Genomic DNA, 115,343 nt, shown 5'->3' on the forward strand with positions numbered 1-115,343 from the left:
TACCCATGTCTATTTTGATGGCGCGTTTTATACCGATGCGGCGGTGATTATTCTGGTGAATACCTGTTGCGAATTTCAGGTGTTTAGTGGTCATCACATGGAAAGCCGCGATAGCAAACTGGTGGTCACTGAGGCGGATAGTGAACAGCGCCGAGTATTAGAGTTGAATGCTGAACCGGCGGCGATTGAATACGCCCGGGTGGCGGGGGTGCCGCTTGAGCAGCTCAATCACGAAGTATTCGCGCTAAACCCTATCGCCGTGCGTATTGGTAACGAGTATTTTGTGCGCTCGATACAGAGTGTCAATGAGGATCTGAGTTTGACATTCTACTGTGCAGTAGAGAACGGTATTGTACTGACGTTGATGCAGCCGGGAGAGTTGATGTCGACCCTCGATCAGCAGTTAAGTCAGCAAGAGCAATGTCTTAAGGAGCATCTTGTTACCCTCGGGTGTGACTGCTTTTTACGCCGATTAGAAGCCAAGATTCGAGGCAAGTTAAAGCCGTTATCGGAACTGCTGCGTCAACATCGGGTGGTGGGGTTTAATACCTATGGTGAACAGATCGATGGTATGCACGTCAATCAGACCTTTACCGGTGTCGCGATCGGGAGGAAAGCATGACTGAGGCCGCACAGTCGTCCGATCTCGCTCAACGGGTGGAAGCGCTAGAACGGGAAAATCGCAAACTACAAAAAATTAACCGTGTACTGATCGAACGGGTTGAGGTGAGTGCCACGACCCGTACCGACCCCTATGCAGCGTTTGAACACTCGGTGGTGTTGGCCGAGCAGGTGAGAGAGCGAACCGCAGCGCTGAATGTAGCCTTGGGGGATATTAAAACCAGTAATATCGCATTGAGCCAGGCTAAGTTAGAGGCGGAGGTTGCCCATCAACGTTTGATCGATGGTATTGAAAGTATCTCCGATGCCTTCGTCTTGTTTGATAGTGAACGCCGTATCGTGCTGTATAACAGCAAGTTCGCATCGGTCTGGGTAGGCACGGGGGTGTCTATTCACGAAGGGTTAGGGATTCAGGATATCCGGCGGCTGGCGGATCAGCATGGTTTGATTGAGGAGGAGTTCCGCGGCGATGAAGCGGATAACTCGGTGTATTATCGACTGAAGAATGACCGCTGGTTTCAGGTGAGCGAACGGCCCACATTAGATGGCGGGCTGGTGATTCTGTATACCGACATTACTGAGCTTAAACAGAATGAGACGGCACGGCGCGAACGGGCCTTAGCGGATAAGTCCCGGGTTTTGCAAAACACCGTGGACAACCTCTCCCAAGGGGTAGTGCTGATCAATAGCGAGGGTTGCCTAGAAGTTTGGAACCAACGCTTTCTAGAACTATCGGGGTTGAACGAAGCGGCGTTGAATGAACAGCCTCTGTTTGAGGATTTAAGCGCCGGTTGTGAGTTGATTCTGCTGACGCCTTTTAGTCGCCATCAACATCAGTCCGGTACCATCGAGTTAGAACAGAGCCTGCCTAATGGCCAGGTGATTGAGATTCGCTCTCACCCGATTCAGGAGGGTGGTTTTGTCAACACCTACACCGATATTACCGAGCGACATCAATATGCCGAGACTTTGCGCGAGAGTGAACAGTGGATTCGTCTGATTACCGACCATGTCCCGGCACTGATTGCCTATGTTGGCGAGGATCTATGTTTTCAGTTTACCAATAAGGTCTATGAGGATTGGTATGGTTGGTCGCGGGAAGCGCTGACCGGTAAAAGTATCGCCATGATTCATGGCAAAGAGCAGTTTGTTAAGCTGAAGCCCTATACCGAGAGAGCCCTGTCCGGTGAAAGCGTGACTTTTGAAATAGAGGAGCAAGACCCACAGGGCGGGCCGAGGTATATGCTCAAAGCCTATGTGCCTAACCTTGATGCTGAGGGGCGTGCGGTAGGGTTTTTCGTCTTGATTCGTGATATTACGGAGCGCCGTAAAACCGCGTATGCACTGCAAGAAGCGTATCAGACGATGGAGCAGCGGGTGGTTGAGCGAACCTCGGAACTCACCCAGTTGAATGATCAGTTGCGACAAGAGATTACCGAGCGAAAGCAGGTGGAAGCTCAGCTGCTCGAAGCGAGTAAACATGCGGAACAGGCGAATCTATCGAAGACTAAGTTTTTAGCCGCCGTTAGCCATGATCTATTACAGCCACTGAATGCCGCACGTCTATTTACCAGTGCGTTGCAGGAGAAGCCTGCGGTGCAGGGCGAGCGACACCTTATCGATTCGGTGGGTAGTTCATTGGATGATGTTGAATCGCTGCTGAGTACCCTAGTCGATATTTCTAAGCTGGATGCGGGGGTGATTGAGCCTGATGTCACAGTTTTTCCGGTGAGCAGTCTACTGAATAATATCGCGAATGAGTTTCAACAGGTGGCGGGTAGTGAGCAATTAACACTGCGGTATGTGCCTAGTCGAGCGGTGATCTGTTCCGATTCACAGTTGCTGGCGCGTATCTTACGAAACTTTCTTACCAATGCCATCCGTTATACCGATGCCGGTACGGTGTTGCTAGGGTGCCGACGTAAGGGCGACCGCTTGATGATTGAGGTATGGGACACGGGTTTGGGGATTCCTGAAGACAAGTTGGGAGACATCTTTCTTGAGTTCAAACGGTTACAGGGGAGTCCTGCGGTCAATGATAAAGGGCTTGGCTTGGGGTTGGCGATCGTTGACAAGATCTCTCGGATATTAGGGCATCAGATCAGTGTCAGTTCAATGCCGGGTAAAGGCTCTATGTTTTCTGTTGCAGTGCCGCTGGCGCGCGCAGATCAGTTGCCGGAAAAAACCAAAGAGGCGCACCCTTTGACGGCGGACAACCAACTAGAGGGCATGTCGGTTTGGTTGATCGATAATGATCCCGCTATCTGTCGAGGTATGCGGATGTTACTCGAAGGTTGGGGTTGTCGGGTGGAAGCGGTACAGGGCACATCTCAATTGATGGCTTTATTGGCTAAGTCGCCGGCGCCGAGCCTATTGATTGCCGACTATCATCTGGATAATGATGAAAATGGTTTAGAGGCGGCGATTGATTTCAACCGTCGGCTCGAACGGGCTGTTCCGGTGATTATGATTACGGCAAATTATACCAACGAGCTGAAACAGGTTGTTCGGGAACAGGGTTATCTCTTAATGAATAAGCCGGTCAAACCGATGAAATTAAAGATGACGTTGAATCATCTGCTTGATCGGTAGAATTCTTATCGATTGCTAACGCTCAGAGTTAAGGCTGCTGTGTGTTGAAAGAGCGATGATATTGGCAGGGAGTGTTCGGTGAAATACGCCCTCAGTTTTTAGTTTAACGAACAGTCTTTAGAGATCCGTTAACTGGACTGAATGCTAGCGTTTTAGGTATTGGTTGAAATTAATATTGCCGGCAGATAAAACCGCTTGAATACGGTTATGTACGCCTAATTTTCTGAGAATGGCGCTCACATGGGCTTTCACTGTGGTTTCGGCGATATTTAAGTGATAAGCGATCTGTTTATTCGATTCACCTTCAGACATCCGTTCAAGCACTAATAGCTGGCGACGGGTCAGTGAAGAGAGCATCTCCGCGGGGATTTGGTTGTCGTCATGGCGACGCTGAATGCTGCTGCGGGGCTTCTCTGAACGGATAATGTCGGAGGGCAGGTAAACATTGCCGTTGAGAATCTGCTGTAGTGCATCCGTCATCTGTTCACGGGGAGAGGATTTCGTTATAAAGCCTACGGCACCATAGGTAATGGCTTGCAGCACGATCTGTTTATCCTGCTCGGCGGAGACGATAACGACTGGAATCGTGGGTGATTCGTTTCGTAGACTGATCAGGCCATTCAAACCGTTCATGCCGGGCATATTGAGGTCTAGCAAAATTAGGTCGAGGTCATCCTCTTCGGCGGCGATTTTAAGTGCGCTATCGAGATCTTCCGTTTCGAGGGTTTCGCAGCCCGGAAAGCCATTGGCTATCACACCACATATCGCTTCACGAAACAGGGGATGATCGTCGGCAACTAGAATTTTATACACGTTGTTCTCCCGGTGGGTTGCCATATTAACAGTCGCTAAGTATCCGTTATCATTATTCTGCTACGAGGCTGTGATTGAGCTAACTATTTCTGTATCTTCATTAGCTGTTTGTCGAATGATCGTCGGCATTGGACCTGTTGTAAAACACAGCTAATGAGGTTGTACATCATCCATTTGACTATGCGAGCTGAAACGCTGAGTTAAAGTACTATTTTTGCCATGGCCGCGCAAATCCTTGTGACAACTTTCTATGCTATGATTCAGTTGGAACTTATTGTTATAAGACTGTTTTTGCAGCGTCGATACGTGTTTCCTTCTGATTAATTAAGCTATTTTATTCGCTGCTATTGGTTAGTGATGGGCTAGTGATGGTTTAGTGATGGTTTAGTGATGGGTTAGTGGATAGTCTAAATACAATGTAACAGGGTGCTGGTGAAGCCAATACGATGGATTTGAAGCGGGAAGAAAAGGCGGGTTCAACGGGATTGCCTACGCAGCTGTTATGGGGAGGGAGTTTTATCGTCCTCTTGTTGCTGTGCTCGCAAACCGTCTATTTTTATTTCAATGCCCAAACGCGCTATCAACAACAGCTTGGCGAATTACAAGATAAGTTGATAAAGGAGCAACATAGTCGTTTATCGTCTGAGTTGGCTGATGCCGAGCAGATGATTGATCAGATGTTTGCTGAAGCGACGGATCTCATCCGGCAACAAACACGTAGCCAAACCCATCAAGCCTTAGCATTAATGAATTCACTCTATCAACGCTATCATGAACAGCTGAGTGAAGCTGAGATGAAAAAGATGTTGATTGAGTCATTGAGGGATATCCGTTTTTTTGATGATCGGGGTTATTATTTCATCGATGATATGGACGGTACCTTGTTGCTCTCACCTATATTACCGGGTAATGAAGGGACATCATTGCTTGGGCTTCGAGACGATACCCGACATAATATTTTTCAGGGGTTGGTTGCCGCGGTTTCTAATGCTCAGAAAGAGGGTTTTTCCCACTATCGCTGGTACGCGCCCGATAATAATAAAGTCATGCGAAATAAAGTGGCCCATGTCGGTACTTTTGAACCTTACAACTGGATAGTGGGTAACGGTGATTACTTTTATCGCTTTGAAGATGACCTGAAACCACGAATCTATAATGCCCTGCGTAATATTCATTTTGGCCGTACCGGTTATATTGCTTTGCTGGACCGTGATGGTCGTTTACTGGCGAGTGGCGCAACCCCAGAGCGGGAAGGTTTTAATTATTTGAACGACCCTGATCCCATTATTCGGCAAGGGGCTCAGCAGGCGCTTGCAACCGCTCAGGCCGGCGGTGGTTATCTTTCCTATGATTGGTATCAAACAGAAGATGCCAGCCCTAGCCATCGGCTCTCGTTGGTGAAGCCGATTGAAGACCGTGGTTGGGTTCTGATTGCGGGTATCTATCAGGATGAAGTCAATGAGCTGTTTTCGTCACAAGAACAGCGTTTGGGTGAAGCGATAAAACAAGGTTGGTCGCATCAGCTGATCGCCATCATAACCATAGGTATACTCGCGCTGCTGATCGCACTCAGCTATAGCCGGTGGTTAAAAAGCCGTTTTAAACGTTATGACGACAATATTACTCAGCAGCAGGATAAACTCCGTGAATTCGCGGAGTCCCTGAAACTGAGTGCGTTGATAGTGGAGTCGGCTCACGAAGGGGTTATCGTATGTGATGCGGATAACCGTATCGTAAAAGTTAACAGTGCCTTCACGCGGATCACCGGTTATCAGTTGAGTGAGGTGCTAGGCAAAACCCCCGCGATATTGACATCGGGTTTGCAGGATAACGATTTTTATAAGGAGATGTGGCATACCCTAAATACCGAGGGCGCCTGGCGCGGTGAGGTGTGGAGTAAACGCAAGGACGGCGAGGTCTATCCCGAGTGGTTATCGATCAGTGTAAATCGCTATAGTAATGGTGAAGTACAAAACTATATTGCGACATTTTCGGATATTACCCACCTTAAAAACTTAGAGAATAAATTACGCTATTTAGCCGAAACGGACCCTCTCACGGGCTTGGCAAACCGACGGACATTGATGGATTGTCTTAATCGCGATCTGGCGGCGCAGCAGCGTTATCACTCCGCGGGTGTGGCGCTCTTTTTTATCGATCTGGATCGTTTTAAAGCGATCAATGATTGTTATGGGCATGATATTGGTGATTCTTTGTTGATTGAAATGTCAAATCGTTTGAAAGCGAGTTTACGTGAATCAGATCTTCCCTGCCGGGTGGGTGGCGATGAGTTTATTCTGATTATTAAGTTTAAAGAGGGTAAAGAGGGAGTCAAAGAGCTGCCCCTTCTTTGCCAGCGGCTGTTAAATGAGATGACTAAACCACTCAGGTTAACCGGTATTGATATCGATATTAGCTGCAGCATGGGCGTAGCGGTGAGTAGTAAAGATGATGATGCGTATAGTCTGATGAAGAATGCCGATCAAGCGCTCTATAAGGCTAAAGGGGAAGGGCGAGGCTGCGCTTGTTTCTTTGATGAAACCATCAGTACTACTGTTTACCCATCGGCTATTGAGGTTGAAAGCACTGATCAGAAGGACTAACAGGCGAATGCTATAAGCCAACGGCGCTCGTTAGTCTGACTTCATTGTAAGGGGTTATCCGTGTAACAAAAGGCCGGCGTCATGGCGCCGGCCTTTATGTGTGCGGTTGTTTAAATACTGTTATCCGCGTGCGCGCACCCAAAAAGGTTATTCTGGGACGAGAATATCGCAACGGAAGAAAGCTTCACCATCCTCATCGATCGCCTTAACGAGTTGTGGCAGTAGGGTATTCATGTTGTTGAATAGGGTCCAGGGTGGGTTGATCACAATCATGCCCGATGAGGTCATACCGTGTTCCGCTGAATCAGGTTCTAGCCCTAATTCAAACCGCTGAATATTGCGGATACCACTCATGATAAACAGTTTTTCAAGTTTGCGAATGCGGTGACGTTCGACGACGGGATACCATAGCGCATAGGTACCGGTGGAAAATTTCTTGTGCGCATGTTTTAGGGTTTTAAAGACCTGATCGTAATCACTTTTTATCTCGTAGGAAGGGTCCATTAATACCAGCGCGCGGCGAGATGTTGGCGGTAACAGCGATAGTAAGCCCTCTAGGCTATCCTGATTGAGCACCTTAATGCGTCGATTCGTGCGGGTGTTTTTACTCAGTAGCTTAAAATCGGTGGGGTGGAGTTCATATAGGGTGGCTTTATCTTGCGGGCGCATGAAGTGGTTGGCAATGAGCGGAGAGCCGGGGTAGAAGCGTAAACCCCCATTAGGGTTGCAGGCCTGAATCGCTGAAAAATAACGCGCCAAACTCGGCCAGTCTTGGCTCTTTAGTTTGCCAATGCCGTTGCTGTACTCGCCCAGCTTTTCCGCTTGATCAGATTGTAGGTCATATAACCCTGCGCCCGCATGGGTATCAATATAGTCAAAGGGTTTATCTTTTTTGGTCAGGTGTTCGAGTATCTCCGTTAGCACAATATGCTTGAGAAGGTCGGCAAAGTTGCCCGCATGAAAAGAGTGTCGATAGCTTAGCAAAACAGTGTCCTGATCAGATGGTAGCAATGGGGCAGACTATCGGTTGATTCAGCGATGGGGTCAAGGGATCGGGCAAAGAAAGTCATAAAGATGGAACAAGTTTATGTCACCGCCGGTCAGATGATCAGGCGAACAGATGTTGTTATAGCGAAACGATCGCCTAAATGAGCGCGCTCAATCATGGCCAATAAACTTATTGGCTTTCAATTCGTTAATCGCAGGGTTTAACTTGTGAAAATCGGCCCTCGGTGTCAGGATTATAGATGAGGATTGGGCGGTAAGCACAATCCAACAATACCTGACGTTAAGTTGCTGTCTAACGTCGATGATGTGGGTCACTATTATGCTAACGGCGGCAGACGAAATTTTTATCAACAGACGTAAATTGCTGGCGTTGGTGGTTGGTATTATCTGCGTGCTTGTGAGCATTATTGCTTATCAGTTTAGCCTCTCCGTCGAGAATGAAAAATTACACGCTAAGGTGGAAAGTGCAGGGATTCAGCAACGGGTTAAGTTTCAAACCAGTGTTAGCCGCACCATAGAGTTGTTGAACACCGTTGGTAGTTTTATTGCTCAAAGTGAGCAGCTTGATCGAACTGCATATGCATCCTTTACCCGCCCCATTATCCGTTCTCATCCTGAGCTTTGGGCGATTCATTGGGTGCCTCTGGTGAGTGACGACGAGCGTCAAGCTTTTGAACAGCAGTTAGTCAGCGATGGGTTCGACGGAATGACGACCCTCGATGTCGCCACTAATACGGTGTCGAGTGCACCCGCAAAGAAGCTTTATTATCCCATTTTATATTCTGAGCCGTTAGAACGAAGTCATATATCCGTTGGTTTTGATACTTACTCGAGACAAGTGAATGCTGATGTGATTGATGCCCTGCTCGCTGGTGATCAGGAGTATCTAGGAACCGCACCCTTTCAGCTGTTTGAGGGCGCTTCGGATATATTGTCCTTAAGTTATTATCGTCCCGTCTATGATGAATCTTCTGTTGGTCGAGGCCGGCTCAAAGGGTTTGTGTTGGCGGTCATACAGCCGCAGATGATCCTGAATACCTTATCTTCAACCGATTCGGATTTGGTGATGAAACTCTATGATGTGACACCCACGGGATTAGTCGAAGTGGCTGCGACCGCTTCATCGCAAACGGAAGCCGCCACGGTGTCCTACCGGTCTGAATTTAATATTTTGGGGCGTAACTGGTTATTAGAAGTGTGGGATGATCGTCTGCAGACAGAGAACAGTCTGAATATCTCGCAATGGATTCTGATCGTTGGGTTCTTGTTCTCGTTGTGCCTAGTATTGATGTTGCTTTGGCTGGCTAAAACACACCGTCAAATTTTGCTGGAGCGGGATCGCGCTCAAAGTTATCTGGATACCGTAGAGACTATCATGCTGATGTTAGATCGCGAGGGTCATATTCAGATGATTAACCGTAAAGGTAGTGAGGTACTCGGAGCGAGTGCAGACGATCTACTGGGTGAAAGTTGGTTTAATCAACGGACTCTGGTGAATAGTCAGCAAGAACGACAAATTTTTGAAACACTGTTCGATAGAGAGCATCCGGTTAACGACCTGTATCGCGGGGAAAGTCGAGTGCGTACCTCGGATGGTCAGATAAGGTTGATTGCTTGGCGTAACCGCCTCAGCTTTGATGCCAGTGGTCGTCCCGTTGGCGTGCTATGTTCGGGCGTCGATATTACTGAACAGCGACAAGCTGAGTTGTTAGATAATCTACGTAGCCGTGCAATGGAAGCAACTTTGCAGGGTGAGTCGTTGGAATATGTTCTCAGCCTTGTGGTGGAGGGTATTGAACAGAAAAATCCCGGAGCGTTATGCTCTATTTTATTGTTGGATGAGCAGGGTCAGCATTTGATCAATTGCGCAGCGTCCTCGTTACCAAAGGGTTATCAGGCAGCGATTGATGGTATAGAGATTGGCGAGGGGGTAGGTTCTTGTGGCACCGCGGTCTACAGGCGAGAACGGGTGATTGTCACGGATATTGCCTCCGATCCTTTATGGGCTGACTACAAAGCGCTGGCGCTGGAACACGGTTTACATAGTTGTTGGTCTGAGCCTATTTTCGGCCGGAAAAAACGTTTGATCGGCACCTTTGCGATCTATCACGGCTTTATTTCTAAACCGTCCCATGCGGATCTCGAGCTGATTGAAAGCGTGGCCGCTTTTGTGAGCCTTATTATCGAGCAGTTTCAAGCGGAAGCGGCGTTGCTGTCCATGGCTAATTCTGACGAACTGACGGGGCTGAATAACCGCCGTAAGCTGTTTAGTGTGCTGGAAACGGAGTTCGAACGGGCGAAGCGTTATGGGCATCCCTTTAGTCTGTGCATGCTGGATCTCGATTTCTTTAAAAAGATTAACGATCAATATGGGCATGATATCGGCGATAAGGTACTGCAGGCGGTGGCCGACACCATCAATCATGTGCTGCGCGAGAACGATGTTTGCGGCCGTATTGGCGGGGAAGAGTTTGCTATCCTGTTGCCCGATACCGCGTTAACCAGCGCCGCCGCTTTTGCCGAACGTGTCCGACAGGCGGTAGGCGAGCTAGCGCTCAAATTGGATGATGGTCGGTTAGTCACGCTGACCTGTTCGATAGGGGTTGCTGAATATAGTGAGATCTTTCATAAAGCGTCAGAACTACTCTCCTGTGCGGATCAACGACTGTACTACGCTAAAGCCCACGGACGTAACTGCATCAGTACGCAGACTGACTACGAGGGCTGTTCAAGATGAAGCTGGCAGTAGCGGATTAGCTGCTGGCTGAGTCGGCGTCCGGTGTCGGTTGCTAGATTCCAACTGTGCCAATATAGCGGTACCTCGATACTCTTTCCGGGGGCGATTTCAACTACTTCACCACGTTCAAGCAATGATTGCATCTGTAAGTCGGGTGCCATACCCCAGGCGAAACCTCGTTTGATCAGTTCGGTAAATGCCTCAGACGAGGGGACACGGTGACGTTGATAGTCCTGTACCTCGGGGTAAAAGCGTTGGATAAAGCTATTTTGTAGATCATCTTTTTCATTGTATTCCACCGCCGGTGCTTGAGCTAAGGCGGCACTGGATAGGCCGTCGGCAAAGTACTGCTGCATAAAGCGGGGGCTAGCCAGTGCGAGATACCGGCTAATCCCTAGCAGGACGGCACTGCTCCCTTGTAAGGGTTTAGCGCTGGCGCTGATACAGCCTTGAACATCACCTTGGCGGAGTAGTAGGTGGGTTTGGTCCTGATCATCGATTCTTAAATCGAGTAGGATCGGGCTTTGCTCCATCAAGGGCTGCATGGCATCCATAAACCAGGTGGCGAGACTGTCCGCATTCAGGCCGATGGTGAGTCGGCTGAAGCCCTCCTGCTGAGCGCTATCTAGATGGCTTAATAGCTCAGTCTGTAATAGTGTGACTTGATGGTAATAGCGTTGTAACTGTTGCCCCGCATCGGTGAGTCGCAACGGTTGAGCGCGAACGAGGAGTAACTGTCCGGTGGACTCTTCTAGCTGTTTGATCCGTTGCGAAATGGCCGACTGGGTCAGAAATAATCGGTTGGCTGCCCGCTCAAAACTTTGCTCTTCAATAACAGTGGCTAGTGCCTGAAGCTGACGATAATCAAACATAAAGCCTCTCAGAGTGATCATTGATCTAGGGTTATTAGATATTCTAATGGAATATAAATATTATTAGTTTTACTAACCTGTGTCGATTACATACTCTCCTTCGCTTACCTATGTTGTTTCATCTGTTATCGGAAATATATTGTGATGCTGTTATCGATACCCGCTCCTTTTTTGACTGGTTTGGCTACCAGTGCCGGATTAATTATGGCTATCGGGGCGCAGAATGCGTTTGTGTTGAGTCAGGGGGTACGCCGTGAATATCACTGGCCTATCGCGGGGCTGTGCAGCCTTATCGATACTGTATTGATCGCCGCTGGAATATCCGGCATGGGGGTTTTGATCAGCCAGTCAACCCTGATGCTGCCGCTGATTAACTGGGCGGGAGGGGCGTTTCTTTTATGGTATGGGGCGCTGGCGCTGCGTTCAGCGTTACGTAGCGAAACACTGAAGGTTTCTACCCGTCAGTTTTCCAGTCTCGGGGCGGCTTTATTAACCACGCTGGCGCTGAGTCTGCTCAATCCCCATGTGTATTTAGATACGGTGGTGTTGTTGGGGAGTATCGGCGGTCGTTACGCCGAGCAGGACCGCGTTTGGTTTGGTGCTGGTGCGGCGCTATTTTCCTTTATTTGGTTTTTCTCCCTGAGTCTGGGGGCCCGTTGGTTAGCACCACTGTTTCGCCGGCCTATTAGCTGGCGAATTCTCGATGGGTTGGTGTGTATTATGATGTGGACGCTGGCTGCCTTATTACTGAGTGGCAATCTCAGCGCCCAATAGGTTAGGACTTTTATTTGAATTTATTATTCACAATCTGAGATAGGTCGGTGACCAAACACGCCAGGTTATCGATCGCCTGGTTCGTTGTCGTAATTGAGTCTTTGTTATTTTCAGAAACATCTCGGATAGAAATAATATTACGGCTGAGGCTTTCGGCGGTATGGTTTTGCTCGTCGGCGGCTAAGGCGATCTGTTGACTCTGATCTGAAATTAGATCCAGAGATTGGCTCAGCTGATCGAAGGCCTGCCCCGCGGTTTCTGCTTTATTGATACTTGCTTTCACCTGCTGATGGGTTTTACTCATCGTATCGGTGGTACTAATCACCTGTTTCTGTACCGCATCGATACTGGCTTTGATCTGCTCGGTGGCTTTCTGGGTACGAATCGCTAGCTCTCTGACTTCATTGGCAACGACCGCAAAGCCACGACCATGATCACCGGCTCTAGCGGCTTCAATGGCAGCATTGAGTGCCAATAGATTGGTTTGGCCAGTGATGTCGTTAATCAGGGTGGTGATATGTCCGATCTCTTCGGTTTGGGCATGTAGTTGCTCGGATTGATGTGATGCTTGGCTGATCTCTTCAGCGAGCACCTCTATCGTTTGCAACATATCGTTGATGACGGTTCTACCATTTTGGGCGTCTTGAGCCGCTTGATGGGTCACCTCAGACGTACGAGATGTGTTTTCAGCTACATGCTGTGATGATGATGCCATTTGATTGCTAGCAGAGGCCAACATATCGCTTTCTAGGTTTTGTTTCTCAATACCGTCAGTGGTCTGGTTCAGGCTTTGGTGGGTGAGATTCATCACTTCTCTCAGTGTAGAAATGGCGTCTTCGACCCGTCCGGTTACGGTACCTATTTTGGCTTCCTGCAACAGTATCGCAAGATGAAAGGCGCCGATCTCATCCATTCGCCCATTCAGGATCTTCTGTGATAATGGATTATCATAGATGCCTAGTGACTGCGTCAGTGCGGCCTGTAAGGGTTTCAGTTGGTAATAGCAGAGGGCAGTAAATGACGCGGTTAAGGCACCGGATAATAGCAACTTCAGTAGGCCATCGATGGGCGCTACATTAATAAGTGTCACGGCTAACAAACCCGAAAAAACACTGCCTAATAATCGGCGACTCAACTGCTGTCGTGAGAGCGATAACCGCTTAGGGTTGGCGTTGATCTGGTCGTATTGACGCTGTGCGTGTTGTTTGATCTCGTTAGGCAGTTTGGTGCGAACGGATTGATAGCCAATTTTAACCCCGTTCTGGTCATATTGTGGTGTGATATAAGCCAACACCCAGTAGAAATCACCGTTTTTGCAGCGGTTTTTGACAGCGCCTAACCAGGGTTTATCTGCTTTAAGGTTACTCCATAAATCGGCAAACGCGGCGGATGGCATATCGGGATGACGCACCAGATTATGGGGTTGTCCGATAAGCTCTTCACGACTAAATCCGGAGATATCGATGAAGTTCTGGTTGGCATAGATAATGCTCCCAGACAGTGAAGTGGTGGAAATTAAACGTCTGGTTTCTGGAACCTCGCGCTCCCTTGTGAGGCGATTATCATCCATACAAAAAAACCTCTATCTATTGACTCTATCTATTGAGTTGTTGTGCCAGTTATATACGACTGGATCAGGCCTTATATCCCTATAATCTAGGGCTTAAATCCATGAGGGTAGTACGTCTATTTTGCAGAGTCGCTAAGTATACACGCTCAAAGTACTAAATAAACCCGAACTAAAACTTTGTGCTAGAAGCTTTTTTTAGTACTAAAGAACTAATTTATTAGTGCCAAGGGGGCATAGGTGATAAACCGCTTCGATAGCTACTATGTAGGGGTAGTCAAATAGCCCGCAAAGAAAAACGCGGCAGATAACAAAAAGAGAGGCATGGATAATGATTTACGCACAGCCAGGGACCGAGGGTTCTGTTGTTTCCTTTAAAGAACGTTACGAAAACTATATCGGTGGTGAGTGGGTCGCACCGGTAAACGGGCAGTACTTCGACAATGTTTCACCCGTGAATGGTCAGGTTTTTTGTCAGATTCCACGCTCCGACGCTGATGATATTAACCTTGCACTGGATGCTGCCCATGCAGCTAAGGATGCTTGGGGGAAGACATCGGTTGCTGAACGCTCAAATATTCTGTTAAGAATCGCTGATCGTATTGAGCAAAACCTTGAGTTGCTCGCCGTGGCTGAAACTTGGGATAACGGTAAAGCTGTGCGTGAAACCATGGCTGCCGATGTGCCGCTATGTGTCGATCATTTCCGTTACTATGCCGGTTGTATTCGGGCGCAGGAAGGTTCTATCGGTGAGATCGATCAGAATACTGTTTCCTATCAATTCCACGAGCCACTAGGCGTCGTCGGCCAGATTATCCCTTGGAACTTCCCGCTGCTGATGGCGGCATGGAAATTAGCGCCGGCGCTGGTTACTGGTAACTGTGTGGTCATGAAACCGGCAGAGCAAACGCCTGCCTCTATCCTTAAATTGATGGAGGTAATCGGTGATCTGTTGCCACCGGGTGTGCTGAATATCGTCAATGGTTACGGTAAAGAAGCGGGCGAAGCGCTGGCGACGAGTACGCGTATCGCTAAGATCGCTTTCACCGGTTCTACCCCGGTTGGTTCTCATATCCTTAAATGTGCCGCTGAAAACATTATCCCATCGACCGTAGAGCTTGGTGGTAAGTCACCTAACGTCTTCTTTGCGGATATCATGGACCAAGAAGATGAGTTTGTTAATAAAGCGGTTGAGGGTGCGGTATTGGCATTCTTTAACCAAGGCGAAGTCTGTACTTGCCCATCACGTTTGCTGATACAAGAAAGCATTTATGATGCCTTTATTGCTAAGGTTATTGAGCGTTCTAAACAGATCAAACGGGGCAACCCGCTAGATACTGAAACCATGGTGGGGGCTCAGGCATCGCAGCAGCAGTTTGAGAAGATCCTGTCCTACATGGAGATCGGTAAAGCAGAGGGCGCTGAGTTCTTGATCGGTGGTGATGTGCATGAACATGATGATGAGTTTAACTCAGGATTCTATGTGCAGCCTACGCTGATGAAAGGCCATAACAAGATGCGTGTCTTCCAAGAAGAGATCTTTGGGCCAGTAGTTGCAGTAACGACCTTTAAAGATGAAGCGGAAGCCTTAGAAATTGCCAATGATACCGAGTTTGGTCTAGGTGCGGGTGTTTGGACCCGTGATATGAACCTCTCGTACCGTATGGGCCGAGGTATTCAGTCCGGTCGAGTTTGGACTAACTGTTATCACCTCTATCCCGCCCATGCCGCGTTCGGTGGTTATAAGAAATCCGGTGTCGGTCGTGAAACTCACAAGATGATGTTGGATCATTATCAGCAGACCAAAAACCTGTTGGTTAGCTACGATATCAATCCACTGGGCTTCTTCTAAGTCAATCAACGAAAGGCCATCGTGTTCCTCCTTGGGGCGGCGTGCCGTCCTACTTTTTGATCTCCTTCCGTTGTTTGGAGATTAGCACAGCATTCAACACTGCTTCAGCGTTGGATCAGTTCCGCAACCGGCATCATCTCTAGCGTCGGTGTTCTTTTTGGCGACCTTGGGTCGCCTTTTTTATACCTGTCATCTTGAGTAATTCGTTTATCGCTCAGCCCATCGGTCTCTGATATGCTAAGCGAAGCTAAAAGGCTAGGAGTCGCCGTTTTTTATGTTTAGCAAAATGGGGTAGTAATGGATTTTACCAAAATGCCGAGTCGATCAGGTCTTAACCTTTTTTGGTTAATATCCGTATTATTGGTGTTTCTATTAGCTGGCTTTTTCACGTATTTTTTTATCGCTAACCAACAATATAATCATACCCATCTAGATAAGCTTCAAGCGTCTATTCAAAAGCATATCAATCGTCGCCTGCAATATGAGGTGAACGATGCCACTCACTTTGCCAATGCCCGCTATAACAGTGCCGAACAGGTTATTATGACCTCGTCGCAGAATGAGGTTTCCCAGGCCTTAGATGTGATGAACCGTTTCTATCAACAAAACCGACGACGTATGTCCGATGATGAGCTAAAAACTCAATTACTTGAGCTCCTGCGGGGTATTCGCTTCTTCAATGGCCGTGGCTATTTTTTTGTTGGCGATCAGGCGGGTAAAGGTTTACTCATGCCGACACGCCCCGAGCTTGAAGGTAAGTCGATGATCGATGTGAAGGATGATCAAGGCATCTACTTTGTTCGCCGTTTTCGTCAGGTAAGCCAGTCGGCAGCGGGGCGGGGATATGTTCGGTATCGCTGGTATTCTTCGGATGAACGGCAGCGGATGGAGAATAAAATAGCCTTTGTCGCACGCTTTGAACCCTATAACTGGGTGATCGGTGCCGGTGATTATGTCTCTCAAATTCAGCAGGACTTACAGCAGGAAGTTATTGAGTATCTGGATGGTATCCAATTTGGACAAAATGGTTATCTGTCAATCATCGACCTTAATGGTAAGGTGATTGCTGGCAAAGGGGTTGAGCAATTTATTGGTAAAACCTATACGCAGTTAGATAACCCTGATGACCGCGAACGTATCGCTACGCTGTTGGCTAAAGTAAAACATGACGGTTTTATCCATACCGGCTGGTATCGGCATGATGGCCAGCCAGATGACGAACAATTGCTGTATGCGAGCCTCTTTCCTGCCTGGGGTTGGATTGTGCTGGCCGGCGGCTATGCCGATCCATCGCTCGAGCTATTGTTGCAACAGCGAGAACAGATGATCCAAAATGATAGAGAGAGCAATATCACCTTGTTGTTATTGATGGTGGTGTTGCTATCGATCGCTTTAGTGATGATGCGCTATTATGCCCGCGGATTTCGGCAGCTATTCAACTATTTTCAGCGCAACCTTGATCAGCAGAGTATTACCCTCGATGAAAATGCTCGGGCGCTGGAGATCAGTGAAAGAATTGTCGATGCCGCCCATGAAGGTATTTTGATTACCGATGCGGATAACCGCATTATCCGTATCAACCAATCCTTTACACGGATTACCGGCTATATCTTAGAAGAGGTTAAAGGCAAAGACCCGCGTATTCTCGGCTCTACCTCCAATAGCCCTGAATTTTATAAAACAATGTGGCAAACACTGATTAGCAAAGGTCAGTGGCATGGTGAGATCTGGAATCGCCGTAAAAATGGTTCGCTTTACCCCCAAGCTTTGTCGATCACCAGTTATCGAAATGCTGAAGGTAAGATTGAAAATTATATCGGTACCTTTACCGATATCAGCCAACGTAAAGCCTTTGAAGAACAGCTTGAACATATGGCGCAGAGTGATTCATTGACCGATCTGCCTAACCGTCGTTCACTCAGTCAACGATTACAACATGAGCTTGACGTACTCCAGCGACATCCTGATCATCAGTTAGGGTTGATGTTTATGGATCTCGATCTCTTTAAAACGATTAACGATACCTATGGCCACGGTGTTGGTGATCAGGTGTTGATTACCATTGCTCGACGGTTGAACGAAACCGTGCGGATAACCGATATGGTGAGTCGAGTGGGTGGCGATGAGTTTGTTATTTTACTGGGCAATGAGCCTGGGGAGATGCAGCCCGTGGCGATGCTGTTAGCTCAACGGATTATACTGGCGGTATCAGAGCCTATGATGGTGGCGGGTATCGAGATGCAACTCACCACGAGCATCGGTGTTGCCTTGGCGCCAAACGATAGCAACGATGCTGCCGGCTTGATGGAGTGTGCCGATCGTGCTCTGTATCAGGCGAAGAAAGAGGGTAGTAACAACGTCAAACTATTTGACCCGTCGATGGTCAAAGATAAGATCGAATTATAGCCGTGAGCATCGCGGTGATTAATGGGGTTTTCTTTGAGCATAAGGCTATAGACGGTATTACCATGACGGCCTCTGGTACAATAGAGGCTCATGTTTAAAATGGACTAAAAAGTGCTCGTTATTTCCAATGCTGTATCCATCCCCGATGACGAAATTGTGCTCACCGCGATCCGCGCTCAAGGCAGTGGCGGTCAGAATGTTAATAAGGTCTCCTCGGCGATTCATCTGCGGTTTGATATTGCTGCATCCTCATTACCTGAGTTTTATAAAGAACGCTTACTGCAGTTGAAAGACTCGCGGATTACCAAAGAGGGGGTGTTGGTGATTAAGGCGCAACAGTATCGCACACAGGAAAAAAATCGTGACGACGCACTGCAGCGGCTACAGACGCTGATTAAAGCCGTCACGGTGGTGCAGAAAACACGGCAAGCCACGAAACCGAGCCGTTCGGCGAAACGGAAGCGGGTCGATAGCAAAACCAAACGGGGTCAAGTTAAGTCTTTAAGGGGGCGGGTGTCGGATTAGGCACCACATCGGTTTGAGCCGCAAAAATATAACCTACCCCATATACCGTGTTAATCAATGCGGTTTCTTTCTGATAGTCATTGAGTTTTTTACGTAACTTACCAATTAGCATATCGATGGTACGATCCGAAGGGTGCCATTCTCGGTGATAGAGTGAGTTGAGTAGCGCTTCCCGCGTCATCAGTTTATTCCGATTATTGAGCAAGATGGTCAGTAGGGTAAACTCATTTTTGGGCAATTTTGTTAGCTGCCCAGTGGGTGATTTGAGCACCTGACGCACTAGATCCAATTGCCAGCCGTCAAAGTGACTGACTTGTGTGTCTGTTTTGGCGTTTGTGTTGTCTGGGTGTTCGAGGCTCATTCTTGACCAGCGACCGAGATTACGAATTCTCGCGGAAAGCTCGCGGTAATTGACTGGTTGCGCAAGATATTCATCCGCACCCATCTCCAGTGCCACAATTAGATCATCCGGATTATTTTTTTTGCCGATGAGGATAATACCGCTGCGGCTGTGACTGCGCAGTTCGCGGGTCAGAGAGAAGTCTGGATGTCGCGCGGTCGAACAGTCGATAATAAAAACATCGGTTTGTTCGGTATTAACCGGCGAGGGGATATCGAATAAGGTATTAATATGAAAGCCGAAGCCATTCTCTTTATGAAAATTAGATAGATAGTTGCTCGAGTGTTTATCGATAACAGTAATATTCATGCACATATTATTATTCTTTTATTATTAAACAGAGTGAGGGCCTATTTATATCAATTTAATGATAGTGTTTGAGAGGCAACGGAGTCTGGTAAAAAATTGCGCAATCTTAGTAAAAAAAGAAGCAGTGCGTGGTAATAAAAACCCTAGCATTATGGCATGAGTGACACTTGGCAGAGCATCAGTTGAAGCAGCGATATGGGCGGGTTTAAGCGCGGATCTGTGTCGCGGTCATGTTGAACTCCCGCCGTAACTGCTTATTCATATGGCTCTGATCACTAAAGCCTGTCTGTTGGGCGATTTGTGCTGGCGTTAGCTGACTGCTGATAAGTAACTGTCGGGCGGTATAGGTGCGTCGCAGTATGACAAACTGATGCGGTGTATAGCCGCTGCTGAGTTTAAACGCTCGACAGAAATGGTAGCTGCTCATATGCAGTTGGCTAGCCAACTGGTCGAGGGTGATTTTTTGGCTGAGATGCTCGTCTATAAAGCGAATCAGTCGCTGTAAGCCTTGGGGGCTAATCTTGCCGCTGTGTGCTTGACGTTGAATGGCTTTATTGGAATAACTATTCAAAAGGTGCACGATAGCAGCGTTAGCAAGGCTTTCCATATACAGATTGCCACTAGCAAACTTATCCTGCATTTCACGGAACATCAGTTCTGAAAGGCTTTGTAGGACGGGACTTTGGGCATCAAAGAGTGATTGTAGTTCTAGAGTGTCTGGGTCGAGGTCAAAGCTCTCCTGTATCACCTTATTGACCGCGGTGTAGGGGAACAGTATGTGCAAGGTGCCCGAATCAGATTCCGGGATAAGCCACTGATTATCTTGAAACGCGGGAAGGAGTGCCACCGCTTGGGGCTGCCAGATGCCGTTATAGTGTTGTCCACCACAGTGATAGTGCACCGTTGAACTTGGTGGATTGTAGTTATAAATCATCACATGGTGATCCATGCTGGGAAGATTCAGGTCGACATAGGGTAAGCGAGCATAGTTTTCCAGACGGATATTGGTGAAGCTGTGATCGCCACTGGTTTCACTAACTTCAAATGGAATGGTGCTGAGTCGTTGCTCAGGAGTGATCAGACGAGATTTTGTATCAGGCATAGAAATATTTTCTCTTTTTTTTATTAGATAGTAATGCTTGATAGATGCATCATAAAAACTATTGCGACATAAAACAAGATTAGAGTTTTGTTAGGATATTAATTAAATTGCGTTTGGCTTGTTACTTTCTGTTACATATTGTCATCAATGTTATCAAGTTTTTACCTGCCTCCATTGGTATCTTCTGCCCGTAGTCATACTGTAGTAGAGGAATAAATGTGAAAAAAAATAACTATAAAGCTTTGTCAGTGTCCGCTTTGCTGTGCGGAAGTTTGTTGTCGGGCCAGGCTTTTGCCATCGCTGAAACGGTCCAGCCTCGGGATTATATTCCCGCGCCGAAAGGCGTTAACTTGTCGGTCACTTATCTGCAAAGTGTCTCTGGTGATGATTTCAATGTCGACGGCGACACGGTGTCTAATGATGCTGATCTGCAGGTCAATGCTGTCATCCAGCGTTTTATTCATTACACCGAACTGTTTGGCATGCCTGCCGATCCGCAAATTATCATTCCGGTGGTTGATCAGGATGTGGGTATTCAGGGCGAACAAAGTTCGGGTATCGGGGATATTTTTATCGGTTCAACCTTCTGGCCCGTTGCCAATAATGATAATAAAGAATGGTTTGGCATCACTCCTTTTGTTTATCTGCCTACAGGTGAATATGAGAGTAATAAAGCTGTCAATGTGGGCGCCAATCGTTGGTCTTTTGTATTACAAGCGGGCTATACCAAAGGGTTGACCGATAATGGCTTGTATATGGATCTTGTCGGTGAGGTTGAAATCTACGGCGACAATGATGATTTGGCGGCGGGGGATACGCTTAGCCGTGACAATATGTATCGGATGAGTGCGATGCTATCTCAAGATGTGACTCAAGGTGGTTATGTCTGGGGGCGGTACAGCAAGCAAGTGGGGGGCGAGGTCGAGGTCGATGGCGTAGATCAAGTGGCATCCGATGTTGACACTGATAACTTAACGCTGGGTTATACCCAATGGATTGGTAAGCGTTTTCAGTTGCAGGGTGAATACAGTAAAGACCTGAGTGTTGACAATGGAATTGAGACCGATGGCGTGACTATTCGGGTTGCGATTCCGTTTTAAGCTAAGAGGTGTAAATGATGCAATTTAATAAACAACTGATGCCGTTGCTGCTGGGCATAGCTCTGGTATTGCCTGGACTGACTCAGTTACAGGCTGCGGCGGCAGTGGATGCGAATCGATTAATCAATGCTGATCAAGAGCCGGGCAACTGGCTCGCCCATGGTCGTGACTATACCGAGCAACGGTTTAGCCCGTTGACACAGATTAATAAACAAACCGTGGCGGATCTAGGGCTAAGTTGGTCCTATGGTTTTGATTCAACCCGTGGACTTGAAGCGACCCCATTAGTGATCGATGGCATGTTATATGTTACCGGTAGTTGGAATGTTGTGTATGCCTTTGATGCGGTGACCGGTGAACTTAAATGGCAGTTTGATCCCCAGGTGGATCGGGGTGTGGTTGGTCCGAAGCTCTGTTGTGATGCGGTTAACCGAGGAGTTGCTGCTTGGCAGGGTAAACTCTATACCGGCACTTTGGATGGTCGTTTGATTGCGCTGGATGCTGAAACGGGTAAACAACTTTGGTCATCTCAGACTACGGATAACGATCAGGCTTACTCTATTACCGGCGCACCGCGTATTGTTAAAGGTAAAGTGATGATCGGTAACGGCGGCGCTGAATTTGGCGTGCGCGGGTATTTTTCCGCCTATGATGCCGACAGCGGCAAGATGTTATGGCGTTTTTATACCGTACCCGATGACCCAGCAAAAGAGACCAACCCAACGCTGATCGAAGCGAGTAAAACCTGGTCCGGCGAATGGTGGACGCTCGGCGGTGGCGGTACTGCATGGGATTCGATGGCCTATGATCCTGATCTGGACTTGCTCTATGTCGGTATCGGTAACGGCTCCCCTTGGAACCGCGAGATTCGTAGCAATGGCGAGGGGGATAATCTGTTTCTGTCATCCATTGTAGCGGTGCGGCCGGATACCGGCGAGTATGTTTGGCATTACCAAACGACCCCTGGTGAGGAGTGGGATTACACCGCGACTCAGCATATGATTTTGGCCGATCTTGAGGTCAAGGGTAAGCTACGGAAAGTGTTGATGCAGGCACCTAAAAACGGTTTATTCTATGTGCTGGATAGGGCGACAGGCGAGTTTATTTCGGCTGAAAACTATGTTGCCGTGAACTGGACCGATGGTGTTGATCCCACTACAGGTCGACCGAATATCAAGCCCGAAGCCCGTTATAGCACCGCTGGTAAACCGTTTTTGGCCCAGCCATCACCCTTCGGTGGACATAACTGGCAGCCCATGAGTTTTAACCCAGATACTGGACTTGTGTACTTGCCGACTCGGGAGATGGCGTTCCCTTATATTCCCGATGATAACTATGAGGTTAAATCACTGACTGTCAATTTAGGAGTGAGCCTATTGGCGGCCACTATGCCGGAAGACCCAGCGGTGCGTAAAGCGATCAAGGCGGCGACTAAAGGTCGTTTGGTGGCTTGGGACCCTGTAGCTCAGAAAGAAGCTTGGGGTATCGATATGCCTGTGCCGTGGAATGGCGGCACCTTGAGTACTGCCGGTGGTTTGGTGTTCCAAGGCAATGGTCAGGGTAATCTGGTGGCCTATGATGCCGCGAATGGTAAACCATTGTGGTCTTATCATGGTCAGACCGGCATGGTGGCTCCGCCGATTAGTTACCGTGTAAATGGTGAGCAGTATGTCGCCATTATGGCGGGCTGGGGTGGGGCTGTACCACTGGTGGTCGGGCCATTGGTGAGTGAGGCGCTAACCACCAATACTAACCGTTTACTGGTGTTCAAGCTTGGGGGTAAGGCAACGTTGCCTGAACTCAAGGTTACCGCTAAAGCGTTGAATCCACCGTCAGCTAACGCCTCGGCAGAAACGGTTGCTGAGGGTAAAGCGATCTATCACACCTACTGTAGTTCCTGTCATGGTGACGGCGCGGTGAGTGGCGGCGTGTTACCGGATCTACGCTACGCCAGTCAACATACCTTTGATTACTGGGAAGCGATCGTGGTTAATGGTTTGAAACAAGGCAACGGTATGGCGGCATTTGGCAGTGTCATCAGTGTGGATCAGGCTGACGCGGTGAAAGCCTATGTTATCAAGCGAGCCCACGATGAGCTGACAGCTCAACAAGCAACACAGTAACGGTGTTGATCGAGTCCTCCGTGAGGGGTTGCCGCTATGGGCGTCATCTCTCTGGTTTTGAGGTGGCTCTAGTGGCCATCTCTTTTTTAACCCTAAGATTCAGTTTTATCGAGGCTAAATAGTACTTTTGCTCCGTTTTGCAAGACTGGAACAACTAATAACAAAAGAGGTAATACCTATGTGGACTAAACCAGCTTATATAGATCTGCGTATCGGATTCGAAGTCACCATGTACTTCGCAAACCGCTAAGCACTATACCAAGCTCCACCTACGGGTGGAGTTTTTTGGTTATTCTCCGAATACACTGACAATACGACAAGATAATAATAATGAAAATACAAATTCTTGGCTCAGCCGCCGGCGGTGGTTTTCCGCAGTGGAACTGTAATTGCCGCAACTGTGCAGGTTATCGTGCCGGCACATTGAATGCTAAATCCCGTACCCAGTCTTCCATTGCGATCAGCGCTAATGGAGAAGACTGGATACTGTTTAATACCTCACCGGATATTCGTCAGCAACTGGCTGATTTTGCGCCGATGCAACCCAATCGCCAGATTCGTGATACCGGTATCGCTGCGATTGTCTATATGGATAGTCAGATCGACCATACCACCGGTTTGTTGATGTTACGCGAAGGCTGTCCCCATGAAGTTTGGTGTACCGATATGGTCTATCAAGACCTCACTACCGGTTTCCCTGTGTTTAAGATGTTAGAGCACTGGAATGGTGGGATTACCCGTAACCTGATTTCGGTTGAAGCTGGCGAGAATAGTTTTGTTATTCCTCAGGTGCCCGAATTTAAACTGACCGCCGTGCCCCTGCTCAGCAGTGCGCCACCTTATTCGCCACACCGCAATGATCCGCATCCGGGGGACAATATCGGCATTCTGATTGAAGATACCCGCAGCGGTAAAACGCTATTTTATGCGCCGGGTCTCGGTCAGATCGAACCGCACCTGAGGCCAATTATGCAAGCTGCTGATTGTTTGCTGGTGGATGGTACCATCTGGCGCGATGATGAGATGATCACATCGGGAGTTGGCGATAAACTAGGCGTGACTATGGGGCACCTAGCGCAGATGCCCAATGAAACTACTGGTGAGGCTGGCATGTTGGCGTTTCTAGATACCCTAGAGAAACCGCGCAAAGTATTAATTCACATTAATAATACTAATCCGATTTTAGATGAAGACTCTCCTGAACGGGCCGAAGTGGTGGCCCGTGGGATCGAAGTCTCCTATGACGGCATGAGTATTGAGCTTTAAGGGGGCGTTATGAATGCACCACTGAAACAGACCTTACCGGCGCTGAGCCGGGATGAATTTGAACAGGCGCTGCGAGCTAAAGGGGCGTTTTACCATACCGAACACCCTTACCATGTGGCGATGTATAACGGCGACTGTAGTAAAGAGCAGATACAGGGCTGGGTGGCCAACCGTTTCTATTATCAAATTTCAATACCGTTGAAAGATGCCGCCATTATGGCCAACTGCCCGGACCGTGATGTACGCCGTCATTGGGTGCAGCGGGTGTTGGATCACGATGGTTATGATGGCGCCGTGGGTGGCATCGAAGCCTGGTTACGGTTGGGCGAAGCCGTGGGTTTGCGCCGTGAAGAGATTCTGTCGCAAGAACATGTATTACCCGGTGTACGTTTTGCCGTCGATGCCTATGTTAATTTTGCTCGCCGTGCGACTTGGCAAGAAGCCGCTAGTTCGTCACTGACCGAACTATTTGCCCCGACTATTCACCAGAATCGCTTGGATACTTGGCCGACTCACTATCCTTGGGTTAAAGAAGAGGGCTATCAGTACTTCCGTGGCCGTTTGACGGAAGCCCGCCGCGATGTGGCTCATGGGTTGGATATTACCCTGGATCACTACACCACCCGTGAACAGCAGGAACGGATGTTGAATATTTTGCAGTTTAAATTGGATGTGCTCTGGAGCATGTTAGATGCTATGACCATGGCCTATGAACTCAAGCGTCCACCGTATCACACAGTGACCGAAGAGAAGATCTATCACAAAGGTCTATTCGCATGAGCGGCGCAGAGATCACCCCGGATCAGACTCCGGTATTGAATCGGATGTTTCGTTTTCAATGGGAGAAAGCACAGGATAGTTATGTGCTGCTCTATCCTGAAGGAATGGTTAAACTCAATGGTCCCGCTGGTGAAGTCTTAGCCTTAGTGAATGGTCAGCGTACTGCAGCGGATATAATCCAGACACTGCAGGCAAAGTTCCCCGATGCCGATGGGATCGAGCGGGATATTCTGGATTTCTTAGGAGATGCCCGTGAGCAACGCTGGATCAGCCTGTAACGGACAGCCATCACTGAATGCGGTGCCGACCCATGGTCAGCCGCTGTGGTTGCTCGCCGAACTCACTTATAAGTGCCCACTGCAGTGCCCTTACTGCGCTAACCCAACCAATTTCGCCAGTAAAACCGATGAGCTAACCACCGCTGAGTGGGTCGATGTGTTTACCCAAGCCCGCGAACTGGGCGCGGCACAGTTGGGCTTTTCCGGTGGCGAACCGCTGGTACGGCAAGACTTAGTTGAGCTGATCAGCGAAGCGCGACAATTGGGTTATTACACCAACCTGATTACCTCTGGAGTGGGCTTAAATGAGCATAAAATAGCGGATTTTCGCACTGCTGGCTTGGATCATATTCAGGTCAGTTTTCAGGCCGCCGACCCCGAAGTAAACAATCTGCTCGCGGGATCAAAAAAAGCCTTTGCGCAAAAACTAAAGATGGCCCGAGAAGTGAAAGCCCAGGGTTATCCGATGGTGCTCAACTTTGTTACCCATCGGCATAATATCGATCAGATCGACCGTATTATCGAGCTTTGTGTCGAACTCGAAGCCGACTATGTCGAGTTGGCTACCTGTCAGTATTATGGCTGGGCCTATGAAAACCGTAATAACCTGTTGCCTACGCGGGCGCAGTTAGAGCGGGCCGAGCGCATCACTAACGAATACCGCGATCGCCTTGCGGCAGCAGGTAATCCGATCAAGATTATCTTTGTGACGCCGGATTATTACGAAGAGCGCCCCAAAGGCTGTATGAATGGCTGGGGGCAGGTATTTCTAACGGTCACGCCGGATGGTACGGCTCTACCTTGCCATAGTGCGCGAATGTTGCCAGTCGAGTTTCCTAATGTGAAGGAACAAAGCATCGAGCAGATCTGGAACCGCTCAAATGGCTTTAACCACTTCCGTGGTTATGAGTGGATGAAAGAGCCTTGTGTCTCCTGTGATGAGAAAGAGAAGGACTTTGGCGGCTGCCGCTGTCAGGCTTTTATGCTCACCGGCGATGCCAATAATGCCGATCCCGTTTGCAGTAAATCCCCCCATCATGGTCTGATTTTGCAGGCACGCGAAGCCGCGGAGCTGCCCGTGCATGACGAGCCCATCTACCGTAATGAGCGCAACTCCAGAGTGTTCTGCAAGGGCTGATATGTTAGCCTGAGCGACTGCACAGACTAAACGGTAGCTAACGATGACCCAATATGGTTTTTTTGCATCCTCCCTGTCCGCTGCTGAGGCGGTGGCCGGGGGGCTCGAATATGGTCAACTCTATGTCGGTGATCAGGGCGTTTTCTGGGTTGAATACCAACCGGAAAAAGGCCGTAACTTGCTTTACCGGCGTGATTGGAACGGGGCTGTTAGCTGCTTAACCCAAGCCGATTTTAGCGTCCGCAGCGGTGTCTATGAATATGGTGGTAAAAGCTGGTGCCCGGTGGACCACCGCTTGGCGTTTGTGAATGCCACCGACCAACAGATCTGGCTACAGCAGGGTGGTCAAACGCCTTTGCAGCTTACCCAAACCTCGGGTTGTCGTTATGGCGATCTAATCTATGATCAACCCCGTCAACGACTGCTAGCGGTGCAGGAACAACCCAGTGATGATCATACTCAACCGCTACATCGCTTAGTGGCGGTGGATATTGATAGTGGTGCGGTCACCGTGATGGTCAGCGGCGATGATTTCTATGCTGCACCGGTGCTGAGCCCCGACGGTCAACAGCTGGCTTGGATTAGTTGGAACCACCCACACATGCCTTGGGTCAGTACTCAACTTAATTTTGCCCAACTTAGGCCACCAAACACGCCGTGGGCTGATGTCGACAAGCGAGAACAAGGGACAGGCACTGTTGGCGCAAGCGAGCTGGGTCATAGCGGTCATAGTGGTCATCATAAGATTAACCCCGCCAGTGGTTTAACCGGGCATCGCATCGTCGCTGGCCAGACGACTCAAGAATCCCTGCAGCAACCACGCTTCTTAAGTGATAACAGCTTAGTCGCGATCAGTGATGTTTCTGGCTGGTGGAATTTATACCGTTATCTATTTGAAGATGTAAATGATAAACCACAAAACCACTCCGTAGAGACTTCAGCACCCACACTCACTCCACCTAAAATATCAGCCTCGAACAACCGGTTAACAGGATGGGCAGATGGCGTTCGAGTCGAGCCGCTGTGGTCTCGAACAAATGACTTTGGCTTGCCGCAGTGGCAGTTGGGTGTCTCGACCTGGGATCAATTGGATGACGATCATTGGATCGCCTGTTATATGGAGCAAGGGGAGGGGTGTTTGGCGATGGTATCAGCGCTCGGCGAAGAACGTCGGCTCACTGATCAGTTCAGTCTGTTTCGCCACCTATGTTGTTATCAAGGGCGGGTCTACTGCATAGCCGCCGCGCAAGATCGAGCGATGGCGATTATCGAATTAGCCCCGAGTGAAGGCAGGCACCCATCTGATGGCCCGCTTAATGATAGCGTTTCGCCGGCTGATATCGTTAATTATCACGGCACCCAGATGCGAATTTTGGCGGGGGGCGAGAAACCGGCGGGTAATATTACTTTGCCACAATCGGTGAGTTATCCGGTGGCAGATGAAACCGCTTATGGTTTTGCTTATTTGCCTCGCTTTGCCCCTGATCTGAGTCACAGGCCCCCTTTGATTGTGTTTACCCATGGTGGGCCCACTGCAGCTACCTATCCATTATATAACCCCAAAATTCAGTTCTGGACGAGCCGGGGCTTTGCAGTCATAGACCTTAATTACCGAGGCAGTACCGGTTATGGCCGGGACTATCGTTTACGCTTGGCTGGAGACTGGGGGCAGACCGATTGGCAAGATGCCGCAGCAGCGGTTGATTATCTTGCCAATGAGGGACTTATCGACCCAGTGAATGTGTTTATTCGTGGTGGCAGCGCTGGGGGGTATACCACCCTCTGCGCCTTAGCTTTTAGTGACCGTTTTAAAGGTGGTGCGAGTTATTACGGTGTCAGTGATCCGGCGTCACTCACCCGAGATACCCATAAATTTGAAAGTCATTATTTAGATTGGTTGATAGGTGATCCTCAACAGGATGCGGCGCTTTATCTGGAGCGTAGTCCGCTGGCTCATGCCGATCAAATTAACTGCCCCATGATTTTCTTTCAGGGAGGGCAGGACAAAGTTGTGGTACCTCAGCAAACGGATGTGATGGTGAATGCATTAAAGCAGCGTAACATTCCCGTTGATTATCATCTTTATCCAAATGAGCAACACGGTTTTCGACAAGCCGAGAATCAAATTCACAGCCTTGAGGCCGAACTTCAGTTCTATCGTCAACTTCTGTCTTGATTGTCCTGAATCTGAAGCAATCTTCTGGTACAATCCGCGACTTTAAAATTCCGCCTTGAATCCTGCGGCTCTGGGATGAAGGTATGTGACTAACTTTACAGGAGTGAACATGAGTACTGAACAAGCCCTTCGGGATCGTAGCGAATCAAAATGTGAATTGTGCGGCGCGACCGATAATCTGAGTGTTTATGAAGTACCGCCGAACTCGCTAGGCGGCGTTGATGACTCTGTTCTGCTATGTAGTACTTGTAAAGGTCAGATCGAAAATCCGGAAACCACCGATGCTAACCACTGGCGTTGTCTGAATGACAGCATGTGGAGCCAGGTGCCCGCCGTACAAGTACTGGCTTGGCGCATGCTGAACCGCCTACGTAGTGAAGGCTGGCCGCAGGACTTACTGGATATGCTCTATCTGGATGATGAAACTGCACTTTGGGCAAAAGCCACCGGCGATCATCTTGATGACTCTGAAAAAGTCATTCACCGCGACAGCAACGGTACCGTCTTGGCCGCCGGCGACAACGTGGTCTTGATCAAAGATCTAGACGTAAAAGGCGCTGGTTTCACCGCAAAACGCGGTACAGCGGTACGCGGTATCTCATTGGTGCAAGAAAACGAAGAGCATATCGAAGGCCGCGTGAACGGCACTCGTATCGTTATTCTGACGAAATTCGTTAAGAAATCATAATGTAGATCTGAATGCTAAAAACGCGCCTGCTTGGCGCGTTTTTTTATTGTCAGTTTAAGGGGCTGGATGTGCTTGCGATGTGTTCTTCAAGCAGATGAGTATAGCTCTGAACTTTAACATCATGGTGGTCTAAGCATTCCTGCACAGATCGGATATCCCTGCTAACCTCAACCTTCCGTCTAGTTCAGAATGAACAAATTTGCGCCGATGTTAACCCGATTCTAGAAGCGTATTAAAGAGAACAAGTTGACCCGTTAATCGACGTTTTTAACGTCGCGGTAAATGTTTTCGAGAGATGCACAGGCCAACAGTTCTAAGGTTACAGATCCATTGTCATAACGGTCACTCAGTAACGTTCGCTGTTTGGCCCTGATGGGCTTATCCATGATGGTCAGGTTGCACCGGTTTATCATTCCGCTATCCTGTTATGATCATCGTATTGGCTGAGTTACCTAGCTACCGATACATATCATTATCCGCGCCACTGCTATCGAGAAAGGAGTCAATGTCTATGAAGGTTTATTTTTCACATGGAAAAGAGAGTGGGCCTTGGGGGAGTAAAATCAAACGGTTGGCGGATATCGCTCAGCAGAAAGGTTGCACCGTCGATAGCATCGATTATTCCGATATCTTAGACCCTGATCTGAGAGTAGAACGCTTACTGGCTGTACTGAGTGATGCGGACGAAGCCTTTGTGTTGGTCGGTTCCAGTATGGGTGGCTATGTGTCATTAGTTGCCGCCGAACAGGTGAATGCTAAAGGTATTTTCTTATTGGCCCCCGCACTCTATATCGAGGGTTATGAGCAGCAAAGTTATCATCCCCGTGGGCTTGTAGAGGTTGTGCATGGTTGGTCGGATGATGTTATTCCCGTCGATCACTCGATTCGCTTTGCCAAAGCAGCCGATTGCGCTTTGCATCTTATTTCTGGCGATCATCGGCTTAATAGCTCGATTGAAGTGGTTGAACAGCTGTTTTCGCAGTTTCTGGTTTCGATTGACCAGCCTTAGACTTGTACGATCATCTGCTCCTGTTCTCAGGTTAAGGCATGGTGTGCGCTGCAACCCTGCAGGCGCTTATCTATGGCGCTAGTGGTGATAGGATTTATCTGAAAGATTAATGGATCATGATGGCGCTTAATGGGTTAAACTCATTGTTTAACGCGACTATTTCTTTGGGGCTGTTTACTTTGTATCAAGAAGATCTGTGTCCACCTGATAAATGCCCGCTGTGTGGCAAAGATAATCATTGTGGGCATCTGAACTCAAGTGATGAGACGCTCTCTTGCTGGTGCTTCGATAGCCAAATACGATTTTCCGATGGTTTATTAAGCCGGGTGTCTGCGTCGCACCTCAATGCCGCCTGTATATGTAAGGCATGCGTCCTGTCAACGAGATTAAGCAAACCCTAATTCAGGCGATGGGCTGCCCAAATGGCTATTGTTTAGGTCTGTCGAGCCTTATATGATTCTATAGGTTGGCAACAACGTTCTCTTGTGTAAGTTTTAACTTTCATTCTAGGGGCATTATGAAACGTTATAAGATCATTCATCGTACCTATTACAACTATACGGACACCGTGACCTTGGGCGCGCATCATCTACTGTTGCGACCTCGAGAAGATCATGAGCTACGTATCGAGTCTTTTTCGCTGCAGATTACGCCCGATGCACAGATCTATTGGCACCGTGATGTGGAAGGCAACTCGGTGGCGATTGCCAACTTTAGTCATCCGACACAACAGTTGACGATCGAAAGCGAAGTAGTGATTCAGCAATACAATGAATCGCCGTTAGATTTTATCGTGGCCGATTATGCGCTTAATTATCCTTTTTCATATCATGAAGGCGATCAGTTTCTGCTGTCACCTTACCGAGTGCTGCCCGATGAAAACACCCGAACCCTGCTAAATAACTGGTTGTTTAGTGTTTGGCGCGGAGGTGAGGCGGTGCAAACCTATACCTTATTGCAGCGGTTGACGGCGACGATTCATAACACCTTGGTGTATAAGGTGAGAGAGGAGCCAGGGGTGCAATCCGCCGAGGAGACCTTATCCCTTGGATCAGGCTCTTGTCGTGATTTCGCCTTACTCTTTATGGAAGCCGTTAAGTGCCTCGGTCTTGCGGCGAGATTTGTCAGTGGCTATCTGCATGCACCGTTGATGTCTAATCAGGTGGGTTCGACCCATGCCTGGGCCGAAGTCTATTTGCCGGGGGGCGGCTGGAAAGGTTTTGATCCAACCATCGGTGATATTGTGGGCACGGATCATATTCCCGTGGCCGTATCGCGTTTGGCTGAAGCGGTGCCGCCCATATCGGGGTCATACGCGGGCACGGCTGAGTCAAAAATGGATGTGGGTGTCTGGGTGAGCGAATGTTAAACCGTTAACCTGACTATCAATAGCGCTGCTCAGTGCTACCTATTCGAACGAGTTGATGGGGCATAATGAATGGCCATTCATATGGCTGCACGCAGATGGACGTGGCAGGGAGAAATCTATCCGCCGAACCACGTTTCACCCATAGCGATTTACATCAGTTGGTGAGTGTCACCCGTTTCAATCGTGGGTATCACGGACATGCCAACGCGCAGCTTACTGGCGTTTTTCTGTGTCATATCGATGCTGATTTTTACCGGTAGGCGCTGCACGATCTTAGTGAAGTTTCCGGTTGCATTGTGCGGGGCAATCGCGGCATAGCTGACACCACTGGCAGGGCCTAGGCTCTCTACCTTGCCGCTTAACTCGACACCGGGGAGCGCATCAACTTCAATTGACACCGGTTGGCCCATCTGTACATTGGCCAGTTGCGTCTCTCGGTAATTAGCGGTGATATACAGGGATTTAGTCGGCACAATCACGATTAATGGCTTGCCTGCATTCACGAAGTCTCCCAATTGCACTATCTTTTTACCAACCACGCCGTCAATAGGCGCATAGACCTTGGTGTAGGATAGTTTTAATTCACGGGCATGTAGATCGGCTTTTGCCAGTAATAGGGCGGCTTTAGCGGTATTCAGCTGGGCCTGTAATACGTGGGTTTGTTGTTGGGCGTAGGCGAGTTCTGCCTGCGTTTTTGATAGGTTAGTTCGCTCCACGGTGAGCTGGGTATTCGCTTGCTGTAGTGCTTGTATGCTCCCCGATCCGTCTTCAGCAAGATTGCTAAAGCGTTTTTGATCCGCTTTAGCCAGTTGTAATCGGGCTTGATTGGCTTTAACCGTTGCTTGGGCTTTTAAAATGGTGCTTTCCTGTTGGGTTAACTGTGCTGCTAAGCTGCCAATATTAGCCTGAGCGCTTTCTACCTGTGCCTTAGCGGCTTCAACGGCGAGGACAAAGTCACGGTTATCGATGGATAAGAGTAAATCGCCCGCCTTAACCGGTTGATTTTCTGTCACTAATATTTGATCGGTTGTCCCCGATATTTGGGCTGCTACCGTACTCATATCGGCCTGAATATAGGCATTATTGGTGGATTGCGATGAGGCGCTGGCCTCGGGTTGGTTAACGTAGTGCATACAACCGGCGAGGATAGCGATAAAGATTATCGCTGAGGTTAGTTTTAGGGGGTTTGTAAAGGTCATAAAGCTTATCCTTTTGAAGATGTTGAGACATCGGGTTGTAAGTTAGGGGCAGGCACATGGGTCATGATTAACACGAGGGGGATCAAAACACAGGCTGCGGCCCCAAAGATGAGATAGAGATCGGCAATCGATAGCACGGTTGATTGTTGGGCTATGATGCCCGCTAACGCCGATGGTGCTAAGCTATCTAATGCACTGTTGTTCAGCGAGGCTTGATTGAGCAGCATCTCGCTATGAAAATGTCCACGCTCAACGAATAACTGGCCAACAATGGCTCCGCCGGCGAGAGTGCCGAACACACGTAGTGTATTGATGATGCCTGAGAAGTAGGGCCCTTCATGGGGTGCAACAATACTCGTCATCAAAAACAACATAGGGACCACAGCCATCGGTTGGCCGATCGCTTGAAATATCTGCGCAGTGATAAATTGATCGCGATGCCAATCTCCATTTAGCTGCGCTGCTAAAAAGCAAGCAATGGCAATGCACGCGAGGCCGACGGCCAAAACATAGCGCGCATCGACCCACTTTTTATAGAGTAATAGCGCGACTAAAGAGCCTAATATCAGTTGTGGCAGGGCGATGATTAAACCGAGTGGGGCTGATTGGGCAATACGATAATCTTGTATGGCACCTAAAAAAAGAATGGGCAGCGTCGTGCCCGACATCAAAACAATTAATAACCCGGTGAAGATGATGGAACCGACCCCAAGGTTGCGGCGGCCTAGTAGACGCAAATTGATAAAGGGTGTCGGATGGAACCACTCAGTGGCCAAATAAAGGCCAAACAATACGCAACCGAGCAGTAAGCTTGAGCTGATCAGTGATGAATTAAGCCATTCTAGCCGGACACCCTGAGTGAGCCCGATGGTTATTAAGCACATGCCGATGATACCGAAGAACATACCCGGCCAATTTCCCTCTTTAAAACGCGCTGTTTTGATACCTTCTTTTGGTAGTCCCCAGTTAACGAGTCCAATCGCGAGAAGGCATAGGGGGATTACCTGCCAATAGAGTAATCGCCAATCATTAAATCCATCACTCCACTGTCCTGTTAGCCATAACGCGATATTGGGTGAAAAGGTGGCGGTCATGGCATAGAGGGCTAAACCGTGCAAACGGATATGCAGAGGCAGTGTTTTTAGCGCCATCATCATCAATAGTGGTATCAAAGCACCACTGAAAATCCCCTGTATAAACCGCAGCGCGATGAGCAGGGGAAGGTTGTTGGCTAGCGGTAACGCTATGGCAATGAGCGTACAGCAGATCACCATCAATAGATGGAAGCGTCGCATAGAAAAGGTAATGGCAAACCAGGTGGCGAAAGGCGTAATCAATAACTCGCCGGACACATAGACGGTGTTGAGCCAAGAGCCATCATCGGCACTCAAACTCAATGCGCCTTGGACATCAACAAGTCCTAGCGAGCCAACGCGGTTATTAAGGCCCGCCATCATTGAGCTGATAAAAATGCCGAGTAAGGCGGCTAAAATGCGCGTAGAAGGCATCGCATGATGGGCTGGTTGCGTAGGTGAAGCACTCGGCGCTTGTGGCTCTAGTTGACCACTGAGGTTACCCGCAGGGCTTAGTTCAGTAGTAGCCTGACTCATGGATGTTCCTCGTCGAGATGCTGGGCAATGGCGAGTGCTGTATTACTAGCTTTGATCTGAGTTGGGCTTAGCGTGGCTTGCTCGCTGAGGCTTGTATCTACAAGGTTGTTATCCCATCCGCCGCCGAGGGCTTTATATAGGGTGACCAAACGCAAGGTGGCATTGGTTTCGCTATCATTCAGTGCCATCTGACTATTAAGTAGATTCCGTTGGGCGGTTAACACTTCCAAGTAATTGCCGACCCCCTGTTCATATTTTCGCTGGGCAAAATGCAGTGCTTGTTGATTGTTTTTAAAGGCGACATTTAAGTATTCAACTTGACTGCGCTGCGAGGCTAGCCCATCTAAGGCGTTGTCAACTTCATGCCATGCCGTAAGCACTGTTTTACGGTAGCTCAACGCGGCTTCTTTCTGCTTAGCTTGGGTAAGCTTTAAGCGTTGTTTCAGTCTGCCGCCCTGAAAAATGGGTAGATAAACGGAGGGGCCAACGGAAAAGAAACGTGCATCCCAACTGCTTAAATCATGACTGTCGAATCCTTGAAGCCCCGCGTTACCGGTTAGGGTGATACGAGGGTAGAAATCCGCTTTAGCCACGCCTATATCGGCGGTGGCTTGATGTAATTTGGCTTCGGCTTGCAATATATCGGGCCGCCGTTGCACCAGGGTTGCTGGAATACCGATTGGGATCTCATCAGGCAGTGAGGGCAAAGCGATAGCGTCTGTTAATAGTTCATCGAGAACTCTAGGAGGTTCTCCAAGTAGCAGCGCTAAACTGTTCAATTGGGCGTTTCTGCGCTGTTTCAACTTAGGTCGTTGAGCATTAATCGTGGCTAGTTGGGCTTCTGCCATCGATATCTCAAACCCTGCCGCTAAACCGTTACGCGCTTGGCTAGCAACCAGTTTTACCTTTTGTTGGGCGATCTCTTGGTTCTGCTGGGTGATATTTAATTGAGCCTGAAGGCTTCTGAATTGTAAGTAGTGTCGAGCCACTTCAGCGGCTAACGAGATGTTAAACATCTCTTTATCGTACAGGGTCGCCTTAAAGGCCGCGGTTGCACTCTCTTCTGCGCGCTGTATATGACCCCACAGATCAAGCTCCCAAGTTGCATCGAAACCCAGTTGCCAAAAATTGTCGCTATCGGTGGGTGCGCCTAACGCCGCAAATCTGCCTTTCTCGCTGATACGCTCCCGGCTATAGCTAGTGGTAGATGACAAACTGGGTAAACCCTCAGCACTGGTGATACCTAGATTAGCTCGGCTTTGCTCAATACGGCTGGTCATGATTTGCAGGTCGAGATTGGCTGCTTGTGAGCGAACGATTAAGTTGGATAAAGCTGGATCGTTGAATAGGGCCCACCAGTGTGACGACAGTTGATGGTTTGATACGGGGTATGGATCATTGTAATCCTGTCGGTTGGTTAGATTGACGACATTGACCGCCGCATCGGTGTTGGCGCTGGGTGATTGAAAATTAGGACCTACAGCGCATCCGGTCAACAGCAAGATACTGACAGTCATACCCACCGTATTGAATAAGGCTTTATTCGCTAAGGGGAGAGGCTGGAGCTTTTTAGTCATATTGTGTAGATCCATATTGATTAATACTAACAAACTGTACCGTACTGATCGGTACAGTTTATGGTCGTTATTGAAGCAATACAGACTGTCGTTTGTTAAACGCACTGTTATCAATATTGCATTTCTAGGAAGTTGAAAAAGATTGTACTGTACCGCTCAGTACGGTACAGTATCTTCCATAAAAGCACTTGTCAACGTCTTCCTATATGTGGAATCTATTTTATGAAGCAAACAATAGTTACGCCGACTCCTGCTGTAAATCCAGAAAGAGAGCTTGGGCCTAAGGCTTACACCGTTTTACAGGCAGCGAGATCGGTCTTCTTGAAACATGGCTTTGCCGGGGCGACCACCGACATGATTCAGCGTGAGGCGGGAGTCTCTAAGTCGACGGTCTATGCTCACTTTACCAATAAAGAAACTCTTTTTATTGAGGTGGTTAAAGCGGAGTGCCAATCATCGGCGAACACCATGCGCAGTATTAAGTTTGTGCCAGGTCAGTTGAAAGAAACCCTGAGTCTGGTGGCCTCGGCGTATTTGAAAATTGTGCTTTCTACCTCCGGACGGGCGCTTGCCAGAATGGTGATCGGTGAAGCCGAACGTTTTCCGAGTCTAGGTTCAACCTTCTATGAAGCGGGGCCGAGAACATGTATCTCAATGGTGGAAAAGCTGTTTTCGTTAGCCCAGGCACAGGGGGATATTCACTTAGGTGATACGAGTTGTGAGGAAGCAGCACGGGTCTTTGTCGGGTTAGTCCGTAGCGAACCGCAGCTGTATTATTTAACTCATCCCGCGACGAAGCCCACCCAAGAGCAGGTCGACCATTGGAGCGCATTGGTCACCGATACCTTTATGCGTGCCTACGGTGTCTCTGCCTAACAGCTTAATCAGTTATTCGAGAAAACACTTAAATTAAGCACTTAAGCTAAGCACTTGAACTAAGCGTCTGGAATAGACGTCAGAAATTAATGGAAGATGAACGATGAAAATAGCTATTACCGCCGCGAGTGGTCATTTAGGTGGCGCTTTTGTTAAAGCGACAGTTGGGTTGTTATCAGCAGAGCAGGTGATAGGTCTAGCTCGGACACCGGCAAAAGCCAGTCATCTCGGCGTGGAGATTCGTCCCGGTGATTATAATGATCAGAACGCCTTAGAAGCTTCTCTGCAGTCTGTTGACACCTTACTGCTGGTGTCCGGCATGGATGATCCTGACAAACGGATAGTGCAGCATCGCAATGTTATTCAAGCGGCTAAGAACAGTGGTGTTAAGAAGATAGTGTATACCAGTGTTCAAGGGGCCGAAGAAAACACGGCGTTTTCGCCGGTGATACAAAGTAACCGCCAGACCGAGCGGGATATTATCAATAGCGGTTTAGACTGGGTTATCGGTCGAAATGGCATCTACATCGAACCAGATATTGACTATATCGAATCATATAAACAAGCGGGCGGCATTGATAACTGTGCCGGTGATGGACGATGTGGCTATACCACACGGCCTGAATTAGCCTATGCCTATGCGAAAATGTTGACTGAAGATAAACACAATACGCAGACCTATAACCTGCACGGCGAAGCGATTACCCAGTATCAGTTGGCAGACTATCTGAACCAGGCTTTTGGAACCCATCTGGTTTATCGACCCATGACCGTTGAAGCGTTCAGACAAGATCGTGTGGCTGAATTAGGCGAGTTTATCGGTACGGTTATCGCCGGTATTTATCAGGGTATTCGAGAGGGAAAAGCCGATAACCCAAGCCATTTTGCTGCAGCGGCAGGCCGAGAGCATGAAGGCTGGTTAGACTATTTTACCAATCTGACCAATCAGCGATGATCGTTTCTACACATGATTAAGTACCCCTAATGTCAGAGGCTTCCTGACGGTTAATCAGGCATATTGATAGCAGAATAGCTTCTTTTTCGATCTGTTCTGTTGTGTTTTGATGGCTGTGGGATGAACGGGCTGCCTCTGATATCACATCAGATTATCTCAAGGCCATGATTGAAGCTGGCTGTCACTGGGTAAGAGAGTGCGCAAACTATGGATGATATCTCTTCAATGTCCGCAACCGCGGAGACCGTCACTAAAAGCTGGGGGCATCGGCTTTGGCACTACCGCTGGGCTCTCGCCGCGTTACTGCTATGTCAGCTGGGGCAAGTGACGGCATCCCTCTTACTACCGCGGTTCAGTGCTGATCTTATCGACGAAGGTATCCTTGCGCAGCAAACGGGCAGTATTGTCTATTACGGCTCGGCAATGGGTGCCGCCGCTGTCGTGCAGCTTATGCTTAGCGCGGTGGCGGTTTTTTTAGGGGCGAGTGTCGCCTTTCGTATCGCCCGAGATCTACGTGCCAATGTGTTCGCCAAGGTGCACAATTTATCCCTGGCGCAGGTGCAAAACTTTAGCGTGGGTTCACTGATTACCCGCTGTACCAATGATGTACTGCAAGTACAGACGATGTTAACCATGACGCTAACGATGATTATTATTGCCCCCATTATGGCGGTGGGTGGAGCGGTAATGGCGGTGCGTCAAGATCTACAGTTATCGCTCATTTTACTGGTTATCGTGCCGCTGCTGGCATTGATCCTCGGTGTGCTGACGTACTTGGTAACCCCACTGTTTCAACAGATGCAGCGTCAATTAGATGGGGTGAATGGGATCTTACGTGAGCAGATTACCGGTATTCGAGTCATTCGTGCCTTTCTGCAAGAACGGCGGGAGGTTAAGCGGTTTGGGGTGGCGAATAGGGATCTGACCGATACCGCGACCCGTGCTGGACGGCTAGGGGCTATGACGATGCCATCTCTCACCGCCATGATGCAGTTAGGCTCGGTTGCGTTAATCTGGTTTGGCGCAGATCGGGTGTTGTCGAGTGATCTGTTGGTGGGCGGGCTGATCGCTTTTATGTCTTATATGGCGTTGATTTTAATCTCGGTCATGATGATGGGGATGCTGATGGTGATGTTGCCGCGAGCTTTGGTCAGCTGGCGTCGAATCGATACATTGTTGCGCACGCCGGTGACGGTGGCTCCTCCTGTAGAACCGATTGCACTGCCAGCCGCTTCGCAAGGGTTAACACTGTGTTTTGACAACGTGGGTTTTGGCTATCCCGGTGCCGAATCGATGGTGCTTGAAAATATTAGCTTTGAAGTGGCCCAGGGGGAGGCATTAGGGATTATAGGCGCCACGGGTTCGGGTAAAACTACCATCGTTAATTTAATGGCACGGCTTGATGATCCCAGTACGGGACGGATTACACTGGGTGGTGTCGATCTGCGTGATCTTAGTTCGCAAGCGTTAGCACAGCAGATTGGCTATGTGCCGCAAAAGGCTTATCTTTTCTCCGGTAGCGTGGCTCAGACGCTGCGCCTCGGAGCTCCTGATGCTAGTGACGAGGCGCTGTGGCAGGCGCTAGAAACGGCTCAGGCGGCTGATTTTATTCGGGCGTTACCGGATGGGTTGCAAGCACCCGTGGCGCAGGGTGGTTTGAATTTCTCAGGCGGTCAGCGCCAGCGTTTGGCGATTGCCCGCGCCTTGGTTTGTCAGCCGAGCATCTTTCTGTTTGATGATAGCTTTTCTGCATTGGATCAGACGACGGATGCACGGTTACGACGGGCATTGCGTACGAATACCGAAAATACCACAAGGGTGATTGTGAGTCAGCGGGTGGCTTCCATTCGTGATGCGGACCGTATCCTTGTGTTGGCTTGTGGTCGTATTGTGGGGTTTGGATCGCATGATGAACTGATTCGCCGTTGTGCTGTTTATGCCGATATAGTGGCATCCCAAGAGAGTCTGTCGGGAGCCGTCGCATGAGACCGATTATTCGAGGAACTGCAGCCGCAAAACCCCGTAACAGTCGTTATGCTGTACGTCGTATATGGCAAGTATTTCAAGGTAAACGCTGGGCACTATTGGCGGCGAGTAGTTTCGCTTTAGGCAGTGTGTTTGCCAGTACGATAGGGCCATGGCAACTGGGCAAAGCGACAGATCTGTTGGTGCAGGCGGTCGCGTCGGGTCAGTTTGATCCATCTCTATTTCTAGGGCAGCTTGCGTGGGTGGCCTGTATCTATCTTATCGCCTCAGGGCTTAATTTGGCACAGGCTTGGTTGATCACTGATTTGGTGCAGGGGGTTGGCCGCCAGTTACGCGAAGCGGCGCAGCATAAGCTATCGCGGGTGCTGCTCAGTTGGTATGACACTCAGCCGCGGGGCGAGGTTCTGTCACGCTTTACCAACGATATCGATAATATGGTGCAAAGTCTGCAACAGGTCGCTAGCCAAGCGATGTTATCGTTGCTGACGATCGTCGGAGTACTGACCATGATGTTGATCTTGTCGCCACTCTTGGCGGCGGTGTCGGTCCTAGCTATTTTGATCTCGGCGGGGCTGGCGAAGCTGATTGCCGGTAAAGCACGCCCCCACTTTGCCAATCAATGGCGTGAAACCGGTCACCTAAACGCCACCGTTGAAGAGAGTTTTTCCGGTCAGACCCTGATTCGTGTGTTTGGTGCACGGGAGCGGGTTGAAGCGCGCTTTGATACCCAAAACAGGGCACTAGTGAAAGCCAGCCTGACGGCGCAGATCTTTAGCGCAATGATCCAACCCGTAACGATGTTTGTCAGCAATTTGGCCTATATATCGGTAGTCAGTTTTGGGGCCTTTCGCGTGCTGTCGGGGCCATTGTCGTTGGGCGAGTTACAAGCCTTTATGCAGTATATTCGTCAAGTAGGACAGCCGGTTTCTCAGTTGGGCAATATGGCGGCGCAAGTGCAATCCGCGCTAGCCTCGGCGGAACGGGTGTTTGAGCTGCTGGATGCGCCGGAGATGTCGTTAGATAGCGATGTTAGCGGGCAGTTACCGACGCCGCTGCAGGGGCATGTGGTATTTGATCATGTGTCGTTTCGTTACCAACCTGATCAACCACTGTTTGAGGATGTTAGCCTTGAGGCTAAGCCCGGTCAAACACTGGCGATTGTCGGCCCAACGGGAGCGGGTAAGACAACGTTGGTTAATCTGTTGATGCGCTTTTACGAGATCGACAAGGGCGTTATTCGTCTAGACGGGGTTGATGTGCAAGATTTATCCCGTACTGAATTACGCAACGCGATGGGTATGGTATTGCAAGATACCTGGTTGTTCACGGGGACGGTGCACGACAATATCGCTTATGGCTGCGCGCATGCCCGTCGCGATGAAGTCGTTATGGCGGCGAAGCGCTGTCAGTTTGATGATTTTGTACGTACGTTACCGAAGGGTTATGACACCGTGTTGGATAATGCCGGGGAGTCTCTTTCACAGGGTCAGCGACAACTACTGACCATCGCCCGGGCCTTTATGCTCGATGCACCGGTGTTAATTCTGGATGAGGCCACTAGTTCGGTCGATACCCGCACCGAAGTGTTAATCCAGAAAGCGCTGAATGAATTACGGGTAGGTCGTACCAGTTTTGTGATTGCCCACCGGCTATCGACGATCCACGATGCCGACCTGATCATCTACATGGAAGCGGGCAGTGTGCGTGAGGTGGGCACCCATGCTCAATTGATGGCGCAAAAAGGCGGCTACTGGCAGCTTAATGGTCATAAAGCCAAGGAATATGAGGTCGAAGAGGCGGAAACGGTGTGAGATTTGCTGCGCGGATACTGAGTCAGCCGCATAAAAAGGGCAATCTGATGATTGCCCTAGGTTTGAATGTCGTTGCATTAAGCCGATAGGCTCAAGCGAAAAGGTTACCAGTACCCCAGCACCTTCCACCAGAGTCCACCAACCACACCCCAGATGGTTAAGTTCACAATACTCATAATAAAGCCCATGACCCACCAGTTTTCCATGGAGACATAACCCGAACCGAACACGATCGGTGAGGTGCCGGTGGCATAATGGGTTAATGACATCATCAAGGAAGAAGCGCCCGCCAGCAATAAACCGAGATACAACGGTGGTGCACCCAAAGCTAAACCTGCGGTATAAAAGGCGGCAAACATCGCGGTGATATGCGCCGTGGTGCTGGCAAAAAAGTAATGAGCATAAAAGTAAACCGCCACTAAGATAATGGCCGAGGTAATCCAATCAAAACCGAGTTGATGGATATTGCCTTCGACCACGGTGGAAAACCATGCCACCAAGCCTAGTTTATTGAGGAAGGTTGCCATCATCACGAGGGCGGAAAACCAGACCACGGTATCCCAAGCCGACTTCTCTTGTAGTACATCTTGCCAGTTGAGTACGCCGCTAACCAATAGCACGGACAAGCCTAAAAATGCCACGGCCGTAGTATTAACCGCATAGTCAGCCCCGAAGATCATGGCTGGTATGCCCGCCCATAAGGTCAACAGCAGCAGAAACACGCTAACCATGATTTTTTCGCCGTAAGACATAGGGCCCATCTCTGCTAATCTTGATTTTGCATAGGTTTTAGCGTCAGGGGTACTTTTGATCTCAGGCGGAAACACCGCATAGACAATGAGTGGCACGAGGGCGATACAGACTAGGCCGGGTAATAAAGCAGCCAGCGCCCAGGTGCTCCAAGTAATACTAATATTCGCCCCTGTAGCATCCGCAATTAATTTAACAATTAAAGGGTTGGGTGCTGTCGCAGTGATAAACATCGCCGAGGTGATGGGGTTGATATGGTAGCTAACTAAGGCGAGATAATGGCCGATCTTGCGGGATGTACCGTCATCAGGGGAGGAGCCAAAGCTGGTGGCGATCGATTTCATTATCGGGTGAATAATACCGCCGCCGCGCGCGGTATTGCTGGGGGTTACCGGTGCAATGACGAGTTCAGAGAGTGCTAACGCATAACCGATACCAATCGTTTTACGACCGAATAACGAGATAAAGTAATAGCCGATTCGATTTCCCAAGCCGGTTTTAGCCAGCCCTCGGGAGATGATGATGGCAATACCGATTAACCAGATTAATGAGTTAGAAAAACCACTTAAAGCATCCTTGATCGCCCCAGAAGGGGAGTCATTAGTCACACCTGTCAGTGCCACAGAGGTGATCGCTAAGATAGCGATGGCGCCAATGGGCATGGCCTTGCCGATAATGGCGACCACCGTACCGACAAATAAGGCTAACAAATGCCATGCATTCGCGGTTACTCCTTCTGGTGGCGCCACTGCAAACCAAAGAAAGAAGATTATCGCTATAGAGATTAAGCCTGGAACAACTCGAATATCCGTGCCTTTCATGAAAGCGTCCTTAAGATTGAGCAAAACAATGATTGGACATACTAAGTGGTTATTAACTCATAATTTATCCTTAGATAACTAGCGGTGTTTCGATGAGCTGGGTCGAAAACAACGAAAGGTTGATCTTAAGCATGATCCGCTACCCATCTCGATGGCGAGGAGCTATCGTTGGTGTATAAAGTCCTTGTTTTATATAAGGATTTAGCCTGTTTTTTTGAGGTTTAAAATTATTCACGCTCGTTTGCGATGTTTTAATTGATGGGTGAATCGTTATGGCTGTTGGTTGGCTGTGCCGATGTTTTTATGGGTACCCAGGTATGCATGGGAAGGGGAGAGTGGCTAGTCCATCATGGTTTTTCCGCCTAAAATAGCCCATTTTATGCCTGAGACAGAGCACACTATGAATGAGATTAAATTCACTAAAGATGAGACCGATCGTATCGTTAGCAAGATAAAAAGCTACTTCAATGATGAATTGGATCAGGAAATTGGTGGTTTCGAGGCCGAGTTTCTTCTCGATTTCTTAGCTAAAGAGGTTGGGCCCTATTTTTATAACCGGGGTTTAGTGGATGCGCAGAAAATTTATACTGAGAAAAATATTGAGGCGGCTTATCTGTTGGATGAACTAGAAAAACCAATAGGTTAACCTGTTTCTTAGTCGATGGATCATGGGTTCAGAGGGCATGAATTTGCAGCATAGGGTAAATAAATGACACTTCTGTTTTATAAAACTCTTATAATGTGCCGAAATCAGAAAGCCTGATCGATTTGGGGCGGGATATAGGTGCTGTTTTAGGCTGTAAATATCCGCCTGTTGAGGCCTTTCTTCGGTATTTAGGAGAGTATAGTGACCTACTGTGTGGGTATAAGAACCAATCAAGCAACCATCATGATATCGGACTCTCGCACGAGTGCGGGCGTCGATAATATTAGCAGCTATAGTAAAATGTGGCGGTATGGCGTGCCTGGTAAGCGGCAATTTGTACTGTGTAGTGCGGGTAACTTGGCGACGACTCAAGCGGTCATTGCCGGCATCGAACGGGATATTAGTAATAGGGCCGAGTCTAGCTTATTGACCGTGGTCGATATGCATCAGGCGGCGGAGTATATTGGTCGCGTGAGTGTTGAGGTTCAGGAAAAAGCCGGCGGTGGCGCGGTGTTTGAATCCACTTTCCTGTTAGCGGGGGAGATCTTAGGTTCTCAAAGCGCCCTGTATATGATCTATGCCCAGGGTAATTTTATTGTTAGTTCATCCCAGGTACCGTTTTTACAGATCGGCGAAACCAAATACGGCAAGCCTATGCTAGATCGGGTGATTCAGGAAAGTACCTCTACCGATAGAGCGGTCGTGTGCGGTCTCATCTCGATGGATGCGACATTGAAGAGTAACCTAACCGTTGGGCCGCCGATTGAGCTTTATATTCTTCAGCATGGCAGCTTGACCCTGGGTCGCTATCGTTCGTTTGGCGAAGATGATGACTATATGCGTGAGCTGCGTAAAGAGTGGAATATGGCGATGGAAAAGGCGGTCGATGCGATGCCGTTTTTATCATTAACTTAATGTTTAATCGAATCAGGTAGTCGCACTGCCTGATTCAAAATCTTCTAATAATAATTCAGCTATAACGGTGATTTCTGCCTCAATCGATAAAAATCTGTTTGAGGTCAGGGTATTCAGTCATTAGTTAGGTAAACTGATGCAGTTTATTAATGAGTGATCGTCGCCATTTTTCAGAAAAATTCAGTAAGTGGATTGAGGTATTCAGATGAAGATAGCAGTGGCCAGTAGAGATGGTGTTACAGTCGCCGAACATGTCGGTAAATGTAAGAACTGGATCGTGTTTCAGGTCGACACGACGGGGGCCTCGCCATTGGCAGAGCCGCACTTGAAGATGCTTGAACTGATCACGTTGCCAAAAGCGTTGGTATTTCATCACTATAAAAATGATGCGCCTCATCCATTAGCCAGCTGCGTGGCATTGATTGGTGCCAGTGCTGGTGAGGGTTTTGTCAGTAAGACGGCTCTGTTAGGTATTGAAGCGGTGATGACGGATGAATCCGATCCAGCGCAGGCGGTTAGAGATTATCTTAATCACCAAGCCCTGCCTATTGAATCCCACCTGTTGGGTGATTTGAACACCAATGACGGCGGTTTTTTCTCATCTGAGCATTAATCTCTATTGTTGGACGGGGTAGCGAGTTTTCTCAACTGCCCCTTCATCTCTTTTCTCTCTCCCTCCTTAAGCGTTATTAACTTTTCTGTTTATCCTTTCGTTATCAGCCTATGCGGGTTTGATCCCTTCGTTTCTATCTTTTACGGTTAAAGAACATTCCTGAGGCTCGTCGGCAAGTGAAAACTGTTGGTCGTATTTAAGCGCCATATACTCCTCCCATTAGGCTAGAATGATGGTTGATTGTCGTGTTTTACGACTGTATCACTGTGTTCTTATGAGGGAATTAAGCATGAGTAGCGAGTTCTGCTTGGGTATTATCGGGGCGGGTCAATTGGGCCGTTCGATCGCACATGGTTTGCTGAGTAGTCAGTTAATTGCGCCGGAGAATCTCTGGATTTCGAGCCGTTCACTGCGCCCGGATAATGCACTATCCGTGGGTGACAGCCAGAAAGTACATCGCACGATTCGTAACCAAGACCTGATTGAACACTGTGATATGGTGATTATTGCGGTGCCACCACATCTGTCGGCGGCGTTAGCAATTAACACGCAAGACACCGATTGTTTGGTTGTCTCGGTAATGGCCGGTGTCACCGTGGCGCAGCTATTATCATTGAGTGGCAGCCGTCGGGTTATCCGTGCGATGTCTAATCCCGCCGCAGAAAAAGGGTTGGCGTACACGCCTTGGTTTGCAAGTCCTGAAGTCACTGTAGACGACCGGGCGTTAGCTCGTCGGGTTTTTGAGGCGATTGGTCAGACCGATGAGGTGTTTGATGAGCAGCAGATCGACCAATTTACGGGGCTGATCGGGCCGGTGCCGGGGTTCGTCGCTTACTATGCGGATTGTATGGTGCAGTATGCGGTGAATAACGGTATTGAGCCACCGATCGCCGAGCGTGCCATACGTCAACTGTTTCATGCCAGTGGTGTGCTGTTGGCCGATTCTGAGGCATCCCCTAAGGCGCATGTGGAGGAGATGATCAACTATGATGGCACGACGGCTGCGGGGTTGAGAAGCATGCAGGCGTCACCACTGTCGGCATCAATCGACGAAGGTCTGCAAGCGGCGTTTGATAAATCGTTGGAAATTGGCTGAGGCTTATAGGTTAAGACCGAAAGCTAGAGTTGGCCGTGATGTCTAACGGTTGAGCAACAGAGACAAAATAAGGAAGGAAGATCATGGCGGGTGGCTGGGCACGTGATGGGGCGGTACAGGATCAGATTGATGCAAGCGTTGATGACGCTGTGCAACTGGCGCGAAGTCGTTTAAACGAAGGTGAGAGTCTCGCTGAGTGTGAGGAGTGCGATGCGGTGATTCCTGAGAAACGCCGCCAAGCGATTCCGGGTATCCGTTTATGTATTCAGTGTCAGACGAAACTGGAGCAGCAAGAGGTTAAGGCTGGAGGTATTAACCGTCGTGGCAGTAAAGATAGTCAGTTGAGATAGCCAGTTGAGATAGTGAATTAAGGCAGCTTGGCGGGCTGATAAAATAGCCTGCTATAACCGCCTAATCGTCAGTATCTTTAGCCATCTTTCCTATATCAGCTCAATTAACTCAGACTCAGACTCAGGTAAGCGGCTAGGTTAATCCGATGGGAAAAACCTAACCGCCCGGCCTATCTTAGAGATCCTTTACGAGTCGCAGCGCATCATAGATGGCGGCGTGAGTATTACGAGCGGAAATGGCATCGCCGATACGGAACAGCTGGAACTGGCCTTCACTGTTGTTGGTCAGTGTCTGCGGTTTGCCATTGATCAGTTCGTTATAGTTAACTTCGCCTTCATTCGATGAGAGTGCGCGGAGCTCAAAATAGAGATCATCAAATGGCAGTGTACCGTGATTGATAACCACCTGATCAACCCGACGGGTTTGGCTAAAGTCACGGCTACCATCATCATAGTCACTGCCGATCGTGGCGAGTAACTGATCGCCATCACGGCGCACATCCTGTAGGCGGTAGGTGACGGTAAAGGTCACATCCTGTTTTTGCAACGTGCGCATATAGGGCACCAGATTCATCGCCATCACTTCAGGTGCGAAGCTTCTATCCGGCGTAATGATCTCGAGCTTAGCGCCACTGTTAGCAATGACTTCCGCGGCTTGTAAGGCGGCATGATCACCGGCATCGTCAAACAGTAAAACATTGCTGCCGGGCTTTATGCTGCGGGAGAGAATATCCCAGCTAGAGACGACTAACTCATTGCCACTGCCGAGTACGTCGGTGTCGGGTAAACCGCCGGTGGCGATGATCACTACATCGGGATTTTCCGCCTGAATCTGCTCCGCTTCAGCGTAGGTGTTAAAGTGAAAAGAGACACCTAAACGTTCACACTGGGACATACGCCAGTCGATAATACCCATCATCTCATGACGCCGAGGGCTCTGAGCGGTCAGTCTAATCTGCCCGCCAGCATCGTTTAACGCCTCAAATACTGTGACTTCATGGCCCCGCTCGGCGGCTACTCGGGCGGCTTCGAGTCCGCCTGGACCCGCACCGACAATGACGATCTTTTTGCGCACCTCAGCTTTAGTGATGTCATGGGGCATAGTCTGTTCACGCCCGGTGGCGGGATTGTGAATACAGAAAGCGGCACCGCCTTGGTAGATCCGATCGAGACAGTAATTGGCACCGACACAGGGGCGGATATTGTCTTCATCACCGGCAATAATCTTGCGGATAATATGGGGGTCGGTCATATGCGCACGGGTCATGCCGACCATATCAACCTTACCGCTGGCGATGGCGTAACGGGCGGTGGCCACATCGGGAATCTTCGCCGCATGGAAAGTGGGGAACTCGGTGGCTGCGCGGATCTCACCGGCGAAATCGAGGTGGGGTGAGTTACGCATCCCCTGAATCGGAATAAGGTCGGTCAGGCCTGCATCGGTATCGATATGGCCACGGACGATATTGAGAAAGTCGACCATGCCGCTATCTTTAAGCCGTTGCGAGATGGATAAACCATCTTCTTGCGTCAAGCCGCCCGAGAGCATCTCATCGCCGGTGTAACGTAAGCCAACGATAAACTCATTGCCCACCCGTTGGCGGATCGATTTGAGTAGATCAAAGGTGAAACGCAGGCGGTTATCGAGGTTACCACCGTAGGGGCCATCAAGGGTGTTGGTCAGTGGAGACCAGAACTGATCCATCAGGTGGCCGTAAGCCTGTAGTTCGATACCATCAAGGCCTGCCGCGACCATGCGTTCAGCCGCATCGGTATAGTCTTTGATAATCCGCTGGATATCCCAGTCTTCCATTTTCTTTGGAAAGGAGCGGTGGGAGGCTTCCCGTTTATGGGAGGGGGACACGGCGGGTAGCCATTCGCCTTTATCCCAACGGGTGCGTCGACCGAGGTGTGTCAGTTGGATCATCACCGCCGCGCCATGCTCGTGGCACTCGTCGGTAAGCTGTTTCATCCAAGGCACAATTTCGTCTTTGTAGACCAAGAGGTTATCGAATACCGGCGGGCTGTCTAACGAAACGGCGGCGGAACCGGCCGTCATGGTTAAGGCGACGCCCGCTTTAGCCCGTTCGACATGATAGGTCCGATAGCGTTCGGTCGGCATGCCATTTTCAGAATACGCAGGCTCATGGGAGGTGATCATAATGCGGTTGCGCAGACGCAGATGCTTCAGTTGATAGGGTTGCAGCAATGGATCATTGGACATCTTGAGTCCTCCGTTTCTGTTATCAAGGTAATGGAATAGGTTTCAATTTAAATAAAATGTACACTAACGTCAATTTAATGTTCATAAATGTTTTAAGCGGTTCTAAGTTACCTAAGTGCGGATCATTCGGATGAGTTTGTTCGCTACGTTCTCATGGTTGAATAGGGTATATTGACGGTCTTGCCTGATGGTTGGCCGATAATCCGTGGATTAAACGGTCGGCGACAGCACAGGCCTAAGCGAATAGGGGAGCAAACGAGACTATATGAAGAGTGATCACCGCACTGATAGCACAGAACCTTTAGCCGATAGCGGATGGCGTGGATCGGCGGATGTTTGGCTGCAAGCGGCTTACGAAACACTGATTGAATCCGGTGTCGAGGCGGTTCGGATTCAGACGCTGGCGAAAACCTTGAAGCTCTCTCGTACCAGCTTCTACTGGTTTTTTAAAGATCGCAAACAGTTGCTCGATGCGTTGTTGACTGAATGGCGTAATAAAAATAGTGGCAATTTAGTGGCGCAGACCGAGGCATATTCCGAGAGCATCGCCGAGGCGATACTGAATGTGTTTGATTGCTGGTTAGACCCGCAGTTGTTTGATTCACAGTTTGAATTTGCGGTGCGGAGTTGGGCGTTGCAGTCCGCCGATGTGACCGTTCAGGTTGCCGAGGCAGATGAGGCGCGACTGGTTGCGCTACGACAGATGTTTGTCCGCTTTGGCTATGCTGAGGATAAAGCGGATGTGCGGGCGCGGACTATCTATCTGACACAGATCGGCTATATCTCCATGAAGTCAGAGGAGGATCTACCTACCCGTTTGCAGCGTATTTCGGGGTATGTTGAGATCTTTACTGGGCAGGCACCTAAGCCCCGTGAGCTAAAACGCTTTTATGCCCGCCACTGTGTTGAGTCTTTGTTGTAGGTCTGGTTGACCTCTAGTTGCAGATTTTAATAGTCGATCTAGCTGTAAGTTTTATAGGTCGACCCGCTTAGCAAAGCGCTGGCGCCGTTTCCAGAGTTGCTGTGCCATTAGCGCAATGCTGATAATGAGTCCTAAGAGTAGCGCATAGAGCATGGCTGCGCCGAGGCAGTAGATAAACAGGCCACAGGCGATCAGCCCCGCAATAATGGCGGGCTTGTGACCATTGGGTAGTAACTTCCATGCGGCTAGCATAGCGGCACTATAGATCAGTATGAACGAGCCATTGACCCAATGGGCGATCATTGCGAAATCCAACGCCTCTAGGTAGCTGATCAGTAAGATGGCCGCAGAGATGACCAGAAAGGTTATCAGCGAGGTGGCGGGGATCTGATGTCGATTGAGGGCTCGCAGCGGCTTTGGCAGAATACCTTCCTGACTATAACTCCAAGCCAGTCGCGAGAGACTGGCGAAATAAACGTTGATGGTGGCAATACCACTGATAAACCCAAGCGTACCGATCACCCAACGGCCACTGTTGCCGAAGAGCATTTCAAATACACCTACCATCGCTAAAGGATGATCCGGTGCAAGCAGTGATAGCCAGGTACAACCGATAAAGATAAGCCCTACTAAGGTAATACCAAACAAGGTTGCTGGTATAAAGTCCCGCTGCACATCTTTGAATTCACCGGCCAGATGAGTGATCGCCTCAATCCCCAAAAAGCTCCAGATAGCGAGGCTAATCGCCGGCATCAGGCCGCTGTAATCGGCAGGCTGGGAAGGTGTTGTGGTTGAATGTAGTTCAGGGTGGAAAAAGGCCATGGCCATCATCGCCACCACGACACATAGAATCAGCAGGGTAAGGCCCATCTGAATACGACCGGATAGTTGCAGCCCGCGACGGTTGATAAAGAATAACAGTAGGAAAACCAGTAGCTCAGCCCCTAGGGTTTGGGCATCGCTGAGGATGACGATCGGTTGTAAAAACTTGAAGGTCATCATCAGCGCAGCCGCCACCCCAGGGGGCACGGTAAAGAGAAAGAGTAGACCGATGACGCGGCCGGAAAATTGGCCGAAGGCGCGTTCAACGAAATAAGCAGGCCCCGCCGAGTGGGTGAAACGACGGCCTAATTCGGCAAAAATATAGGCCAGTGGCAAAATACCCAATAGTAAAATAACCCAGGCCCAGATGGCTTTATCGCCCGCGGCCAGGATGGTGAGTTGCGGCAGAATGAAGACTCCCGTACCTAAAAGAGTGGTCGCAATGAGGCCGACCCCTTGCCAGCGAGTGATTGTTTGATTTAGCCTAGGCATCTTTTTTCCAGATCGATATATCTTGTCGGTAGAGTGTACGCTGAGGACGGGCATAATGACGTCGTGGTTTACCGTCGATCTGCAGCTTTTTCAACGCTCTACCGACGTTTTGAATACTTAGGTTAACGCATGGACAGTTTTGATCAGAAAATAATCACCGCCCTTCGAGAGAATGCTCGGCAAAGTGTTTCGGCCATTGCTGGGCAGGTCAATCTGTCACGTCCCGCGGTGTCTGAGCGGATCAAACGGATGGAGGAGCAGGGCGATATTCTCGGTTATAAAGTCTTAACCTCTACTCAGGTGGATCAACAGGGCCCGCTGAAAGCACATTTTGAGATTAAACATGGTGGTTTTAAATGCCGCCCGTTGGTCCATTTACTGCTTCAGTACCCCGAGGTGAAATATTGTCACGGGATCAGTGGCGAGGTGGATCTATTGGTTTACTTAGAGTTTGCATCGATGCAGCGGTTGCATGATATTCTCGAAGAGGTCGATGAGGCGTTACCGAGCGGTGTGAAGGTTGTGACCCATGTGGTGATGCAGGAATGGGGCTAATCCATTGTGATAGCCCATAACAAACCGGTAGCGGCTTGTTATGGGCTGTTTATCGAGGGCGTACTGCTTAAAAGCTGATCGCCAAAATATAGAAGGTGATCGCCGACATAACACCGGCCGCTGGCAGAGTGATCACCCATGCCAAACCAATCGGCTTCATCAGTGCCCAGTTAGCGTTACTGTTAACCATACCTACCCCGAGTACCGCACCGATCAGGATATGGGTGCTCGACACCGGCAAGCCCATGACCGAGGCAAGCATTACCACACCGGCGGCTGACAGTTCTGCGGCAAAGCCAGAAGCGGGATGCATCTTAGTGAGGTTATGGCCGACGGTTTGGATAACCTCTTTGCCGATAAACCAGAGCCCTACAATCAGGGCGATACCGAAGGTTAGCATTGCCACGGTGGGGACGGCCGCTTGAGAGCCCATCTCACCGGTACGCAGTACATCCAAAATAGCCGCGAAAGGGCCAATCGCATTGGCGATATCGTTGGCGCCGTGACTGAAGGCAAATCCCGAGGCGGTGAACACCTGCATCCAACTGAACATGAGGAAGGTGGATTTATCGAGATCTTTACCTTTCAAGGTTTTGGCAAATATCGCCATCACCAACCATACGGCCGCGCCAATCATCCCGATAATCAGATAGTTATCTAGGCTGCTCAGGCCCAGATGCATATGCTTTAAACCTTTGAAGAGCAACATGCCGGCGATTAACATGCTGCCGAGCGCTGCAAAGATCGGCACATAGGTCTCTAGTGCATGGGTAGCGTTAAGCTCACTTTTCTTTTGTTCGATCTTATAGCGTTCGCGATAGTAATCCGATTCCAGTTCTTCTGGGTCGAAATCACCATCACGCACCGCATGGGCGTCGCGGGCCATCGCTGAGGTATAGGCTATTTTTTGCAGTTCAGCCAGATGCTCAAAGGCTTTCTTATGCTGTATTTTATGCTGTTTCTTTTCTTGTTTAATGGTCACTAATTCTTCGGCGGTCGCTTCGTTGTAGCGCAGGACATACTTTTTGATTTGAAAGAACAGTGCGTAGGAGACGAGACCACCGAGTAGTGGTGAGAGTATCCAAGAGATAGCAATCGTGCCGATCTGATCCCACTTGACCAGTGCGAACGCGCTATCAGGCCCATCAACAAAGAATCCGAGTGCGATTGAACTACCGACAATACCGCCGATAATCGAATGGGTGGTGGATACCGGCCAGCCCCGTTTGGTGGCGATTAATAACCACAAGGCGGCGGCTAACAGGGCGGCCATCATAATATAGACAAACTGCATCGGGTCGACGTTGATCACCGATAGATCGACGATCCCTTTGCGTATCGTTTTCGTTACTTCGCCACCGGCAATGACGGCGCCGCTTACCTCGAAAATTGCTGCTACGATCAGTGCCTGTTTAATGGTGAGGGTGCCCGCACCGACACTGGTACCAAACGAGTTGGCAACATCATTCCCCCCGATATTAAAGGCCATGAAGACCCCAAAGGCGGTGGCCAGAATGAAGATCATCACATGGTTGTGCTGCGTGTAATCTAGCCCCCAAGCCATAAAGTAACCAATCATGGCGATAAAGCCGATGGCGAAAAAGATACTCAGCTTGGTATCGCCGGATAGCGATGATGGGGCTGGCGTTAAGGTCGTGGATGTTGCCATTTGAGTCCTCCTAAGGTGTCTTAAAAAACCATTCAAGGTGATGAGCGGATTTTCGCGGATGAATGAAAGACCTTTAGGATGTAAGGCTTATTCCCAAAGGGCTTATCCAAGTGCTTATCTAAGAACTTATCCAAACGCTTATTTAAGTGCTTATCAAAGAACTCAATAAACTAGGCTGAATCAGTTGCAGTTTAGTGACAGAGGGGAGGTTTTTTTATCATTGACGTTAATCGGTATAACGAAAACCCTGGCTAACGGGTAGAGGAGTCCTGTTTAAAGCTTTTATAAGACCAAGCGCCGACTTGGAGTTTTCGGTATTGGGTTGGCGAGATACCCATCACTTTCTTGAAAATTCTGGAAAAATAATAGGCGTCGTCATAACCCACCATAAATGCGACTTCGGCGATCGTGCGGGTACTGATATCCAGTAAATGGCAAGCCCGTTCTATTTTTAGTTGGATAAAGTGGTTGATAGGGGTGGTACCGGTGGCGTCTTTATAGCGTTTGATAAAGTGAAATTTGGATAGGTTTACGCTACTGGCCAGGGTATCAATATTAAGTTGTTCATGAATATGCGCCTGCATCAGGCTGTGAACCTTTTCCAGATCGAAGCTGTCCGCATCTTGGCTGCGCACCAAGGGTTGTAGTAGGGCGACATGGGTCAGAATTTGGCGTAACTGGTTGGCTGCATTGATAAAAGCGTTGAGGTGATAGCTGCTATGACGGGCTTCAAGTAGCGCCTCGAATTCACCCACTAGGTTGCTGTGCAGCCCCAGATGAATCACCGGTTTATGGAGAGGGATTTGCAGATGATTGACGAAATCGTCGGCGAGTTCACCGTCAAAGTGGCACCAGTAGATGGTCCAGGGAAAGTTTTGGCTGGAGGCATATTGATGTGCGGCGCCTCTGGGTAGCGCAACTAGATCGCCGCTATTTACCGCAATATTCTTCTGGTTAACGCGGATTTTTCCTTTTCCTTCGAGACAATATATCAGTAAGTGATCATCGTGTTGAAGACGTTCCATACGGTGCCCAACTGCGTGCTTATAATAGCCTGCGCCGAGAGGGTATAAATCCCTTGAAAGGCTGTTATCAGTGAGTTTTCTAATGATTTTATGGGGGATAACGAAGCGGATGCTTTGCGGCGGAAGAGGCCAGTTTGAAGGTGTGCTCACAGAGGCTACTCGACTAAGGTATAAAGGGTTTATTAGGGTATTCATGTATTAAATAGCAATATAGTCCATTAATATAGCAACATTATCAATCATGCGCAGCGGGAAGCTATGTTTTAATGTGAACCCATATGAGCAGCTTGATCCGGTTTTAGACGGGCTCTGCCAATAACAATAATCAGATGGTCAAAAATAAATACAAAGGTGCAAAAAATGACGCAAAAAGTCCCTCTACTGATCAATGGTGAACTGGTTCAAAGTCGTAGCGAAAACTGGATCCCCGTCACTAACCCAGCCACTCAGGAAGTCATTGCACAGGTTCCCTGCGCCACTGCTGAGGAAGTTGAGCTGGCGGTTGAAAGCGCTAAGACGGCGTTTGAGACCTGGAAAGAGATGCCCGTTGGTGAACGTGCTCGTTTGATGCTGCGCTATCAGGCATTGCTGAAAGAACACCATGATGAGATTGCCGAACTGCTATCTCAAGAAACCGGTAAAACCTTTGACGATGCTAAAGGTGATCTGTGGCGTGGTATCGAAGTGGTTGAACACGCGGCCAATATTGCTTCGCTAAGCATGGGCGAAACGGTTGAAAACGTTGCCCGTAAGATTGACTGCTACAGCATCACCCAGCCATTGGGTGTCTGTGTCGGTATTACCCCATTTAACTTCCCCGCGATGATCCCATTGTGGATGTTCCCAATGGCTATCGCTTGCGGTAACACCTTTGTCTTGAAACCTTCTGAGCAAGATCCACTGACGCCGATGCGTTTGGCGGCTCTGTTCCAAGAAGCCGGTGCGCCCGCAGGTCTGCTGCAGGTGGTACACGGTGCTAAAGACGTGGTTGATCAGCTGTTGACTCACAAAGATACCCCAGCGATCTCCTTTGTTGGTTCAGTAGCGGTAGGTGAGCATATCTATCGTACCGGTACCGACCATATGAAACGGGTACAGGCGTTTGCCGGTGCTAAAAACCATATGGTGATTATGCCGGATGCGGCTAAAAATCAGGTTGTTAACAGTATTGCCGGTGCCTCTGTGGGTGCAGCGGGCCAACGCTGTATGGCGATCTCGGTTGCTGTGTTTGTCGGTAAATCCCGTGAGTGGATTCCTGAAGTCCGTGATGCGCTGGCTAAAGTACGTCCCGGTGCGTGGAATGATCCTGAAGCGGGTTACGGCCCACAGATCAACCCACATGCAAAAGCTAAGGTGCTGAACTTTATTCAAGAAGGTAAAGATGCCGGTGCCAACTGTATTCTTGACGGCTCTGAATGTGTGGTTGAAGGTTATCCTGATGGTAACTGGATTGGACCAACCATGTTTACGGATGTCACCCGTGATATGTCGATCTATCAAGAAGAGATCTTCGGTCCTGTGCTGATTACCCTTGAAGTGGATACCATTGAAGAAGCGATTCAGCTGATCAATGAAAACCCATACGGTAACGGTACATCGATCTTCACCTCTTCTGGTGCCGCGGCGCGTAAGTATCAGCATGAGATTAAAGTCGGTCAGGTCGGTATTAATGTACCAGTACCTGTGCCTCTGCCAATGTTCTCGTTCACCGGTTGGAGAAAATCGTTCTACGGTGATCAGCATGCATACGGTAAGCAGGCGGTTAAGTTCTACACCGAGACTAAGACGGTCACTGCCCGTTGGTTTGAGGATGATATCGATAACGGTGTTAACACCACGATCACCCTTAAATAACATTAACCCGTTGCGCCTGATTATCGGGCGCTCATGGTTGATTTTAGCCTGCCAAGCTTGACGCGAGTCTGCTTGGCGGGTTTAGTAGGTAAGCGCACTAACGAATGTGTACAAACCTGTTATAACAATAAGAATCTACCAGTTTGCTAAGTACGGAGTATCTATGGATTTTGAACTCAACGAAGAACAGATAGCGTTTGCCGATATGGCCCGCGCGTTCGCTCAGAATGAACTGGCACCGAATGCTGGTGAGTGGGATCTACATCAAACGTTTCCTGTCGATGTGCTGAAGGCCGCCGGTGAATTAGGCTTTTGTGGTCTGTACTCCCATGAAGACGTGGGTGGTTTAGGGTTGAGTCGGCTTGATGCCAGCATCATCTTTGAACAGTTAGCGATGGGCTGCACCTCAACTACCGCCTTTATCACCATCCATAATATGGCGACTTGGATGATCTCTGAATTTGGTGCAGAGTCAGTACGTCAACAGTGGTGTCCTGAGTTGACCGCTGGTGAGAAGCTGGCCTCTTACTGTTTGACCGAACCGAATGCCGGTTCCGATGCGGCGGCACTGAAGACCACCGCCCGTCGAGACGGTGATGATTACCTGCTTAACGGCAGCAAGATTTTTATTTCCGGTGCGGGCGCAACCGACTGTTTAGTCGTGATGGCGCGTACGGGTCAAGACGGTCCTAAAGGTATCTCTGCTTTCGCAGTCGACGCTAAACTGCCCGGCATTACCTATGGCCGTAAAGAAGAAAAAATGGGTTGGAATAGCCAGCCCACCCGCATGATTACCTTTGAAGATGTGCGTATTCCCGCCTCGGCTATCCTAGGTCAAGAAGGGGATGGCTTTAAAATTGCGATGCGTGGCCTCGATGGTGGACGTATTAATATTGCCACCTGTTCCGTGGGTACCGCTCAGCAAGCGTTGAATAACGCCACCGAATATATGCACGAACGTAAACAGTTTGGCCAAACACTGGCTAGCTTTCAGGCGCTACAGTTTAAATTAGCCACCGCCGCCACCGAGTTGGTTGCCGCCCGTCAAATGGTGCGCATGGCTGCCTCGCGTTTGGATAATAATCATCCCGATAAATCCACCTACTGTGCCATGGCCAAACGCTTTGCGACCGATGTTGGCTTTAGTGTTGCGGATGAAGCCTTGCAGATTTTTGGTGGCAATGGCTATATCAAGGAGTATCCCATGGAGCGCTTCCTGAGAGATAACCGGGTACACCGGATTCTGGAAGGCACCAACGAAATTATGAACGTGATCATTGCCCGTCGACTGCTACTGGAAGATGCCGCCGAGCTACTGTAACGGCGAGTACACCGGGCAAGGTAAAACGTTTCAATACCAATATAAAAACGATAAAAGGTGTGTAAAGCACCGAGACTGCAAAGGAAGATCAATATGACCGAAAAGCTGATCGTTGAAAGACGCGGCAATATTGCGCTGCTCACCATGAACAACCCGCCAGCCAACACCTGGACTGAAGAGAGCCTAAAAGGGCTTAAGGCGTTGGTAGAAGAACTGAACGCTGATCGTAGTATCTATAGTTTGGTCATTACCGGTCAGGGTGAAAAGTTTTTCTCTGCTGGGGCCGATCTTAATCTGTTTGCTGATGGTGATCGTAGTGTAGCCCGCGATATGGCGCGCTATTTTGGTGAAGCCTTTGAGACATTGAGTCATTTTCGCGGCGTATCGATTGCCGCTATTAATGGTTTTGCTATGGGCGGTGGTCTGGAAGTTGCGTTGGCCTGTGATATTCGTATTGCTGAAGAGCAGTCGCAGATGGCCTTGCCCGAAGCGAAAGTCGGCTTGTTACCCTGTGCTGGCGGTACTCAGAATCTGACTATGCTGGTCGGTGAAGGTTGGACCAAACGGATGATCCTTTGCGGTGAGCGGATTAAAGCGGCTAAAGCGCAAGAGATCGGTCTCGTGGAAGAGGTTGTTCCTCAGGGGCAGGCGTTGGAAAAAGCGTTAGAACTCGCCGCGAATGTGGCGCAGCAAAGCCCCACCTCTGTAACGGCATGTAAACAACTGATACAGAACAACCGCACTCATCATTGGGATGCGGGTTATATACTGGAACGCGAACTGTTTGTTGATCTGTTCTTTACCGAAGATCAAAAAGAGGGTGTAAACGCCTTTCTTGGCAAGCGTGCACCCGAATGGAAAAACCGCTAAGCGGTATACAGGAGAATAAAAATGAGCTGTGTGCTGTTTAATGAGTATCCTACCCAAGATGGTAAAAGAATCGTTGAGATTCAACTGAATGCCGAGCGCTCCCTCAATGCGCTGACGCTGGAGATGATCGATCTTATCCAACCGAAACTCGATAGTTGGAAAGAGGATGACACTGTTGTTGCTGTGCTGTTTGATAGTGCCGGCGAGAAGGCTTTTTGTGCCGGTGGCGATGTCGTCAGTCTATATAAGTCGATGACGGGCGATGGCGATCCTGATTTCCCCACGGATTTCTTCACCCGTGAATATATTCTCGATTACAGTATTCACACTTACCCTAAACCGATTATTTGCTGGGGCCATGGCATCGTCATGGGCGGCGGTATGGGGCTAATGAACGGCTGTAGTCACCGTGTTGTGACTGAGCGTACCCATATGGCGATGCCTGAGGTAACGATTGGGCTCTACCCCGATGTGGGCGGTAGTTGGTTTTTAAATCATATGCCGGGCCGTACCGGATTGTTTTTAGGGCTCACCGGTAATCCGATGAATGCCGCCGATGCACTATTTTTAGGGTTGGCTGATCGCTTTATTACCTCGGATAAACGTGCTGAGCTGGTGGAAAAACTACAAGCTGAACGCTGGGATAGCTGTGCATACGCGGCGACCAACCGTGTGATGCGTGACTTAGAAGGAGCCTCTCAAGAGGCCTTTAATGCTGAGTCACCGGTGCAGAATCATTACCGCTTTATTCAGCAGATCACCGATACCGATTCACTGACGGATCTGGTGGCAGGCTTAACGGCGATTGAGAGTGATGATAAATGGCTCTCTCGGGCGAAAAAAGCGATCAGTCATGGCAGTCCCTTGGCGGTTCATCTGATTAAAAAACAGCTCGAGGTGACGCAGCATATGTCCCTTAAAGAGGTGTTTGAGAGCGAACTGGTGCTGTCAGTGCAGTGTTGTAAACACCGTGAATTTCCGGAAGGTGTGCGGGCGTTGCTGGTTGATAAAGATGGCGCACCTCAGTGGAGCTACAACACCGTAGATGAGGTTGATCCGGCATTTGTCGATCAGTTCTTTGTGTCGCCTTGGGCGGTTAACCCCCTCGCGGATCTATAACGAGTTTGACTGTCGCGGTGGTGAAGTCATCGCGAGTGATCATGATTTATTGCAATCCAAGGACATCGGTTAAACCCAGTTAAGAAAGTTAAGCGAGGCGGCAGCCGCCATTAGACGATTTGCCGAACGCTATTTCAAACAAAGGGTTGGGGTGTCCAAAATAAATATAAGAGGCAAAGTGATATGGCTACGATAGGATTTATTGGTCTGGGCAACATGGGTGGCCCAATGGCAATTAACCTGCTGAAAGCAGGGCATGAAGTGAATGCGTTTGATCTGTCTCAGGCAGCGCTTGATACCGTGGCGGCTGAGGGTGGACATGCGGCGGCATCCGCCGTTGAAGCAGCAACCGGTGCTGATTTTATTGTTTCTATGCTACCGGCCGGTGTGCATGTTGAAGGGTTGTATCAAACCGGCGCTGCGCCGCTGTTTGATGTGATCTCAAAAGACGCCTTGATTATCGATTCTTCAACTATCGATGCGGCCACGGCTCAACGTGTTTCAGCCGCAGCGAATGAGCGTGGTTTGAGCTTTATCGATGCACCGGTCTCCGGTGGTGTCGGTGGTGCAGTGGCAGGCACACTGGCCTTCATGGTGGGGGCGACAGAGGCTCAATTTGCTAAGGCAAAGCCTATTTTAGACTGCATGGGTAAAAACATTTTCCATGCCGGTCAAAGTGGCGCAGGGCAGATTGCTAAAGCCTGCAACAACATGTTGTTATCGATTTTGATGGCGGGTACCAGTGAAGCGCTGAACATGGGTATGAAAAACGGCCTCGATCCTGCGGTTTTATCCGAAATCATGAAGCAGAGCTCCGGTAATAACTGGGCGCTACAGGTGTACAACCCTGTGCCGGATGTGATGGCTGGGGTGCCTTCATCGAATGGATATCAAGGTGGTTTCCAAGTCGACCTGATGTTTAAGGATCTCGGTTTAGCCATGGAGCTGAGTCAGCAGAGTAATTCACCGGTGCCGATGGGATCAGCGGCCCGTTCTCTCTTTAGCCTGCATAAATCGAAAGGTAATGGCGGCCTCGATTTCTCCAGTGTGATCAAGCTGTATCAGGACAGTTGATCGACCACTGACAAACTATAACCACTGCCGGTTAATATGGCCGGCAGACTCCCACCATAAAAACAAAACCGGGGTCGGTAATGGGATATAACGAAGAATATCTGGCTGCGCAGCAGAATCCAGAAGCTTATTGGGCTGAGCAGTCCAAACGTATTAAATGGTTTAAAGCACCGGAAACCATTCTGAGTAAAACCGCAAATGGCACCTATAGCTGGTATGCCGATGGCGAGATGAATAGCTGCTATCTCGCGCTGGATCAACATCTAGAAACCCGTGGCGATCAGGTAGCTCTCTACTATGATTCACCGGCGACGGACACGAAACAACAGATCACCTACAAACAACTGCATACCAAAGTGGCTCGCTTTGCCGGTGGCCTTAAGCGTTTAGGCGTTGGCAAAGGCGATACTGTCGTTATCTATATGCCGATGATCCCTGAAGCTGCCGTGGCGATGCTGGCCTGTGCCCGCTTAGGCGCGATCCATTCGGTGGTCTTTGGTGGTTTTGCACCTAATGAGATGGCAATTCGGATCGATGATGCCAAACCTAAAGTGATTCTGACCGCTTCCTGCGGTATCGAATTCGAAAAGAAAATTGCCTATAAGCCACTGGTCGATAAAGCGATTGATCTGGCTGCCCATAAGCCGGCACATACCATTGTTTGTCAGCGCCCGATGATGATGGCTGAGATGAATGCCGAGCGGGATCTGGATTGGTATGACTGTCAGCATGGTGCAGAGCCTGCTGATTGCGTACCGGTAAAAGGCAGTGATCCTCTGTATATTCTTTATACCTCGGGCACCACCGGCGCGCCTAAAGGGATTGTGCGAGATAACGGCGGCCATGCCGTTGCGCTGAACTACGCGCTGCATAACGTCTATGGGATGAACCCCGGTGATGTGTGGTGGGGCGCGTCCGATATTGGTTGGGTCGTTGGTCACTCGTTTATTGTTTATGGACCTTTGATGGGTGGCTGTAGCGCCATCTTCTTTGAAGGCAAGCCGATTAGAACACCGGATGCGGGTACCTTCTGGCGTGTAATCGATGAATATAAGGTCAACTCCATGTTCTGTGCGCCCACGGCGTTTAGGGCTATCCGTAAAGAAGATCCTGAAGGAGCACTGGCGAAGAAATATGATCTGTCTAGTTTGAACTGGGTATTTGTCGCCGGTGAAAAACTGGATTCATCGACCTATCAATGGCTGGATACCTTGCTGCAGGTGCCGGTGATCGATCATTGGTGGCAAACCGAAACCGGCTGGCCGATGACATCGCCGATGATGGGCTGGGATAATCCCTCAGAAGCACGTTTGGGTTCCACCAATAAAGCCATCCCTGGTTATGATATTCGCGTTGTCGATGGGGAAGGCCAAGAGGTTGAAGCGAACGAGACCGGTAATATTGTAGTGAAGCTGCCGATGCCTCCCGGTGTTGCTTGGGATATCTGGAAGCAGCCACAACGATTTACCGATTCCTATCTAACGGCATTTCCGGGTTATTACCATACCGGCGACGGTGGTTTTATCGATGATGATGGTTATGTCTACATTACCGGTCGTACCGACGATGTGATCAATGTCTCGGGGCATCGCCTATCAACCGGCGAGATGGAAGAGGTGGTTTCCTCCCATCCGGCCGTAGCTGAATGTGCGGTCATCGGGGCTAATGATGCCATGAAGGGGCAGGTGCCGGTCGGTTTGATCGTGCTCAAAGCGGGTGAAGAGGTTGAAGAGAATCAGCTTGAAGCCGAGTTGGTGCAGATGGTGCGTGATCAAGTTGGAGCGTTGGCCTGTTTCCGCCAAGCCATTATCGTTCAGCGTTTGCCTAAGACTCGTTCGGGTAAAATTCTGCGAGCCATTTTGCGCAAAATCGTCGCTAAAGATGATTATAAGATGCCCTCTACGATCGATGATGAGAGCATTTTGACGGAAATTACCGAGCTGATGGATCAGGCGGGGATGCGGTAGCTTCCCTTATAATAACTTGTCGGGGCCTCGGCCGTTGTTTTATGGGCATGGCCCGTTGATCGCATTGCTAATGCTGAACAATGGGCAGCGAATCCCCCGATCAGGTTGTTGTGCAGTCGCTTTTGGCCTATAGAATAGGCTAACGTCCCTGTAGTGTGGTTCTGTTATGTGCTGCAGAGACGATGAGTTAAGTGTGATCCTTTTTTAAAAAATAAGTAAAGGCGATAGACCGATGAAAGTGCTGGTAACTGTCAAACGAGTGATCGACTACAACGTCAAAGTACGGGTGAAGTCAGATGGTAGTGATGTTGATCTCAATAATGTAAAAATGGCGATGAATCCATTTTGTGAGATTGCCGTAGAAGAAGCGGTTCGCCTTAAAGAAGCGGGTGTCGCGTCCGAAATCGTGGTGGTTTCACTGGGACCGCAAGCCGCTCAAGAACAGATTCGCACAGCGCTGGCGCTGGGCGCAGACCGAGGCATCTTGATTCAATCGGATGCCAATCTTGAATCACTGACGGTGGCTAAATTGTTAGCCAAAGTGGTTGCTGAAGAGCAGCCTGGGTTAGTGATTATGGGTAAACAGGCAATCGATTCTGATAATAATCAGACCGGACAGATGTTAGCGGCACTGACCCAGATGCCACAGGGTACCTTTGCTTCTGAAGTGAAGGTCGATGGTGATAAGGTGCAGGTAACCCGAGAAGTGGATGGCGGTTTGCAAACGGTAGAACTGGCGATGCCTGCTATCGTGACCACCGATCTGCGTCTTAATGAGCCTCGCTATGCGTCGTTACCTAATATCATGAAAGCCAAGCGTAAACCGCTGGACACCAAAACACCGGAAGAACTTGGGGTTGAGATTAAAGCCCATACGCAGTTGTTGAAAGTAGCACCTCCTGCGGCTCGTCAGGCCGGTATTAAAGTGGCCTCGGTTGAGGAATTGGTTGATAAATTAAAGAACGAAGCGAAGGTGATCTGATGGCTATTCTGATTATTGCAGAACATGATAACCAGTCCCTTAAGGGCGCTACCTTAAACGCTGTCACAGCGGCGACTCAGCTGTCGGGTGATATCCACTTGTTAGTCGCTGGTGGTGACTGTCAGGCTGCGGCCGATCAAGCTGCTGCTGTCGCTGGTGTCACCAAAGTGTTGCTGGCCGATAATGCAGCCTATGAACATCAGTTAGCGGAAAACGTTAGCTTGTTGGTGGCTGAATTGGGTGCCGATTATAGTCATATCATCGCGCCGTCGACCACTGGCGGTAAAAACTTAATGCCACGGGTGGCAGCATTACTCGATGTGGTACAGCTGTCTGATGTGATGGCTATCGAGAGTGATGATACCTTCGCGCGACCTATCTATGCGGGTAATGCGATCGCAACGGTTAAATCCCTCGATGCGATTAAGGTGATTACTATACGCACAACCGGCTTTGATGCCGCCGTGTCTGAAGGCGGCAGCGCCACCATTGAAACGGTGGCGGCGGTTCACGATGCGGGTATCTCTAGCTTTATCGGTGAAACCATGGCGAAGAGCGACCGCCCAGAGTTAACGGCGGCGAAGGTGATTGTCTCCGGTGGTCGGGGTATGGGCAACGGTGAAAACTTTGCCTTGCTGGAATCGTTAGCCGATAAATTAGGCGCTGCCGTGGGCGCGTCTCGGGCGGCGGTTGATGCGGGCTTTGTTCCTAACGATATGCAGGTTGGCCAGACGGGTAAAATCGTCGCGCCTGATCTCTATATCGCCGTGGGCATCTCTGGAGCTATTCAGCATCTGGCAGGGATGAAAGACTCTAAAGTCATTGTCGCGATCAACAAAGATGAAGAGGCACCGATCTTCTCTGTGGCCGATTATGGCTTGGTTGCCGATCTGTTTGATGCAGTGCCTGAGTTGGATGCTAAGTTATAAGCACCGTCTAAAATGGAGGGTAAAAATGGTTCACGTGAGGATTTATCCGCACTGACCACGGCTTAATACCCTATAAAAGCTCGCTTTTTTCACTAAAAGCGGGCTTTTTTTATGCCTGTATAGGCGGCTTTAACTGTATTAGAGGGGTAAAATCGGTTATCTTTACCGGCTGTTTTAGGTACTAATTTAAACAACGATTTCAAAATGTCTCGCACGGGCAGTATAACGATGCGCGTTAGCGGGACTGACAAGTAAAGTGGATCCATAATGATTATCAAACCGAAGATTCGTGGCTTTATCTGTACCACAACCCATCCAGTAGGGTGCGAGCGTAATATTCAGGAACAGATCGACTACACCAAGGCACAGGGTCCGATTGCAAACGGCCCTAAGCGTGTACTGGTGATCGGTTCGTCTAGTGGTTACGGTATGTCGTCACGTATCTCCGCCGCATTTGGTTGTGGTGCTGCCACGATCGGAGTATTTTTTGAAAAGCCTGCGACCGAGCGCAAAACCGGTACCGCCGGTTGGTACAATGCCGCCGCCTTTGATAAAAAAGCCCATGAAGCGGGTCTGTACGCGAAGAGCCTAAATGGCGATGCGTTCTCTAATGAAGCGAAACAAAAAACGATCGACCTGATCAAAGAAGATTTAGGTCAGATTGACCTAGTGGTGTACTCGTTAGCCTCTCCGGTCCGTAAGATGCCGGATACCGGTGAAGTGATTCGTTCATGCCTCAAGCCTATCGGTGAAACTTACCGTTCTACGGCGATTGATACCAACAAAGATGTGATTATCGAAGCCGAAGTAGAACCTGCGACCGAGCAAGAGATTGCTGATACGGTCACGGTCATGGGCGGCCAAGATTGGGAATTGTGGGTCAATATGCTGGATGAAGCGGGCGTATTAGCCGAGGGCTGTAAGTCGGTTGCTTATAGCTACATTGGTACGGATATTACTTGGCCAATTTACTGGGATGGTGCGCTGGGTCAGGCTAAGAAAGATGTTGATCGGGCGGCAGGCGAGCTAAATGCTAAGTTGGCCGCCAAGGGCGGTAGCGCTAATGTGGCGGTATTGAAGTCGGTGGTTACCCAGGCCAGTTCAGCGATTCCGGTGATGCCTCTGTATCTCTCCATGGTATTTAAGATCATGCGCGCTGAAGGCGTTCATGAAGGTTGCATGGAGCAGGTGTACCGTTTATTCAACACCGGTATTGCCGGTGATAGCGGTAAAGTGGATGGCGAAAACCGTTTGCGCATGGATGACTGGGAACTGCGTGATGATATCCAGCAAAAGTGTAGCGAGCTGTGGCCACAGGTAACCAGCGAAAACCTCTTTGAGTTGACCGACTATCAACTTTATAAGGATGAGTTTTTGAAATTGTTCGGTTTTGGCTTAGAGGGTGTCGATTACGAAGAAGATATCAGTCCTTTAGTTGAATTTGATGTCATCGATATCTAAGCTTTAATGAGTTCGATTAAAAGCGGCGCATAGCCGCTTTTTTTATACCTGTCATTTTTCGCCTGATGTTAAGGGTGAGCCTCGTAATGGGGACACTTATGTTTGATAAACATCGGGGTTATGTATGTAATCAATCAACATTAGTTAAAAGCGAGTCAGCCAATGACCCTATCGATCAGTAAGCGCCTCACGGTAATGAGTGCCGCTCCGGTTATTTTGTTAGCTATCATACTGTTTTTGTTAACACTATTTGAAAGCGAGCAGCTAAGGCAGGAGCAACTTGATCTAACAAACACTAAGTTTGTCGAGATGAAGCGTGAAGAGCTGAAGTTTATGAACGAGATGGCGTATAGCGCTGTCCGTCAACTATATGAAAATGGTGGGTCGCTGGCAGAGGCTTTGCCGATTTTACGCAGCCTAAAGTTTGGCGATAGTGGTTATTTTTTTGGTTACACCGGAAAGGGTGATCGGGTCTTTTTAGGTAGTTTAGATAAAGGGATTGGCAAAAACTTTTGGGATTTGAAAGATGCCAACGGTGTTTATCTAGTGCGTGAGCTGGTTAAAGCGGGCAAGAGTGGTGGTGGGATCGTCAGTTACTCTTTTCCCAAACCTAACCAGACGGTAGCAGAAGAGAAACTATCTTATGCGCTCTATCTGGATCGCTGGGACCTAATGATCGGTACAGGTTTCTATCTTGATGACGTTAACGCGGTACTCAAGGATATGGATCAAGCCTCAGCAGATCACCAGTCGATGCTGTTGCTCTACTTCGGTCTTGCTAGCTTGGTGCTACTGCTGTTGTCCATCATCTTCAGTTCGCTGGTTAAGCGTTCAGTGATGTTGCCGTTATTGAGCATCTCTGCTTCGATGAAAGAGTTAGTGTCGGGTGAAGCTGACCTGAGCGCTAGATTGCATGTGGACGGTGATCATGAGTTGTCAGAATTAGCGCATAATTTTAATAGCTTTATCGCCACGCTAGAAAGCATGATTATTGATCTCATTGGGCTATCCGCTAATGTGACGGAACGTGCTCGCTCTATTAGTGACAGAATTTACGCGGTCGGTGAACAGCAAGGCAAGTTGCAGGTTCAGATTGAGCATTCGGCTTCGGCGATGTCTGAGATGTCGGCGACGGCGGCAGAAATCGCGCACAATACCGCTGAGACAGCCACTTCGACCAACGAGTCCCGTGAGAATATCGGCCGGGCGGGTGCTAGTGTGACGGAGTTAACCTCCGCCGTGAAAGTGCTGGCAGAAGATGTGTCGGGCTCGAATAAAGCGATCTCTACACTGGAAAATAATGTTCAAGATATTATCTCCGTGGTCAGTGTGATTCAGGAGATCGCTGCCCAGACCAATCTGTTGGCATTGAATGCTGCCATCGAAGCGGCCCGTGCGGGTGAGCAGGGGCGCGGCTTTGCGGTGGTTGCCGATGAAGTACGTACCCTAGCGACGCGGACACAGACCAGCACATTGCAGGTGCATGAGAGTATTGAGCAGTTGAAAAAAGCGTCTGGCGAAGCGGTACGCAGCATGCAGCATAGTTTTCAGCAGACCGATCTGGCGGTTCATCAATCAGAGCAGGGGATGTCTGAGCTTAATAAGGTTGTTGAGCATATGAATCAGATTCAGGATATGTCGGTGGTGATTGCGACGGCGGCAGAGCAGCAGAGTCAGGTGTGTGATAATTTGAATCAAACGGTGACTGAGATTGCGGGCTATTCTGAGACTTCCTCGGTGATTGCAGGTGAAAACAAAATGGAAGTGAAAAAGTTGGCTGATGATGCCGATAAACTGCAAAAATTAGTGGAACGTTTTAAAGTTTCTTGAGTCTATAAAACGTATTTGGTAAAAAGGGCCGCTGCCCTTTTTAACTGCTCGGTAGGGCTGTCATTAGCCCTTATCGGTGCATTTACATTGATCTGTTGATGTATATTCGAGAATCTATCTTTTGGCAATTACCTTTCAGTAAAAATAGCGTCTGCTGCTTACGACTTTAGGATAAGAATACGCCTAAGGGATGATACATTTTTACTGCAATGCACAAGATTTTCTCGTCGATATGCGTATAATCAGCAGCACAGCATAAGCCTGAGATATTGTTGACTGCTTATTCCATCTAGCAGATAGTATATCGCTCGGGCTATCAGGGATTTTTTCAGTTATATCAAGCGGTTATAACATTACTTTTTTTGTTGATATTCCCTTGTTCGGCCAAAAGCTTCCTTTCTGAAAGGGTCTCTGCATCCATTATCTATAGTAAAATGGCGAAGTTTGTATGACCTCAAAATCTGTTGATGTACTGCTGGTTGGTGCAGGTGCAATGAGCACCACGTTGGGGGTTCTGCTGAAACAGCTGGATCCCTCCATGACAATTGCTATGGTCGAACGTCTTGATCATGTCGCTGAAGAAAGTACCGACGCAATGAACAATGCGGGTACCGGTCACGCGGCCTATTGTGAACTTAATTATACCCCTCAGAATGATGACGGCAGTATCAATACCGACAAGGCATTTGATATTAACGTCGCATTTGAAAAAAGCTTACAGTTTTGGTCCTATCTGGTTGAGCAAAAGTATCTGCCAGAGCCGCATAATTTTATCAATAATGTGCCCCATCAAAGTTTTGTGATGGGCGCTGAGAATGTGGCCTTTTTGCGAACGCGCTATGAAACCATGAGTGCTACACCTCAGTTTGCGGAGATGCAATTTTCGGATGATCCAGAGGTCTTGCGCCAGTGGATGCCGCTGATTATGCAGAATCGTCAACTGGATGAGCCGGTCGCCGCAACCCGAGTCGCCCATGGATCCGATGTTAACTTCGGTGCCTTGGCACGTAATATGGTGAACTATCTTGAGCAGCAGGACGGCTTCGATCTTCTGTTGAGTCACTCTGTTGAAGATATGTCTCAATATAGCGATGGCGACTGGCGGGTAGGGGTGAAAAACGGCCATACCGGTGAAGTAGAGCATATCCGCACTAAGTTCCTGTTCTTTGGTGCCGGTGGTGGCGCACTGCCATTGTTGCAGATGTCCGGTATCCCTGAAGGTGACGGTTACGGCGGCTTTCCTGTGAGCGGTCAGTGGCTGGTTTGTAAAAAGCCAGAGATCGTCGAACAGCATATGTCTAAGGTATATGGTCAGGCGCCTATCGGTGCACCACCGATGTCGGTTCCCCATTTGGATAGTCGTGTGATTGACGGTAAGCGTGCGTTGTTGTTTGGCCCGTTTGCCGGATTCACAACGAAGTTCCTGAAACAAGGTTCTGCGCTGGATATGCCTTTGAGTATGCGTCTGAATAACCTTAAGCCGATCATGCAGGTTGGGCTTAAGAATATGGATCTGACCCGTTATCTGATCAGTGAAGTGATGCAGTCCCACGGTGATCGAGTCGATTCTCTGCGTCGTTTCTTCCCCGATGCTAAGGATGAGGATTGGGATCTGTCTTACGCGGGCCAGCGGGTTCAGATTATTAAGAAAAACGAGAAAGGTAAGGGCAAGCTTGAGTTTGGTACTGAGGTGATCTCTTCCGAAGACAAGCGTTTGGCTGCTTTGCTGGGGGCTTCTCCTGGTGCTTCTACGGCAACGCCAACCATGATTAATGTGATTGAGCGTTGCTTCCCTGAGCGCATGGCAACGCCAGAGTGGCAGGCGAAGATGAAAGAGATGGTGCCATCCTATGGTCAGTCACTGATTGAGGATGGTCAGTTACTGCGCACTATCCGTCAGCGCACCTTGTCAACGCTAGAGCTTTCTAAGGACTATCAAGCTTAAAATTCCTAAGCTTATCGTTCAGAGGTAATACTGATAAACCACTCTTCGGAGTGGTTTTTTTTTGGCCTGAAATTAATTAAGTCTTTTATTTATTAGAATCTTCTAATATAGTGTTTGTATGAATAGAGAGAACCCTCTGGAGTCGAACATGAAAAAAACACTGATTGCTGCAAGTGTCTTAAGTTGTCTACTGGCGGTAACGTCCTTTGCTGCCGATAAACCGGCTAAAGCAACCGCTCAAACCCGTCTCGATCTTTACGCTACCGCCGCAGAAGCGTGGGATATGATGCAGCAAAATGATGCCGCTATTCTGGTTGATGTGCGGGATCCTATCGAAATTAAATTCACCGGTTTTGCCACACCGACACGTATCCATGTGCCGTGGATGGTCGCTGATACGACTATCTGGAGCGACAAGCAGGGTGGTTGGGCGATGGTGAAAAATCCAAACTTTGTCCAGCAAGTGACCGATAAGCTTAAACAGCTGGGTGCGACCGTAGATACGCCCATTATTATGATGTGCCGTTCGGGTTCAACCCGCAGTGCGCCGGCCGTGAATGTATTGGCTGAACAGGGCTATACAAACGTTTGGACGGTGGTCGATGGATTTGAAGGCGGTAAGCTGAAAGAGGGTGACTCTAAAGGGGTGCGAGCGGTTAATGGCTGGCGTAACTCAGGTCTTCCTTGGAGCTATAAGGTTGATCCCGCGGTTGCATGGCTTCCTGCTAAATAACAGCGTTTGATTGTTTTATGTTATCAAGGAGGCCAGCGGGTCTCTTTGTCTTAGGAGTGACATGATGAAAAAAGTAATAAGCTCTGCCGTGATGGCCGCTTCGCTAATGGCACCGGTTGCCGCCTCTGCAGATGATACTGTTGATAAAGTGGTCATCACGTTGACCAGTGCAGAGCAACAGACCCGTGGTATGGCGATGGTGTTAGGCAATGCGATGCAGGCGAAAGGCGCTCAGGTGAGTGTGCTGCTATGTGATAGTGCCGGTGATATGGCATTGAAAGGACAGAAATCAGCCCCGTTAAAACCCAAGAATGTAACGCCAGAGCAGCTGATGCAAAAGCTGATCTCGGGTGGTGCTAAAGTGGATGTTTGTGCTCTGTATCTGCCAAATAAGGGTGTCGGAATAGATGCCTTGATCGAGGGTGTCGGTGCCGCTAACCCTGCCGAAATGGCTGACGCCTTAATGAATGAAGAGGCGCGGGTATTTAATTTTTAAAGCCGCTTGGTTTCAGAATAAAACGCATCGTTGCTTTGATAGCCGATGCGTTTTTTTTATACTTTTTTTGATCGGCCAGAAGGGTGCGATAACTGTTTAGGTTTTGTTGATGGATTAGGCGCTTGTCCGCATAACGCTCTATAATCACCACGATGAAAACACTTTCTCTCTTCCCTCTGCCGGTGGTGCTGTTTCCCGGCACGGTGCTGCCGTTACAGATATTTGAATTACGCTACCGGCGACTGGTTAAAGAGTGTCTGGCCGATAACGCTCCCTTTGTTCTCCTGCATGCGCGAAATGCTGCTCAGCCCGATATCGATTTTTATCCTATCGGGACATCCGCGATGATTGTTGATTGGCATCCGCTACCGAATCAGATGATCGGTATTCAGGTGCAGGGTATCGAGCGAGTGAGAGTAAGTGATAGTGTGCCGCAGAGTGATGGTTTGTTGAAAGGAGACGTCGAGCCCTTGGTGGCTTTTCAGTATCAGGATCAAGACAGTGCATCGGCACGATTGTCGGCGATTTCAGCACATCTCCAACAACATTCTCTGTTATCATTCGACGCTTCTCGGATTAATATCGATACAGCGGATACCTTTAGTTTCCAGTTGGCATCGTTGTTACCCTTTTCAGGTGCTAACCAGCAGCGCTTATTAGAGATAGACAGCCCGCTAGAGCGGCTGGAATTGATTGCGACTCTGCTTGAGGAATTTTAATGCTTGATCTGATCCAAACGGCGCTGACCGAGCGTCGTTCGTTACTGGAAACACTGCACGCCGAAAACAGTGATTGTTACCGTTTATTTCATGGGGTTAACGAAGGTTGTGCGGGCCTAACGGTGGATCGTTATGGTCCACAGCTATTGATTCAAACCTTTCATCAACCCATTACCGAAGCGCAAGCAGCAGAGATACATCAGCTAGTAGAGGGTTTTCTCGGTTGTTCGTTGGCAAGCGTCTATAACGACCGCAGTTCTGCTAATTCCCGTCGGCGGGATGACTTTCGGGTGGATGATTGGCAAGGGGTGGCGCATGAGCTAGGTGTTCGCTACCGAATCAAAGGCAAACATGAGGGGCAGGACCCTCTGCTGTTTTTAGATATGCGTGCGGGGCGTCGTTGGATGCAGCAGCATGCGGCGGGCAAGTCGGTACTCAACCTGTTTTCCTATACCTGCGGTGTCGGCGTAGTAGCAGCTGCGGCGGGAGCCAGTCGGGTGTTGAACGTGGATTTTTCCACTCGGTCGCTGGATATCGGTCGCCAAAACGCTGAACTTAACGGTCTTGATGATTCGCAGATCAGTTTTTTTCAGAGTGATTTCTTTACCGCAGCCAAGCAGTTAGCAGGTATCCCCATTAAGCAGCGGGTTGGGCGTGGCCGCAAGCCCAAGCCTTTTCCTAAGATAGAGGCAGAGCAGTTTGATCTGGTGTTTCTTGATCCGCCGCGCTGGGCGAAAAGTGCGTTTGGTACTGTGGATCTGATTCGAGATTACCCCAGCGTCTTGAAGCCCGCTCTATTAGCGACAAAGCCTGGCGGACAGTTAATCTGTGCCAATAATGTGTTCAGTGTGAACTACGAGGATTGGCTGGAGACGGTGCAGCGTTGTGCTATTAAAGCGGGTTGTCCGGTCCAGCAGGTGACACGTTTGGTACCTGAAACCGACTTTCCTTCGCCGGATGGATTGTTCCCGCTTAAATTAGTGGTGCTGCAACTCTGACCGCCTCTTGTGATGCCGGTTAACGCTGCGTACATACCCATTGATCGGTGTTTGCTGATGCCTATCTAAATGCGATGGGCATCCAGTGTGATGCCGGTCACTTCTAAACCGAGTAGGGCGATGCGGCCCTTGGCGCGATCATCGCCGGTGGCGGTGAAGTCGAACAGATAAGAGCGCCAGATTTTTATCTTGCCTTGGTCGTTGCGCTTTAGCCAGATACCTCTCAAATAAACACTTTGATCCAGTAGTTGCAGATCCAGTGCTTCGCAGTGTCGGCTAGCAGCCTTCAAGGCAACCTCTTTCACCTTCAGCGATTGCCACCAGTGCCAGAGTAATAAAACGATCAGTGTTAGCCAGAATAGATCAGATAGTGCTAGATACATCAATTTTTCTCCCGTCCCAGCCAAACTGAGCCTATACCGCCGCCGATTATCAGCACTGCACCTATGACCGACATCATATCAGGAACTTGCTGCCAAAAAAGCCAACCGAGCAAACTGGCAAACAGAACACCAAAATAACTGATGGGTGCAATCACGGTGGCTTTCGCATAGCGGTAAGCTTGGGTGTAGAGCCACATAATGCACCAAATCGATAAGCTGATCGCTAATATTAGCGGGATGCTGATAAGGTCGACGGGCTGCCAGTTGATAACGGCCAAGGGCAGCGAAAAAAGGGCAGAGAGGCTGAAATAATAAAATAAAATACAGTGGGTCGGCTCGCTAAGGGTGAGTTCTCGGGTGGTGACGATCGATACCGCGAGCAGCATCGCCGAGGCGACACCCACAAGGTGCCATGGATTAAAGCTGTTGCCCTGGGGTTTTAGAACCAAGGCTATGCCGATAAAACCAAGGATGACCGGCAGCCAGTTGAGCAGCGGCATACGGTCTTTTAGCCATACCAACACCAGCAATGGCACGATGAGGGGCGCTGCGTTGCGTAGTAAAGCGGCCTCACCCAGCGGGATCTCATTGAGTGCAAGATAGTAGGTGTAAAAGCAGAGCCAGCCTGATAATCCTCGCGCAAGGTGCAAGCCGGGCTTTGCCGTTTTGAGTACTTTAAACCCTTTGCGGGCGAGCCAAGGCAGCATGATCAGTGTGCAGATAAGGTACTGAAATAGCACGATTTGCTCTATCGAGACAAATTCGGCGGTGTACTTAGTCGCCGCCGCCGCGAAACTCATGACGAGGGAAGTGGCAAGGGCAAAGGCGGCACCTAAGATAAGGTTAGAATATTGGCTGAGCAAGGTTGTCTATCCTGTTGTTTTATTTACAATGTCACTATGTTTTTATCTTTGGGAATATGCATGGAACAGCTGCTGAGCTTTCTTTTTTCAAACTGGCTTAACCTTTTAGCGCTGAGCTGGTTTTTGCTCTGTTTTAAAGGTTATAACACATACTCCCGACGTCGAGCCCGAGACAGTCACTGTCTGGCGAGCGTGATGCATAATTATCGTCTGGAGTGGATGACCCGTATGTTGCATCGCGAGGTGCGTATTGCTGATACCGCTGCCGTGGCTAACTTGGAGCGTAGCGTATCATTTTTTGCATCCTCCACCATGCTTATTTTAGCGGGCCTGATGACGGTATTAGGTTCAACCGATAAGGCGATTGATGTTGTCGGTGACTTTCCTTTGGCGATGCATGCGACTAAAGCGGAGTGGGAACTTAAGCTGTTGGTCTTGATCGGTATGTTTGTCTATGCGTTTTTGAAGTTTACATGGAGCCTGCGGCAGTATGGTTTTACCTCGGTGATGATCGGTGGTGCACCGCAGCCAAGTGACGCGGAAGAGCCTGAGATGATCGCCCATGCGACACGCTTAGCCATTATGAGCTCAATGGCGGCGAATAATTTCAATCTAGGATTACGCACCTATTACTTCAGTTTGTCAGTCTTAGCCTGGTTTATTAACCCTTGGCTGTTCATGCTGATGGCCAGCGGAGTGGTGGTTATCCTCTATCGTCGGGAATTTAATTCCAGCACCTTGCGCCAATTGGTGATCAGTCGGACGGAATAATTTGTACGCCATTTATTTTCCGGCCCCTTGAAAAGAAAGGGGCTGGCCCCATCTTTAGGTTCAACGGTTTTCGTTTTAACAGTAAATCTTTGTAACAGTAAGATTGGGAATTGATAGATGAGCACAGAAACTCAGCAGGAAACACTTGGCTTTCAAACTGAAGTGAAGCAATTGCTTCACCTGATGATTCATTCTTTGTATTCAAACAAAGAGATCTTTCTACGTGAGTTGATTTCCAATGCTTCCGATGCCGCCGATAAGCTGCGCTTCGAAGCATTGTCGAATAATGATTTATATGAAGGTGATGGCGATCTGCGTATCCGTATCTCCTTCGATAAAGACGCTAATACCGTAACCATCGATGATAATGGTCTGGGTATGAATCGTCAGGATGTTATCGAGCATCTGGGTACGATTGCTAAATCAGGTACTTCTCAGTTCCTGAATGAACTGAGTGGCGATCAGAAGAAAGATTCGCAACTCATCGGCCAGTTCGGGGTGGGCTTCTATTCGGCGTTCATCGTCGCTAAAGAGGTTGAAGTTATTACCCGTAAAGCGGGCGAGCCTATCTCTGAGGGCGTCCACTGGGTGTCTCAGGGCGAAGGTGAATTCACCGTGGGCGGTGTTGAAAAAGCTCAGCGCGGTACCACCATTATTCTGCATCTGAAAGATGAAGAAAATGAATTCTCCGACGGCTTCCGTCTACGCAACCTCGTCCGTAAGTATTCTGATCATATTTCACTACCAGTGATCATGCAGAAAGAGCCAGAGCCGGTTGAAGAGGGTGAAGAGCCTAAGGCGCCTGAAGATGAAACCGTTAACTCGGCTACTGCTCTGTGGACACGTCCTAAAAGTGAGATCACTGACGACGAGTTTAAAGAGTTCTACAAGCATATCTCCCACGACTTCCAAGATCCGATGAAGTGGAGCCATAACCGGGTTGAAGGTAAGCTTGATTACACCAGCCTGCTTTATGTGCCAGCGCATGCGCCTTACGATCTGTGGAACCGTGATACTCCGCGTGGCCTAAAACTCTACGTGCAACGGGTCTTTATCATGGATCAGGCGGACCAGTTCCTGCCGATGTACCTGCGCTTTATTAAAGGTGTCGTCGATACTAGCGATCTGTCACTCAACGTTTCCCGTGAAATCCTGCAGCAAGACCCTGTGGTTGATAAGCTGAAAGCTCAACTGACAAAACGTTCACTGGATATGCTGGGTAAACTGGCTAAAAACGATCCTGAACAGTATGCGAAGTTCTGGACCGAGTTCGGCGAAGTGCTGAAAGAGGGCCCTGCAGAAGATCAGGCTAACCGTGAAACAGTGCTGAAGCTGTTGCGTTTTGCCTCGACTCACAATGATTCTTCTGAGCAAAGTGTCTCACTGGATGATTATGTGTCCCGTATGCAGGAAGGTCAGGAGAAGATCTACTACGCGGTAGCCGATAACTACAATACAGCTAAGCACAGCCCACACCTTGAGATCTTCCGTAAGAAGGGTATCGAAGTGTTGCTGATGTCTGATCGTGTTGATGAGTGGCTGATGAGTCAGTTGTTCGACTTCGAAGGTAAGTCCTTCCAGGATGTCAGCAAAGGCGAACTGGATCTGGGTGAAACCGAAAACGAAGAAGAGAAAAAAGCTCAGGAAGAAACGGCTAAAGAGATGGAAGGTCTGACCGAACGTCTTAAAAACAGCCTTGAGCAGCAGGTGAGTGAAGTACGTATTACTCACCGTCTGACAGACTCGCCTGCCTGTGTAGTACTGGGGGCTTATGATATGGGTCTGCAGATGCGTAAGATCATGGAAGCAGCGGGTCAAGCTGTGCCTGAGAGCAAGCCAATCTTTGAGATCAACCCAGAGCACCCTTTGATCAATAAGCTGGATAACGAAGCCGATGAAGATCGTTTCGGTGAACTGGCCTTAGTGGTCTTTGAGCAGGCTCAATTAGCGGCGGGTGGTCAGTTAGATGATCCTGCGGCATACGTTAATCGTTTGAACAAGTTGCTGCTTAATCTGATTAACTAAGCGGTTTTACTGATATTAAAGGCGGCCATTGGTCGCCTTTTTTTGTGTCTGTCATACGGGTATGAGCAGTGGGTTATATTAAAAAATAAGCAGTGTAATTTTTTAAAATCAAATACTTAAGGATTATAGTTAATCTAAAATATTATCATTGGTCGGGCAGGCGTGTATGAAATATTTTACAGTCTGAACCCGTATCTAAGCGCTGAAGCTATCTTGGCTGGCAGGTCTTGTACGCTGTTTTAACGGAGTCGTTAGTCAGCGTTCGATGAGTGAGGTGCTGATCGGCTGTGGTAAGCAGGTAGTTCAATAAACGGATGATCTACCCATCGAGTCGGCAGACGATCGCTAAGAAGTCACCGGTCGACACGAAGTTGCTATCGCGGTTTCGCACAGCGCCTTCAGGTTAAAACCGCTGAATGCTTTAGCCTATAAACCCTTATTAGTGAATGCTGCTTGGTTTGTTGGTTGGTTGGTTGGTTGGTCGGTCGGTCCGTCAGCTCGTCGCGTAGTTGTTCGCCACAGCGGATGCTATGCAGTGGAGAGCGCCGCCGAGCGGTTAGTGTATGCCCATCGCTTCCATAAGATAGATAATGCCGCAGCCGGTGGCCAGCATAACGAGGTTATACGGCAGCTGATTTTGGATAATCTCGCCATCGGTGGCATTAAAACGAGATTTCATAATAAAGTTGAGGCCGCTGAAGGTACTGCCGGACATTGCCAATGAGGTGCCGAGTACATAGGCAATGGCCATCAGGTTGGGGGTGACGGTGATATCCGCCAGTAGGCCGGCGAAAATCGCGACCAACGCCAGTTGATGAATACCCAGATAAGCGAGTCCGACAATCATCAGCAGTACCAATGAAGCTACCCCTGCATCGGTTTGGGTAAAGGGCAGGCTGATGAGTCCCACCCCGATGCAGGCTTTAACACCCGCGGCGAGCACACCCGCACTCATAAATAGGCTGATCTCTGCACGGCTTTCCGATAGTTTTTCACTCACATGGACCGACAACTTGCGACCGGCTGAGCGGGGATTCGATAACACCAGCATTAATAGAATGGGTACCACCATCGATAACAGGGATACCAGAAAAACCGTGGGCAGTTGAGGCATCTGCCAGCTGAGCAGTAGAATCAGCGCAATCAGTATAACCGGCAGCGCTAAGGTTTCGGTTTTGAGGGGGTATCCGGAAAAACCTTGTAATGCGCTCGCAGATCGAAAACGGGCTTCGATCACGCTCAGTAGTAAGCCGATCACGGCCAGTGTAATCGCAAAGGGGTACACTTGGGCTAAATCGACGCCGGGTACCTGTTCCAGTACCAGCGGCAATAAGCTGAGAAAGGGAGACCAGAGCACCGCCATCCCAAAACCGCGACTGAGCACCAACTGAGAGAGCTGATCGATACCCTGTTTATGTTTGATCTGATCGCCCACAATGATCACCGATGAAAAGTTGGCCACTGAAGAGAAGAAGTGCATGCCCAGAAGGGTCGTGATAAAGCTGTGTAGCCCCGGTTTGCTAACCTCGCAACCCACCCGGCTAGCCATGCCGATAAAGCTGATAGAGGTCAGTAGCATGGCGAGTTTGAGGTGCTCGCCAAATAAGGTTTGCAGTGACACATCCGCGCCTTGGCTCCAGGCTAATAGGGCGGCGGCGATACCGATGATGAACAGGGTTAAAATCTGTTTACGCTGCTTCGGTTTGAGGCGCGGGATCTCGATGGCAATATAGAGCCAGCAAAGTAGTGTGGCTAACCCAGCCAAGCCCAGCGGGAGTACAATGTTCAGAAGGGTGAGTAGGCACATGGTTAGTGCCAGTACGCCCGCTATTTTGGCCCCCGGCCAGTGGTTGATCATCTTTTGTGCGATCTGATGAGAGGTCATTGCGTGCCTATAAGCAAAAAAAACAGTGGAAATTAGTTAATATATTAATTATATTATTGGCATATGGTAATCGCTACCTTTGAATAGGTAAATGGGCAAGCAGGTGTTTTGCTACGAAGATTGCAGAAGACAACGCTAAGACGGAAATCAGAAATGTTAACAGAACAACAGATAAAAATAGCGGCCGAGAAGCTTTATCAGGCAGAGAAAGATTGTACTCAGATCCCTGCACTGACGCTTGAACATCCTGATATGACCATGGATGACGCTTATGCCATACAGAAGACCTGGGTTGATCAGAAGATCGCCAACGGTGCAAAAGTAAAGGGTTATAAAATCGGTCTTACTTCACGCGCTATGCAGATGGCGGTGAATATCAATCAGCCCGATTACGGTGTGTTGTTGGATGATATGTTCTTCGCCGATGGTGCTGAGATTAAAGCATCTGATTTCCCAGATCCACGCATTGAGGTCGAACTAGCGTTCGTCCTTAAAGATCGCTTAGAAGGCGACGATATCACTATTTTTGATGTATTGAATGCGACCGATTATGTTATTCCATCGTTGGAGTTGATCGCGGCTCGCTGTCATCGTACTGACCCTGAAACCGGTTATACCCGTAAGGTGTACGATACTATCGCCGATAACGCTGCGAATGCGGGTATTGTACTCGGTGGTCGTCCGATTAAACCGATGGATATTGACCTTCGTTGGGCCGGCGCGCTGTTATACTTGAATGGTCAGATTGAAGAAACAGGTCTTGCTGCCGGTGTCTTGGGCCATCCTGCCAACGGTATCTGCTGGGTGTGTAAACGCTTTGCACCTCATGGGGTTGCGTTAGAACCAGGTCAAGTGGTGCTGGCAGGGTCATTTACCCGTCCGGTATCCGTAAAAGCGGGTGACACTATTCATGCAGATTACGGCCCACTGGGCGGTATCTCTGTGAAATTCGTATAAGTAAGAGGACGTTATGGAACTTCCTGTAAATAAATTCAAGCAGGGCCTCAAAGGCGATAAGCCGATGTGGGGCCTGTGGCTCGGTCTGCCCGATGCCAGCTGTGCCGAGATTGTTGCCGGTGCTGGGTTTGATTGGCTGCTGATCGATAGTGAGCATGCGCCGTTTGAACTGGGCTCAACCATGCGTCACCTGCAAGCGATTGCACCCTATGGTGTGCCGGCGATTGTCCGTCCTGAAGAGGGCCGTACAGCGCTGCTGAAACGTATTTTGGATATCGGTGCTCAAACGATACTGGTGCCGATGTGTGATACCGCTGAACAGGCCCGTGAGCTGGTTAAAGCGGTTAAATACCCACCCCAAGGCATCCGTGGCCTTGGTAGTTCGTTGGCCCGTGCGGCTAACTGGAACCGTATTCCGGGCTATCTGCAGAAAGCTAACGATGAGATCTGTTTAGTGGTGCAGGCCGAAACAGTGACGGCGATGGCTAACTTAGCCGAAATTGCGGCGGTTGATGGTGTCGATGCGGTCTTTATCGGCCCCTCTGACCTGTCAGCCTCAATGGGGCATATTGGCAATCCCGATCATCCCGAGGTTGTGGCTGCGATCGAACAAGGTTTCGAGATTATCAATGCGGCGGGCAAAGCCGCTGGGTTGCTCTGTATTAATCAGGCTAAAGCGCAACACTATGTTGCTAAGGGCGCTAAGTTTGTTGGCGTCGGTGTGGATACGCTCTTACTCAGTAATGCAGCGAAGCAGTTAGCTGAAAGCTTTAAGTCCGGTGACGCCGAGTCTCAAGGACAAGCTGACGCATCTCAGTCCAGCGGATATTAATTTTAGGTAGAGAGTTATGAGTAATAATCCAATCGTTAAAGGTAAATTGGTTTGTGTTGCACTGAACGATTCAGAGCAATTCAACGCCATGCAAGCCGAGTTTGCAGAAGCGCCTTATAAAGGTGCCCCAACGCAGCCCGTACTTTATTTCAAACCCCATAATACTTGGAGCACTGACGGTGCTGTTGTTGAGTGGGCTGATGGTGCTGATAGCATGGTGGTCGGTGCATCACTGGCGGTGGTGTTTGGTAAAGAGTGTTGCCGTGTCAGTCAGGCCGAAGCACTGGACTATGTAGAAGGTTATACGCTGGTTCATGACTTTTCATTGGTCGAGCAAAACTACTACCGTCCGGATATTAAAGGTAAGTGCCTAGATACTTCGGCGCCTATCGGTGCGGCTGTCGTGGCGGTTGAAGATCCGCAAGCGCTGACCGTGGTTACCTCGGTTAACGGCACGGTGGTTAATGAAACACCGGTTTCTCAGTTGGTACGAGGCGTGGCTGAACTGATCAGCACCATCTCTTACATCATGACGCTGCAACCGGGTGATGTGATCGCCGTTGGCTTCCCAGGGCAGCGTGCTCCGGTAGCGAAAGGTGACAAGGTTTGTTCGGTCATTGCCGGCGTTACAGAACTGAACAACACACTTGGCGAATAAGGGGATCATTCGAAATGAAACACGCACGCGTACTTTTTAATGGCTCCGAGCTAGATGTAACGGTTGAAGATTCTTTTGCTGAAACCGGTCTGTTGAAATCAAAAACAGATGGTCAGCTTATCAATGAAACCGATGTTACTTGGTTATCACCGATCAAAGAGCCGGGCACTATTTTTGCCTTGGGTCTTAACTATGCGGATCACGCCGCTGAATTGGCGTTTGAGCCACCGAAAGAGCCATTGGTATTCCTGAAAGGAGCCAATACGCTCACCGGACACAAACAAAACGCTTACCGTCCCGATAACATCAAGTTCCAACACTATGAGTGTGAACTGGTGGCGGTGATCGGTAAAGAGGGCAAGAATATCGCCCGTGAAGATGCCATGGATTACATTGCCGGTTATACCGTGTGTAATGACTTCGCCATCCGTGACTATCTGGAAAACTACTACCGTCCTAACCTGCGGGTTAAGAGTCGCGACTCACTTTGCCCCATCGGCCCTTGGTTGATCGACAAAGATGATGTTGGTGATATCAGTAACCTGAAACTGACCACCCATGTAAATGGTGAGCTTACACAGGAAGGCACCACCGCGGACATCATTTTTGATGTGCCTTTCTTGGTGGAATACCTGAGCAAGATCATGACCTTGAAGCCCGGCGATATGATTGCCACCGGCACCCCGAAAGGTCTGAAAGATATGCAGCCTGGTGACACGGTTGTCTGTGAAATTGAGAAAGTAGGGGCTTTGGTAACGAATATCGTTTCAGAGCAAGAGTTCTACGGCGACAAGTATTGAGGGATAAATTGATGAGTGCACAACTACAAGAAAACATCGCAAAAGCAGAAGGCTATCTAGCACGTTTTAAAGAGAACACGCTGGGCCATTTCATCAACGGTGAATGGACGCTGGGTAGCGGTGAAACCTTTGATAACACGACGCCGTTAGATCAAAGCTATCTGGGTAAAGTCGCTGCCGCATCTGTTGAAGATGTGAATGCTGCCTGTGAAGCGGCCGCTGCCGCTGCAGCTGGCTGGGCGGCAACACCGGGTGCCGAGCGTCGTAAGATTCTGCATCGTTTAGGTGATGAGCTAGAAAAACGCGCTGAAGAGATCGCCATGGTTGAATCAATGGACTGTGGTCAGGCGCTACGCTTTATGCGTCAGGCGGCGGTGCGTGGTGCGGCTAACTTCCGTTTCTTTGCTGACCAAGCTCCTGAAGCCCGCAATGGCCTGTCGCTGCATCAAGCAGAACACACCAACTTCACCGTGCGTAGCCCACTCGGCCCTGTTGCCGTCATCACGCCGTGGAATACGCCGTTCATGCTGTCTACTTGGAAGATCGCGCCAGCACTGGCATCCGGTTGTACCGTGGTACACAAACCTGCTGAACTGAGCCCGCTGACCGCCTCTATTTTGGCCGAATGTGCCGATGCTGCCGGTTTACCAAAAGGTGTTTGGAACATGGTTAACGGCTTTGGTGCTGTTGCCGGTAAAGCGTTGACCGAACACCCTGCGATTAAAGCTGTCGCCTTGGTGGGTGATTCTGCCACCGGTAAGATGATTCAAGCACAAACCGCACAAACCCTGAAGCGCTTGCACCTAGAGTTGGGTGGTAAGAACCCTGTTATCGTGTTTGATGATGCGGATTTTGAACGTGCCCTTGATGCGACTGTGTTCATGATCTACAGCCTCAATGGTCAGCGTTGCACTAGCTCTAGCCGTTTGTTGATTCAGAGCGGAATCAAAGACAAGTTCTTAGCCGCCCTGAAAGAGCGTGTTGCCAACATTAAAGTCGGCCACCCACTGGACCCTGAAACTGAAGTGGGTCCGCTGGTACATACCGGTCACTACGATAAAGTGACTAGCTACTTTGAAATCGCTAAGCAGGATGGCGCTACCATTGCTGTTGGTGGTAAGTCACTGCGCGATGAGATGGGCCCGGGTAACTACGTGACACCAACGCTGTTTGTTGATGCTAAGAACGATATGCGTATCGCACAGGAAGAGATCTTTGGTCCGGTACTGACCGCGATTGAGTTCGATACTGAAGAAGAAGCGATCAAGCTGGCTAACGAAACCGTTTACGGTCTGGCCGGTTATATCTGGACGAGCAACACTGGTCGTGCCATGCGCATGGCGCACGCCGTTGAAGCCGGTATGCTGTGGGTTAACTCTGAAAACAACCGAAACCTGCCATCGCCTTTCGGTGGTGTGAAAATGTCTGGTATCGGTCGTGACGGTGGTGATTGGAGCTTTGATTTCTATATGGAAACCAAAAACGTCTGTATCGCCCATGACACTCATAAGGTGCCTGTGCTTGGTCGTTAAGCGAAACCCTTAAGCCCTTGAAAAAGGGCATTGAGAACAACAGCTGGCTTAGATAAATTCTTGGCCAGCTGTTCTGTTTCCAGCCTATGCTCAGCGTGCAAAAGCACATGAAAACCGAATGCTCAATCGGAGTTTGTTATGCCACATTTTATTATGGAATACTCAGCTAATCTGGATGACGATCTAGATATTCCAGCCCTGTTTGAAAAGCTCAATGACACCGCTATTGCGACCGGCGTTTTCCCTATCGGTGGTATCCGCACTCGGGCTGTCCGTTGCGAATTCTTCCGCGTAGGAGAAGGTGATCCTGATAATACCTTTGTACACCTCACGGCGAAGGTCGGCTCTGGCCGTTCCCCTGAAGTGTTGAAAGCCGCTTCAGACACCATCTTTGAAACCTTTAGTGCTAGCCTAAAACCGATCTTCGATCGTCGCTGGATGAGCGTTGGTTTTGAGATGATCGAGTTGCACCCCGAGCGCAACTATCGGATGAACAATATCCATAAAAAACTAGCTGATAAAGCTTAAACTGGTTTTGTGAAAGTATTGTAAGACAATCTGCCGGACGTTATGTGCCGGCAGTTTCTATTTTAATAACCGTCAGTTATTGTGCTTTGTTAATCCATTTTCGACAAATAAAGTCATCCTAAGGATTGGTAGCTATCGCTTCTTGCTGAGGTAAATACTGCGTTTAAATCGTTTGGGTTTGCTCATTGCTTTAACTTATGTTGTCGCGACAATCTCTTTGGGTTCCTATGGCTGCGGCGTTGAAGCGAGGGTTTGTTGATGAGTGGTTTTGATTGGCATCCTGATGAAGTGACGGCGGCTACACCGGTCACTAAAACTTACCAGAATACTCAAAATGTTCGTCGTTTTTTGCAAAGCATGTGCGGGGGCCGGTTTCACCTTTAACCGTGCCTTTATGGCTTGGATAAAAGATGGCAAGCCTAAAACGATGGGAGAGGTTGCATTAGAGTGGCAGCGTCGACATCAAACAGAATGAGTCTCGACGCTGGGATTCGCAAAAGTAGCTATCTATCTGGCGTACTCAATCCGCCTTGCTGATCCTGTGGCAGCGTGAGACGGCTCTGGTATGACGCTGCGTTTTTCTCTTCACTCAGTCATACCAAGCTTATCGTTTAAAAAGAGTAATGTGCCGTCACTTCCCGTTGTCCCACTGTTTTTGCGAGAGTGGGTTATCGTAACAAATGGCCCGTCTTGACATAAATTAACGCACCATCTTCTTTGGTAAAGGGGTTATGACGGCTCAGATGTGGGCTTCGCAACCAAGAGCCTTTAGGGTAAGCGCCGTGTTCGTCATGGAAGGTACCCTCTAAAACGAAGATCTCTTCACCTCCCCAATGTTGATGGCTGTTGAACTGTGTATTTGGCGCCCACTTCACTAAAGCAACGTGCTCACCTTCAAATTCATGTAAAGGCATGACCCTGAGTCCATCGACAAGCCCCTGTCGCCAAGGTTGTGTGGTGGTGTGAATCACTTTCTGAACATTATCAGCCTGTTCGAACTGGTGCAGTTTGACAAAAATAACCGCACCTTCTTTGCCTATTTTGGGTGTATGGGATGTACCGATAGGATTGCGAACATAGCTGCCTTGCGGATAGGCTTGGTGTTCATCGGCGAAAACACCGTCTAAAACAAAAAACTCTTCCCCACCCGTATGAAGGTGGGCTGAAAACTCGCTAAAGGGTGCATACCTAACAATAGATGTCGCGCGAGCCACCTCATCACCGATGCGGTCTAACATCATCCGCTCGACACCGGGCATTGGGGATTTCACCCATTGATAATCATCAGGTCGAATCACAACCCGTTGTTCAAAGTTAGCATTGATGCGAGTCGTCATAGAGAGCTCCTGTTAAGTTTGTCGATTTAATTTCTGCCGGCGATGACACCGCCATCCACATCCCAAATAGCACCGGTCACCCAGCTAGCGCTATCCTGCAAAAGAAAGTTGATACAGTTGGCGACATCCTCTGGTACGCCAATACGACCAATGGGATGAAATCCATTAAAGCCAGCGAGTGCGTTATCTAGCTCGGCAGGGTCAATAAAGGTCTCATAAATAGGCGTTTTGACCACCGCCGGTGAAACCGCATTAACGCGAATATTGTGCTCTGCTAATTCCATCGCCATATGCTGAGTGAGGGAGTGCAGGCCTGCTTTTGCCATTGAGTATGCCGACGAGGGTGTTGCTTTAATCGCCTGCTTCGCCCACATCGACCCAATATGAACGATAGAGCCCCCGGTGTGGTTGATCATGTTCTGCGCAACCGCTTGGCTAATAAAAAACGCTGCGCGGTTCATCAGGGCATAAGCGTCATAGTCATCGACTTGGTGATCCATAAAGGGTTTAGGGTTGAAATATCCCGCCGCATTCACAAAGTATTTAATATGTCGCTGTTGCGTATTCAGGAACGCGATAACCCTGTCCACATCCTTTTGTACATAAAGATTGGCTTGAAGCGTGTCTACCCTCGCATTCTCTGTCGCAAGCTGATTCAGCTCGGCTTTGGCTGCGTCTAGTTTATCGTTATTGTTACCGAGTACGATAGTACTGATGCCTTGTGCCACGAGTTGTTTGGCGGTCGATAAACCCATACCGCTAGAGCCTCCAACGATCAGTGCAATTGGTGAATTGTTCATGATTTGTTGCCTTAATCTGTTAATGTGTGCTGATAATTTATCGAACCGTTAGCAGACAAAAAAGTACGTACATATCGGTAAGGTAGGTACTTTTAGGTACATCTTTATGAAAACAAACGACAATAATTTTCAAAGAAAAGTAGCACCCGATAAAAGTGCGCGGATGTTAGAAACCATCTATGGGTGTAAATGGTCGTTAACCGTTTACCAGCTTCTCGATAGCGGCATTAACCGACCCGGTGAAATGGTACGCAATGTCGAAGGCTTGACCACCAAAGTGCTCAACCAGTGCCTACGAAAAAATATAGAATTTGGTATTTTAGAGCGTATTGCTTATAACGAAGTGCCGCCAAGAGTTGAATATAAGGTGACGGGGTTTGGCGGTAAATTTATGCGGATACTCGATGAGATTGAAAAGCTTCAATGTGAAATCGAACAGGACGCTTAGCCGTATCGCCTATTTTCAGATTTCTAACCCTAGAGTGATGAGACTATTATCAATAGCCCAGTTCAAAGCGGATCATCACTTACGATAGGGTGTAAACAAACGAGCGGTAGCGCGGTCATAACGGCAGTTATTTCTGTTCCAAGCACTAAGAGAGAACAATGGTCCTATCAAATCAACGCTATGTAACCCTTTTGTTGCTGCTATTTACTGTTATTTGGACAGTGCTAGCGATTAATCCTTTGTATCGAGATGACTGGCTACTGGAGAACGCCCTCACTGGCATCACCTTGCTCTGTTTAATGATCACTTATCGGCGTATGCCGTTGAGCAACGCATCGTACTCTCTTATTTTTGTGTTCTTGTCCCTGCATACATTAGGTTCCCATTACACCTATGCCGAAGTGCCCTATGAGCAATGGGTGTTTAGGCTCACCGGCGGTTCTTTAAATGACTTGATGCATTGGCAGCGAAATCAGTTTGATCGTCTAGTCCATTTTTTATACGGCTTGTTATTGGTTTACCCTATTCGAGAGGTTGTCATGAAGCTGGCTGAGGTTAAGCCGCGGCTAGGCTATTTTGTGGCGGTGCTGATCGTGATGTCTACCTCGATGCTGTATGAAATTATGGAGTGGGGTGCTGCGGTATATTTTGGTGGTGATCTTGGGGTCTCCTATCTGGGCATTCAAGGTGATACCTGGGATGCGCAAAAAGATATGCTGTTAGCGAGTATCGGTGGGGTAATCGCTGCGCTGTACCTTTGCTGGCAGCCTCGTAAAGGGCGTTAACCTGACGGGCAGCGGATATCGACTGGGGTAAGTTCTTATCGACGGTTGAATATGGCTGAGTTAAAGAGGTTCGGAGGGTGAAGAGGAGACAGTAATAGTGGGTAGTTTATAAACCCCAGAACGATTCAGCGTTACTGGGGTGATGAGGCTGCTTCCACTGGAGGGATGCAGCCGGCTTCGTTACAAGTTTCGTTACATTAGGCCGCTTTCGCCTGTTGAATTCTCTGGTTGAATTTATCGTTGACCACTAACGCTAGCAGGATAATACCGCCACCGATGCTGAGACGTAAAATATCCGCATCCCGGTTCCAGAACAGGACGTTAACCAGGATGCCGGCGGGGATCAGTAGGTTATTGGCAACCGCCAGTGTGCCGACGCTAACCAGTGTTGCACCTTTGTTCCAAGCAAAATATCCCAAGCCAGAAGCGACTATTCCCAAGTAAGTCAAAATAGACCATTGAAGGGTGGTGGTGGGGAGTTTATCTGGATTGCCCAGTATCAGATAACAAGGAATAACCACGGCTAAAGCTCCCATAAAGAACCAACCAAACACAGTACGCTGAGGCAGGTCTGGGCGTTCTTTCGCAATGATACGCTTATAGCCTACTTGGCCTGCGGCGAAGCATAGGTTTGCCCCTTGTACGATGAATAAGCCCTTTAAGAACCCTTCGTCTAACCCTTGATAGCGAATAGTGACCGCGCCAACAACGGCTAATAAGGCACTGATGATAAAGCCAAGATTAAAGCGGCGATCCAATAGGTCATTCAGCAGGGTGATATAGATGGGCGTCATCACGGTGAAGAGTAAGACTTCTGGGACGGATAGGTATAGAAAGGATTGGTAATAAAAGCCATACATAATGCCTAGCTGGAACGCCCCGCAAACCATTAATTGAAGTGCCACCTTTAGCTGGATCTGTCGCAGTTTTAAAAAGGGTAAAAAAATCAGGGTGGCGAGGGCGACACGCATCAGTACAGAAAACCAAGCATCGACTTGCCCTGCAAGATAAACACCGATCAAGCTAAAAGAAAACGCCCACAAAACGGTGACGGCAATAAGCATTGGCATGTGAATCAGTTCCATATGGATAAAGTTGCGCTCAGTTTACCGATTTCTTGAATATGGGTAAATCTGTTTACTCAATTAAATAACAAAGAAGACTGATGGTTGTTTTTTGATCTATGTGATTTGGTGTCATTGAGCAAAATGCAGCGAGTGATGGGTAGCGAATTCAACGTTGACGCGTCGTGATTTCAAGGTGGAGCTATTCGCGCTATTCGTTGCCGATAGTCAGAAGTTGTTGCGGATAGTTACGGATTGTTAGGGATAGTTGCCTATAGTATGAGGGCAGGGTGACGGATTGTGGACTACATTACCTGATAGTCAGTTAGATGATCAGCAAGCGTGAGCCCTAGTGATTCAGGCTTTAATCACACTTCTTGTTGTAGCGAATTGTAGCGAAGCTAGCCGTTTTCACTCGACGGCAGTGGGTATGATGGTAGAAGGCGCTACATGTTTGCGGTTGAATTTCACAGGTTATGGAGAAACGCATGAGTCAAGGATACCGAGCAAGCGTCTATGCAATTTTTTTATTGTTCATGTTATATGGCTGCACGCCACTGATTGGCCCCCATAGCCCTGCGGCTTATGAGAACGCCACTGCGCTCAAGGCTGAGGTGTTAATTACCCTCAGTAAAGCGAACACCCCTTATGTGGATAATGAAACTGCGATTGACGCGATTAAGCTTAAAGCAGAAATGGCTTATGAATTTGTCAAAGGGGTGCCCGGTAGTCAGTTATCGGCTAGGCAGTGGGAGATACTTAAAGACCCCGAAGGTGATCTTTTAGGTAAATTTTTTAAACGCTGGCAGGAGCGGGGAACCCTTTCTAACATTCTTATTCAAGAATATAAGGCGTTAGCGGCGGATGCCTTTGATGAGATCATTTGTTTAGAAGCAAACAAAAAAGAAGCGACCGCTTGTATCGCTGCAGGAGACTCTAATAATGGCTGATTTCGATGATTTTCTAGCGGCGTTAAAAGACAATGCCGCAGTATTAGCACAAGAGACCTTTGATGGTTATGAAGCTCAAGCTAAACAGGATGCCGAGGCCTTTATTGATAAAGCAAAAGCTGACCTGAAGCGCTGGACCAAGCTACTTGCGGACGGTGATATCAACGAGGAAGACTTTAGTGATCTCGTCAATGCTAAAAAGGCGCTGGCCGAAATGTTTGCTCTGCGTCAAGCGGGCCTTTCGCTGATTAAATTGGAAAAATTCCGTAAAGGCTTTATCAACTTAGTGGTGGATACGGCCTTTGAGGTTTTTGTTTAAACTCTCAGTACTCATCTCTTGTTACCCCGCCTTCATGTCCGTCGGTAGGCAGTATCGCTGTCGCCTATCGGCAATCTTCTAAGGACGATGCTTCAATAGCCTATATCTCGGCCACTTTTATAGAGAAACTTATACTCAGCAGGCCAAGGATCATTATTTTCGGTTAGAATATCGGCCGGTCAATCGGCTGATGAACAGGCAGAATGCAAACTTAATACCTTCTTCGCCCGCGGCCTTCATTATTTATAGCGCATACAAAAGGATATCGTATGACAGAGCTAGGGTTTTATCTCGGCTTCCTTATATTCATTATTGGATCAATAGGCCTGATCATTGCGGCTTTCAGAACCAGCATCCTCTGGGGGTTAGCTGTTTTGTTTCTTTGGCCCTTTTCCATCTTCTATTTGATTTTTCATTGGCAAGAGGCCAAAGGCGCATTCAAACTTCAGCTGCTTGGATTTCTCATCCTTATCATCTGTGCTTTTATCAGTGAGCCTGATGCATCTTCATCCATTAATGTCATCCGCTTAGATGGGCATTCTGCCAAACCCACCCATGGCTCTGCCGCGGCGTCTAATATTACACATCGATTTAGATGTGATGGCCGGCAGTATTGCAGCCAAATGCACTCCAAAGCTGAGGCGGTATTCTTCATCAATAACTGTCCTAATACTAAGATGGATGGAGATCATGATGGCCGGCCCTGCGAAAATGATTCTAGATTTTAAGGTGTCTCTGCTCACCTTTTTATTCAGTTTTCATAAGAGAAGTATTCAATGCCCCGGGTTAAGGCCGGTTGTCGTCTAGATCTAGCCAGCGGCCCGTGCCATTGAGCCTAGGGGAAGGCTCTTTTAGCTCACCGGTCATGGGCATAAAGCGAGATAGCTGTGTTGATCTTTCAATAGAGACTGCGATTATTCGTTCTGCGCCTTGATAATCAGGTATCGCTGGATGCTCCCAGAGAACCTTGGCTTGGCCGGTGATAAAGGCGGCATCGCCGGTGGTGAAATCAGGAAAGAATAAACCGACACGGCCATCGGATTCGATATTGCCGAGGGTATTAAAAAAACGGTTGCCGCTAAAGTCTGGAAAATAGAGGGTATTACCTTCCACTTTGATAAAACCTGGCTTGCCGCCACGGTGAGAGGCATCAATGCCATGGCGTGGATCAGTATCGAGCAAGGCGGTGCGTGAGGCGATAAAGAAGGTGTCGGCCTGCTCAATCATGGTTTTTAAGTGTTGATCAATCGCTTGCTCTGGCTGCCAACTGATAGGCGCTGCATGATCAAGTGGCGAATCGGTCAACGCATCGGTTTGCCATTGAAGTTCTCGTTTCTGTATATATTGCGGGCAATTACCAAAACTCTGCTCCACTTCAATGGTGAATCTCTTATCGTTGATCGCACTAATGATGCCATTCAGCCGATTCCGTCGACGGCTGTCTAATTGAATACCCAGAGCGCCCACTTTCTGCCCCTGGGTAAAATCCAGTGAGAGTAGGTTGGTTAGCGAGGGTAAGGCTTCCAGCGTTAAGGCGGTCTCGTTAGGCGAGGTGATAAAGCCCGGCTTGCCAAATAAGGGGATCGCCCAAGGGTAACCCTGTTGATCAACCAAACCGAGGACGATAAAAGGTAGTTCATGAAAGAACTGCCGATGCTGTGGTGGCATCGATTGACGAATAAACCTTTCGCTGACTTGAGCTACCCGGTCCGCAACCCCAAGCCGTTCTTGCACTGCAATTTCGGCGGCATGAAACTGAGAAGATGTTTTCTGGACCATGGTTAACTCCGTTATCTAGCGATTGGATTAGTCGTTGGGTAGTGGTGAACGTGCCATGGCGACAAAACGTGGATGGGCTTCAATGCGTGCTAGCCAAGTACGAATGGCGGGGTAGGGATTCAAGCTAATACCGCCTTCAGGAACATGGGCGACATAGCTATAACCGGCGATATCAGCCAGGGTGATTGTGTTGCCGGTTAAATAGCTTCGTTTAGCGAGCAGGGGTTCCATCACGGCGAATAATGATTCAGTCATACGTTTGGCGTGTTGGTAATCCAGCTCAACTCCAAATACTTTCACCAAACGTACAGCGCAGGGGCCGTGAGCAATTTCACCGGCAGCAACCGATAACCAGCGTTGCACCTCGGCGGCCTGTTCGGGGTCTTGCGGTGACCATTCGTAACCGTCGTTATACTTTTTCTCTAGGTAAGTGATGATGGCGTTGGAGTCCGCTAGGGTATAACCGTTGTCATCAATGGCGGGCACCTGACCAAAGGGGCTGATAGACAAATAATCCGGTGCTTTGTGGGCACCGTTGAGCATATCTAGATCGATCGTCTCATATGGCAAATCCAGTAACGACAGCATTAACTCGACACGGTGGCAGTGACCAGAAATCGGGTTGCGATACAGTTTTATCGGTGCATGAGTACTCGAGAATTTGGCGTTCATGGCTTTCTCCTAAAGGTAAAAGATGCGAAACGTTAGAGTGTGCGCACCGGTTTATGTCGTGTTAGAGGACGCGATGAGTGCATGCTCCATTCAGGGTTATGACTATATTCCAATCAAAAGTATAAATAATTGCCAAAGTTTGTAATTTATTATTGCTCTAAATGTAATAATGAGTCGGTCAAGGGCAGTGAGGGACTGGGGCGTGGATAAGCTACAAACGATGCAGGTGTTTATGGAAGTGGCTAAGCATCAGAGTTTTACGACGGCGAGTAAAGTGTTGGGGCTGTCGGCTCCGGCCACCAGTCGCGCGGTGGCGGCGCTTGAAAACCGCCTAGGGGTGAAGCTCTTTAACCGCACCACACGTTTAGTGCGTCTTACGGAGCCCGGTGCTCGCTATTTACAGGATGCAAAGCGCATCATGGAAGATATTCAAGAGGCTGAGGCTGCCGCCGCAGGTATCTATACTCGTCCCGCAGGCACACTGGCGTTGACGGCACCGGTGCTGTTTGGTGAAAAATTCATTGTGCCGATTGTGACGCAATATCTAGCGGATAATCCCGATGTTTCTGTAAAACTGTTTCTGCTTGATCGGGTTGCGAGTTTATTAGAAGAGGAGCTCGACGTTGCTATACGGATTGGCCACCTTAAGGATTCGAATCTATATGCGACTCGGGTTGGCTATGTGAGGATGATAGTCTGTGGTTCGCCTGACTATTTCCAGCAACAGGGCACGCCAGAAACCCCCGCCGATTTAATCGATCATCGTATTATCTTCCCGATGCCCTTCGAGCATGTCAGCGCATGGCAATTTCAGGTTGATGGCAAAAAAGAGCTGGTCAAGCTGAATCCGCGCTTGCGATGTAATCATAACGGTGCTGCCTTAAAGGCCGCGTTATTGGGCCACGGCATTACCCGTTTAATGTCTTATCAGGTGGGTGAAGAGCTGGAAAAAGGGACGTTGAAAAGTGTATTAACCCAATTTGAGGAGGAGCCTTTACCGGTAAATATCATTCATATGGAAGGCCGTCGGGTTAATGCGAAAACCCGAAGTTTTATCGATTTAGCCGTGCAAACCTTAAAACAGAACCCTTTTATACTGCCATAACTTTTGGCGGCCTACTGGGCGAATATCGGTGATGTTCTAAAGCCGTTTTTAGCCTGGCTGTTCGCAGTATTATTGGTGCTTAAAGGCGTCACGACTCAACCTGTTCTTTCCCTCGACCTTCCCTCGGCTTTCTCTTAGATAGGGTAATCCCTTTGACCAATACTGACGTGGATCAAAGAATGATGCGTTTGTCATGGGCAAGCCTCTTTTCCGGTCAAGCTTTACATAACCTTACAGTTCGAGGGCTTACTAGGTTAGATAGAAGCGCGTTAAAATAGATTTCCGGTTTAGAGATCGCTGTTACAGACACCAATGGAAGATGTGACAGCTGATGAATGGTTTGGTTGTTGATATACCCTAGCCATCTCTACCGCTTTATAAATGGAATTTACCTAAGAATATCGATTATGAAACAGATTAAAATATCCTTTGTTGTACTGTTACTTGTTTTGAGTGGATTGTGGTTTTTGGCCGACAGTCTATTGCCAGATCCCTTTACTTATTTCAGCTTTCGTCATGTGTTTGTGCAATACAGTGGTGTGATTGCCATTGGTGTGATGAGCATTGCCATGATGTTGGCACTGCGGCCTAAATGGCTTGAACCCCATCTTGATGGCTTGGACAAAATGTACCGCTTACATAAGTGGCTGGGCATTACCGCGTTGGTGGCAGCAGTGCTGCACTGGTGGATGGCCCAGGGTACCAAATGGATGGTGGGCTGGGGGTGGTTGGTTAAACCTGAACGGGGGCCTAAAAGTCAAGAAACGCTGGGCTTTATTGAGGGACTGTTTCGCAGTCAGCGTGGTTTTGCCGAATCCGTCGGTGAGTGGGCTTTTTACGCAGCCGTGGCGTTGATTGTACTGGCATTAATAAAACGCTTTCCCTATCACTGGTTCATTAAAACGCATCAGCTCATCTCCATCGCGTATCTGGTATTGGCTTATCATGCGTTAATCTTGATTGAGTTTGAATATTGGACACAGCCGGTAGGCTGGTTGATGGCCATTCTTCTATTAGGTGGATCGATGGCGGCGGTACTGGCTCTTACTGGGCGCATTGGGCGTGATCGAAAAGTGACCGGCAAGATTGATGATCTGACCTATTATGATGCGCTGCGAGTACTCGAGGTTAAGGTTTCAGTGAAAGAGGGTTGGCAGGGGCATCGTGCCGGTCAGTTTGCGTTTGTGACCTCAAATCGAAAAGAGGGGGCTCACCCTTACACTATTGCCTCTGCTTGGGAGCCCGATGATGGCCATATCGTCTTTATCACTAAAGCGCTTGGGGATCATACCGGCCGATTGAGAGAGGCATTAAAAACCGGCATGCCGGTGACCGTTGAGGGCCCTTATGGTTGTTTTGATTTCCATGATCCTCAACCTCGACAGATCTGGGTGGCCGGTGGTATTGGTATCACTCCTTTCGTGGCGCGCTTAAAAGAGTTGGCGAAAACACCCGGCGAAAAGCAGATCGATCTATTTTATGCGACCAGTACCTATGATCAGGCGGTCATCGATAAACTGACGGCGGATGCGCTCGCGGCAGGGGTGAAACTGCATGTACTGGTGAGCGGTAGAGATCAGCGTTTGGACTATGCCGGTATTTGCGAAGCGGTACCAGAATGGAAAGCCGCCAGTGTTTGGTTTTGTGGTCCTTCAGGCTTTGGCTTCAGCTTGCGTCAAGCATTTCTGGCGCATGGATTTATGGCTAAGCATTACCATCAGGAACTTTTCCAGATGCGCTAATTGAACGATATGAAATCGTGTCGAAATAGTGCCAAAGTAGTAGTTTTTATTGTGACAAAGTAGGGTGGAAAGGGGTCTTGGGTGTATTTTAAAATGCCACTACTGAGAGAATATTAAGTCTGACTGTATCGGGTTAAGTTTTATCGTTTGAATCTTGGTTCAGATCAACGAATGATAAACATTATTCAGTTACAGTCTTTTCTTTCTTCAATATACATTTTGTTATTAGTTTTTATCTATTCTGATCGATAAAGGGGTTGTTTGCATTATGGCTATTCATGAATTTTTTGTTCCCAATGTATCCCTAATGGGCGAAGGTTGTTTTAGCAAACTGCCTGAACGAGTCAATATGTTAGGTGGCAAAAAGCCACTGGTCGTGGCGGACAAAGGCATGACGGCGTTGGGTTATACCGCACGCTTGACCGAGTTGTTGCAAAGCGCCGGTATTGAGAGTGTCGTTTATGATGAAACGGTACCTAACCCAACTGACACCAACGTGGCAGAAGGCTTGGCTGCTTATCAAAAGAATGGCTGCGACATGTTGATCTCCTTAGGCGGCGGTAGTGCACACGATTGCTGTAAAGGTATCGGCTTAGTTGCCACCAGTGGCGGTACGATTCATGATTATGAAGGTTTAGATCAGGCTACCGCACCTTTACCACCTTATATTGCAGTGAATACCACCGCCGGTACTGCCAGTGAGATGACACGTTTCACTATTATCACGAATACCTCCAATCATGTGAAAATGGCGATTGTTGATTGGCGCGTCACCCCCGATGTTGCCATTAATGATCCGGCGTTGATGGTTGATATGCCACCCGCACTGACCGCAGCCACCGGTATGGATGCACTGACTCATGCGGTAGAGGCCTATGTTTCCACGGCGGCGACACCCATTACCGATGCCTGTGCATTGCAAGCGATCCGTTTGATTGGTAAATATTTGCGTGTCGCGGTTGCCCGTGGCGACGATATGGAAGCCAGAGATAAGATGGCTTATGCCGAATATCTAGCGGGTATGGCCTTTAATAACGCAAGCCTAGGCTATGTGCATGCAATGGCTCACCAACTCGGTGGTATGTACAACCTGCCACATGGTGTGTGTAATGCTCTGCTGTTACCACATGTATGCCGGGTTAATATGATTGCGGCGACCGAACGTTTTGCCGATATTGCCGATGCTTTGGGTGAAGTTACCGATGGCCTGTCTGAACGAGACGCGGCGTTGCTCGCGATTGATGCGATTGAAACGCTGGGTGAAGATGTGGGTATTCCTCGCACCTTGGGTGAGCTAGGTGTTAAAAGTGAAGACATCGACACAATGGTGGGTAACGCACAGAAAGATGTGTGCTGCTTGACCAACCCTCGTAAACTGAGCGATGCCGAAGTGGCTGCGATCTTCCAGTCTGCGCTCTGATCCACCGTTAAAATAACGATCTCTCTATTGAGTAAAATATAGCGATCGATATAACACCCATGCGGTCCAGCGTGGGTGTTTTTTTATGGGGCAAGCCTTGAGCCATATTGTGCTGGTATTGATCTATATACCTGATCTATCCTGTTATTTTTCCGCTTCATCCCTTATCAACTACTAAGATCAAACAGCGATAGGTTACACCGATGTGATCAATCGAATGATTCGAGGCACTAAGTCTATATGGATAATATCGCCGTACATTTTTTGACTGTATTTATGGCATTTTTTGCCATTATGAATCCAATTGCCAACTCAACGCTGTTTATTGGGCTGACAGAGGATGTTGATCAGAAAATGCGCCGCATGATTGCGCTACGATCCGTGGTGGTCGCCTTTATCATCGTGTCGGTGTTCGCCATTGGTGGGCGAGAAATCTTTTTGATGTTTGGCATTACGCTGCCGGCATTTAAGATTGCTGGCGGCATTATGATCGCCTTAATTGGTTACCATATGTTGCAGGGTGAACGCTCTAGCATCCATACCCCGACTAACCGCGATAATGAAAAAAGTGTCGATTCGGTAGTGGATATTGCTATCACACCTTTAGGTATTCCGGTGTTGGCTGGGCCGGGCACCATTGCCACCGCGATGAACTTTGCCGCGCAATCCTCTGTACTTGAGGTGTCTACCGTTCTGCTGGCCTTTGCAATGATGTGTGGTTTGACATACACCGCCTTTGTGGGGGGTGAATGGCTGGCACGTTACCTAGGGCAGAATGCAATAAAGGTGGTGTCCCGTTTGATGGGGTTGATGCTGGCGGTGATTGGGGTGCAGATGTTGATAGAGGGTATTCGTGGTGCGATCGCCGGTTGATTTGGGTAAGTGATTCTCACTAAGTAATCGTATGACTCATGGTTTTAGGTCAACGGATCTGTTGATAGTGATCATTTTCCTCATATTAATACCGTTTTTTAGCCATTATTGGTCAGATTCTAGCGAAGATATATTGTATTATTGCGCCAAGCTGGTGGATAGATTTATTGGTGTAAAACGGACCATATGAAAACGTTTTAACCGCCACGAACGCTGAACAATACTTTAGAACCGGTAACACCGTTTTAAACTCAATTTATTCAGAGAGACGTATTCATGTCGAATAAAGAAAAGAACGTTCATGCCCATGACGGAGATTTTCTGGCCCCGGGGGATCAACGCGATCCCGATTACAAAGCCCAAGATGAGGTGTCGGTTTTACCGGTCACAGGGCTACGGCTGTTAGGTTTGATCGGAGGCCCAGTGGTGGCGGCGATCATTCTGTTATGTTCCGCCCCTGAGGGGATGCCTATCGAAGCATGGCACTTAGTGGCCATGGCATCATGGATGGTGATCTGGTGGTTAACGGAGGCGGTGCCTATTCCTGCAACCGCACTGTTACCGCTGGTACTGATGCCTTTATTTGGCATTGATAAAATCAAACCGGTGGCGGCTAATTATGGTCACCCATTGATCTTCTTATTCCTCGGTGGCTTCTTGCTCGCAGCAGCAATGCAACATGTGGGACTGCATCGTCGTATAGCGTTAAAAATTGTCAGCATGATCGGAACCTCGCCTTCACGGATTATTCTGGGCTTTATGTTGGCGACGGCGTTCCTTTCCATGTGGATCTCTAACACGGCAACGACCATTATGATGTTTGCGGTAGGCCTGTCGGTTATTGATTTCGTGGCACAGCAAACCGATGACAAAAAAGTCGTGCGTAATTTCGGTGTGGCGTTGATGCTAGCGATAGCCTATAGCGCTTCTATCGGTGGGGTGGCGACCTTGATCGGTACACCGCCAAACGCACTCTTAGCGAGCTTTTTGCAAAATACCTATGACATTGAGATCAGCTTCTTTGATTGGATGTTACTGGGTGTGCCGGTGGTGGTGATCATGCTGCCAATCGCTTGGTTGCTGCTGACGCGGGTACTGTTTCCTTCACACCAGATTGCCATTGATGATCCAGCTGAGGTGGTTCACCGTGAATTATCCGCGTTGGGTATTATGTCCCGTGGGGAGAAATTGGTTGCGGTGGTGTTCTTAGGTGCGGCGTTAGGGTGGATCTTCCGGAAATTTATCGTTGAGCTGACCGGCTTGCCGTTGAATGACACTATTATCGCGTTGCTGGCTGCACTCGTTCTATTTGCAGTGCCTATCTCCCGTAAAAAAGGTGAGTTTGCACTGGATTGGGAAGCTGCCCGTCACGTACCTTGGGGCGTTCTGTTGCTGTTTGGTGGTGGTTTAGCCTTAGCGGGTGGGTTTAAAGGTACCGGCTTGGCTGAATGGATCGGTAATGCGGTTGCCGGTATTGAAGTGAGCACCATGGTGCTGGTACTGCTGGTCACGGTAGCGATTGTTTACCTGACTGAAATTACCTCGAATACAGCATCGACCGCGACTTTCTTGCCGATTCTGGCCGCAGTGGCGGTGGGCTTGGGTCTTGACCCATTAGTACTCTGCGTACCTGTCGCTCTAGGCGCATCAATGGCCTTTATGATGCCGGTGGCAACACCGCCTAATGCGATTGTATTCTCCTATGAATTGATGGAGCTTCGTGACATGGTGCGAGCGGGCTTCCTGCTTAACATTGTGGCGATCGTGGTAGCCTTTGGACTGTTCATGTTACTGGCTGACTTTGTGTTTGGCGTTACTCTGTAATCGCTAGTGGCTGGGTCTGTGAATACCGCAGGCTCAGCCTCTCATTTTTCATCTCTCTGCTCAATCGATGGCCACTGTCCTGATGGCCTTGCTAATCATCAATGCTTTCATTCAATCTCCCCATCAGCTTTTGCTGATATTTTTTAATTAATACTCTTCCTTTTTGAGTTCTGCCGATAGGCGCTGATGGTTTTAGTGTGTTCACTATTTGTGGCATTTAAGTCGATTTTGGCAATCTTTTTGAACAAATGTTTGAATTGCATCTAAACTCATAGAAATGCTTAAAAAATCGGCCGTGATTTAAGTCGATAAATTAGCTAGTTTTTAGACCTCGATGCTGTGTACACTTAGGCCATAAGTCTAATATGAACATTAAGGAGTTTCGTATGTTTAAGCGTTATGTCATTGCTCTTACCGCTATCCTCTGGGGTTGCCCAGCACTTGCCACTGAAGGGATGGTTAACATTGCCAGCGAATACAGTGTGGAGGAAACCGCTGATCGGTTAGATTCCATCCTGGCTAAAAAAGGCATGACTGTCTTTAATCGAGTAAAACATTCTGATGCCGCGGCTAAGGTTAATATTGAGCTGCGGGATACACAGGTGATTATTTTCGGTAATCCTAAGGTGGGCAGTCCTTTGATGGCGTGTCAGCAAACGGTTGCTATTGATCTGCCACAGAAATATCTGGTTTGGCAGGATGTTAGCGATAAGGTTTGGATCTCTTATAACGACCCTGCCTATCTGGTTAAGCGACATGAAATAGAGGGCTGTGACGAGGTGATCAATAAAGTGACGAATGCTTTGTCAGGGATCGCCAGCGCTGCCGCTAAGTAGGTCTGTTTAATGCTGTAAACTCAGGGCTACGACGATTCTATCAATTGAAATACCGAGGTATTGATAATGAAAAGATCTGAGATTGTTCGTCTACAGGAGCGAGTTGGGACATTAGGTGATGGTTTTTGGGGGCCGATGAGCATTGCGGCTTGTCAGCAGCATCTCAAAAACCTCATGCCGTCACCTCATCCGTTTCCGGTTGAAGGTTCCCCTGAGTTTATCGATTTTTTTGGGCCCCATGGCGATAAACACTACAGTCCGCCGCGTAAGAAAATCATACTGCCTTTTACCATTTATTACGGTGATAAACCGGTTAAATCCCTCTGGGCACACGAAAAGTGCGCCGATAGTTTATTGCGAGTATTTCAGCGATTGGCTGAGATGTATCCCGATCAGGCCTCACGGAAAAGTGCGGGTATTCTGGTTTACAACGGTCTTTATAACCCTCGTTTAAAGCGGAATAGTTGGAACTCATGGTCGATGCATGCATGGATGAATGCGATCGATATCAATGCCGGCAGAAATGGTAATAAAACCGCTTGGCCAGTGAATGCCTCAATGCCGATTGAAGTGATGGAATGTTTCGCTAAAGAGGGCTGGTTATCTGCGGGCGCTTTCTGGGGACGAGATGCGATGCATTTTCAAGCTACAGCGCCGGTGTCGTGATGCTACAGTCTGAGAGAAAGTGACACTGACGGTTGAGTGACGCTGTTCTGTCTTATGGGTAGCGCGCTGTTACGCCCATGATGTGAGGGAGTTTCGAATGGCAATGACAACCTGCGAAGATTGTGATCAGGGAATCTCGGATAAAGCAGAATACTCCCGGAGAACAGACCTCAGCCAGCAAGCCACTTACCAAAGAATAAACCACGGATGAGTGCATTAATGGCGATTAAGTTAGCCGCCTCCGTTTTTCTTTGCGAGATATCCTTACCTCCGCTGTTTAGGCCTATAACCAATACCTGTTCCAACTTCACCCGATGAGAACGATCCTGACTATGTTTGAATTAAAAACCATTGCCTTGTTTATGATTACCGCGGTAGCCGAGATTGTCGGTTGTTATCTACCTTACCTCTGGTTGAAGCAGGATAAAACGATCTGGTTATTGCTGCCCGCGGCACTTAGCTTAATGCTGTTTGCTTGGTTGCTCTCGTTGCATCCAACGGCGGCGGGTCGAGTCTATGCGGCTTATGGTGGTGTCTATATTGTTGTCGCTCTCGTATGGCTTTGGTTAGTCGATGGTATCAAACCCACCACTTGGGATATGGTAGGTGGCTGCGTGGCATTAATCGGTATGGCGATTATTATGTTTGCGCCCAAATCGATCTGATGGCGGTTTGCTGACGGCTAGTTAATACTTGTCGATTCGCGTATTTTATTCTCTTAATGCTACTTAAATGAGGGCTTCAGCGATGCTAGAACTTCGTCCAAACTGCGAGTGCTGTGATAAAGATCTGCCGCCAGATTCAACCGAGGCCTATATTTGCAGCTATGAGTGCACCTTTTGCCGAGGTTGTGTTGAACAACAGCTGAGCAATGTTTGCCCTAATTGCGGTGGAGGTTTTAGCCCAAGGCCGATTCGGCCGGTTAAAGAGTATCGCGAGGGGGTCGGCTTACAGCATCATCCGGCATCGACTGTGCGGGTACATACAGCCTATAGTGCTGCTGAGCTTAGTGAGTTTAGTGCATCAATCAAAGCAATCGAACCCAGTCAACGATAGTCTATCGTTGGCGTCACACTGATGTTAAAACCGATAAAGGAGCGATGCCGGTCATGGATATTAAGGCCCATTTTATCCGTTTGGCGGATTACAATCAGCGGATGAATGGTCAGATCTATGAGGCTTGTGCCAAACTTTCGGATGATCAGCTAAGGCATGATTGTGGCGCGTTTTTTAGATCGCCACTGGGTATACTGAACCATATTTTAGTCGGAGATCTGCTGTGGTTATCGCGTTTCTCGTTACATGCGCAAGGTTATCATTCGCTCATCGCCTTGAAAGCGCTGCCAAACCCGGTCGCTCTAGATGAGTTGCTCTACGAGGACTTTTCTTCACTTATTACTGCCCGTGAGCGCGTTGATGCTGCCATTAAACAGTGGTTAGTTGGCGAGGTTGACGCTGATGATTTTAACCGCACGTTGCGTTATCGCAATTCGAGAGGGCAGGTGAGTGAACGTGAGTTTGCAGCATTAGTCAGCCACTTATTTAATCATCAAACCCACCACCGTGGACAGTTATCGACGGTGCTGTTTCAATATCATATCGATGTGGGCGTCACGGATTTACTGAGCGAAATCCCTGACCTTTATTAGGGCCATCATTAGCATCGTTTACCCGAGAAATATCTATGATTCCTGCTAGCGGTGGGGTAGCAGAGAGGGGTTTATTCGCCCTGACTTCCCTTGATCGCAAACAGCGAGGCCAGTAGCGCCAAGGATACCAATACCAGTGGCAGCATATTGATGCTGAACTCCATCAGCAGTGGTGTGATTTGTGCGATTAAGGAGCCAATGGTTAATTGCAAAAAGCCCAGCATCCCAGTCGCCGTTGCCACCGCGCCGGTGGTCGATGAGATAGCCGCGGCTTGCGCACTCGGCTGGCTTAAACCTCGACCATAGGTATAAAACGCCATGGGCATAAAGAGCGCTAAAAAGCTTAAGGGGGTGAATAAGAACAGCCCCAGCATGAGCAATGCACCAAAACCGGAGAGACTATTGCCTGCCAACATCATTCGCTGTGTGCCGACCTTTACGGAAATCTTGCCAGCGGTTAGGCTGCCAAACCAAAAACCGCCCGCCACCAGTAGAAACCAGTTGCCGTAATCCGCGGAGTTACCCTGTAAAAACTCAGCGACGATGAAAGGCGCGCAGGTCATAAAGACAAAAAAACCAGAGGCGGTCATGGTGGCCGATAGCGCACAAAAAATATAATGGCGGGATGACAGTACGGTGCCATAGCGGCTAAAGCTTTGTAGCAGCGAGCCACTGTTCGATTTCGGTGTTGAGGTCTCTGGCAGGGTGAAGAGGGCGCCGAGCCAAACGATGGTGCCGAGTGCCATGGACACCCAAAAAACCGATTGCCAACCGACTGCTAAGTTAAGATAGCCGCCCATGGTGGGGGCTAATGCTTGAGCAGATGCGATCCCCATGGTGATATATCCGAGCATCCCCGCGGCTTTATCCTTACCATGCTGGTCGAGAATAATACTACGGGCCAGCAACATCCCCGTACAACCGCCAGCGGCCTGAAGAATACGCGCCAATAGCAGTTGCCATACCTCAAAGGCAAACGCGCCCAGTAAGGCACCCAAAATATGCAGCAGAAAACCCCAGAAAAACACCGGTCGACGGCCATAGCGATCGGCTAAAGGGCCGCTAATCAGTTGGCCAATGGCGAGCGTGAGTAGATAAAAGGTAAAACCTAACTGGATTGTAAATGAGCTGGTATCGAACTGCTCAGCCAATACCGGCATGACGGGAGCATAGAGGTTGAGCGCCACGGGACTGGCAATCGCCATTCCGGCTAACAATAAAATGGGGGTTTTGACTTGTGTGGCGGAAGAGGCTGGCATAGTGGGGTTATCGTTCTGTCAGGCTTACTTGAAAATACTTAACAAGTTAACAGAATACACCCGTAGAACTGAGATCACCAGTAAAACTGGCAATCTCAGCGGTTGCTATCGATATGTTTAAACGCTTATCGATCGATCTCACTAAAGCCTTTTTGTAGGGCGTAAACGATCTTATCGACCTCTTCTGTGCCGATAGTTAACGGCGGCGAGAGGATGATTTTAGTGCCAACCGGGCGCACAATAACACCTTCACGCATGGCTACAGCCGCGATCTTATTGGCAAAGCCAGACATTGGATCGATAGGCTCGCGGGTGGTCTTATCGGTAACGAGGTCGATCGCCAACATTAAGCCCATGCCGCGTAATTCACCGACGGATGGGAAGTCACTCAGGGCATTGGTCAACTTGGTTAACATGTCCTGTCCCTGAACGGCAGCATTGGCCGGAAGGTCTTCATCTTGGACAATCTTCAGGTTAGCAATTGCAGCGGCACAAGCGACTGGATGGCCAGAATAGGTGTAACCATGCATCAGAGCACCGGTGAAGCTTTGACAGTTTTCGATCCCTTGTGCCACGCGTTCATTGATGACGGTTGCGCCTAATGGAATGTAACCGGAGTTGATGCCTTTCGCGAAGCACTGAATATCCGCAGCAACGCCCCAACCCCGGACACCAAACATGTTACCACTACGGCCAAAGCCCGTGACGACTTCATCGGCGATCAGCAGTACGCCGTATTTATCACAGACAGCACGAATCAGTGGCCAGTAGTTAGCCGGAGGAACGATAACGCCACCAGCCCCTTGAATCGGTTCAGCAATGAAAGCCGCAACGGTGTCAGGCCCTTGGAAAAGAATTTCCGCTTCCAGTTGTTTCGCACAGAGATGACCCAACTCTTCAGGGTTCTCGCAATTCCAAGGGTTGCGGTATAACCAAGGCGTATCGATATGCACGCAGCCTGGTAACATTGGCTCATAGTTAGTACGGAAGACGGTGTTACCGTTGACCGAAGCGCCACCGAAATGAACGCCATGGTAGCCTTGCTTAAGGGAGATATATTTGTAGCGCTGAGATTGACCTATCGCTTTCCAGTATTGGCGTGCAACTTTCAGCGCGGTTTCAACAGCATCGGAGCCGCCTGAACTAAACATCACTTTGGCCATGCCTTCAGGCTTAGTCATCTCGATGATCATATCGGATAGCTCAAGCACCCGTGGATGGCTGATGCCATCAAAGATCTGGAAATACTCTAGTTCATCCAACTGAGCCTTGATGGCATCTTTAATTTCGCTGCGGTTATGACCGGCGTTAACGTTCCATAAGCCACCGACACCGTCGACTAGCCAGTTACCTTCACGATTCTGAACATAGTTACCGTCACCCTTAACAATTTGAATATGGTTGCGGGCATTGGGATCACCAGGGTGAACCATTGGATTCCACAGGGTTTGCTTGTTTTCACTCATTTGATAACTCCGGATGCTTCTTGTTGTAAGAGCCGCAGCCATACAGCGATATGCACATGTTGACGTATTAACACAGGCTACGGGGTTAGATTTATTATGAATTGATCAAGCGAGGAAGGTATCAACCAGAAGGTTGATATAGGGTCTCTGTTCACCTCATCCCTGAGGTCGGTGTCTATGGGGACAGAAATTAATGAAGGTTATAGAGCAATGATGCTATTTCAGTCTTACTGTTTACGCCGGTTTTGGTGAAGATATGTTGCAGGTGAGTTTTAACGGTTGCTAGGCTGCAATCAAGGCCTGAAGCGATGCTTTTATTCGGCAACCCCTGACTGACCAGTTCGACCACCATGCGTTCTTTTGGCGTTAGCTGGTATTGATCGCAAAACACCTGAAACTGACTATGCTTTGGTGCGGCTAGGCTTTGTTCCAGTGAGAACTGCATAAACTGGTGTAGTTGGTTCGCTTTACGAATATCTTCCATACGCATTTCGGGTTGCTGCTTGGAGGTAAACAGAGCGAAGCCAGCGATCAGTTGATTATCCACTCGCAGAAACAGTTCGACAATATCTTGTACGCCCCAAGGCGAGACGAAATCGCGGTAATAGGGGTGGTCATAGCGTTCCTGAGTATTGACCAGATCATTCATTTTAACCACAGAGATATCGGCCTGTTCGACAAATTGTGTCGGGTGCAGCGGATCGAGCTTATAAAAGGTATCCATGTATTGCCGATGCATGGCGGGTTGAAGCTGCCATGTTTTATAACAGATAGGCTTACGTTGGCTGTCTACTAAATAGGTGGCAGCCTTGGAAACATTGAGCACTCCGGTCAGAAGTTTCAGACATTCGTCTTGAAAACTGTATAGACCAGCGGGGTAAATATTATCGTTTTTTTGCATTACCAGCTCCTGATTCTCAACCAAGAGAAATACAGTACGATAATTAACCAGCAAAAACAACTTAATATATTAAGTTAAATATGTGTTTGGGCATACAAAAACACCTGATCATTGTTGTTATCGAACAGCGATCAGGCGTTAGTGGGTTAGCGCATAGGGGAGGTTATCCCGAGCGTTTGGCTTTATAGTTACTCCATAGATAGACCGTAATCGACAACACAATCAGAGACAGCAGTGTCAGACTGATCGGACGGCTAATAAAGATACTTAGATCGCCGCCGGCAACGCCCATTGCTTGGCGAAAACGGGTGAGAAAAACCGGCCCTAGTACCAGTCCGAGAATGACCGGAACCGCAGGGATATCATTTTTACGTAACACATATCCAAATATTGCAAAGCCTAAGGCGATCATAGCATCGGAGAACTGATAGTTTTGGCTGTAACTACCGACAAACCCCAGCACGAGTATAAAGGCGCCGATAAAGCGTCCCCGAATGCGGGTTAGGTTGACGATCCATTTGGTCGCAAAAGTGAGGTAGACAAACACGACGATGTTCATCAAAAACAGCGAGATATAAAGCCCAGAAATAAACTCGGGACGTTCGGCAAAGAGGGTAGGGCCGGGCACATAGTTATGTACCATAAACACTGCCAATAACATCGCCATTAGCGCATCAGCGGGAATGCCGAATGCCAGTAAGGGGATCATCACCGAGGCGGTGACCGCATTATTGGAGGTTTCTGAGGCGATGATACCTTCGGGAGCGCCGTGGCCAAATTTTTCTGGTGTCTTGGAGAATTTTTGCGCCAGAGTATAAGAAAAGAACTGCGAACCAAATTCACCAACCCCCGGCAATAGCCCCATGACAACCCCTAAGGCCGCAGAGCGGATAACGGTGATCTTGTGCTTTAATAATACGCCAAAGCCGCCAAATAACCCTTCACCTTCGAGTTTGGTGACACTGGAATCATTTTCACGGACAGAAAGTAGTACAAAGGCTTGCGACATGGCAAACAGACCGATCACGGCTGGTACCAATGGGATGCCGTTGAGTAGCCATTCTTGATGAAAGGTATAAACCTGCGTACTGAATGACCGATCGAGACCGATGGTGCCAAGGAACATACCGAGCCCCAACATCATTGCCGCCTCGACAACATGTTTACGGTGGGCTAGGACAACAAAAATCATCCCCAGAGCCGCCAGCATTGCAAATTCAGCCGAGCCAAACAGCCGTGCAATTTGAGATAGCATCGGCGCCAGCAGCACGAGCGATAGCACGCTGATAATGCCGCCAACAAAGGATGAGGTGTAAGCAATAGCAAGGGCCTTTTTACCTTCACCACGCAGAGTCATCGGATAACCATCATAGGTGGTTAACACGGCAACTGGGGTGCCTGGGGTATTCATTAGAATGGCCGGTATCGCACCGCCATACCAGGCACCACCGTAGACCCCTAACAATAGGGATACACCGGCAAGAGGTTCCATTGAAAAACTCAGGGGCAAGAGAATGGCAATGACACCTGCTGGTTCAAGGCCTGGTATTGAGCCAATGGTAACGCCGATGAGTGCGCCGATAATAATCGCCAGTAACACATTGAGTGTACCGACTTCGTTTAAACCTAAGAGTAGGGTTTCCATATCAAAGTTACGTCTTATAGATATTGGTTAGCAATGTCAGACCAGCTATCCGGTAGCAGGCTGTACAGCCATACATCCGGTAACCACAGGCTGACACCGACACGGAAAATCAAGATCATCTCTATGAGAGTTCCCAGCGACGCGAGAAACCAAGTGCGATCCAGCAAGCGAGATAACCACAATAGGGTTGTGGTAAACAGCAGGGTTGAGAGGGTAAAACCCAATACCGACAGCGAATTGATATAGACAAAGAAAAGGACTGCCGAAATCAGTGCGGTACGGTAGCTACTGAGGGTTTCGAACAGTGATTCGATAACGTTCCAGCGCTTAAGAAAGCCATCTTTGATGGATTGAATAACCCGCACACTGGTAAAAATGACTAATAGCGATAACCCCACGGATGAGCCAAACATTGGCTGTAAAAACCAACCTCGCTGGGTGTTAATCAAGGGCGTTTGAAAGGGTAATAAGCACAGTAATATCAGTGCCAGTGCGAGGATACACCAGTAGATGCCATAACGTTTTTCCTGAGGCAGCTCGTCGGTATCATTGTCGGTGTTATTTACCAGACTACTCATGAGTTAGACCCTTATTATTTTGAATTAGCAGGGAGGGACTGCAGCGCACCGGGATGGCGGCTGCAGTGATGGCAGGCATTACTCTTTCATGTACTCCAGTAACGCTTTAGAGGCTTCATAGTCATTGGCGACCACGTCTTCAGTGAGTTTACCGCTGATCCAATAAATACCAGCACCGGTGGTGGCACTCAGCTCTTTAATCCGATCAGTAGAAAGCGCTTTTTCAGCGATCTCAGCGATACGATTTTTGATGTGCTCTGGTGTGCCTTTTTTAACAAACAGGCCGTTCCAAGTGGTTTGGCTGATACCGGTTTGTTCATTTAGTGTGGCAACATCAGGCGCAATACTAAGGCGATCGCGGGTCAGTGATGCGAGCAGTTTAACATCACCGGATTTCAAGCAAGCAAGAATCTGCTGGGTGGTAGTGTTGATGACGTCAGCATCGCCGTTAGCTAACGTGGAGCAGTCGTTAGAGTCGAATGCGGCATTGGATGAGAATTTAATTCCCTCTTGCTCGGCAACTTTAAAGGTGATTGCGGTTGGCAGTGCTTGATAACCAAAGTGACCGAGTGACACTTTATGTTGCTGCGAGTATTCAGCGAGCTCGTCTATATTGTTATAGGCGGAATCTGCTTTGGTGGCCAAGACAAAGGGGTAATCTAGAAAGATACCAACCGGCTCAAAGGTGTCTTGTTTATAAGGTGCATTACCGGATAGCAGATGAGTGGTAAGAATATCGGCCACAAAAGAGCCGATGGTCAGACCATCAGGTCGAGCACGGGATACATCTGATGCACCCACAATACCTGCGCCGCCAGGTTTGTTGACAACAGTGGCGGGTTTACCGGTTTCTTTAGCCATCTCTTCCGCGATGATGCGGGTGAGAATGTCTTCTAGATCACCAGGAGGCCATGGCACAACGAATTTGACGGGGCGATTTGGGTAGTCGGCCGCGGCAGCGACCGAACTGACAAAGGGTGTGGCGGCAAGCGCGGCGAAAGCACAGGCTTTTATTATTGTCTTCATGGGCGTTCCTCTAAGTTTTCTTGATTGTTATAAATTATTTTTTTAATGGCACGATCAGTACTGGGATTTCGCTATGGTGAATCACCTTTTGGGCCGTTGAGCCCAGAAAGACGCGAGACATGGACGAGGTTTCTCTATCTCCCATAATGATCATGCTTGCATTCAATCGCTTAGCCGCTTTCAGGATAACCTGATCGGGCTTGCCAGGCGAAACTTGAATTGTTGGTTCATAAGGCAGTTCGAAATCATCATCGAGCTCACTGCTAAGAAATGCTTTTATGCGCTCGCCGATACGCTGCCTGAAACTGTCGATCAATTGCTGCTTATGTTTTTGCGATGCATTGACCGGCAAGAAATCGTCGATAAAATCATCCATCGGTTCGAGTGCGTGCAGGAATACGATACGTGCGTGGTTATTAATCGCCTGTTTGACGGCCATCCGAAACGCCGGTCGGCTGCCTTCAGTGATATCACTGGCGTACAGAATGGTGTCGATGTCAGGTAGCATATTAATAGTCCGTTTGAATTCTTCTTACATCTCATTACAGAGCAAAACGTCACCACTGAATATCAACCATATGGTTGATCGGGCTTTTCTACGATCTTATCAGCAGCAGAACCGCCTCATCCGTTTGTGCAAATTATCTCTGTGTAACGGTGAGCGGGTTCTGTTGCGGCCCAATGACGTTGCTGTCTGTGATCTATTTAAGCGGATTTGTTGGGGGTGGCACTATCGACCAAAGGGTTGAGAGGGGTAAGTTAAGGACAAAAAAAAAGAGCTTGCCGGAGTAAGCTCTTAAAAGCCTTCAACAGAAGACGTGCGAAACGACGCACTCACTGGATGTTGCTGCAAGTCTATTCATGGTGTCAGTGGTACGCTGCCTGTCGAGCCAGAACAACAGACTATGCTATTAAGCCTGTTCGCTACACTGTTCGGTATCGACCAAAGGGTTGAGCCAAGATCGCTGTTACCACCGGGCGAACCATTAACCTTGGTTAAGGCAGGCGAGTGTGAACTGTTTCTTGCCTCGGCGTAGTAGCACAAAGCGTTGATGCAGTGCCACGGCTGGCGTAATCGCTTGATCGGCATCTGTGGCGGTGACGCCATTCAGTTGTACCGCGCCAGCAGCGATAAATTCTCGCGCCTGACGGCGTGAGGAAGCCAGATCTGAGCTGACCAGTAGATCCGTCAAGGTCATGGGCTGGCTCACTTCGCAGCAGGGCAAACCGTCCTGTTCGAGTTGCTGAAACTCCGCCAGGCTTAGGTCCCCGACTTGACCACTAAACAGCGCGCTGGAGATTCGTTGAGCCTGTTCAAGGGCACAATCACCATGCACGAGGCGGGTCATCTGTTCGGCTAGAATACGTTGCGCTTCGGGTTTTTGTGCCCGCTGTTGATCATCTTGCTCTATTTGCTGAATCTCTTTGAGAGATAAAAAGGTGTAATAACGCAGAAAGCGGTACACATCGGCATCGGCGGTATTGAGCCAAAACTGGTAGAAACCATAGGGCGAGGTCTTGTGTGGGTCGAGCCAGATAGCGCCGGATTCTGTTTTACCAAACTTGGTACCATCGGCTTTAGTGATCAGCGGTAAGGTTATGCCGAATACCGATTGTTGATTGAGGCGACGGGTTAGATCAATGCCGGCGGTGATGTTACCCCATTGATCATTACCGCCAATCTGTAGCGTGCAGTCATAACGGCGATTCAGTTCGGTAAAGTCGTAGGACTGAAGCAAGCTATAGGAAAATTCAGTAAACGATATGCCTTGATCGGGGCGCTCGATACGTTGCCGCACGGACTCCTTATTAATCATCGCATTGACGGAGAAATGCTTACCGATATCACGCAAAAAAGACATGATATCCATGTCAGCCATCCAGTCGCCATTATTGGCAATGAGGGCCGCATTATTCGTCTTATCAGTATTGATAAAGAGGGATAGCTGATGGCTAATGCTTTGAATCCAACGATCGACGGTTTCGGCCGTGTTGAGGCTGCGCTCAGTCGCTTTAAAGCTTGGATCACCAATCATGCCGGTGGCACCACCAATCAGTGCGACGGGGCGATGGCCTGCCAGTTGAAACCGCTTTAACATCAATAATGGCACGAGGTGGCCAATATGGAGGCTATCTGCGGTAGGGTCAAAGCCACAATAGAGCGTGCGGGGCTGTTGTAGGTGTTCAGCCAGTATATCGATGTCGCCACTGTGTTGGGCGATCAGTCCTCGACCCTGAAGGTCATTAAGTAGGGTGTTATCGGTCATTTGGGTGTCATTATTGGTAATTTAACAGTAAGCGGGGCGTTTACCCCGCAACGGGCAGAGATTATTTGTTGATATTGATAACCTGCAGACGGGTATATTCGAGCATCCCTTGCTCGCCAAACTCGACACCGAATCCAGACATTTTACAGCCACCAAAGGGTGCGTGCGGCAGTACTTCGGCATGGCCATTGATCCACGCGGTACCACATTCAAGGCGGTTGGCTAATTGCGTAGCGGTGTCAATATCCGCCGACCAGATAGAGCCGCCAAGGCCTACATCGGCTGCATTGGCGCGGGCCAGCGCTTCTTCAACATCCTGATAACGGATAATTGGCAGTACTGGGCCAAACTGTTCTTCATCGACTAAGCGGGTACCGTCAGTTATATCGGCGACCAGGGTTGGTGGGAAGAAGTAGCCTGGGCCTGCTAGTCGTTCGCCGCCGCACAAAATCCGAGCGCCCTGTGCTTTAGCATCATCAACCAAGGTGGTGACGATTTTTAATTGATTCGCATTCTGTACGGGGCCAAAGGTCACCTCAGCGTCCAGACCATTGCCGACTACCTGCGCTTGGGCCAGTTCGACCAACTTGTTACACAGCGCATCATAGATATCATCATGGACATAGAGGCGCTTAAGGGCTGCGCAGGTTTGTCCCATATTGAGGAAGGCGGTTTGAAAAATACCTTCGGCCACGGCATCAACATCGACATCAGGCAAAATAATTGCCGCATCATTACCGCCAAGTTCTAATGTCAGGCGTTTAAGGTTGGTGGCGGCGCTGCTCATAATCCGCTGACCGGTAGGTGTTGAACCGGTAAAGACTATTTTGCTGATGCCGGGGTGGCTGCTGATCGCGCCGCCGATTTCAGCTTGGCCGGTGACCACATTGAGCACCCCAGCAGGCAGGACTTGGTTGATCAACTCTACCAGCCTGAGGGTGTTCAGTGGGGTATATTCAGAGGGCTTGCAAACAACCGTATTACCGGTGCGCAGGGCCGGCATGATATGCCAGATGGCGATCATTAAAGGCCAGTTCCAGGGGGTAATAGAGGCGACAACACCCAATGGCTTATGATGTGCTTCAATCCGCTTATGCTCGCTATCTTCGATAATGTCGACGGGGATTGGAAGGTCGGCATTGTAACGGGTCCAAGCGACGGCACCGGTTACTTCTGCATGGGCAAGAAACATCGGTTTGCCCTGTTCCAAGACAATGATCTCAGCTAGTTCATCGGCATTGGCGGCGATAACATCCGCGATGCTGTGCAACAGCGCCTGACGTTCGGCATCAGGGGTGTGTTGCCAAGATTTAAACGCTTCGGCAGCGGCTTCTACCGCCTGATCGAGCTGATCAACAGAGGCCAGTGGGGCAGACGCAACCATCGTTTCAGTTGCAGGGTTGAGCACATCAAACTGACCGGCGTCGCCGCCCGTCTGTTGGCCATTAATAGTGAGTGAAAAATGAGTTTGCATCTGGGTCTCCTTAAAACAGATGAGCCCTGCATGCAGGGCTCTGTATCACTGGGTATTAGCCTCGGTGATTAGAACGGTACGATAGCGATGACCTGAGCATAAAGATTATCATCGTCGCTATTTTGAGTCTGATTGTCATTATCCGGTGAATAGATGCCGATCAGCGGGCTGATAATCAGGTGATCGTTGACCACCCATTCAGCATAAATATCCAGCTCTTGGCCTTCAGAGTTGGCGCCGAAGGTGCTTGAATCACTGAAGTCAAAGAACAGTGCGCCTACTGATAGCATTTCCGTCGGTGAAGCTTTTAGGGCTAGGTGTTGAATGGTAGCGGAAGAGCCAAAAGGTCCAGCATAGTTCGCGGCGACTTCACCTTGGAACCATGTGCCGTAGCCACGGTTAAAGCCGAAGAACAGCGAGTCGAAATTATCATCATAACGGGTATAACGATAACTCAGTTGCGGTGACCAGGTGGTCTTTGCAAAGGTCCAGCCGGCTTCGGCATACCAAGCATCAGCATCAACACCCGAGCCGCTTTCTTGATTGACAAATTCAGCTGATAAAAAGAGGTTCTCAACGCCAGCATTACCTTGGTAACGAATGCTGTTGGTGGTTTGGCCATCACGGTCGGTGGCAACTTGATCGGCATCTAAGCCTTTCAGGTGCATGACGCCGAAAGTACCTATATCGTTGTTATACTCAACGTTGATACCGGCCATCTCGACATTATCTTGCATGGCATTGTCGGATTTAAACCAAAACATATCCGAGCGGAAACCCTGTTCGCCGCCAATTTTAAGCCAAAAGGTTTGGTCGAATGCTTTACGGGCTGCGAGCCAGTAAGCCCCACCTCGGTTATCAGCAAAAGACGGCAGAGTTTCACCGCTACCAACGTTTAAGGCGTCGCCGTTGATGAGGAAACCATCACCGATGGTGATGTTCTGGCGGCCTAACGAAACATCAATAATGCCGCTGCGAATACCGATAAAAGCATCTTCGAGTGCCGTGCGCCGTTCACTACCATCGGTATTGCCTGCCGCATCGCCATCACCCCAGGTGCCGGATGAAACAACATTAAGGCCACCGTAAACGGTGCTGTCATCATTGAGTGCATGACTACCACTGAACCCGGCTTTTATATAGCCTTCCTGCCAAGAAGAGTCATTACCCGATTTGCCGAAATAGTTTTCGTTACTACTGAAGGTACCAAAAACCGCTTCAATGTCTAGGTTAAGCTGCGAACCGTCATCGTCATAAAGGTTGTAGGCAGAGGCGCTACCTGATGCGAGGGCAATGGCGGCACCCAAGGCAACGGTAGAGAGTTTATGTGTAAAGTGTTGAGTCATCGATATGATCCTCCAGGGGATTCTTTGTTTTTGTATCACAGCACCACCGACTGAAGGGGGGAAGGCCGGCAGATATGCTGTAACTGTATTCGACGCGTATTTAGTCGAGAAAGTAATCAACCGTATGGTTGATTTGGACCGTTTTTTGTTGCCTGTGAGTGTTGCTGCGGCATACTGACAAGCTTGCATCGCTAGCCCTGTGGATCAGACATATGACAGCACCTAAATTTCCCAATGAATTTCAGCGAAAAGCGTTAGCCCTGATTAATGATCTAATGCCGTTAAGCGAGTTGGTGTTTTTCTTAGTTGAGCCGGATATGCGCCATCGGGGTGCGGTGGTGTATAAAAGCGGTGCGGATATTGAGAAACAGTATGAAGCGGCCTATAGCCAAATGGACCCGTTAAATCCCGAACGCTTTACCAATCGGGATGATCGGGTGGTAACCTTGGATTCACAGATGTCACCCCACTTATTGAAGCAGACCATCTATTATCAAGAGTTTATGGTGCCCAATAATCATCGTTTTGTGGCGGATATGCTTTTTCGGCATGAGGGAC

Annotated in this window: 105 protein-coding genes (2 of these 105 running past the window's edge); 72 read left to right on the plus strand and 33 right to left on the minus strand. The window is 48.9% G+C overall.

Features of this window, described 5'->3' with window-relative positions:
• Positions 1–622, plus strand: partial view of a nitric oxide-sensing protein NosP gene (gene nosP, locus EH243_RS00490; RefSeq protein WP_241234955.1) — the 3' portion only. Its footprint begins 542 nt before the window's first position; the window shows 622 of its 1,164 coding nt (coding positions 543–1,164); its start codon lies beyond the left edge, outside the window; its stop codon occupies positions 620–622.
• On the plus strand, positions 619–3,213 hold the full coding sequence (locus tag EH243_RS00495) for a hybrid sensor histidine kinase/response regulator (RefSeq protein WP_126156673.1): 2,595 nt from the start codon (positions 619–621) through the stop codon (positions 3,211–3,213). The genes nosP and EH243_RS00495 overlap by 4 nt, the downstream gene beginning before the upstream one ends.
• Positions 3,214–3,357: 144 nt before the next feature.
• Here EH243_RS00495 and EH243_RS00500 read toward each other — a convergent pair whose 3' ends face one another.
• Positions 3,358–4,026 carry a response regulator gene (locus tag EH243_RS00500; RefSeq protein WP_126156674.1) on the minus strand — a complete coding sequence of 223 codons (669 nt, stop codon included), beginning with the start codon at positions 4,024–4,026 and terminating at the stop codon, positions 3,358–3,360.
• 446 nt (positions 4,027–4,472) lie between these two features.
• Between EH243_RS00500 and EH243_RS00505 the strand changes: the two genes are divergently transcribed.
• Positions 4,473–6,629 (plus strand): sensor domain-containing diguanylate cyclase, encoded by a 2,157-nt coding sequence (locus tag EH243_RS00505; protein ID WP_126156675.1) that lies wholly within the window; start codon positions 4,473–4,475, stop codon positions 6,627–6,629.
• Between the two features lie 147 nt (positions 6,630–6,776).
• On the opposite strand, the gene EH243_RS00510 is transcribed toward EH243_RS00505, so the two are convergent.
• A complete protein-coding gene (locus EH243_RS00510; protein ID WP_126156676.1) occupies positions 6,777–7,613 on the minus strand; it encodes a 23S rRNA (adenine(2030)-N(6))-methyltransferase RlmJ in 837 nt (278 codons plus the stop codon).
• A 343-nt stretch (positions 7,614–7,956) separates the two neighbouring features.
• Between EH243_RS00510 and EH243_RS00515 the strand changes: the two genes are divergently transcribed.
• The gene (locus EH243_RS00515; RefSeq protein WP_164549008.1) at positions 7,957–10,374 is read left to right on the plus strand and encodes a sensor domain-containing diguanylate cyclase; all 2,418 of its coding nucleotides are present in this window, start codon (positions 7,957–7,959) and stop codon (positions 10,372–10,374) included.
• Here the strand turns inward: EH243_RS00515 and EH243_RS00520 are convergent.
• The gene (locus EH243_RS00520; protein WP_126156678.1) at positions 10,353–11,246 is read right to left on the minus strand and encodes a LysR family transcriptional regulator ArgP; all 894 of its coding nucleotides are present in this window, start codon (positions 11,244–11,246) and stop codon (positions 10,353–10,355) included. The genes EH243_RS00515 and EH243_RS00520 overlap by 22 nt on opposite strands.
• Positions 11,247–11,450: 204 nt before the next feature.
• Here EH243_RS00520 and EH243_RS00525 point away from each other — a divergent pair, with 204 nt between their 5' ends.
• On the plus strand, positions 11,451–12,020 hold the full coding sequence (locus EH243_RS00525) for a LysE/ArgO family amino acid transporter (protein WP_241234956.1): 570 nt from the start codon (positions 11,451–11,453) through the stop codon (positions 12,018–12,020).
• A gap of 10 nt (positions 12,021–12,030) precedes the next feature.
• Here the strand turns inward: EH243_RS00525 and EH243_RS00530 are convergent, their stop codons facing one another.
• Entirely contained in the window at positions 12,031–13,590 is a 1,560-nt protein-coding gene (locus EH243_RS00530) for a methyl-accepting chemotaxis protein (protein WP_126156680.1), read from the minus strand.
• Positions 13,591–13,918: 328 nt separating this feature from the next.
• On the opposite strand from EH243_RS00530, the gene exaC reads away from it, so the two are divergent.
• The 3 genes from exaC to arfB all read left to right on the plus strand — a co-directional run bounded on the left by exaC (position 13,919) and on the right by arfB (position 18,370).
• Positions 13,919–15,439, plus strand: a complete 1,521-nt coding sequence (gene exaC / locus EH243_RS00535; protein WP_126156681.1) for an acetaldehyde dehydrogenase ExaC — start codon at positions 13,919–13,921, stop codon at positions 15,437–15,439.
• Positions 15,440–15,736: 297 nt separating this feature from the next.
• A complete protein-coding gene (locus EH243_RS00540) occupies positions 15,737–17,845 on the plus strand; it encodes a sensor domain-containing diguanylate cyclase (protein ID WP_126156682.1) in 2,109 nt (702 codons plus the stop codon).
• Between the two features lie 111 nt (positions 17,846–17,956).
• Entirely contained in the window at positions 17,957–18,370 is a 414-nt protein-coding gene (arfB, locus tag EH243_RS00545) for an alternative ribosome rescue aminoacyl-tRNA hydrolase ArfB (RefSeq protein ID WP_126156683.1), read from the plus strand.
• Here the strand turns inward: arfB and EH243_RS00550 are convergent.
• Positions 18,339–19,079, minus strand: a complete 741-nt coding sequence (locus EH243_RS00550; protein WP_164549009.1) for a response regulator transcription factor — start codon at positions 19,077–19,079, stop codon at positions 18,339–18,341. The genes arfB and EH243_RS00550 overlap by 32 nt on opposite strands.
• A 205-nt stretch (positions 19,080–19,284) precedes the next feature.
• On the minus strand, positions 19,285–20,181 hold the full coding sequence (locus EH243_RS00555) for a helix-turn-helix domain-containing protein (protein WP_126156685.1): 897 nt from the start codon (positions 20,179–20,181) through the stop codon (positions 19,285–19,287).
• 218 nt (positions 20,182–20,399) lie between these two features.
• On the opposite strand from EH243_RS00555, the gene EH243_RS00560 reads away from it, so the two are divergent.
• The 12 genes from EH243_RS00560 (at position 20,400) to EH243_RS00615 (ending at position 32,108) form a co-directional block, all read left to right on the plus strand.
• Entirely contained in the window at positions 20,400–21,281 is an 882-nt protein-coding gene (locus tag EH243_RS00560) for a transporter (protein WP_164549010.1), read from the plus strand.
• Positions 21,282–21,298: 17 nt separating this feature from the next.
• Positions 21,299–23,404 (plus strand): PQQ-dependent dehydrogenase, methanol/ethanol family, encoded by a 2,106-nt coding sequence (locus tag EH243_RS00565; RefSeq protein ID WP_126156687.1) that lies wholly within the window; start codon positions 21,299–21,301, stop codon positions 23,402–23,404.
• 178 nt (positions 23,405–23,582) lie between these two features.
• Entirely contained in the window at positions 23,583–23,654 is a 72-nt protein-coding gene (pqqA, locus tag EH243_RS00570; RefSeq protein WP_075961633.1) for a pyrroloquinoline quinone precursor peptide PqqA, read from the plus strand.
• 80 nt (positions 23,655–23,734) lie between these two features.
• Entirely contained in the window at positions 23,735–24,670 is a 936-nt protein-coding gene (gene pqqB, locus EH243_RS00575; RefSeq protein WP_126156688.1) for a pyrroloquinoline quinone biosynthesis protein PqqB, read from the plus strand.
• A 9-nt stretch (positions 24,671–24,679) separates the two neighbouring features.
• Positions 24,680–25,450: a pyrroloquinoline-quinone synthase PqqC gene (pqqC, locus tag EH243_RS00580; protein WP_126156689.1), complete on the plus strand. Its 771-nt coding sequence runs from the start codon at positions 24,680–24,682 to the stop codon at positions 25,448–25,450.
• Positions 25,447–25,728: a pyrroloquinoline quinone biosynthesis peptide chaperone PqqD gene (gene pqqD, locus EH243_RS00585; RefSeq protein WP_126156690.1), complete on the plus strand. Its 282-nt coding sequence runs from the start codon at positions 25,447–25,449 to the stop codon at positions 25,726–25,728. Before pqqC ends, pqqD begins: the two co-directional genes overlap by 4 nt.
• Positions 25,697–26,866 carry a pyrroloquinoline quinone biosynthesis protein PqqE gene (gene pqqE / locus EH243_RS00590; RefSeq protein ID WP_420897524.1) on the plus strand — a complete coding sequence of 390 codons (1,170 nt, stop codon included), beginning with the start codon at positions 25,697–25,699 and terminating at the stop codon, positions 26,864–26,866. Before pqqD ends, pqqE begins: the two co-directional genes overlap by 32 nt.
• Before the next feature lie 43 nt (positions 26,867–26,909).
• A complete protein-coding gene (locus tag EH243_RS00595) occupies positions 26,910–29,042 on the plus strand; it encodes a S9 family peptidase (RefSeq protein ID WP_164549011.1) in 2,133 nt (710 codons plus the stop codon).
• 109 nt (positions 29,043–29,151) lie between these two features.
• Positions 29,152–29,730: a PhnA domain-containing protein gene (locus EH243_RS00600; RefSeq protein WP_126156692.1), complete on the plus strand. Its 579-nt coding sequence runs from the start codon at positions 29,152–29,154 to the stop codon at positions 29,728–29,730.
• A gap of 511 nt (positions 29,731–30,241) precedes the next feature.
• A complete protein-coding gene (locus EH243_RS00605) occupies positions 30,242–30,739 on the plus strand; it encodes a YqiA/YcfP family alpha/beta fold hydrolase (RefSeq protein WP_206441461.1) in 498 nt (165 codons plus the stop codon).
• A 119-nt stretch (positions 30,740–30,858) separates the two neighbouring features.
• Positions 30,859–31,140 carry a cysteine-rich CWC family protein gene (locus EH243_RS18825; RefSeq protein WP_420897527.1) on the plus strand — a complete coding sequence of 94 codons (282 nt, stop codon included), beginning with the start codon at positions 30,859–30,861 and terminating at the stop codon, positions 31,138–31,140.
• 116 nt (positions 31,141–31,256) lie between these two features.
• Entirely contained in the window at positions 31,257–32,108 is an 852-nt protein-coding gene (locus tag EH243_RS00615) for a transglutaminase family protein (RefSeq protein WP_126156695.1), read from the plus strand.
• 149 nt (positions 32,109–32,257) lie between these two features.
• Here EH243_RS00615 and EH243_RS00620 read toward each other — a convergent pair whose 3' ends face one another.
• The 3 genes from EH243_RS00620 to EH243_RS00630 are packed head-to-tail and all read right to left on the minus strand — an operon-like array spanning position 32,258 to position 36,494.
• Positions 32,258–33,307 carry an HlyD family secretion protein gene (locus EH243_RS00620; RefSeq protein WP_126156696.1) on the minus strand — a complete coding sequence of 350 codons (1,050 nt, stop codon included), beginning with the start codon at positions 33,305–33,307 and terminating at the stop codon, positions 32,258–32,260.
• A 5-nt stretch (positions 33,308–33,312) separates the two neighbouring features.
• Positions 33,313–34,917 (minus strand): MFS transporter, encoded by a 1,605-nt coding sequence (locus tag EH243_RS00625; RefSeq protein WP_206441462.1) that lies wholly within the window; start codon positions 34,915–34,917, stop codon positions 33,313–33,315.
• A complete protein-coding gene (locus tag EH243_RS00630) occupies positions 34,914–36,494 on the minus strand; it encodes an efflux transporter outer membrane subunit (protein ID WP_241234957.1) in 1,581 nt (526 codons plus the stop codon). Before EH243_RS00630 ends, EH243_RS00625 begins: the two co-directional genes overlap by 4 nt.
• A gap of 222 nt (positions 36,495–36,716) precedes the next feature.
• On the opposite strand from EH243_RS00630, the gene EH243_RS00635 reads away from it, so the two are divergent.
• The 4 genes from EH243_RS00635 (at position 36,717) to EH243_RS00650 (ending at position 42,122) form a co-directional block, all read left to right on the plus strand.
• Positions 36,717–37,370: a TetR/AcrR family transcriptional regulator gene (locus tag EH243_RS00635; protein ID WP_126156697.1), complete on the plus strand. Its 654-nt coding sequence runs from the start codon at positions 36,717–36,719 to the stop codon at positions 37,368–37,370.
• 103 nt (positions 37,371–37,473) lie between these two features.
• Positions 37,474–38,325: an SDR family oxidoreductase gene (locus tag EH243_RS00640; protein WP_126156698.1), complete on the plus strand. Its 852-nt coding sequence runs from the start codon at positions 37,474–37,476 to the stop codon at positions 38,323–38,325.
• A gap of 225 nt (positions 38,326–38,550) precedes the next feature.
• Positions 38,551–40,311 carry an ABC transporter ATP-binding protein gene (locus EH243_RS00645; RefSeq protein ID WP_126156699.1) on the plus strand — a complete coding sequence of 587 codons (1,761 nt, stop codon included), beginning with the start codon at positions 38,551–38,553 and terminating at the stop codon, positions 40,309–40,311.
• A complete protein-coding gene (locus EH243_RS00650) occupies positions 40,308–42,122 on the plus strand; it encodes an ABC transporter ATP-binding protein (protein ID WP_126156700.1) in 1,815 nt (604 codons plus the stop codon). Before EH243_RS00645 ends, EH243_RS00650 begins: the two co-directional genes overlap by 4 nt.
• Before the next feature lie 104 nt (positions 42,123–42,226).
• Here EH243_RS00650 and EH243_RS00655 read toward each other — a convergent pair whose 3' ends face one another.
• The gene (locus EH243_RS00655; RefSeq protein WP_126156701.1) at positions 42,227–43,693 is read right to left on the minus strand and encodes a DASS family sodium-coupled anion symporter; all 1,467 of its coding nucleotides are present in this window, start codon (positions 43,691–43,693) and stop codon (positions 42,227–42,229) included.
• A 400-nt stretch (positions 43,694–44,093) separates the two neighbouring features.
• Here EH243_RS00655 and EH243_RS00660 point away from each other — a divergent pair, with 400 nt between their 5' ends.
• From EH243_RS00660 to EH243_RS00680, 5 genes are all read left to right on the plus strand, one after another.
• The gene (locus EH243_RS00660) at positions 44,094–44,339 is read left to right on the plus strand and encodes a DUF2164 domain-containing protein (RefSeq protein ID WP_126156702.1); all 246 of its coding nucleotides are present in this window, start codon (positions 44,094–44,096) and stop codon (positions 44,337–44,339) included.
• A 201-nt stretch (positions 44,340–44,540) separates the two neighbouring features.
• A complete protein-coding gene (locus EH243_RS00665; RefSeq protein ID WP_126156703.1) occupies positions 44,541–45,254 on the plus strand; it encodes an Ntn hydrolase family protein in 714 nt (237 codons plus the stop codon).
• 205 nt (positions 45,255–45,459) lie between these two features.
• Positions 45,460–45,867 (plus strand): NifB/NifX family molybdenum-iron cluster-binding protein, encoded by a 408-nt coding sequence (locus EH243_RS00670; RefSeq protein ID WP_126156704.1) that lies wholly within the window; start codon positions 45,460–45,462, stop codon positions 45,865–45,867.
• 289 nt (positions 45,868–46,156) lie between these two features.
• Entirely contained in the window at positions 46,157–46,963 is an 807-nt protein-coding gene (locus EH243_RS00675; protein WP_126156705.1) for a pyrroline-5-carboxylate reductase family protein, read from the plus strand.
• An 83-nt stretch (positions 46,964–47,046) separates the two neighbouring features.
• On the plus strand, positions 47,047–47,313 hold the full coding sequence (locus EH243_RS00680; protein ID WP_126156706.1) for a DksA/TraR family C4-type zinc finger protein: 267 nt from the start codon (positions 47,047–47,049) through the stop codon (positions 47,311–47,313).
• 175 nt (positions 47,314–47,488) lie between these two features.
• Here EH243_RS00680 and EH243_RS00685 read toward each other — a convergent pair whose 3' ends face one another.
• Positions 47,489–49,537: an NADH:flavin oxidoreductase gene (locus EH243_RS00685; protein ID WP_126156707.1), complete on the minus strand. Its 2,049-nt coding sequence runs from the start codon at positions 49,535–49,537 to the stop codon at positions 47,489–47,491.
• Between the two features lie 265 nt (positions 49,538–49,802).
• Between EH243_RS00685 and EH243_RS00690 the strand changes: the two genes are divergently transcribed.
• Positions 49,803–50,459: a TetR/AcrR family transcriptional regulator gene (locus tag EH243_RS00690; protein ID WP_126156708.1), complete on the plus strand. Its 657-nt coding sequence runs from the start codon at positions 49,803–49,805 to the stop codon at positions 50,457–50,459.
• 51 nt (positions 50,460–50,510) lie between these two features.
• Here the strand turns inward: EH243_RS00690 and yjeH are convergent, their stop codons facing one another.
• Positions 50,511–51,773: an L-methionine/branched-chain amino acid transporter gene (gene yjeH / locus EH243_RS00695; RefSeq protein WP_126156709.1), complete on the minus strand. Its 1,263-nt coding sequence runs from the start codon at positions 51,771–51,773 to the stop codon at positions 50,511–50,513.
• 129 nt (positions 51,774–51,902) lie between these two features.
• Here yjeH and EH243_RS00700 point away from each other — a divergent pair, with 129 nt between their 5' ends.
• Entirely contained in the window at positions 51,903–52,328 is a 426-nt protein-coding gene (locus tag EH243_RS00700) for an Lrp/AsnC family transcriptional regulator (RefSeq protein ID WP_126156710.1), read from the plus strand.
• Between the two features lie 67 nt (positions 52,329–52,395).
• Here the strand turns inward: EH243_RS00700 and EH243_RS00705 are convergent, their stop codons facing one another.
• Together EH243_RS00705 and EH243_RS00710 are read right to left on the minus strand one after the other, a co-directional pair.
• On the minus strand, positions 52,396–53,997 hold the full coding sequence (locus EH243_RS00705; RefSeq protein WP_126156711.1) for an inorganic phosphate transporter: 1,602 nt from the start codon (positions 53,995–53,997) through the stop codon (positions 52,396–52,398).
• A gap of 251 nt (positions 53,998–54,248) precedes the next feature.
• Positions 54,249–55,217: an AraC family transcriptional regulator gene (locus tag EH243_RS00710; RefSeq protein WP_164549012.1), complete on the minus strand. Its 969-nt coding sequence runs from the start codon at positions 55,215–55,217 to the stop codon at positions 54,249–54,251.
• Positions 55,218–55,382: 165 nt separating this feature from the next.
• Between EH243_RS00710 and EH243_RS00715 the strand changes: the two genes are divergently transcribed.
• The 15 genes from EH243_RS00715 (at position 55,383) to EH243_RS00785 (ending at position 73,320) form a co-directional block, all read left to right on the plus strand.
• On the plus strand, positions 55,383–56,876 hold the full coding sequence (locus EH243_RS00715; RefSeq protein WP_126156712.1) for a CoA-acylating methylmalonate-semialdehyde dehydrogenase: 1,494 nt from the start codon (positions 55,383–55,385) through the stop codon (positions 56,874–56,876).
• Positions 56,877–57,039: 163 nt separating this feature from the next.
• Complete coding sequence (locus EH243_RS00720; RefSeq protein ID WP_126156713.1) at positions 57,040–58,197, plus strand: acyl-CoA dehydrogenase family protein; 1,158 nt, start codon at positions 57,040–57,042, stop codon at positions 58,195–58,197.
• A gap of 93 nt (positions 58,198–58,290) precedes the next feature.
• Positions 58,291–59,067, plus strand: coding sequence for an enoyl-CoA hydratase (locus EH243_RS00725; RefSeq protein ID WP_126156714.1), 777 nt, complete (start codon positions 58,291–58,293; stop codon positions 59,065–59,067).
• 21 nt (positions 59,068–59,088) lie between these two features.
• Positions 59,089–60,186 carry an enoyl-CoA hydratase/isomerase family protein gene (locus tag EH243_RS00730; RefSeq protein WP_126156715.1) on the plus strand — a complete coding sequence of 366 codons (1,098 nt, stop codon included), beginning with the start codon at positions 59,089–59,091 and terminating at the stop codon, positions 60,184–60,186.
• 183 nt (positions 60,187–60,369) lie between these two features.
• Entirely contained in the window at positions 60,370–61,260 is an 891-nt protein-coding gene (gene mmsB / locus EH243_RS00735) for a 3-hydroxyisobutyrate dehydrogenase (RefSeq protein WP_126156716.1), read from the plus strand.
• Positions 61,261–61,340: 80 nt separating this feature from the next.
• Positions 61,341–63,227 (plus strand): AMP-binding protein, encoded by a 1,887-nt coding sequence (locus EH243_RS00740; protein WP_126156717.1) that lies wholly within the window; start codon positions 61,341–61,343, stop codon positions 63,225–63,227.
• 232 nt (positions 63,228–63,459) lie between these two features.
• The gene (locus tag EH243_RS00745; RefSeq protein WP_126156718.1) at positions 63,460–64,209 is read left to right on the plus strand and encodes an electron transfer flavoprotein subunit beta/FixA family protein; all 750 of its coding nucleotides are present in this window, start codon (positions 63,460–63,462) and stop codon (positions 64,207–64,209) included.
• Positions 64,209–65,138 carry an electron transfer flavoprotein subunit alpha/FixB family protein gene (locus EH243_RS00750; RefSeq protein ID WP_126156719.1) on the plus strand — a complete coding sequence of 310 codons (930 nt, stop codon included), beginning with the start codon at positions 64,209–64,211 and terminating at the stop codon, positions 65,136–65,138. The genes EH243_RS00745 and EH243_RS00750 overlap by 1 nt, the downstream gene beginning before the upstream one ends.
• A gap of 267 nt (positions 65,139–65,405) precedes the next feature.
• Complete coding sequence (fabV, locus tag EH243_RS00755) at positions 65,406–66,599, plus strand: enoyl-ACP reductase FabV (RefSeq protein WP_126156720.1); 1,194 nt, start codon at positions 65,406–65,408, stop codon at positions 66,597–66,599.
• Between the two features lie 162 nt (positions 66,600–66,761).
• Positions 66,762–68,429, plus strand: coding sequence for a methyl-accepting chemotaxis protein (locus tag EH243_RS00760; RefSeq protein ID WP_126156721.1), 1,668 nt, complete (start codon positions 66,762–66,764; stop codon positions 68,427–68,429).
• Between the two features lie 448 nt (positions 68,430–68,877).
• Positions 68,878–70,374: a malate dehydrogenase (quinone) gene (gene mqo / locus EH243_RS00765; protein ID WP_126156722.1), complete on the plus strand. Its 1,497-nt coding sequence runs from the start codon at positions 68,878–68,880 to the stop codon at positions 70,372–70,374.
• Positions 70,375–70,522: 148 nt separating this feature from the next.
• The gene (locus EH243_RS00770) at positions 70,523–71,107 is read left to right on the plus strand and encodes a rhodanese-like domain-containing protein (RefSeq protein WP_126156723.1); all 585 of its coding nucleotides are present in this window, start codon (positions 70,523–70,525) and stop codon (positions 71,105–71,107) included.
• Positions 71,108–71,171: 64 nt separating this feature from the next.
• Entirely contained in the window at positions 71,172–71,603 is a 432-nt protein-coding gene (locus EH243_RS00775) for a DsrE family protein (RefSeq protein ID WP_126156724.1), read from the plus strand.
• Positions 71,604–71,755: 152 nt separating this feature from the next.
• Entirely contained in the window at positions 71,756–72,322 is a 567-nt protein-coding gene (locus tag EH243_RS00780; protein ID WP_126156725.1) for an LON peptidase substrate-binding domain-containing protein, read from the plus strand.
• Positions 72,322–73,320, plus strand: coding sequence for a class I SAM-dependent rRNA methyltransferase (locus tag EH243_RS00785; RefSeq protein WP_126156726.1), 999 nt, complete (start codon positions 72,322–72,324; stop codon positions 73,318–73,320). The genes EH243_RS00780 and EH243_RS00785 overlap by 1 nt, the downstream gene beginning before the upstream one ends.
• Positions 73,321–73,385: 65 nt before the next feature.
• Here EH243_RS00785 and EH243_RS00790 read toward each other — a convergent pair whose 3' ends face one another.
• Complete coding sequence (locus tag EH243_RS00790; RefSeq protein WP_126156727.1) at positions 73,386–73,703, minus strand: DUF3301 domain-containing protein; 318 nt, start codon at positions 73,701–73,703, stop codon at positions 73,386–73,388.
• Positions 73,703–74,566: a DMT family transporter gene (locus tag EH243_RS00795; RefSeq protein WP_126156728.1), complete on the minus strand. Its 864-nt coding sequence runs from the start codon at positions 74,564–74,566 to the stop codon at positions 73,703–73,705. Before EH243_RS00795 ends, EH243_RS00790 begins: the two co-directional genes overlap by 1 nt.
• 60 nt (positions 74,567–74,626) lie before the next feature.
• Here EH243_RS00795 and EH243_RS00800 point away from each other — a divergent pair, with 60 nt between their 5' ends.
• Both EH243_RS00800 and htpG read left to right on the plus strand, forming a co-directional pair.
• Positions 74,627–75,337 (plus strand): DUF599 domain-containing protein, encoded by a 711-nt coding sequence (locus EH243_RS00800; RefSeq protein ID WP_126156729.1) that lies wholly within the window; start codon positions 74,627–74,629, stop codon positions 75,335–75,337.
• A 117-nt stretch (positions 75,338–75,454) separates the two neighbouring features.
• The gene (gene htpG, locus EH243_RS00805; protein WP_126156730.1) at positions 75,455–77,362 is read left to right on the plus strand and encodes a molecular chaperone HtpG; all 1,908 of its coding nucleotides are present in this window, start codon (positions 75,455–75,457) and stop codon (positions 77,360–77,362) included.
• A gap of 556 nt (positions 77,363–77,918) precedes the next feature.
• Here the strand turns inward: htpG and EH243_RS00810 are convergent.
• Positions 77,919–79,247, minus strand: coding sequence for a hypothetical protein (locus EH243_RS00810; RefSeq protein ID WP_126156731.1), 1,329 nt, complete (start codon positions 79,245–79,247; stop codon positions 77,919–77,921).
• Between the two features lie 153 nt (positions 79,248–79,400).
• Here EH243_RS00810 and hpaH point away from each other — a divergent pair, with 153 nt between their 5' ends.
• The 8 genes from hpaH (at position 79,401) to EH243_RS18835 (ending at position 85,029) form a co-directional block, all read left to right on the plus strand.
• Positions 79,401–80,204: a 2-oxo-hept-4-ene-1,7-dioate hydratase gene (gene hpaH / locus EH243_RS00815; RefSeq protein WP_126156732.1), complete on the plus strand. Its 804-nt coding sequence runs from the start codon at positions 79,401–79,403 to the stop codon at positions 80,202–80,204.
• A gap of 13 nt (positions 80,205–80,217) precedes the next feature.
• Positions 80,218–81,036, plus strand: coding sequence for a 4-hydroxy-2-oxoheptanedioate aldolase (gene hpaI, locus EH243_RS00820; RefSeq protein WP_126156733.1), 819 nt, complete (start codon positions 80,218–80,220; stop codon positions 81,034–81,036).
• Between the two features lie 16 nt (positions 81,037–81,052).
• Positions 81,053–81,694 carry a fumarylacetoacetate hydrolase family protein gene (locus EH243_RS00825; protein WP_126156734.1) on the plus strand — a complete coding sequence of 214 codons (642 nt, stop codon included), beginning with the start codon at positions 81,053–81,055 and terminating at the stop codon, positions 81,692–81,694.
• A 14-nt stretch (positions 81,695–81,708) separates the two neighbouring features.
• Entirely contained in the window at positions 81,709–82,494 is a 786-nt protein-coding gene (locus EH243_RS00830) for a fumarylacetoacetate hydrolase family protein (RefSeq protein WP_126156735.1), read from the plus strand.
• Between the two features lie 11 nt (positions 82,495–82,505).
• On the plus strand, positions 82,506–84,026 hold the full coding sequence (gene hpaE, locus EH243_RS00835) for a 5-carboxymethyl-2-hydroxymuconate semialdehyde dehydrogenase (protein WP_126156736.1): 1,521 nt from the start codon (positions 82,506–82,508) through the stop codon (positions 84,024–84,026).
• 138 nt (positions 84,027–84,164) lie between these two features.
• Positions 84,165–84,554 (plus strand): 5-carboxymethyl-2-hydroxymuconate Delta-isomerase, encoded by a 390-nt coding sequence (locus EH243_RS00840; protein WP_126156737.1) that lies wholly within the window; start codon positions 84,165–84,167, stop codon positions 84,552–84,554.
• 258 nt (positions 84,555–84,812) lie between these two features.
• Positions 84,813–84,938: a DUF6434 domain-containing protein gene (locus EH243_RS18830; RefSeq protein WP_420897525.1), complete on the plus strand. Its 126-nt coding sequence runs from the start codon at positions 84,813–84,815 to the stop codon at positions 84,936–84,938.
• Complete coding sequence (locus EH243_RS18835; RefSeq protein ID WP_420897526.1) at positions 84,889–85,029, plus strand: DUF6434 domain-containing protein; 141 nt, start codon at positions 84,889–84,891, stop codon at positions 85,027–85,029. The genes EH243_RS18830 and EH243_RS18835 overlap by 50 nt, the downstream gene beginning before the upstream one ends.
• A gap of 193 nt (positions 85,030–85,222) precedes the next feature.
• On the opposite strand, the gene EH243_RS00850 is transcribed toward EH243_RS18835, so the two are convergent.
• Positions 85,223–85,891 (minus strand): cupin domain-containing protein, encoded by a 669-nt coding sequence (locus tag EH243_RS00850; protein ID WP_126156738.1) that lies wholly within the window; start codon positions 85,889–85,891, stop codon positions 85,223–85,225.
• 26 nt (positions 85,892–85,917) lie between these two features.
• Entirely contained in the window at positions 85,918–86,691 is a 774-nt protein-coding gene (locus EH243_RS00855) for an SDR family NAD(P)-dependent oxidoreductase (RefSeq protein ID WP_126156739.1), read from the minus strand.
• A gap of 106 nt (positions 86,692–86,797) precedes the next feature.
• Between EH243_RS00855 and EH243_RS00860 the strand changes: the two genes are divergently transcribed.
• Together EH243_RS00860 and EH243_RS00865 are read left to right on the plus strand one after the other, a co-directional pair.
• Positions 86,798–87,139: a winged helix-turn-helix transcriptional regulator gene (locus EH243_RS00860; protein WP_126156740.1), complete on the plus strand. Its 342-nt coding sequence runs from the start codon at positions 86,798–86,800 to the stop codon at positions 87,137–87,139.
• A gap of 158 nt (positions 87,140–87,297) precedes the next feature.
• Positions 87,298–87,924 carry a DUF2238 domain-containing protein gene (locus EH243_RS00865; RefSeq protein WP_126156741.1) on the plus strand — a complete coding sequence of 209 codons (627 nt, stop codon included), beginning with the start codon at positions 87,298–87,300 and terminating at the stop codon, positions 87,922–87,924.
• Positions 87,925–88,121: 197 nt separating this feature from the next.
• Here EH243_RS00865 and EH243_RS00870 read toward each other — a convergent pair whose 3' ends face one another.
• Entirely contained in the window at positions 88,122–88,994 is an 873-nt protein-coding gene (locus tag EH243_RS00870; RefSeq protein WP_126156742.1) for a carboxylate/amino acid/amine transporter, read from the minus strand.
• A 482-nt stretch (positions 88,995–89,476) separates the two neighbouring features.
• On the opposite strand from EH243_RS00870, the gene EH243_RS00875 reads away from it, so the two are divergent.
• The 3 genes from EH243_RS00875 to EH243_RS18625 all read left to right on the plus strand — a co-directional run bounded on the left by EH243_RS00875 (position 89,477) and on the right by EH243_RS18625 (position 90,985).
• Positions 89,477–89,938, plus strand: a complete 462-nt coding sequence (locus EH243_RS00875; RefSeq protein WP_126156743.1) for a hypothetical protein — start codon at positions 89,477–89,479, stop codon at positions 89,936–89,938.
• Positions 89,931–90,257, plus strand: a complete 327-nt coding sequence (locus EH243_RS00880; RefSeq protein ID WP_126156744.1) for a hypothetical protein — start codon at positions 89,931–89,933, stop codon at positions 90,255–90,257. Before EH243_RS00875 ends, EH243_RS00880 begins: the two co-directional genes overlap by 8 nt.
• A gap of 269 nt (positions 90,258–90,526) precedes the next feature.
• Positions 90,527–90,985, plus strand: coding sequence for an excalibur calcium-binding domain-containing protein (locus EH243_RS18625; protein WP_241234958.1), 459 nt, complete (start codon positions 90,527–90,529; stop codon positions 90,983–90,985).
• A 58-nt stretch (positions 90,986–91,043) separates the two neighbouring features.
• Here EH243_RS18625 and EH243_RS00890 read toward each other — a convergent pair whose 3' ends face one another.
• Both EH243_RS00890 and EH243_RS00895 read right to left on the minus strand, forming a co-directional pair.
• Positions 91,044–92,036, minus strand: a complete 993-nt coding sequence (locus EH243_RS00890; RefSeq protein ID WP_126156745.1) for a pyridoxamine 5'-phosphate oxidase family protein — start codon at positions 92,034–92,036, stop codon at positions 91,044–91,046.
• A 27-nt stretch (positions 92,037–92,063) separates the two neighbouring features.
• Entirely contained in the window at positions 92,064–92,708 is a 645-nt protein-coding gene (locus EH243_RS00895) for a glutathione S-transferase family protein (RefSeq protein WP_126156746.1), read from the minus strand.
• 202 nt (positions 92,709–92,910) lie between these two features.
• On the opposite strand from EH243_RS00895, the gene EH243_RS00900 reads away from it, so the two are divergent.
• The 7 genes from EH243_RS00900 to EH243_RS00930 all read left to right on the plus strand — a co-directional run bounded on the left by EH243_RS00900 (position 92,911) and on the right by EH243_RS00930 (position 101,174).
• Positions 92,911–93,813: a LysR substrate-binding domain-containing protein gene (locus EH243_RS00900; protein ID WP_126156747.1), complete on the plus strand. Its 903-nt coding sequence runs from the start codon at positions 92,911–92,913 to the stop codon at positions 93,811–93,813.
• Between the two features lie 407 nt (positions 93,814–94,220).
• Positions 94,221–95,555, plus strand: a complete 1,335-nt coding sequence (locus EH243_RS00905; RefSeq protein WP_126156748.1) for a ferredoxin reductase family protein — start codon at positions 94,221–94,223, stop codon at positions 95,553–95,555.
• Between the two features lie 268 nt (positions 95,556–95,823).
• Positions 95,824–96,975: an iron-containing alcohol dehydrogenase gene (locus EH243_RS00910; RefSeq protein ID WP_126156749.1), complete on the plus strand. Its 1,152-nt coding sequence runs from the start codon at positions 95,824–95,826 to the stop codon at positions 96,973–96,975.
• Between the two features lie 240 nt (positions 96,976–97,215).
• Positions 97,216–97,848, plus strand: a complete 633-nt coding sequence (locus tag EH243_RS00915; RefSeq protein ID WP_126156750.1) for a MarC family protein — start codon at positions 97,216–97,218, stop codon at positions 97,846–97,848.
• A gap of 276 nt (positions 97,849–98,124) precedes the next feature.
• Positions 98,125–99,672 (plus strand): SLC13 family permease, encoded by a 1,548-nt coding sequence (locus EH243_RS00920; protein ID WP_126156751.1) that lies wholly within the window; start codon positions 98,125–98,127, stop codon positions 99,670–99,672.
• A gap of 386 nt (positions 99,673–100,058) precedes the next feature.
• Positions 100,059–100,508: a DUF302 domain-containing protein gene (locus EH243_RS00925; RefSeq protein WP_126156752.1), complete on the plus strand. Its 450-nt coding sequence runs from the start codon at positions 100,059–100,061 to the stop codon at positions 100,506–100,508.
• A gap of 66 nt (positions 100,509–100,574) precedes the next feature.
• Complete coding sequence (locus tag EH243_RS00930) at positions 100,575–101,174, plus strand: M15 family metallopeptidase (protein ID WP_126156753.1); 600 nt, start codon at positions 100,575–100,577, stop codon at positions 101,172–101,174.
• 170 nt (positions 101,175–101,344) lie between these two features.
• On the opposite strand, the gene EH243_RS18495 is transcribed toward EH243_RS00930, so the two are convergent.
• Complete coding sequence (locus tag EH243_RS18495; protein ID WP_164549013.1) at positions 101,345–101,485, minus strand: hypothetical protein; 141 nt, start codon at positions 101,483–101,485, stop codon at positions 101,345–101,347.
• Between the two features lie 21 nt (positions 101,486–101,506).
• On the opposite strand from EH243_RS18495, the gene EH243_RS00935 reads away from it, so the two are divergent.
• The 3 genes from EH243_RS00935 to EH243_RS00945 all read left to right on the plus strand — a co-directional run bounded on the left by EH243_RS00935 (position 101,507) and on the right by EH243_RS00945 (position 102,823).
• Positions 101,507–101,839 carry a YnfA family protein gene (locus tag EH243_RS00935; RefSeq protein ID WP_126156754.1) on the plus strand — a complete coding sequence of 111 codons (333 nt, stop codon included), beginning with the start codon at positions 101,507–101,509 and terminating at the stop codon, positions 101,837–101,839.
• 82 nt (positions 101,840–101,921) lie between these two features.
• Complete coding sequence (locus EH243_RS00940; protein ID WP_126156755.1) at positions 101,922–102,230, plus strand: DUF1272 domain-containing protein; 309 nt, start codon at positions 101,922–101,924, stop codon at positions 102,228–102,230.
• A 53-nt stretch (positions 102,231–102,283) separates the two neighbouring features.
• Positions 102,284–102,823, plus strand: coding sequence for a DinB family protein (locus EH243_RS00945; RefSeq protein WP_126156756.1), 540 nt, complete (start codon positions 102,284–102,286; stop codon positions 102,821–102,823).
• Between the two features lie 71 nt (positions 102,824–102,894).
• Here the strand turns inward: EH243_RS00945 and EH243_RS00950 are convergent, their stop codons facing one another.
• The 10 genes from EH243_RS00950 to EH243_RS00995 all read right to left on the minus strand — a co-directional run bounded on the left by EH243_RS00950 (position 102,895) and on the right by EH243_RS00995 (position 114,785).
• On the minus strand, positions 102,895–104,082 hold the full coding sequence (locus EH243_RS00950; RefSeq protein ID WP_126156757.1) for a multidrug effflux MFS transporter: 1,188 nt from the start codon (positions 104,080–104,082) through the stop codon (positions 102,895–102,897).
• A 125-nt stretch (positions 104,083–104,207) separates the two neighbouring features.
• Positions 104,208–105,548, minus strand: a complete 1,341-nt coding sequence (locus EH243_RS00955; RefSeq protein WP_126156758.1) for an aminotransferase class III-fold pyridoxal phosphate-dependent enzyme — start codon at positions 105,546–105,548, stop codon at positions 104,208–104,210.
• A gap of 190 nt (positions 105,549–105,738) precedes the next feature.
• Positions 105,739–106,449, minus strand: a complete 711-nt coding sequence (locus EH243_RS00960; RefSeq protein ID WP_126156759.1) for a helix-turn-helix transcriptional regulator — start codon at positions 106,447–106,449, stop codon at positions 105,739–105,741.
• Between the two features lie 163 nt (positions 106,450–106,612).
• Complete coding sequence (locus EH243_RS00965; RefSeq protein WP_126156760.1) at positions 106,613–108,094, minus strand: tripartite tricarboxylate transporter permease; 1,482 nt, start codon at positions 108,092–108,094, stop codon at positions 106,613–106,615.
• A 14-nt stretch (positions 108,095–108,108) separates the two neighbouring features.
• On the minus strand, positions 108,109–108,672 hold the full coding sequence (locus EH243_RS00970; RefSeq protein WP_241234959.1) for a hypothetical protein: 564 nt from the start codon (positions 108,670–108,672) through the stop codon (positions 108,109–108,111).
• 78 nt (positions 108,673–108,750) lie between these two features.
• Positions 108,751–109,698: a tripartite tricarboxylate transporter substrate binding protein gene (locus EH243_RS00975; protein WP_126156761.1), complete on the minus strand. Its 948-nt coding sequence runs from the start codon at positions 109,696–109,698 to the stop codon at positions 108,751–108,753.
• Between the two features lie 34 nt (positions 109,699–109,732).
• On the minus strand, positions 109,733–110,206 hold the full coding sequence (locus tag EH243_RS00980; RefSeq protein WP_126156762.1) for a universal stress protein: 474 nt from the start codon (positions 110,204–110,206) through the stop codon (positions 109,733–109,735).
• Positions 110,207–110,684: 478 nt separating this feature from the next.
• Positions 110,685–111,965 carry a tyrosine--tRNA ligase gene (gene tyrS / locus EH243_RS00985; RefSeq protein WP_126156763.1) on the minus strand — a complete coding sequence of 427 codons (1,281 nt, stop codon included), beginning with the start codon at positions 111,963–111,965 and terminating at the stop codon, positions 110,685–110,687.
• A 61-nt stretch (positions 111,966–112,026) separates the two neighbouring features.
• Complete coding sequence (locus EH243_RS00990; protein WP_126156764.1) at positions 112,027–113,439, minus strand: aldehyde dehydrogenase family protein; 1,413 nt, start codon at positions 113,437–113,439, stop codon at positions 112,027–112,029.
• 68 nt (positions 113,440–113,507) lie between these two features.
• The gene (locus tag EH243_RS00995) at positions 113,508–114,785 is read right to left on the minus strand and encodes an alginate export family protein (protein ID WP_126156765.1); all 1,278 of its coding nucleotides are present in this window, start codon (positions 114,783–114,785) and stop codon (positions 113,508–113,510) included.
• Between the two features lie 212 nt (positions 114,786–114,997).
• Between EH243_RS00995 and EH243_RS01000 the strand changes: the two genes are divergently transcribed.
• Positions 114,998–115,343, plus strand: the beginning of a protein-coding gene (locus tag EH243_RS01000; RefSeq protein WP_126156766.1) for a helix-turn-helix transcriptional regulator. 353 nt of this gene lie beyond the right edge of the window; 346 of the gene's 699 nt are visible here — the first part of the coding sequence; the start codon lies at positions 114,998–115,000; its stop codon lies beyond the right edge, outside the window.

Source organism: Amphritea opalescens (assembly GCF_003957515.1).
GTDB lineage: Bacteria > Pseudomonadota > Gammaproteobacteria > Pseudomonadales > Balneatricaceae > Amphritea > Amphritea opalescens.

Excerpts from the sequence above, each read along its gene's own strand:
- EH243_RS00495 (WP_126156673.1), top strand. The coding sequence starts at position 619 with ATGACTGAGGCCGCACAGTCGTCCGATCTCGCTCAACGGGTGGAAGCG.
- EH243_RS00505 (WP_126156675.1), top strand. The coding sequence starts at position 4,473 with ATGGATTTGAAGCGGGAAGAAAAGGCGGGTTCAACGGGATTGCCTACG.
- EH243_RS00515 (WP_164549008.1), top strand. The coding sequence starts at position 7,957 with ATGCTAACGGCGGCAGACGAAATTTTTATCAACAGACGTAAATTGCTG.
- EH243_RS00520 (WP_126156678.1), bottom strand. The coding sequence starts at position 11,246 with ATGTTTGATTATCGTCAGCTTCAGGCACTAGCCACTGTTATTGAAGAG.
- EH243_RS00525 (WP_241234956.1), top strand. The coding sequence starts at position 11,451 with ATGGCTATCGGGGCGCAGAATGCGTTTGTGTTGAGTCAGGGGGTACGC.
- EH243_RS00530 (WP_126156680.1), bottom strand. The coding sequence starts at position 13,590 with ATGGATGATAATCGCCTCACAAGGGAGCGCGAGGTTCCAGAAACCAGA.
- exaC (WP_126156681.1), top strand. The coding sequence starts at position 13,919 with ATGATTTACGCACAGCCAGGGACCGAGGGTTCTGTTGTTTCCTTTAAA.
- EH243_RS00540 (WP_126156682.1), top strand. The coding sequence starts at position 15,737 with ATGGATTTTACCAAAATGCCGAGTCGATCAGGTCTTAACCTTTTTTGG.
- EH243_RS00550 (WP_164549009.1), bottom strand. The coding sequence starts at position 19,079 with ATGAATATTACTGTTATCGATAAACACTCGAGCAACTATCTATCTAAT.
- EH243_RS00555 (WP_126156685.1), bottom strand. The coding sequence starts at position 20,181 with ATGCCTGATACAAAATCTCGTCTGATCACTCCTGAGCAACGACTCAGC.
- EH243_RS00565 (WP_126156687.1), top strand. The coding sequence starts at position 21,299 with ATGCAATTTAATAAACAACTGATGCCGTTGCTGCTGGGCATAGCTCTG.
- pqqB (WP_126156688.1), top strand. The coding sequence starts at position 23,735 with ATGAAAATACAAATTCTTGGCTCAGCCGCCGGCGGTGGTTTTCCGCAG.
- pqqC (WP_126156689.1), top strand. The coding sequence starts at position 24,680 with ATGAATGCACCACTGAAACAGACCTTACCGGCGCTGAGCCGGGATGAA.
- pqqD (WP_126156690.1), top strand. The coding sequence starts at position 25,447 with ATGAGCGGCGCAGAGATCACCCCGGATCAGACTCCGGTATTGAATCGG.
- pqqE (WP_420897524.1), top strand. The coding sequence starts at position 25,697 with ATGCCCGTGAGCAACGCTGGATCAGCCTGTAACGGACAGCCATCACTG.
- EH243_RS00595 (WP_164549011.1), top strand. The coding sequence starts at position 26,910 with ATGACCCAATATGGTTTTTTTGCATCCTCCCTGTCCGCTGCTGAGGCG.
- EH243_RS00600 (WP_126156692.1), top strand. The coding sequence starts at position 29,152 with ATGAGTACTGAACAAGCCCTTCGGGATCGTAGCGAATCAAAATGTGAA.
- EH243_RS00605 (WP_206441461.1), top strand. The coding sequence starts at position 30,242 with ATGAAGGTTTATTTTTCACATGGAAAAGAGAGTGGGCCTTGGGGGAGT.
- EH243_RS18825 (WP_420897527.1), top strand. The coding sequence starts at position 30,859 with ATGGCGCTTAATGGGTTAAACTCATTGTTTAACGCGACTATTTCTTTG.
- EH243_RS00615 (WP_126156695.1), top strand. The coding sequence starts at position 31,257 with ATGAAACGTTATAAGATCATTCATCGTACCTATTACAACTATACGGAC.
- EH243_RS00620 (WP_126156696.1), bottom strand. The coding sequence starts at position 33,307 with ATGACCTTTACAAACCCCCTAAAACTAACCTCAGCGATAATCTTTATC.
- EH243_RS00625 (WP_206441462.1), bottom strand. The coding sequence starts at position 34,917 with ATGAGTCAGGCTACTACTGAACTAAGCCCTGCGGGTAACCTCAGTGGT.
- EH243_RS00630 (WP_241234957.1), bottom strand. The coding sequence starts at position 36,494 with ATGACTAAAAAGCTCCAGCCTCTCCCCTTAGCGAATAAAGCCTTATTC.
- EH243_RS00635 (WP_126156697.1), top strand. The coding sequence starts at position 36,717 with ATGAAGCAAACAATAGTTACGCCGACTCCTGCTGTAAATCCAGAAAGA.
- EH243_RS00640 (WP_126156698.1), top strand. The coding sequence starts at position 37,474 with ATGAAAATAGCTATTACCGCCGCGAGTGGTCATTTAGGTGGCGCTTTT.
- EH243_RS00645 (WP_126156699.1), top strand. The coding sequence starts at position 38,551 with ATGTCCGCAACCGCGGAGACCGTCACTAAAAGCTGGGGGCATCGGCTT.
- EH243_RS00650 (WP_126156700.1), top strand. The coding sequence starts at position 40,308 with ATGAGACCGATTATTCGAGGAACTGCAGCCGCAAAACCCCGTAACAGT.
- EH243_RS00655 (WP_126156701.1), bottom strand. The coding sequence starts at position 43,693 with ATGAAAGGCACGGATATTCGAGTTGTTCCAGGCTTAATCTCTATAGCG.
- EH243_RS00660 (WP_126156702.1), top strand. The coding sequence starts at position 44,094 with ATGAATGAGATTAAATTCACTAAAGATGAGACCGATCGTATCGTTAGC.
- EH243_RS00670 (WP_126156704.1), top strand. The coding sequence starts at position 45,460 with ATGAAGATAGCAGTGGCCAGTAGAGATGGTGTTACAGTCGCCGAACAT.
- EH243_RS00675 (WP_126156705.1), top strand. The coding sequence starts at position 46,157 with ATGAGTAGCGAGTTCTGCTTGGGTATTATCGGGGCGGGTCAATTGGGC.
- EH243_RS00680 (WP_126156706.1), top strand. The coding sequence starts at position 47,047 with ATGGCGGGTGGCTGGGCACGTGATGGGGCGGTACAGGATCAGATTGAT.
- EH243_RS00685 (WP_126156707.1), bottom strand. The coding sequence starts at position 49,537 with ATGTCCAATGATCCATTGCTGCAACCCTATCAACTGAAGCATCTGCGT.
- EH243_RS00690 (WP_126156708.1), top strand. The coding sequence starts at position 49,803 with ATGAAGAGTGATCACCGCACTGATAGCACAGAACCTTTAGCCGATAGC.
- yjeH (WP_126156709.1), bottom strand. The coding sequence starts at position 51,773 with ATGCCTAGGCTAAATCAAACAATCACTCGCTGGCAAGGGGTCGGCCTC.
- EH243_RS00700 (WP_126156710.1), top strand. The coding sequence starts at position 51,903 with ATGGACAGTTTTGATCAGAAAATAATCACCGCCCTTCGAGAGAATGCT.
- EH243_RS00705 (WP_126156711.1), bottom strand. The coding sequence starts at position 53,997 with ATGGCAACATCCACGACCTTAACGCCAGCCCCATCATCGCTATCCGGC.
- EH243_RS00710 (WP_164549012.1), bottom strand. The coding sequence starts at position 55,217 with ATGAATACCCTAATAAACCCTTTATACCTTAGTCGAGTAGCCTCTGTG.
- EH243_RS00715 (WP_126156712.1), top strand. The coding sequence starts at position 55,383 with ATGACGCAAAAAGTCCCTCTACTGATCAATGGTGAACTGGTTCAAAGT.
- EH243_RS00720 (WP_126156713.1), top strand. The coding sequence starts at position 57,040 with ATGGATTTTGAACTCAACGAAGAACAGATAGCGTTTGCCGATATGGCC.
- EH243_RS00725 (WP_126156714.1), top strand. The coding sequence starts at position 58,291 with ATGACCGAAAAGCTGATCGTTGAAAGACGCGGCAATATTGCGCTGCTC.
- EH243_RS00730 (WP_126156715.1), top strand. The coding sequence starts at position 59,089 with ATGAGCTGTGTGCTGTTTAATGAGTATCCTACCCAAGATGGTAAAAGA.
- mmsB (WP_126156716.1), top strand. The coding sequence starts at position 60,370 with ATGGCTACGATAGGATTTATTGGTCTGGGCAACATGGGTGGCCCAATG.
- EH243_RS00740 (WP_126156717.1), top strand. The coding sequence starts at position 61,341 with ATGGGATATAACGAAGAATATCTGGCTGCGCAGCAGAATCCAGAAGCT.
- EH243_RS00745 (WP_126156718.1), top strand. The coding sequence starts at position 63,460 with ATGAAAGTGCTGGTAACTGTCAAACGAGTGATCGACTACAACGTCAAA.
- EH243_RS00750 (WP_126156719.1), top strand. The coding sequence starts at position 64,209 with ATGGCTATTCTGATTATTGCAGAACATGATAACCAGTCCCTTAAGGGC.
- fabV (WP_126156720.1), top strand. The coding sequence starts at position 65,406 with ATGATTATCAAACCGAAGATTCGTGGCTTTATCTGTACCACAACCCAT.
- EH243_RS00760 (WP_126156721.1), top strand. The coding sequence starts at position 66,762 with ATGACCCTATCGATCAGTAAGCGCCTCACGGTAATGAGTGCCGCTCCG.
- mqo (WP_126156722.1), top strand. The coding sequence starts at position 68,878 with ATGACCTCAAAATCTGTTGATGTACTGCTGGTTGGTGCAGGTGCAATG.
- EH243_RS00770 (WP_126156723.1), top strand. The coding sequence starts at position 70,523 with ATGAAAAAAACACTGATTGCTGCAAGTGTCTTAAGTTGTCTACTGGCG.
- EH243_RS00775 (WP_126156724.1), top strand. The coding sequence starts at position 71,172 with ATGAAAAAAGTAATAAGCTCTGCCGTGATGGCCGCTTCGCTAATGGCA.
- EH243_RS00780 (WP_126156725.1), top strand. The coding sequence starts at position 71,756 with ATGAAAACACTTTCTCTCTTCCCTCTGCCGGTGGTGCTGTTTCCCGGC.
- EH243_RS00785 (WP_126156726.1), top strand. The coding sequence starts at position 72,322 with ATGCTTGATCTGATCCAAACGGCGCTGACCGAGCGTCGTTCGTTACTG.
- EH243_RS00790 (WP_126156727.1), bottom strand. The coding sequence starts at position 73,703 with ATGTATCTAGCACTATCTGATCTATTCTGGCTAACACTGATCGTTTTA.
- EH243_RS00800 (WP_126156729.1), top strand. The coding sequence starts at position 74,627 with ATGGAACAGCTGCTGAGCTTTCTTTTTTCAAACTGGCTTAACCTTTTA.
- htpG (WP_126156730.1), top strand. The coding sequence starts at position 75,455 with ATGAGCACAGAAACTCAGCAGGAAACACTTGGCTTTCAAACTGAAGTG.
- EH243_RS00810 (WP_126156731.1), bottom strand. The coding sequence starts at position 79,247 with ATGACCTCTCATCAGATCGCACAAAAGATGATCAACCACTGGCCGGGG.
- hpaH (WP_126156732.1), top strand. The coding sequence starts at position 79,401 with ATGTTAACAGAACAACAGATAAAAATAGCGGCCGAGAAGCTTTATCAG.
- hpaI (WP_126156733.1), top strand. The coding sequence starts at position 80,218 with ATGGAACTTCCTGTAAATAAATTCAAGCAGGGCCTCAAAGGCGATAAG.
- EH243_RS00825 (WP_126156734.1), top strand. The coding sequence starts at position 81,053 with ATGAGTAATAATCCAATCGTTAAAGGTAAATTGGTTTGTGTTGCACTG.
- EH243_RS00830 (WP_126156735.1), top strand. The coding sequence starts at position 81,709 with ATGAAACACGCACGCGTACTTTTTAATGGCTCCGAGCTAGATGTAACG.
- hpaE (WP_126156736.1), top strand. The coding sequence starts at position 82,506 with ATGAGTGCACAACTACAAGAAAACATCGCAAAAGCAGAAGGCTATCTA.
- EH243_RS00840 (WP_126156737.1), top strand. The coding sequence starts at position 84,165 with ATGCCACATTTTATTATGGAATACTCAGCTAATCTGGATGACGATCTA.
- EH243_RS18830 (WP_420897525.1), top strand. The coding sequence starts at position 84,813 with ATGAGTGGTTTTGATTGGCATCCTGATGAAGTGACGGCGGCTACACCG.
- EH243_RS18835 (WP_420897526.1), top strand. The coding sequence starts at position 84,889 with ATGTTCGTCGTTTTTTGCAAAGCATGTGCGGGGGCCGGTTTCACCTTT.
- EH243_RS00850 (WP_126156738.1), bottom strand. The coding sequence starts at position 85,891 with ATGACGACTCGCATCAATGCTAACTTTGAACAACGGGTTGTGATTCGA.
- EH243_RS00855 (WP_126156739.1), bottom strand. The coding sequence starts at position 86,691 with ATGAACAATTCACCAATTGCACTGATCGTTGGAGGCTCTAGCGGTATG.
- EH243_RS00860 (WP_126156740.1), top strand. The coding sequence starts at position 86,798 with ATGAAAACAAACGACAATAATTTTCAAAGAAAAGTAGCACCCGATAAA.
- EH243_RS00865 (WP_126156741.1), top strand. The coding sequence starts at position 87,298 with ATGGTCCTATCAAATCAACGCTATGTAACCCTTTTGTTGCTGCTATTT.
- EH243_RS00870 (WP_126156742.1), bottom strand. The coding sequence starts at position 88,994 with ATGCCAATGCTTATTGCCGTCACCGTTTTGTGGGCGTTTTCTTTTAGC.
- EH243_RS00875 (WP_126156743.1), top strand. The coding sequence starts at position 89,477 with ATGAGTCAAGGATACCGAGCAAGCGTCTATGCAATTTTTTTATTGTTC.
- EH243_RS00880 (WP_126156744.1), top strand. The coding sequence starts at position 89,931 with ATGGCTGATTTCGATGATTTTCTAGCGGCGTTAAAAGACAATGCCGCA.
- EH243_RS18625 (WP_241234958.1), top strand. The coding sequence starts at position 90,527 with ATGACAGAGCTAGGGTTTTATCTCGGCTTCCTTATATTCATTATTGGA.
- EH243_RS00890 (WP_126156745.1), bottom strand. The coding sequence starts at position 92,036 with ATGGTCCAGAAAACATCTTCTCAGTTTCATGCCGCCGAAATTGCAGTG.
- EH243_RS00895 (WP_126156746.1), bottom strand. The coding sequence starts at position 92,708 with ATGAACGCCAAATTCTCGAGTACTCATGCACCGATAAAACTGTATCGC.
- EH243_RS00905 (WP_126156748.1), top strand. The coding sequence starts at position 94,221 with ATGAAACAGATTAAAATATCCTTTGTTGTACTGTTACTTGTTTTGAGT.
- EH243_RS00910 (WP_126156749.1), top strand. The coding sequence starts at position 95,824 with ATGGCTATTCATGAATTTTTTGTTCCCAATGTATCCCTAATGGGCGAA.
- EH243_RS00915 (WP_126156750.1), top strand. The coding sequence starts at position 97,216 with ATGGATAATATCGCCGTACATTTTTTGACTGTATTTATGGCATTTTTT.
- EH243_RS00920 (WP_126156751.1), top strand. The coding sequence starts at position 98,125 with ATGTCGAATAAAGAAAAGAACGTTCATGCCCATGACGGAGATTTTCTG.
- EH243_RS00925 (WP_126156752.1), top strand. The coding sequence starts at position 100,059 with ATGTTTAAGCGTTATGTCATTGCTCTTACCGCTATCCTCTGGGGTTGC.
- EH243_RS00930 (WP_126156753.1), top strand. The coding sequence starts at position 100,575 with ATGAAAAGATCTGAGATTGTTCGTCTACAGGAGCGAGTTGGGACATTA.
- EH243_RS00935 (WP_126156754.1), top strand. The coding sequence starts at position 101,507 with ATGTTTGAATTAAAAACCATTGCCTTGTTTATGATTACCGCGGTAGCC.
- EH243_RS00940 (WP_126156755.1), top strand. The coding sequence starts at position 101,922 with ATGCTAGAACTTCGTCCAAACTGCGAGTGCTGTGATAAAGATCTGCCG.
- EH243_RS00945 (WP_126156756.1), top strand. The coding sequence starts at position 102,284 with ATGGATATTAAGGCCCATTTTATCCGTTTGGCGGATTACAATCAGCGG.
- EH243_RS00950 (WP_126156757.1), bottom strand. The coding sequence starts at position 104,082 with ATGCCAGCCTCTTCCGCCACACAAGTCAAAACCCCCATTTTATTGTTA.
- EH243_RS00955 (WP_126156758.1), bottom strand. The coding sequence starts at position 105,548 with ATGAGTGAAAACAAGCAAACCCTGTGGAATCCAATGGTTCACCCTGGT.
- EH243_RS00960 (WP_126156759.1), bottom strand. The coding sequence starts at position 106,449 with ATGCAAAAAAACGATAATATTTACCCCGCTGGTCTATACAGTTTTCAA.
- EH243_RS00965 (WP_126156760.1), bottom strand. The coding sequence starts at position 108,094 with ATGGAAACCCTACTCTTAGGTTTAAACGAAGTCGGTACACTCAATGTG.
- EH243_RS00970 (WP_241234959.1), bottom strand. The coding sequence starts at position 108,672 with ATGAGTAGTCTGGTAAATAACACCGACAATGATACCGACGAGCTGCCT.
- EH243_RS00975 (WP_126156761.1), bottom strand. The coding sequence starts at position 109,698 with ATGAAGACAATAATAAAAGCCTGTGCTTTCGCCGCGCTTGCCGCCACA.
- EH243_RS00980 (WP_126156762.1), bottom strand. The coding sequence starts at position 110,206 with ATGCTACCTGACATCGACACCATTCTGTACGCCAGTGATATCACTGAA.
- tyrS (WP_126156763.1), bottom strand. The coding sequence starts at position 111,965 with ATGACCGATAACACCCTACTTAATGACCTTCAGGGTCGAGGACTGATC.
- EH243_RS00990 (WP_126156764.1), bottom strand. The coding sequence starts at position 113,439 with ATGCAAACTCATTTTTCACTCACTATTAATGGCCAACAGACGGGCGGC.
- EH243_RS00995 (WP_126156765.1), bottom strand. The coding sequence starts at position 114,785 with ATGACTCAACACTTTACACATAAACTCTCTACCGTTGCCTTGGGTGCC.